95 protein-coding genes and 4 pseudogenes (1 of these 99 only partly in view) are annotated in these 115,343 nt (G+C 60.5%); 39 read left to right on the top strand and 60 right to left on the bottom strand.

Annotated elements, in window-relative coordinates; all coding sequences use genetic code 11:
* The 5 genes from groL to FXN65_RS14020 all read left to right on the top strand — a co-directional run.
* Window positions 1–261, top strand: partial view of a chaperonin GroEL gene (gene groL, locus FXN65_RS14040; protein ID WP_151133777.1) — the 3' end only. It extends 1,359 nt beyond the left edge of the window; 261 of the gene's 1,620 nt are visible here — the last part of the coding sequence; its start codon lies off the left edge, out of view; the stop codon is at window positions 259–261.
* Between the two features lie 93 nt (window positions 262–354).
* The gene (locus FXN65_RS14035) at window positions 355–2,655 is read left to right on the top strand and encodes a heavy metal translocating P-type ATPase (RefSeq protein WP_151133776.1); all 2,301 of its coding nucleotides are present in this window, start codon (window positions 355–357) and stop codon (window positions 2,653–2,655) included.
* 302 nt (window positions 2,656–2,957) lie between these two features.
* The gene (locus FXN65_RS14030; protein ID WP_244620670.1) at window positions 2,958–3,677 is read left to right on the top strand and encodes a formate/nitrite transporter family protein; all 720 of its coding nucleotides are present in this window, start codon (window positions 2,958–2,960) and stop codon (window positions 3,675–3,677) included.
* A 549-nt stretch (window positions 3,678–4,226) separates the two neighbouring features.
* A complete protein-coding gene (locus FXN65_RS28480) occupies window positions 4,227–4,445 on the top strand; it encodes a hypothetical protein (RefSeq protein ID WP_151133775.1) in 219 nt (72 codons plus the stop codon).
* Between the two features lie 884 nt (window positions 4,446–5,329).
* Window positions 5,330–5,536 carry a hypothetical protein gene (locus tag FXN65_RS14020; protein ID WP_151133774.1) on the top strand — a complete coding sequence of 69 codons (207 nt, stop codon included), beginning with the start codon at window positions 5,330–5,332 and terminating at the stop codon, window positions 5,534–5,536.
* Between the two features lie 172 nt (window positions 5,537–5,708).
* Here FXN65_RS14020 and fnr read toward each other — a convergent pair whose 3' ends face one another.
* Window positions 5,709–6,461, bottom strand: a complete 753-nt coding sequence (gene fnr / locus FXN65_RS14015; protein ID WP_226284303.1) for a fumarate/nitrate reduction transcriptional regulator Fnr — start codon at window positions 6,459–6,461, stop codon at window positions 5,709–5,711.
* A gap of 592 nt (window positions 6,462–7,053) precedes the next feature.
* Here fnr and FXN65_RS14010 point away from each other — a divergent pair.
* From FXN65_RS14010 to FXN65_RS14000, 3 genes are read left to right on the top strand one after another with little or no spacing between them, the layout of a single operon-like run.
* Entirely contained in the window at window positions 7,054–7,779 is a 726-nt protein-coding gene (locus FXN65_RS14010) for a phosphoribosyltransferase (RefSeq protein WP_151138806.1), read from the top strand.
* Window positions 7,754–8,428 carry a dienelactone hydrolase family protein gene (locus FXN65_RS14005; protein WP_151133773.1) on the top strand — a complete coding sequence of 225 codons (675 nt, stop codon included), beginning with the start codon at window positions 7,754–7,756 and terminating at the stop codon, window positions 8,426–8,428. The genes FXN65_RS14010 and FXN65_RS14005 overlap by 26 nt, the downstream gene beginning before the upstream one ends.
* Window positions 8,429–8,473: 45 nt before the next feature.
* Window positions 8,474–11,125: a cation-translocating P-type ATPase gene (locus FXN65_RS14000; RefSeq protein ID WP_151133772.1), complete on the top strand. Its 2,652-nt coding sequence runs from the start codon at window positions 8,474–8,476 to the stop codon at window positions 11,123–11,125.
* Window positions 11,126–11,170: 45 nt separating this feature from the next.
* Here the strand turns inward: FXN65_RS14000 and polX are convergent, their stop codons facing one another.
* Together polX and FXN65_RS13990 are read right to left on the bottom strand one after the other, a co-directional pair.
* Window positions 11,171–12,940: a DNA polymerase/3'-5' exonuclease PolX gene (gene polX / locus FXN65_RS13995; protein WP_151133771.1), complete on the bottom strand. Its 1,770-nt coding sequence runs from the start codon at window positions 12,938–12,940 to the stop codon at window positions 11,171–11,173.
* A 10-nt stretch (window positions 12,941–12,950) separates the two neighbouring features.
* On the bottom strand, window positions 12,951–13,400 hold the full coding sequence (locus FXN65_RS13990) for a CBS domain-containing protein (RefSeq protein WP_151133770.1): 450 nt from the start codon (window positions 13,398–13,400) through the stop codon (window positions 12,951–12,953).
* 284 nt (window positions 13,401–13,684) lie between these two features.
* Between FXN65_RS13990 and acsA the strand changes: the two genes are divergently transcribed.
* The 6 genes from acsA (at window position 13,685) to FXN65_RS13960 (ending at window position 19,814) form a co-directional block, all read left to right on the top strand.
* Window positions 13,685–15,445, top strand: coding sequence for an acetate--CoA ligase (acsA, locus tag FXN65_RS13985; protein ID WP_151133769.1), 1,761 nt, complete (start codon window positions 13,685–13,687; stop codon window positions 15,443–15,445).
* A complete protein-coding gene (pdhA, locus tag FXN65_RS13980) occupies window positions 15,442–16,431 on the top strand; it encodes a pyruvate dehydrogenase (acetyl-transferring) E1 component subunit alpha (RefSeq protein ID WP_151133768.1) in 990 nt (329 codons plus the stop codon). Before acsA ends, pdhA begins: the two co-directional genes overlap by 4 nt.
* Complete coding sequence (locus FXN65_RS13975; protein ID WP_151133767.1) at window positions 16,428–17,405, top strand: alpha-ketoacid dehydrogenase subunit beta; 978 nt, start codon at window positions 16,428–16,430, stop codon at window positions 17,403–17,405. The genes pdhA and FXN65_RS13975 overlap by 4 nt, the downstream gene beginning before the upstream one ends.
* Window positions 17,406–17,437: 32 nt before the next feature.
* Complete coding sequence (locus FXN65_RS13970) at window positions 17,438–18,547, top strand: dihydrolipoamide acetyltransferase family protein (RefSeq protein ID WP_151133766.1); 1,110 nt, start codon at window positions 17,438–17,440, stop codon at window positions 18,545–18,547.
* A gap of 10 nt (window positions 18,548–18,557) precedes the next feature.
* Window positions 18,558–18,827: an acyl carrier protein gene (locus tag FXN65_RS13965; RefSeq protein WP_151133765.1), complete on the top strand. Its 270-nt coding sequence runs from the start codon at window positions 18,558–18,560 to the stop codon at window positions 18,825–18,827.
* 90 nt (window positions 18,828–18,917) lie between these two features.
* A complete protein-coding gene (locus FXN65_RS13960; protein WP_178119332.1) occupies window positions 18,918–19,814 on the top strand; it encodes a universal stress protein in 897 nt (298 codons plus the stop codon).
* A gap of 43 nt (window positions 19,815–19,857) precedes the next feature.
* Here FXN65_RS13960 and ftsH read toward each other — a convergent pair whose 3' ends face one another.
* Entirely contained in the window at window positions 19,858–21,711 is a 1,854-nt protein-coding gene (gene ftsH, locus FXN65_RS13955; protein ID WP_151133763.1) for an ATP-dependent zinc metalloprotease FtsH, read from the bottom strand.
* Between the two features lie 162 nt (window positions 21,712–21,873).
* On the opposite strand from ftsH, the gene FXN65_RS13950 reads away from it, so the two are divergent.
* Complete coding sequence (locus FXN65_RS13950) at window positions 21,874–22,776, top strand: universal stress protein (RefSeq protein WP_151133762.1); 903 nt, start codon at window positions 21,874–21,876, stop codon at window positions 22,774–22,776.
* A 58-nt stretch (window positions 22,777–22,834) separates the two neighbouring features.
* Here FXN65_RS13950 and FXN65_RS27900 read toward each other — a convergent pair whose 3' ends face one another.
* A complete protein-coding gene (locus FXN65_RS27900) occupies window positions 22,835–23,002 on the bottom strand; it encodes a hypothetical protein (protein WP_178119331.1) in 168 nt (55 codons plus the stop codon).
* 119 nt (window positions 23,003–23,121) lie between these two features.
* Here FXN65_RS27900 and FXN65_RS13945 point away from each other — a divergent pair, with 119 nt between their 5' ends.
* Complete coding sequence (locus tag FXN65_RS13945; protein WP_151133761.1) at window positions 23,122–24,480, top strand: MBL fold metallo-hydrolase RNA specificity domain-containing protein; 1,359 nt, start codon at window positions 23,122–23,124, stop codon at window positions 24,478–24,480.
* A 90-nt stretch (window positions 24,481–24,570) separates the two neighbouring features.
* Here FXN65_RS13945 and FXN65_RS13940 read toward each other — a convergent pair whose 3' ends face one another.
* Together FXN65_RS13940 and FXN65_RS27895 are read right to left on the bottom strand one after the other, a co-directional pair.
* The gene (locus tag FXN65_RS13940) at window positions 24,571–25,530 is read right to left on the bottom strand and encodes a 1-phosphofructokinase family hexose kinase (protein ID WP_151133760.1); all 960 of its coding nucleotides are present in this window, start codon (window positions 25,528–25,530) and stop codon (window positions 24,571–24,573) included.
* A gap of 269 nt (window positions 25,531–25,799) precedes the next feature.
* Complete coding sequence (locus FXN65_RS27895) at window positions 25,800–25,946, bottom strand: hypothetical protein (protein ID WP_178119330.1); 147 nt, start codon at window positions 25,944–25,946, stop codon at window positions 25,800–25,802.
* A gap of 1,177 nt (window positions 25,947–27,123) precedes the next feature.
* On the opposite strand from FXN65_RS27895, the pseudogene FXN65_RS13930 reads away from it, so the two are divergent.
* Together FXN65_RS13930 and FXN65_RS13925 are read left to right on the top strand one after the other, a co-directional pair.
* Window positions 27,124–27,771: pseudogene (locus FXN65_RS13930) on the top strand (malate dehydrogenase); the annotation flags it as partial.
* A gap of 130 nt (window positions 27,772–27,901) precedes the next feature.
* Window positions 27,902–28,090: a ribbon-helix-helix protein, CopG family gene (locus tag FXN65_RS13925; protein ID WP_044872443.1), complete on the top strand. Its 189-nt coding sequence runs from the start codon at window positions 27,902–27,904 to the stop codon at window positions 28,088–28,090.
* Window positions 28,091–28,131: 41 nt separating this feature from the next.
* On the opposite strand, the gene FXN65_RS13920 is transcribed toward FXN65_RS13925, so the two are convergent.
* Window positions 28,132–29,790, bottom strand: a complete 1,659-nt coding sequence (locus FXN65_RS13920; protein WP_151133758.1) for a SulP family inorganic anion transporter — start codon at window positions 29,788–29,790, stop codon at window positions 28,132–28,134.
* A 166-nt stretch (window positions 29,791–29,956) separates the two neighbouring features.
* Between FXN65_RS13920 and FXN65_RS13915 the strand changes: the two genes are divergently transcribed.
* Together FXN65_RS13915 and FXN65_RS13910 are read left to right on the top strand one after the other, a co-directional pair.
* Entirely contained in the window at window positions 29,957–30,187 is a 231-nt protein-coding gene (locus tag FXN65_RS13915; RefSeq protein WP_069084309.1) for a hypothetical protein, read from the top strand.
* Window positions 30,188–30,402: 215 nt separating this feature from the next.
* Complete coding sequence (locus FXN65_RS13910; protein ID WP_151133757.1) at window positions 30,403–30,759, top strand: YkgJ family cysteine cluster protein; 357 nt, start codon at window positions 30,403–30,405, stop codon at window positions 30,757–30,759.
* A gap of 510 nt (window positions 30,760–31,269) precedes the next feature.
* On the opposite strand, the gene FXN65_RS13905 is transcribed toward FXN65_RS13910, so the two are convergent.
* Window positions 31,270–32,025, bottom strand: coding sequence for an SDR family NAD(P)-dependent oxidoreductase (locus FXN65_RS13905; RefSeq protein WP_151133756.1), 756 nt, complete (start codon window positions 32,023–32,025; stop codon window positions 31,270–31,272).
* A gap of 139 nt (window positions 32,026–32,164) precedes the next feature.
* Between FXN65_RS13905 and FXN65_RS13900 the strand changes: the two genes are divergently transcribed.
* The 7 genes and pseudogenes from FXN65_RS13900 to FXN65_RS13875 all read left to right on the top strand — a co-directional run bounded on the left by FXN65_RS13900 (window position 32,165) and on the right by FXN65_RS13875 (window position 42,730).
* Window positions 32,165–33,037, top strand: coding sequence for an AraC family transcriptional regulator (locus FXN65_RS13900; RefSeq protein WP_151138804.1), 873 nt, complete (start codon window positions 32,165–32,167; stop codon window positions 33,035–33,037).
* 523 nt (window positions 33,038–33,560) lie between these two features.
* The gene (locus FXN65_RS13895) at window positions 33,561–35,354 is read left to right on the top strand and encodes a response regulator (protein ID WP_151133755.1); all 1,794 of its coding nucleotides are present in this window, start codon (window positions 33,561–33,563) and stop codon (window positions 35,352–35,354) included.
* 588 nt (window positions 35,355–35,942) lie between these two features.
* Window positions 35,943–36,755: a hypothetical protein gene (locus tag FXN65_RS13890; protein WP_151133754.1), complete on the top strand. Its 813-nt coding sequence runs from the start codon at window positions 35,943–35,945 to the stop codon at window positions 36,753–36,755.
* A gap of 64 nt (window positions 36,756–36,819) precedes the next feature.
* Window positions 36,820–37,158 (top strand): annotated as a pseudogene (locus FXN65_RS28550) (ESPR domain-containing protein); the annotation flags it as partial.
* A gap of 18 nt (window positions 37,159–37,176) precedes the next feature.
* Window positions 37,177–41,298: a YadA-like family protein gene (locus FXN65_RS13885; protein ID WP_244620738.1), complete on the top strand. Its 4,122-nt coding sequence runs from the start codon at window positions 37,177–37,179 to the stop codon at window positions 41,296–41,298.
* A gap of 62 nt (window positions 41,299–41,360) precedes the next feature.
* The gene (locus FXN65_RS13880; RefSeq protein ID WP_178119329.1) at window positions 41,361–41,813 is read left to right on the top strand and encodes an outer membrane protein assembly factor BamE; all 453 of its coding nucleotides are present in this window, start codon (window positions 41,361–41,363) and stop codon (window positions 41,811–41,813) included.
* 41 nt (window positions 41,814–41,854) lie between these two features.
* Window positions 41,855–42,730, top strand: a complete 876-nt coding sequence (locus tag FXN65_RS13875; protein WP_151133751.1) for a hypothetical protein — start codon at window positions 41,855–41,857, stop codon at window positions 42,728–42,730.
* A 434-nt stretch (window positions 42,731–43,164) separates the two neighbouring features.
* On the opposite strand, the gene FXN65_RS13870 is transcribed toward FXN65_RS13875, so the two are convergent.
* The gene (locus FXN65_RS13870; RefSeq protein WP_151133750.1) at window positions 43,165–43,395 is read right to left on the bottom strand and encodes a hypothetical protein; all 231 of its coding nucleotides are present in this window, start codon (window positions 43,393–43,395) and stop codon (window positions 43,165–43,167) included.
* Window positions 43,396–43,860: 465 nt separating this feature from the next.
* Here FXN65_RS13870 and FXN65_RS13865 point away from each other — a divergent pair, with 465 nt between their 5' ends.
* Window positions 43,861–44,205, top strand: a complete 345-nt coding sequence (locus tag FXN65_RS13865) for a tyrosine-type recombinase/integrase (RefSeq protein WP_151133749.1) — start codon at window positions 43,861–43,863, stop codon at window positions 44,203–44,205.
* Here FXN65_RS13865 and FXN65_RS28610 read toward each other — a convergent pair.
* Both FXN65_RS28610 and fusA read right to left on the bottom strand, forming a co-directional pair.
* Entirely contained in the window at window positions 44,177–44,272 is a 96-nt protein-coding gene (locus FXN65_RS28610) for a hypothetical protein (protein WP_449288520.1), read from the bottom strand. The two genes, FXN65_RS13865 and FXN65_RS28610, sit on opposite strands and share 29 nt — an antisense overlap.
* A 193-nt stretch (window positions 44,273–44,465) precedes the next feature.
* Complete coding sequence (gene fusA, locus FXN65_RS13860) at window positions 44,466–46,601, bottom strand: elongation factor G (protein WP_151133748.1); 2,136 nt, start codon at window positions 46,599–46,601, stop codon at window positions 44,466–44,468.
* Between the two features lie 213 nt (window positions 46,602–46,814).
* Between fusA and FXN65_RS13855 the strand changes: the two genes are divergently transcribed.
* On the top strand, window positions 46,815–47,195 hold the full coding sequence (locus FXN65_RS13855) for a winged helix-turn-helix transcriptional regulator (RefSeq protein WP_151133747.1): 381 nt from the start codon (window positions 46,815–46,817) through the stop codon (window positions 47,193–47,195).
* Between the two features lie 106 nt (window positions 47,196–47,301).
* Entirely contained in the window at window positions 47,302–48,264 is a 963-nt protein-coding gene (locus FXN65_RS13850; RefSeq protein WP_151133746.1) for a TIGR03571 family LLM class oxidoreductase, read from the top strand.
* Window positions 48,265–48,370: 106 nt separating this feature from the next.
* On the opposite strand, the gene FXN65_RS13845 is transcribed toward FXN65_RS13850, so the two are convergent.
* The 8 genes from FXN65_RS13845 to FXN65_RS13810 all read right to left on the bottom strand — a co-directional run bounded on the left by FXN65_RS13845 (window position 48,371) and on the right by FXN65_RS13810 (window position 58,068).
* On the bottom strand, window positions 48,371–49,861 hold the full coding sequence (locus FXN65_RS13845; protein ID WP_151133745.1) for an aldehyde dehydrogenase family protein: 1,491 nt from the start codon (window positions 49,859–49,861) through the stop codon (window positions 48,371–48,373).
* A gap of 93 nt (window positions 49,862–49,954) precedes the next feature.
* Entirely contained in the window at window positions 49,955–50,881 is a 927-nt protein-coding gene (locus FXN65_RS13840) for a transporter (protein ID WP_151133744.1), read from the bottom strand.
* 60 nt (window positions 50,882–50,941) lie between these two features.
* Complete coding sequence (locus tag FXN65_RS13835; RefSeq protein WP_151133743.1) at window positions 50,942–52,192, bottom strand: acyl-CoA dehydrogenase family protein; 1,251 nt, start codon at window positions 52,190–52,192, stop codon at window positions 50,942–50,944.
* 333 nt (window positions 52,193–52,525) lie between these two features.
* Window positions 52,526–54,001, bottom strand: coding sequence for an aldehyde dehydrogenase family protein (locus FXN65_RS13830; protein ID WP_151133742.1), 1,476 nt, complete (start codon window positions 53,999–54,001; stop codon window positions 52,526–52,528).
* Window positions 54,002–54,127: 126 nt separating this feature from the next.
* On the bottom strand, window positions 54,128–54,892 hold the full coding sequence (locus FXN65_RS13825) for a hypothetical protein (protein ID WP_151133741.1): 765 nt from the start codon (window positions 54,890–54,892) through the stop codon (window positions 54,128–54,130).
* Window positions 54,893–55,282: 390 nt separating this feature from the next.
* A complete protein-coding gene (locus FXN65_RS13820) occupies window positions 55,283–56,281 on the bottom strand; it encodes an AraC-like ligand-binding domain-containing protein (protein ID WP_151133740.1) in 999 nt (332 codons plus the stop codon).
* A 255-nt stretch (window positions 56,282–56,536) separates the two neighbouring features.
* On the bottom strand, window positions 56,537–57,007 hold the full coding sequence (locus tag FXN65_RS13815) for a RidA family protein (RefSeq protein WP_178119328.1): 471 nt from the start codon (window positions 57,005–57,007) through the stop codon (window positions 56,537–56,539).
* Window positions 57,008–57,033: 26 nt separating this feature from the next.
* Window positions 57,034–58,068 carry a quinone oxidoreductase family protein gene (locus FXN65_RS13810; protein ID WP_151133738.1) on the bottom strand — a complete coding sequence of 345 codons (1,035 nt, stop codon included), beginning with the start codon at window positions 58,066–58,068 and terminating at the stop codon, window positions 57,034–57,036.
* A 186-nt stretch (window positions 58,069–58,254) separates the two neighbouring features.
* Here FXN65_RS13810 and FXN65_RS13805 point away from each other — a divergent pair, with 186 nt between their 5' ends.
* Window positions 58,255–58,602 carry a winged helix-turn-helix transcriptional regulator gene (locus FXN65_RS13805; RefSeq protein WP_244620737.1) on the top strand — a complete coding sequence of 116 codons (348 nt, stop codon included), beginning with the start codon at window positions 58,255–58,257 and terminating at the stop codon, window positions 58,600–58,602.
* 82 nt (window positions 58,603–58,684) lie between these two features.
* Here the strand turns inward: FXN65_RS13805 and FXN65_RS28440 are convergent, their stop codons facing one another.
* Together FXN65_RS28440 and paaK are read right to left on the bottom strand one after the other, a co-directional pair.
* A complete protein-coding gene (locus FXN65_RS28440; protein WP_151133736.1) occupies window positions 58,685–60,001 on the bottom strand; it encodes a methyl-accepting chemotaxis protein in 1,317 nt (438 codons plus the stop codon).
* A gap of 106 nt (window positions 60,002–60,107) precedes the next feature.
* A complete protein-coding gene (gene paaK / locus FXN65_RS13795) occupies window positions 60,108–61,418 on the bottom strand; it encodes a phenylacetate--CoA ligase PaaK (protein WP_151133735.1) in 1,311 nt (436 codons plus the stop codon).
* 449 nt (window positions 61,419–61,867) lie between these two features.
* On the opposite strand from paaK, the pseudogene FXN65_RS28235 reads away from it, so the two are divergent.
* A pseudogene (locus FXN65_RS28235) lies at window positions 61,868–62,185 on the top strand (site-specific integrase); the annotation flags it as partial.
* 164 nt (window positions 62,186–62,349) lie between these two features.
* On the opposite strand, the pseudogene FXN65_RS28230 reads toward FXN65_RS28235, so the two are convergent.
* The 3 genes and pseudogenes from FXN65_RS28230 to FXN65_RS13775 all read right to left on the bottom strand — a co-directional run.
* Window positions 62,350–62,562 (bottom strand): annotated as a pseudogene (locus FXN65_RS28230) (site-specific integrase); the annotation flags it as partial.
* Window positions 62,563–63,694: 1,132 nt separating this feature from the next.
* On the bottom strand, window positions 63,695–63,928 hold the full coding sequence (locus FXN65_RS28545; protein WP_151133734.1) for a hypothetical protein: 234 nt from the start codon (window positions 63,926–63,928) through the stop codon (window positions 63,695–63,697).
* A 582-nt stretch (window positions 63,929–64,510) separates the two neighbouring features.
* Window positions 64,511–64,885, bottom strand: a complete 375-nt coding sequence (locus FXN65_RS13775; protein ID WP_151133733.1) for a hypothetical protein — start codon at window positions 64,883–64,885, stop codon at window positions 64,511–64,513.
* Between the two features lie 313 nt (window positions 64,886–65,198).
* On the opposite strand from FXN65_RS13775, the gene FXN65_RS13770 reads away from it, so the two are divergent.
* Entirely contained in the window at window positions 65,199–66,071 is an 873-nt protein-coding gene (locus FXN65_RS13770) for a DMT family transporter (RefSeq protein WP_178119327.1), read from the top strand.
* A gap of 82 nt (window positions 66,072–66,153) precedes the next feature.
* On the opposite strand, the gene FXN65_RS13765 is transcribed toward FXN65_RS13770, so the two are convergent.
* From FXN65_RS13765 to FXN65_RS13710, 12 genes are all read right to left on the bottom strand, one after another.
* Complete coding sequence (locus FXN65_RS13765) at window positions 66,154–68,160, bottom strand: oxidoreductase (RefSeq protein WP_151133731.1); 2,007 nt, start codon at window positions 68,158–68,160, stop codon at window positions 66,154–66,156.
* Between the two features lie 209 nt (window positions 68,161–68,369).
* Entirely contained in the window at window positions 68,370–69,605 is a 1,236-nt protein-coding gene (locus FXN65_RS13760) for an acetyl-CoA hydrolase/transferase family protein (RefSeq protein ID WP_151133730.1), read from the bottom strand.
* A gap of 19 nt (window positions 69,606–69,624) precedes the next feature.
* Window positions 69,625–70,827, bottom strand: coding sequence for an acetyl-CoA C-acetyltransferase (locus tag FXN65_RS13755; protein WP_151133729.1), 1,203 nt, complete (start codon window positions 70,825–70,827; stop codon window positions 69,625–69,627).
* A gap of 20 nt (window positions 70,828–70,847) precedes the next feature.
* The gene (locus FXN65_RS13750) at window positions 70,848–71,777 is read right to left on the bottom strand and encodes an electron transfer flavoprotein subunit alpha/FixB family protein (RefSeq protein ID WP_151133728.1); all 930 of its coding nucleotides are present in this window, start codon (window positions 71,775–71,777) and stop codon (window positions 70,848–70,850) included.
* Between the two features lies 1 nt (window position 71,778).
* Window positions 71,779–72,528, bottom strand: coding sequence for an electron transfer flavoprotein subunit beta/FixA family protein (locus FXN65_RS13745; RefSeq protein ID WP_151133727.1), 750 nt, complete (start codon window positions 72,526–72,528; stop codon window positions 71,779–71,781).
* Entirely contained in the window at window positions 72,525–73,355 is an 831-nt protein-coding gene (locus tag FXN65_RS13740) for an HpcH/HpaI aldolase/citrate lyase family protein (protein WP_151133726.1), read from the bottom strand. The genes FXN65_RS13745 and FXN65_RS13740 overlap by 4 nt, the downstream gene beginning before the upstream one ends.
* A complete protein-coding gene (locus FXN65_RS13735) occupies window positions 73,349–74,200 on the bottom strand; it encodes an FAS1-like dehydratase domain-containing protein (protein ID WP_151133725.1) in 852 nt (283 codons plus the stop codon). Before FXN65_RS13735 ends, FXN65_RS13740 begins: the two co-directional genes overlap by 7 nt.
* Before the next feature lie 10 nt (window positions 74,201–74,210).
* Window positions 74,211–75,377: an acyl-CoA dehydrogenase family protein gene (locus tag FXN65_RS13730; protein WP_151133724.1), complete on the bottom strand. Its 1,167-nt coding sequence runs from the start codon at window positions 75,375–75,377 to the stop codon at window positions 74,211–74,213.
* Between the two features lie 40 nt (window positions 75,378–75,417).
* A complete protein-coding gene (locus FXN65_RS13725) occupies window positions 75,418–76,323 on the bottom strand; it encodes an SDR family NAD(P)-dependent oxidoreductase (protein ID WP_151133723.1) in 906 nt (301 codons plus the stop codon).
* Window positions 76,324–76,355: 32 nt separating this feature from the next.
* A complete protein-coding gene (locus tag FXN65_RS13720; protein WP_151133722.1) occupies window positions 76,356–77,519 on the bottom strand; it encodes an acyl-CoA dehydrogenase family protein in 1,164 nt (387 codons plus the stop codon).
* Between the two features lie 32 nt (window positions 77,520–77,551).
* Window positions 77,552–78,622, bottom strand: coding sequence for an acyl-CoA dehydrogenase family protein (locus tag FXN65_RS13715; protein ID WP_151133721.1), 1,071 nt, complete (start codon window positions 78,620–78,622; stop codon window positions 77,552–77,554).
* Between the two features lie 29 nt (window positions 78,623–78,651).
* Window positions 78,652–79,050 (bottom strand): hypothetical protein, encoded by a 399-nt coding sequence (locus tag FXN65_RS13710; RefSeq protein ID WP_151133720.1) that lies wholly within the window; start codon window positions 79,048–79,050, stop codon window positions 78,652–78,654.
* 396 nt (window positions 79,051–79,446) lie between these two features.
* Here FXN65_RS13710 and FXN65_RS13705 point away from each other — a divergent pair, with 396 nt between their 5' ends.
* Entirely contained in the window at window positions 79,447–80,250 is an 804-nt protein-coding gene (locus tag FXN65_RS13705) for a helix-turn-helix domain-containing protein (RefSeq protein WP_151133719.1), read from the top strand.
* A gap of 341 nt (window positions 80,251–80,591) precedes the next feature.
* Here the strand turns inward: FXN65_RS13705 and FXN65_RS13700 are convergent, their stop codons facing one another.
* The 15 genes from FXN65_RS13700 to FXN65_RS13630 all read right to left on the bottom strand — a co-directional run bounded on the left by FXN65_RS13700 (window position 80,592) and on the right by FXN65_RS13630 (window position 96,322).
* Window positions 80,592–81,494 (bottom strand): NAD(P)-dependent oxidoreductase, encoded by a 903-nt coding sequence (locus FXN65_RS13700; RefSeq protein ID WP_151133718.1) that lies wholly within the window; start codon window positions 81,492–81,494, stop codon window positions 80,592–80,594.
* Window positions 81,495–81,568: 74 nt separating this feature from the next.
* On the bottom strand, window positions 81,569–82,354 hold the full coding sequence (locus tag FXN65_RS13695; RefSeq protein WP_212632340.1) for an SDR family NAD(P)-dependent oxidoreductase: 786 nt from the start codon (window positions 82,352–82,354) through the stop codon (window positions 81,569–81,571).
* A gap of 442 nt (window positions 82,355–82,796) precedes the next feature.
* Window positions 82,797–84,110 (bottom strand): OprD family porin, encoded by a 1,314-nt coding sequence (locus FXN65_RS13690; protein ID WP_151133717.1) that lies wholly within the window; start codon window positions 84,108–84,110, stop codon window positions 82,797–82,799.
* A 112-nt stretch (window positions 84,111–84,222) separates the two neighbouring features.
* Window positions 84,223–85,404 (bottom strand): CaiB/BaiF CoA transferase family protein, encoded by a 1,182-nt coding sequence (locus tag FXN65_RS13685; RefSeq protein WP_151133716.1) that lies wholly within the window; start codon window positions 85,402–85,404, stop codon window positions 84,223–84,225.
* 35 nt (window positions 85,405–85,439) lie between these two features.
* The gene (locus FXN65_RS13680) at window positions 85,440–86,228 is read right to left on the bottom strand and encodes an IclR family transcriptional regulator (protein ID WP_151133715.1); all 789 of its coding nucleotides are present in this window, start codon (window positions 86,226–86,228) and stop codon (window positions 85,440–85,442) included.
* 16 nt (window positions 86,229–86,244) lie between these two features.
* Entirely contained in the window at window positions 86,245–87,090 is an 846-nt protein-coding gene (locus FXN65_RS13675; RefSeq protein WP_151133714.1) for an IclR family transcriptional regulator, read from the bottom strand.
* A gap of 11 nt (window positions 87,091–87,101) precedes the next feature.
* Window positions 87,102–87,917 (bottom strand): enoyl-CoA hydratase/isomerase family protein, encoded by an 816-nt coding sequence (locus FXN65_RS13670; RefSeq protein ID WP_151133713.1) that lies wholly within the window; start codon window positions 87,915–87,917, stop codon window positions 87,102–87,104.
* 23 nt (window positions 87,918–87,940) lie between these two features.
* Complete coding sequence (locus tag FXN65_RS13665; RefSeq protein ID WP_151133712.1) at window positions 87,941–88,732, bottom strand: SDR family oxidoreductase; 792 nt, start codon at window positions 88,730–88,732, stop codon at window positions 87,941–87,943.
* 26 nt (window positions 88,733–88,758) lie between these two features.
* Window positions 88,759–90,699, bottom strand: coding sequence for an AMP-binding protein (locus FXN65_RS13660; RefSeq protein WP_151133711.1), 1,941 nt, complete (start codon window positions 90,697–90,699; stop codon window positions 88,759–88,761).
* Window positions 90,700–90,751: 52 nt separating this feature from the next.
* Window positions 90,752–91,474 (bottom strand): ABC transporter ATP-binding protein, encoded by a 723-nt coding sequence (locus FXN65_RS13655; protein WP_151133710.1) that lies wholly within the window; start codon window positions 91,472–91,474, stop codon window positions 90,752–90,754.
* Window positions 91,471–92,208: an ABC transporter ATP-binding protein gene (locus FXN65_RS13650; protein WP_151138800.1), complete on the bottom strand. Its 738-nt coding sequence runs from the start codon at window positions 92,206–92,208 to the stop codon at window positions 91,471–91,473. Before FXN65_RS13650 ends, FXN65_RS13655 begins: the two co-directional genes overlap by 4 nt.
* Entirely contained in the window at window positions 92,208–93,158 is a 951-nt protein-coding gene (locus FXN65_RS13645; RefSeq protein WP_212632339.1) for a branched-chain amino acid ABC transporter permease, read from the bottom strand. The genes FXN65_RS13650 and FXN65_RS13645 overlap by 1 nt, the downstream gene beginning before the upstream one ends.
* On the bottom strand, window positions 93,151–94,026 hold the full coding sequence (locus FXN65_RS13640) for a branched-chain amino acid ABC transporter permease (protein ID WP_151133709.1): 876 nt from the start codon (window positions 94,024–94,026) through the stop codon (window positions 93,151–93,153). Before FXN65_RS13640 ends, FXN65_RS13645 begins: the two co-directional genes overlap by 8 nt.
* A 30-nt stretch (window positions 94,027–94,056) precedes the next feature.
* Window positions 94,057–95,415, bottom strand: a complete 1,359-nt coding sequence (locus FXN65_RS13635; protein ID WP_212632338.1) for an ABC transporter substrate-binding protein — start codon at window positions 95,413–95,415, stop codon at window positions 94,057–94,059.
* 46 nt (window positions 95,416–95,461) lie between these two features.
* Complete coding sequence (locus tag FXN65_RS13630) at window positions 95,462–96,322, bottom strand: MaoC/PaaZ C-terminal domain-containing protein (protein WP_151133708.1); 861 nt, start codon at window positions 96,320–96,322, stop codon at window positions 95,462–95,464.
* Between the two features lie 376 nt (window positions 96,323–96,698).
* Here FXN65_RS13630 and FXN65_RS13625 point away from each other — a divergent pair, with 376 nt between their 5' ends.
* Together FXN65_RS13625 and FXN65_RS13620 are read left to right on the top strand one after the other, a co-directional pair.
* Entirely contained in the window at window positions 96,699–97,952 is a 1,254-nt protein-coding gene (locus tag FXN65_RS13625; protein WP_151133707.1) for a CaiB/BaiF CoA transferase family protein, read from the top strand.
* A gap of 64 nt (window positions 97,953–98,016) precedes the next feature.
* Complete coding sequence (locus tag FXN65_RS13620; RefSeq protein ID WP_151133706.1) at window positions 98,017–99,681, top strand: electron transfer flavoprotein-ubiquinone oxidoreductase; 1,665 nt, start codon at window positions 98,017–98,019, stop codon at window positions 99,679–99,681.
* Between the two features lie 475 nt (window positions 99,682–100,156).
* On the opposite strand, the gene FXN65_RS13615 is transcribed toward FXN65_RS13620, so the two are convergent.
* Window positions 100,157–101,128, bottom strand: a complete 972-nt coding sequence (locus tag FXN65_RS13615; protein WP_151133705.1) for a GlxA family transcriptional regulator — start codon at window positions 101,126–101,128, stop codon at window positions 100,157–100,159.
* A 139-nt stretch (window positions 101,129–101,267) separates the two neighbouring features.
* Here FXN65_RS13615 and FXN65_RS13610 point away from each other — a divergent pair, with 139 nt between their 5' ends.
* A complete protein-coding gene (locus FXN65_RS13610) occupies window positions 101,268–101,909 on the top strand; it encodes an HD domain-containing protein (RefSeq protein WP_151133704.1) in 642 nt (213 codons plus the stop codon).
* Window positions 101,910–102,247: 338 nt separating this feature from the next.
* On the opposite strand, the gene FXN65_RS13605 is transcribed toward FXN65_RS13610, so the two are convergent.
* Both FXN65_RS13605 and FXN65_RS13600 read right to left on the bottom strand, forming a co-directional pair.
* The gene (locus tag FXN65_RS13605; protein WP_151133703.1) at window positions 102,248–102,754 is read right to left on the bottom strand and encodes an SCO family protein; all 507 of its coding nucleotides are present in this window, start codon (window positions 102,752–102,754) and stop codon (window positions 102,248–102,250) included.
* Complete coding sequence (locus FXN65_RS13600; protein WP_151133702.1) at window positions 102,745–104,259, bottom strand: linalool dehydratase/isomerase domain-containing protein; 1,515 nt, start codon at window positions 104,257–104,259, stop codon at window positions 102,745–102,747. Before FXN65_RS13600 ends, FXN65_RS13605 begins: the two co-directional genes overlap by 10 nt.
* A gap of 163 nt (window positions 104,260–104,422) precedes the next feature.
* Here FXN65_RS13600 and FXN65_RS13595 point away from each other — a divergent pair, with 163 nt between their 5' ends.
* Window positions 104,423–105,076, top strand: a complete 654-nt coding sequence (locus FXN65_RS13595) for a TetR/AcrR family transcriptional regulator (protein ID WP_151133701.1) — start codon at window positions 104,423–104,425, stop codon at window positions 105,074–105,076.
* Window positions 105,077–105,493: 417 nt separating this feature from the next.
* On the opposite strand, the gene FXN65_RS13590 is transcribed toward FXN65_RS13595, so the two are convergent.
* From FXN65_RS13590 to FXN65_RS13570, 5 genes are all read right to left on the bottom strand, one after another.
* Window positions 105,494–106,867, bottom strand: coding sequence for a DUF1329 domain-containing protein (locus tag FXN65_RS13590; RefSeq protein WP_151133700.1), 1,374 nt, complete (start codon window positions 106,865–106,867; stop codon window positions 105,494–105,496).
* Between the two features lie 26 nt (window positions 106,868–106,893).
* Window positions 106,894–108,612, bottom strand: coding sequence for a DUF1302 domain-containing protein (locus FXN65_RS13585; protein WP_244620760.1), 1,719 nt, complete (start codon window positions 108,610–108,612; stop codon window positions 106,894–106,896).
* 255 nt (window positions 108,613–108,867) lie between these two features.
* On the bottom strand, window positions 108,868–110,397 hold the full coding sequence (locus FXN65_RS13580; RefSeq protein WP_151133698.1) for an AMP-binding protein: 1,530 nt from the start codon (window positions 110,395–110,397) through the stop codon (window positions 108,868–108,870).
* Window positions 110,394–111,521 (bottom strand): NAD(P)-dependent alcohol dehydrogenase, encoded by a 1,128-nt coding sequence (locus FXN65_RS13575; RefSeq protein ID WP_151133697.1) that lies wholly within the window; start codon window positions 111,519–111,521, stop codon window positions 110,394–110,396. The genes FXN65_RS13580 and FXN65_RS13575 overlap by 4 nt, the downstream gene beginning before the upstream one ends.
* Before the next feature lie 51 nt (window positions 111,522–111,572).
* Window positions 111,573–113,030 carry an aldehyde dehydrogenase family protein gene (locus tag FXN65_RS13570; protein WP_244620736.1) on the bottom strand — a complete coding sequence of 486 codons (1,458 nt, stop codon included), beginning with the start codon at window positions 113,028–113,030 and terminating at the stop codon, window positions 111,573–111,575.
* A gap of 392 nt (window positions 113,031–113,422) precedes the next feature.
* On the opposite strand from FXN65_RS13570, the gene FXN65_RS13565 reads away from it, so the two are divergent.
* Window positions 113,423–115,312 carry a sigma-54-dependent Fis family transcriptional regulator gene (locus FXN65_RS13565; protein ID WP_151133696.1) on the top strand — a complete coding sequence of 630 codons (1,890 nt, stop codon included), beginning with the start codon at window positions 113,423–113,425 and terminating at the stop codon, window positions 115,310–115,312.
* The last annotated feature ends 31 nt before the right edge of the window (window positions 115,313–115,343 follow it).

Below are 115,343 nucleotides of genomic sequence, written 5' to 3'. Positions count from 1 at the left end.
GCCATCGCTGAAAACTCCGCCGTCGACGCGGGCGTTGTGGTCGCTCGGTTGCTGGCCGAGGAGGGAGATCGGGGATTCGATGCATCCAATAGCCAGTACCTGGATATGTTCGAGGCCGGCATCATCGATCCCACCAAGGTAGTGCGCATTGCGCTGGAAAATGCCGTCTCCGTGGCCAGTGTGCTGCTGTTGACCGAGGCTACGCTGACGGAAATACCGGAAAGGGAAACCCACGAAACGACACCGCCCCTGCCGGTCTGAGCGGCCATAAGAGTCTCGTGCGGGCCTCCGCCGACGAACGGTGGGTCGGACGAGCCTTTCCTGGCCTCGATCATGTCGAGTGGGGTGGATGCGATGAATCAGGAAACGCCAGTCCCCTGGACGCGCTGGTCAGATCCGGCACTGCTCTTGCTGACTGCCCTGGGGCTGCTGCTTGGCGGCGTAAGTCTCGGGTTGGGCTGGGAGCGATTGGCGGCAGCCGGCTGGGTGGCGGGCAGTCTGGTAATGGCGTTGGTTCTGTGCGTCGAGATCGCGCGACGCCTGTTGCGTGGCGAGACGGGCGTAGATCTTGTTGCTCTGCTCGCCATAGTCGCCGCGCTGAGCTTGGGGGAGTGGCTGGTCGCCGCAGTGGTAGCACTGATGCTGGCGAGTGGGCGCACCCTGGAGTTCTACACTTCGCGGCGCGCCGAGCGGGAACTGCGCGCTCTGGTAGACCGCGCGCCGCGCACCGCCTGGCTGGAGGACGGCGAGGATTTGCACCAGGTACCTGTCGATCAGGTGCGCATCGGGCAGGTAATACTGGTGCGCCTGGGGGAGGTGGTTCCGGTTGACGGTCGACTCCTGAGCCACAGCGCGAGTCTCGACGAGTCGGCGCTGAGCGGTGAACCTCTGCCAGTCACGCATACACAGGGCAATACCCTGCGGAGCGGGGTGGTCAATCTTGGTGAGCCCATACGGATTGAGGCCAGCCAGACCGCCGCGCAAAGCACCTATGCCGGCGTCGTGCGGCTGGCCGAGGCGGCGCGCCGCTCGCGGGCGCCTTTCATGCGGCTGGCCGATCGTTACGCGCTGCTGTTCGTACCAGCGACCCTGCTGGTGGCCGGTTTGGCCTGGCAACTGAGCGGCGATTCGATGCGGGCCCTGGCGGTACTGGTGGTAGCCACTCCTTGTCCGCTGATCCTCGCCGTACCAATCGCCATTGTCAGTGGAATTTCGCGGGCGGCCCGGCGAGGCATCCTGATCAAGGACGGTGCGACTCTGGAGGCGCTGGCCGATGTTCGTCAGCTGTTTCTCGATAAAACCGGCACACTCACCAGTGGGCAGGTGCGCCTGCAATCGGTGGAAGTCACCGGCGGCCACGAGACCGGCCAGTTGCTGGCGTGGGCTGCTTCGTTGGCTCAGGCCTCAGTGCACCCGATTTCGCAGGCCATCGTGCGGGCGGCGCGGCAGCAGCGACTTGCACTGCAGGCTCCACAGGCGGTGGAAGAAGATCCGGGTGCCGGCCTCGCGGGACGGGTGGGTGCCCACTTCGTGCGCCTGGGCACGCTTTCCTTTGCCCTGGCGGGAGAGGGTGTTGGACGCTGGGCGGCGAGCGTTCTGCGCAAGATGGACTACGCGGCTTGTGGTGGCAGCTTCGTGGAGGTGGACGGCGCACCGGCCGGGGCGCTGCTGTTCACTGACCAGGTGCGCCGTGAAACGCCCCGCGTGGTTCGCCGCCTGCGGGCCCTGGGAATTGAGCGAGTCGTGATGTTGACCGGCGATCGTCTGGAAACCGCCGAGATGATCGCACTGGCAGCCGGTATCGATGAGCTGCGTGCCGGGTTGTCTCCCTCCGACAAGGTGTACGCGGTACAGGAAGGAAGAGGCAGCGGCCCCACGCTGATGGTTGGCGACGGCATCAATGATGCCCCGGCCCTGGCAGCAGCCGACGTTGGTGTCGCCATGGGAGCGGCGGGTGCGAGTGCCTCATCCGAAGCGGCCGGGGTAGTGCTGTTGATCGACCGGCTGGACCGCCTCGTAGAGGCCCTGGAAATCGCTCGACACACTCGTACCATTGCCCGCCAGGGTGTCATGGCGGGTATGGGCCTCTCTCTGCTGGCCATGCTCGTGGCGGCATTCGGCTTTCTTCCGGCACTGGCCGGGGCCGTGTTGCAGGAGCTGATCGATGTCGTGGTGATTCTGTACGCCTTGCGAGCCTTGGGTCCCATGCACGGCCCCACAGGGCCGCTTAGCGGTGATGATCTGGATCGATTGCAGGATGAACACGAGCAACTGGGGCAGCTGCTGGGGCGCTTGCAGCACTGGGCAGGGACTTTCGCACGGCTCCCGCCGCAGGAGGCGAGCGAGACCTTGAGCGAGTTGGTGGATGACCTGCAGCGGCTGCTGGCCGAACACGAACGTGACGATGAGCACAAGCTGTATCCGATGTTGGCTTCCCGACTGCAGGGCGAAGAGCCGCTATTGCCCCTCAGCTACGGCCATCGCGAGATATTCCGGCTGCTGCTGCTGTTGGCGCGCATGCGTGACGATCTCCACCGCGATTCGTCCGCCATTCCGCTGGAAGAGGTGCAGAGCCTGTTGATTCGTCTGGATACCTTGGTGAGGTTGCATTTCGACCAGGAAGAGGAACTTTACCGATGCCTGGATCGGCGCTGAGGCAGCTTCAATGGCATGGGCCCAACCTGGCCATCGCCTGGTGCGGATGCCGGGGAGCGGCGTGCCGCGCCGCAACCGCAAATACCCGGAACCAACTGCCAGCGCCCAGCCCAGTGGCTATTCTCGAAGATGGACTCTCGTGGAGCACACTCACGAGAGCCGATACCCGCTAAACCGGAGCGTTACGGAGCTCAGGTTCCATGGACAAAGAACCCTATTGAGGCGATGCGTATCCGCCGCAGGAGATTGCACGGAGGGTTGAGCGGCTCGGCGTTGCGAAGGCGCATGCCGACACTCTCACTTTGTTCGTCCTGGCAGTCCTCGCCGGGGCTTTCATTTCGCTTGGCGCACTGTCCTTCACCGTGGTGATTACCGAATCCAGCCTCGGATTCGGACCCACACGCTTACTGGGCGGCTTGAGTTTCTGTCTAGGGCTGATTCTTGTGGTGGTGGCCGGTGCCGAGTTGTTCACCGGGAACAATCTCATCGCGATGGCCTGGGCCAGCCGCCTGATCGGTCTGCGCGAAGTCGCTCGGAGCTGGCTTCTCACCTACGTCGGGAATGTAGTCGGCTGCCTCGGAACCGTGTTGCTCGTCGTGTGGGCCGATATTGCCAGCCTGGGCAATGGTGCGGTGGGTGAGACGGTGGTGAGCATTGCGCGTGGGAAAGCGGATCTTCTCTGGGGGGAGGCCTTCATGCGCGGCATTCTGTGTAACGCACTCGTTTGCCTGGCAGTGTGGCTGGCCACCGGCGCTCGTAGTGTGACTGACAAGATCCTGGCAATCCTTTTCCCCATTACAGCCTTCGTGGTCCTCGGCTTCGAACACTCGATCGCTAACTGGTTCCTCCTGCCGCTGGGGCTCGCCGTCGATACGCATGGCGTGATATCGCTCAGCGGGGCTGCCAAGAACATTCTGGTGGTGACCGCAGGCAATTTGCTTGGTGGCACCCTGTTAGTGGCCGGTGTCTACTGGATCGCCTATTTGCGAGGTGAGCGCATGCACAAGGACCGTTCGTCATAAGTCAGACTATGATCTCGCGATGTGTTTTCCGACTGTGCCTGGGGCTCTTATGGCTTTCCTGCGCCACCGGCCAATTCATTTATTGCAATAAAGTTTTATATTGCTCGGAGCATGTTTTGTGATTCTTGCCCTCCGTTTAATTTCACCATGGTGAGGGGCGATATTGCTCGGCAGGAATATGGAAGAATAAAAGATCACCAAGCCAGTGAGGGGGTTAGAGAAAACGGAGTGCTTCATCGAGCGCAGGCTTTATATCCCTCTGATGAGGTTCCTGTGTTTACGTTTTAGCGCGTGCCTCAATGTTTTTATCGGTTATCGGAAGGGATTTTATAGTTGGTTCATAGCGGGACTTCCCTGTTGAAGCGTATTTTCGCCACTCATTTCAGTAGAGGGCTATCGATCAGCTCAGAAACCCGGCCATAGACCGGGTTTCTGGATGAAGTGATTAGTCCTGATCAAACTTAATCACGTTGAAGGTATCTCGAATCCGGCGTCCCACATGTCGTGGGTATACGCGGCGAGATATTAACCGCGACCGCCGTAGCCGCCATGACCACCGCCATGTCCGCCATGACCGCCGCCATGGCCGCCATGGCCACCGTGACCACCGTGACCGCCATGCCCGCCGTGACCGCCGTGGTCACCCCGGCCTCCGTGATCACCCTTGCCTCCGTGATCACCCTTGCCTCCGTGATCACCCTTGCCTCCGTGGTCACCCCGGCCACCGTGATCGCCTTTTCCGCCTTGCTCGCCCGCAACCGCACTTGAGGAGCTGGAAATGTAGTCAGGGATCAGGACAGTGGATGCGGAAAGAATTCCACCAATAGCCACGGCCAACAGGTATTTATTAATGGACATGATAACCTCCGACTTGCATTTGGTTGGTTGTCTCTCCCCATACGTGCCGCAAGTTGAAGCGCGGTGCAGCTTCGGATTGCTGCACCTGTTTGCAAGTCCAGGCAAGGCGACATCAGAAACAAAAGCCGTATTAGGCTATCTCGACCATGCATCTCGCTTGCTCGCATACATGCCTCTGATCAGGATTCTTTGTCCTGAGAGATTCCATGGGAACGATCGGGTTGGGATTCGTAAAACCCAATCACGCCATATAAATGCGCAAAAGTAGATACCTAAAACCCACGAACGGGTCGACGATTGATGCAGATGCCTTAAAGCAGTGAATTGAATTTCCGAGGCACGTAAAGATGGAACCACAAGCATGAGAGGGAGGTTTGATGCAGATCAAATTTCTTCCAAGCCTTTGCCCAAGGAAAATCTTATGGTGATCTGGCCGGCCTGGCAGGTGCTAACAATAATTAACTCATCAGGTAAACCCAAGCGCTTGCTTCATCAAAGAAGATCGCGCTTGAACACGCTCAAGTGAACCACCATGGAAGCATCGTGCCTTGGCGCACCTTTGCCTGACATGTGCATCTGGAGACTGAAACGCGTGGTTCTTCGCGCTGATTGACCGCGGTCAATTCCCCCTCTGCACCGCGGCGTAGGAATAAAGCGACGACTAACCATTTAGCGCCTTCACACACACATGGGATTAGAACGAGGGCGTCAATTTGAACAGACGCCGAGGATCCACGATGGTGGATGGCCTTCAACCCTGCCGAAGCTAGAGCCTAGAGGGGAGGACGATTGCCATGAACATTCAATTGCTTCGATATGCCGATGGCCGCAGCTACGTTCAGCTGGACGATATTCAGGTGCCTTTCCGTAGCGAACGTCAGGCCCTCGACTATCTGGAGCGATTGCGGCTGCGCCTGGCCGCGCCTCATGCACTGGCCGAAGCACAAAGCCGAGATACCGAGACACACCAGGATATCGGAAATCGGCGCGAGGCCGGCTGAGTGCCTGGCTGGGCTGATTCATGGCCAGTGGAACAGGGGGAATAGCCCAGGAGCGGTCACACGTGCGCTGCTCGCTCCATCTCTTTCAGCCCCAACACGAGGCGCTGAACAAGCGCTGCGGCAAGGCATCGCGCAAGCGGCGCCGTCGGCACGATGACAGAGGTGCGGGGCGTCAGAGCGGACCTTCTTCGCAGGGATGGCATTGCCGGTGCAACGCCTTCAGATCCGGAATGTGCAATTCGCGGCCAGAGCTGTCTACAAGATGAGTGTCGCGAAAGTGGGTGAACAGCCGGCTTACCGTTTCCATTGACAGGCCCAGGTAGTTGCCAATGTCCCTGCGATTCATCGGCAGGATGAAGTTGGAGGCCGAGAGCCCACGCTTGCTATAGCGCGCCGAGAGGTTGAGCAGGAAGGCCGCCAGCCGCTGCTCCGCGCTATCCCGCACGTGGCTGAGGCGTTCATGATCGGCCTGGATTTCCTTGCTCAAAGTGTGGAGAAGTTGCTTGCGCAGCCCTGCAATAAGGCCGGCCAGCTCTTCGAGCCGGTTCAAGGGGATGGCGCAGACCTGGGAGGTTTCCAGGGCGACGGTATAGGTCGGATAAAGGGATTCGCCGATGGCGTCCAGCCCAATCAGCTCGCCGGGGAGGTGGAAGCTGGTGATCTGTTCCACGCCTTCCTGGGCGAGCATGTAGGTCTTCATCGCGCCGGAACGCAGGGCGTAAATGTTCTCCACCACCGTGCCCGCACGAATCAGGTAATCCTGTCGGTGCAATGGGCGATTGCGCTTGATGATCCCCTCGAGACGCCGAATTTCTTCTTCGTCGAGAGTGAGGGGCAGACACAGCCGACTGAGAGAACAGTCATGGCAGGTGACGTGTGTTGGGCGAGAGGACATCAATGGCTCGCAGGAGAGGTCGTGTGCCATTGGAGATTTCTTTTCGGAACATTCTTAAAAATTCTAATCCTGTCCACCCAGGTTGCGCTGCATTTCGTCGGGTAACTGACGGTAGATCATGGTCGAGTTTTTGTTTTTATAAGGTGTTGTTATTTTTAAGTTTATTTATTTTCCCTCTTGTTGGACGCCCTCAGGCTCCATTGCCAATCAGTTTTCCACCGCAAAAGCCACGTTTTCCAGGTGTTTCCAGTCGCTCGCTGCGCGCTCCGGGCACGTTTCTTTCCGGACCGCGGGAACACGTTCGCGACCGACCAGCAAACTTCGAGCAATCTTGATCGGCATCAATAAGGCCGCCCAGCGCCGACTGATGATTCAAAAGAGGTCGGTGCGAATTCAAAAGGAAGGATGATTCAGAAAATGGACCTGGTTCAGGGAATTGGGCAACTGCTCACGAACCATCGGCCGATGTTGCAGGCTACCGACCGCGAACCTGGGATCCGAGCCGTTCCAGAGGGTTGGTACACCCGTTTGCAAGAAGCAGGAAAACATCGCAGCAATGGAGCGCTCCATGCGGGGAATTGGCCAGGATTCCGTTATCCATTGTGAATTGCGAGGTAACGGGATGCAGCAGCACGATACGATCCAGATTCCCATTCCCGACCGCCAGGCAGCGGGCCGGGCGCTGGTGCCTTTGCTGGCGGCCTACCGTGGACGCCCGGATGCCATCGTGCTCGCATTGCCCAGGGGCGGCGTCCCGGTCGCCTATGAAATAGCCACCGCCCTGGATTTGCGCCTGGACCTTATGCCGGTGCGCAAGCTGGGTGTGCCTTTCCACGAAGAACTGGCCATGGGGGCGATTGCCAGTGGCGGTGTCTGGTACCTCAACACCGACGTGGTGAATCTCCATGGCATAGATGGACCTACCCTGGACGCCGCCGCAGAGCGGGAGCTGAAAGAGTTGCGTCGACGGGAACAGGTTTACCGCGGTGATCGTCCGTTGCCCGACCTGCATGGCCAGCAAGTGATCTTGGTGGACGACGGCCTGGCGACCGGGGCCAGCATGCAGGCCGCCGTGAAAGCGGTACGCGACCGAGGGGCGACGCGGGTGATAGTCGCAGTACCAGTGGCACCGGACGACACCTTGGCCGAATTGCGTGAGCAGGTGGACGAAGTCGTTTGCCCATTCGTCCCCCAATGGTTCACGGCGATCGGCTGCTGGTACGTGGACTTTTTCCAAGTCACAGATCAGGCAGTGATCGAACTGTTGCAGCGGGCCTGGCAGCGCGAACAGGGGAGGCGGGTCGAGGCCGGGGAGATGATCGATGCGTCAACGTCGACAAAACATTGATCTGGCGGATGCGCACCTGATTGGCGACCTGCTGGTCCCGGAGGGAGCCAGGGGGCTGGTGGTGTTCGTCCATGGTAGTGGTAGCAGCCGTTGGAGTCCCCGCAACCAGCATGTAGCAGGCTATCTGGGGGAGCTGGGTCTGGCGACGCTGCTTTTCGATCTGTTGACCGAATCCGAGGAGCGCATCGATCGGATCACCTGTGAAATTCGATTCGACATACCGCGGTTGACCCATCGCCTCGTCGGGGTGCTCGACTGGTTGGCCGCCAGCCCGGACCTCGATCGTTTTCCACTGGGATTGTTCGGTGCCAGCACGGGCGCAGCCGCGGCCATACTGGCCGCCATCCAACGACCGGAGCAGGTGAAGGCGATCGTCAGTCGCGGCGGACGAACCGATTTGGCCGGCAACGAACTGTCCCGGTTGCGCATTCCGATTCTGCAGATAGTCGGTGGCCGTGACCTGGTGACGCTGGGCCTCAACCGCAAGGTCAGTCAGGCGCTGACGTGCCGGCAGGGGCTTGAGGTCATTCCTCGTGCGACCCACCTGTTCGAGGAACCGGGCACTCTGGATGAAGTCGCGCTGTTGGCCGGTGCGTGGTTCCTGGAACACCTGGGCGAACCGGTCCGGCAGCAGGGCGCCGGACTTTGAACGAGTACGCCGCTCGAGCTTGTGCCGCGTGGCGAGGCGCTGCGAATGAAAATTCAAACCCTGAGGCCGGAGGACGCGCTGACCAGCCTGCAGAGCGGCCCGGATGGTCTGACGGCGACGGAAGCTGCACGACGGCTCGAGGCGTTCCAGGCCAATAGCATTCTGCATATGCGGACTGTGCCCTGGTGGCGTCGCCTGGCCGCCGGTTTGACCCATTTCCTGGCAATTGTCCTATGGCTGGCAGCACTCCTGGCCTTCATTGCCGAATGGAGCGATCCGGGTAAAGGCATGGCGACCCTGGGCGTGGCCATTCTCTGTGTCATCTTGGTCAATGCGCTGTTTTCCTACTGGCAGGAGTACCGGGCGGAACGTTCGATTCTCGCTCTAGAAGGGCTCATGCCAGATAGCGTGAGGGTGATGCGCGAGGCGCGCCTGCGTAAGCTCAATCGCTCGCTGCTGGTGCCCGGCGACGTATTGCTTCTGTCAGCTGGCGACAATGTGCCGGCCGATTGCCGGATCCTGGAAGCTTTCGATGTGCGCATCAATGCGGCCACGCTGACAGGCGAATCCTATCCAGTGGCGCGGGATGCCCAGCCAACCGATGCGCCTGACCTGCTGCACTGCCGCAATATCCTGCTGGCCGGCACTGTCCTGGTCAGTGGAGAGGCCCGAGCGCTGGTCTACGCGACAGGGATGCGCACCGAGTTCGGCCGTATTGCCCAACTGGTGCAGACGGGTGGCGATATAGAGAGTCCGCTGCAACGCCAGATCAACCGCCTGAGCCGACTTATCGCCCTGTTGGCAATGTTGCTTGGCGGGGTGTTCTTCGTGCTAGGACAATGGATCGGGCTGGGTTTCTGGAACAGCTTACTGTTTGGAATCGGGATCATTGTGGCGAACGTGCCTGAGGGCCTTTTGCCGACCGTGACGTTGTCCCTGGCCATGGGCGCTCAGCGCATGGCCGCCAGGCAGGCATTGATCCGCAACCTCCCAAGTGTGGAAACGCTGGGTTCGGCCACCGTCATCTGCACGGACAAGACCGGCACGCTGACACTTAACCGGATGCAAGCACGGGTGGTCGTCTGGGCGGGCCGGGAAACCGCGTTGGACTCGGCGCCGGTGATCTTGCCCCAGGCGCTGCGAGCTGTTGCCTCGCTGTGCCAGACACTGCAACTGGGGGAGGTCGATGGCCGGCAGGCCCTGGTGGGTGATCCCTTGGAAGAGGCGTTGTTGCGAATGGCCCAGCACTCGGGTGGCGCGGTGGACTTTCCGCTCGTCGATGAGTTGCCGTTCAGTGCCGAGCGCCGCATGTTGTCGACCCTGCATCGGTCCACCGAGGGATTGGTCCTCTACAGCAAGGGCGCGCTGGAGGCGTTGCTGCCCATCGCATCTCGTTTCCTGCAAGAGGATGGTGAGCAGCCTCTGGACGAGCACGAGCAGGAGCATTGGCGCGAGGCCGAGCACCGCCTGGCCGATCGGGGCTTGCGAGTGCTGGCTTTTGCCTACCGGGCGGTGGAGGAGGGCTACAAGCGCGAAGATCTGGAACAGGATCTGGTACTGATTGGCCTGGTCGGACTCGAGGATCCGCCCAGGCCCGAGGTTCCGGCTGCCGTCAGACGCTGCCAGCAAGCGGGTATCCGCGTCCTGATGGTGACGGGGGACCATCCTCGGACGGCGGAAGCCGTGGCGCGGGAAATTGGCCTGGCAACGGGGCGGCCCACGGTGATCACCGGAACAACCCTGGCGAGTCTGTCCCACAGCCAGCTCAGCCTGGCACTGGAAGCCCGGGAACTGATCTTCGCTCGTGTCAATCCCGAGCAGAAGCTGCAAATTGTCAAGGAGCTCCAGGCCAAGGGGGAGACAGTCGCGGTCACGGGTGACGGCGTAAACGACGCACCGGCCTTGCGCCAGGGAGACATCGGCATCGCGATGGGTCTTTCCGGCAGCGATGCGGCGCGAGAGGCCGCCGACATGGTACTGCTCGATGACAACTTCGCCAGCATCGTTGCGGCGGTCGAGGAAGGGCGGGCGGTTTTCCAAAATATCCGTCGGTTCATGAGCTACATCCTCACGTCGAATATCCCGGAGGTCGTGCCCTATCTGGCGTTTGTACTGTTCCGCATCCCGCTGCCGCTAACGGTGGTACAGATACTGGCCGTTGACCTGGGTACCGATATGCTGCCGGCGCTGGGGCTGGGTGCCGAGCGCCCGGATCGGGAGGTCATGCAACGTCCACCTCCATCGCGCAACGATCGCCTGCTTGACCGCCGACTGCTGGCTCGTGCCTACCTTTTCCTCGGTCCGATGGAGGCCGCAGCTGCGCTCGCTGCCTTCTTCTTCGTGCTCCGGAACGGCGGTTGGCAGTACGGTGAGACCTTGGCGCCTGACGAGCCGCTATACCAGGTCGCTACCACGGCCTGCCTGGCCGCCATCGTGGTGATGCAGATGATGAATGTCTTCCTTTGCCGAAGCGAGCGCGGACGGCCGTTCGGATTCGGCAGCCCCAACCCGTTGATCTGGGCGGGCCTGGTATGCGAAGTCGCACTGATCCTGTTCATCGTCTACGCCCCCTTGGGCAATTGGCTATTCGGTACCGCGCCGTTGCCGGTCTCCGCATGGCTGTTCATGATCCCTTTCGTCTTGGCAATGGCGCTGCTGGAGGGAATCCGCAAGGCACGTGCGACTCTGGACAGATAACGCCGCCCGTTCCGGGTGGATTCGTACTCTGTCCTCCCTTTGCCGTCAGCGGGTGCTACGGAGCAGCGCTCGCAGCTGCACCAGATTGCGGGTGTTGAGCACATCCCCCCGTTCGAGCCAGCCACGCCGAGCCTGCCCGATGCCATAGTCAAGCAGGGCGAAATCCATTGCCCGATGCGCATCCGAGGCGATGCTGACAAGCACCCCCTCGTCCTTGGCCAGCCGGCAATGCTCCTCATCCAGGTCCAGGCGCTGGGGTTGTGCGTTGAGTTCCAGAAAACAGCCGCGCTGGCGTGCCTGGCGGATCACTGCGCGCATGTCCAGGGCGCAGGCTTCTCGCTCCAGCAGCAGGCGGCCGCTAGGGTGCGCGAGGATCGTAAAGTAAGGCGAGTCCATGGCCCGGAGAATACGCCGGGTCTGCTGCGCGGAGGACAGACGGAAGTGGCTATGCACCGCTCCCACTACCAGGTCCAGTCGCGCCAGCAGGGAGTCGGGAAGGTCGAGCCTGCCGTCGGCGAGTATGTCCACTTCGCAGCCCTTGAGCAGTGTCAGCGAATCCAGTTCTTCGTTCACTCGGTCGATGTCGTCGAGCTGTCGAGCCAACCGCCCGGGGTCCAGTCCGTGGGCAATACCCAGATGTTGCGAATGGTCGGTGATTGCCAGGTATTCCCAACCCAGGTGCTGTGCTGCCAGAGCCATTGCCCACAGGCTATCGTTGCCGTCGCTGGCGCGGGTATGGCAATGCAGGTCGCCACGCAGGTCGCCTGGCTCGACCAGGACCGGCAACCCCTGACGTTCCGCTGCGACGATCTCACCGCGGTCTTCACGCAGTTCGGGGGCAATCCAAGGCAGTCCCAGTGCGTTGTAGAGACCTTGCTCGGTGTCCCCGGCGAGCCGCTCCGTGCCGCGGAACAGGCCGTACTCATTGAGTTTGCAGCCAAGCCTGCGCGCGCGGCGGCGTAGCGCTATGCCATGGGCTTTGCTGCCCGTGAAGTACTGCAGGGTCGAGCCAAAACTCATCCTGCCAACGATTCGCACATCAACCTGCATGCCGCTTTTGAGTCGCAGGGTGCTGCGGGTAGGGCCGGATGCAATCACCTCGGCCACCTGCGGGTAGGCCAGCAATGCGGCGATGATCGGCATGGCATCGCCGGCGGCGCAGACCACGATATCCAGGTCGCCGACGGTCTCCCGCCGGCGCCGCAGGCTGCCCGCGACCTCGGCTGCCACCACACCCTCCAGGCCGAGAAGGAAATCCAACAGTGGGGTTGCCTGCGCCCGGGCCTCCGTTTGCAAGTAGCGACGTTCACCTGGGGTTCGGGCCTGCAATGCCGCCTTCAATTGTGCGAGCAGGCGTGGTCCGAAGCCGTGAATCTGTGCCAGGCGACCAGCAGCGAGGGCATCGCGCAACGTCTCCATGGAGTCGATGCCCAGTTCCTGTTGCAGCAGTCGAAGTCGCTTCGGTCCGATAAAGGGCAATTGCAGCAACTCGACCTGGCGCGCGGGCACCTCGCCGTGCAGTCGCTCGAGTAACGGGCAACTGCCGGTATGGCTGATGGTTCGGATCTTTTCTGCCAGGTCTTCGCCGACGCCCTGTAGCTTTGGTATCGGCTTGCCGGCCAGTACCAGGGCGGAGAGCTGGGATTCCGTTGCGCGCACACTGCGTGCAGCTTTGCGATAGGCGCGAATGCGGAACGGATTTGCGGCTTCTACTTCAAGCAGATCGGCAATCTCCTCGAAAATGCGCGCGATACGATCATTGCCGGGCAGCCCGTCGGCAAGAGGAGCGAAATTGGCGCAGTGGTTGTCGGGCATGTCAGCCAGCCTAGATCTCGTTCTCGCGCAGGCTCTGGAAGCCCACCAACTGCGATAGATCACGCAGATTTTCAGCGAGTACGCGGAGCAAGTCGTCAACGGAGATGATGCCCACCAACAGCCCCTGGTCATCGACAATCGGCATGCGCCGTATGCTGAAGTGGCGCATTCTGCCAATCACGTCGAACACGTCTTCTTTCTCGCCCGCGGTGACGAGATCCTGCACCTTCATGGCCCCCACAGAAGTACGCTCAAGTGCAGTTTCATTGTTGGTCACAATTTCCAGAACGATGTCTCGGTCTGTCACGATGCCGAGCGGCCGATACCGGTTTTCGCCGACCTGTTCGGCGAGCACCAGGTCGCCAACGTGGTGCTGACTCATCAGTCGAGCGGCGGCCAGGATGGATTCGGTGGGCGCCACTACGACGACGTTGCGCTTGCAGTATTTGCCGATGCTCATGATTCGTCTCCTCCAGGGGAAAACAAAGCTCGCATGTCTCCCACGATGTGAGCGAAAACAGGAGCTGGATTTGATCTTCATCAGCCCCGACCGATATTCGCAGGCCACGGCCGGGAAAAGTGGACAAGCGGGTGGAATCGTCCACGGCGCCATGCCGTCACCTCGGGCCTCGCTGCTGCAGGCTTCTTCGAAATTTCTTGATGAAGATCAAACCGGGAGTGTTTGTGGCTACCTAGCCTGAAACCACCGGCCAGCCGAAAGAGATGCAAGGGGAGAACAGGTCCATGCGCCCCGTCATCATCGAGAAAACAGCCAGTGACCTGCCCGTTAGTCCCAACTGGACGGACACTCCTGATGCGCGGGCCGCGTTTTCTTGGGGGGCGGAGGCCCGGGCGTTGGCCGGGCTGCCGGGCGACGGCTTGAACCTGGCCTTCGAAGCGGTCGATAGGCATGCCCAGGGGCCGGCCCGACAACGAGCGGCGCTGCGGCTGCTGGACCGTGATGGCAGCAGCCACGACATCAGCTTCCATGAACTGAGCAACCGGACAAATCGATTCGCCCATGTGTTGCAACGTCTCGGCGTGGCTCCGGGGGCGCGCCTGTTCGTCCTATGCGAGCGAGGCCTGGAGCTTTACCTGGGCCTGCTGGGTGGCTTGAAGCATGGCTGCGTGGTCTGCCCGCTGTTCTCAGCTTTCGGGCCCGAACCGATCGCGACGCGCATGGCTCTGGGGGAGGGGAGCGTTCTCGTCACCAGTGCGGCGCTGTATCAGCGCAAGGTGGAGAGTATTCGTGCCAGGTTGCCGCTGCTCCAGCATGTGTTACTCCATGGACTCCGGCAGGGAGAGACGCTTCCGCCCGATACGCTCGACCTGCATGCGCTACTGGCGGAGGCGGAGGACAGTTTCACCATCGCCCCGACCACGGCCGATACCCCTTCATTACTGCATTTCACCAGTGGTACCACCGGAACCCCAAAAGGTGCGCTACATGTCCATGGCGCCGCCGTGACGCACTACGTTACCGGCAAGTACGCCCTCGACTTGCACCCGGACGATATCTATTGGTGCACCGCCGACCCGGGCTGGGTTACCGGCACGTCCTACGGCATCCTCGCTCCGCTGATGCTGGGTGTGACCAGCGTCGTCGATAGCGCAGAGTTCGATGCCGAGCGCTGGTACGGCATCCTCGAGCACCAGCATGTCAGCGTCTGGTACACCGCGCCCACTGCCATCCGCCTGTTGATGAAGGCCGGCGCAGCGCTGGCTGCGGCGCATTCCTTTCCGGCCCTGCGTTTTGTCGCCAGCGTCGGAGAACCGTTGAATGCCGAGGCCGTATGGTGGGGCAAGGAAGTGCTCGGCCACCCCATCCATGACAACTGGTGGCAGACAGAGACTGGCGGAATCATGATCGCCAACACCGCAGTGATGACCATCAAACCTGGATCCATGGGTAAACCGTTGCCGGGCGTTGATGCAGCGATTGTCGGTCGCAACGCCACAGGCCAGCTGGTGCCCCTTGGCAATGAGCAGGTGGGCGAACTGGCACTGAAAAAACCGTGGCCCGCGTTGTTCAGGGCCTACCTCGGGCAGGAGGAGCGCTATCGTCGCTGCTTCTCCGGCGATTGGTACCTCAGCGGCGACCTGGCCCGTCGCGATGCCGATGGTTACTACTGGTTCGTCGGGCGCAGCGATGACGTAATCAAGTCTGCGGGCCACTTGATCGGTCCCTTCGAAGTGGAAAGCGTGTTGATGGAGTTGCCGGAGGTTGCGGAAGCCGCGGTGATCGGCATGCCGGATCCGCTTCTGGGGGAGACGGTGAAGGCCTTCGTGACCCTCAAGGCCGGCCAGGTCGCTACGACAGCCCTGCACGACGAGTTGCTTGGCCATGCGCGAAAGCGTCTGGGTGCGGCGGTGGCGCCCAAGGAACTGGCGTTCGTCACCGACCTGCCGCATACCCGGAGCGGCAAGCTCATGCGGCGTCTGCTCAAGGCCCGGGAACTGGGGCTGCCGGAAGGCGATCTGTCGACCCTGGAGAATCCCGTATGAACTCATCCGATGTGCCGTACACGGCCGGATATGCCCTGGAGCTGCTTCGCGACATGCTGCGCATCCGGCGACTGGAAGAGCGCGCCGCCGAACTGTACGGCGAGGGCAGGATCCGGGGGTTCCTGCACCTCTACATCGGCGAAGAGGCGGTAGCGGTTGGTGCGCTGCATGCGCTGGCCCCCGGAGACAGTGTCGTGGCGACGTACCGCGAACACGGCCATGCGTTGCTTAAAGGCGTGCCGATGACGGCGATAATGGCCGAGATGTACGGCAAGCAGGAGGGTTGTTCACGAGGTCGCGGGGGGTCAATGCACCTGTTCGATTCCCACAGGCGCTTCTACGGAGGCAACGCGATCGTTGCCGGCGGTCTGCCTCTGGCTGCCGGCCTGGCGTTGGCGGAAAAGCTGCGGGGCGGCGATAGCCTCTGCGCATGCTTTTTCGGTGAAGGCGCGATGGCGGAGGGGGCCTTCGCCGAGACGCTGAATCTGGCTTCGTTGTGGGAACTACCGGTACTTTTCTGCTGTGAGAACAACCTCTATGCCATGGGCACTGCGCTGGCCCGTTCGCAGTCCCAGCAGGACCTTTGCGCGAAGGCATCGGCCTTCAACGTGCGCGCCCGAGGCGTCGACGGCATGGATGTGGTCGCTGTGCTCGACGCGACGCAAGAAGCGGTCGCGGCGATAAGGAGCCGGTCCGGACCTTATTTCCTGGAGTTCCAGACCTATCGGTTCCGTGCCCATTCGATGTTCGACCCGGAGCTGTATCGCGACAAGGCCGAGGTGGAAAAGTGGAAGGAGCGGGGGCCCATCCATACCTTCAGTGCACGGCTGAAAGCCCAGGGCCTGCTCGATGAGAACGGCTTCCTGGAGATCGCCGAGCAGGTCAACCAGGAAGTGCAGGCTGCCGTGGCTTTCGCAGAAGCCGGTAGCCTGGAGCCCGTGCCGGAGCTCGAACGCGATGTCTATAGTCCGGAGCCTGCATCATGAGCCAGGTAACGACCTATCGGGCGGCGATACGCGAGTCACTGCGTGAAGCTCTACAGCGTGATTCCCGCGTTTTCCTGATGGGTGAAGATGTGGGGCGCTATGGCGGTACTTATGCGGTATCCCGCGGATTGCTGGATGAGTTCGGTCCGGAGCGCGTTCGTGATACACCGCTGTCGGAACTGACATTCGTTGGCGCAGGCATTGGCGCCGCACTGGGCGGCATGCGCCCGATCGTTGAAGTGATGACCGTTAACTTCAGCCTGCTGGCCCTGGATCCTCTGATGAACACGGCCGCGACCTTGCGGCATATGTCCGGTGGGCAGTTCTCGGTGCCATTAGTGGTACGGATGGCCACCGGCGCCGGTCGCCAGCTGGCGGCCCAGCATTCCCACAGCCTGGAAGGCTGGTACGCGCATATTCCGGGGTTGAAGATCCTCGCGCCTGCGACCCTCGAGGACGCTCGCGGCATGCTCTGGCCGGCACTGCAGGACCCGGACCCGGTCCTTATCTTCGAGCATGCCCAGCTCTATAACCTGGAAGGCGAACTGACTCCCGATGAGCCAGTGGACATCCGAACGGCGCGGGTGCGCCGGGTCGGCCGCGACCTGACGCTGATCGCATACGGCGGCACCCTGGGCAAGACACTGACCGCCGCCGCACAGCTCGCGGAGGAGGGCATCGACGCCGAGGTTATCGACCTGCGTGTCCTGCGTCCGCTGGACGACGCAACTCTGCTCGCCTCGGTGCGCAAAACCCGACGTGCGCTGGTCGTCGATGAAGGCTGGCGTAGCGGAAGCCTGTCGGCGGAAATCATCACCCGGATTATCGAGCAGGGATTCTTCGAACTGGATGCTCCGCCAGTCCGGGTCTGCAGTGCGGAAGTGCCTATTCCTTACGCCCGGCATCTGGAAGATGCCGCTTTACCACAAGTGGGGGACATAGTCGCGGCCGCTCGCGGCCTCTGTGGTCACTGACGAGCGGGTCCATACGGGCCGATGAGGTAGTCATGATCGAGTTCAAGTTGCCGTCCCTGGGGGCGGATATGGACTATGGAACGCTTCTGGAATGGCGGATCAAACCGGGCGACCGGGTTCGGCGAGGCCAGGTAGTCGCTGTAGTTGATACCGCCAAGGCCGCGGTCGATGTGGAGGCCTGGCAGGATGGTGAGGTGTTTCAGCTGCTCCTGGAGCCGGGCGGCAAGGTGCCGGTTGGCACAGTGATCGCGCTCCTGCTCGAGGAGGGCGAGTCCGCGCAGAACGCCATCCGCAGACCCATGGCTACTGCCACGGCGACCAGCGATGTCGAAGAGCGGCCAAAGGTTTCCCCTGCAGCCAGACGGCGAGCGATGGAGCTGGGAATAGACCCGGAGGCCGTTCGGGGCAGCGGGCCCCATGGCGTGGTGACTCTGGAGGATGTGGAACGCGCATCGGTATCCGGGGCGACGACGGACAGGGCTGACGCGATGCGCCAGGCCATCGCCCTGTCGATGACCCGCTCCAAGCGGGAGATTCCCCATTACTACCTCTCAGAGACCATCCCGCTGGCCGGCGCCTTGAGCTGGTTGCAGGCGCTCAACGCCGGGCTGCCACCGGAGCAACGCCTGTTGCCGGCGGCGTTGTTGCTCAAGGCGGTCGCCCTGGCACTGCGCGAGTATCCGGAGTTCAATGGTTGCTGGAAGAATGGGCGGTTCGAACCCGTGTCTGGCATTCACTTGGGCGTAGCCATCTCCCTGCGACAGGGTGGCCTTGTCGCCCCCATTCTGCGGGATGTTGCGGACAAACCCCTCGCGGGGGTGATGGCTGATCTCACAGATCTAGTGATGCGTGCGCGCAGTGGCTCGCTGCGCAGCTCCGAGCTGGGGGAGGCGGGACTTACCGTAACCTCGCTGGGAGACCAGAGTGCCGATGCCGTGTTCGGCGTGATCTACCCGCCACAGGTGGCACTGGTCGGCTTCGGTCGAATCGCCGAACGCCCCTGGGTTGAGAATGGCAATCTCTGTGTCAGGCCCACCGTCACTGCCTGCCTAGCCGCCGACCATCGGGCGAATGATGGCCACAGTGGCGCGCGCTTGCTGGGGGAAGTCGACAGGCTGTTACAGGATCCCGAACGTCTATGAGGTAACTGCCGTGGACGAAGAAAGTATCCGCCGACAGGTGCTGGCTGCCTTGGCAAGTGTCGCGCCCGAGATCGAGCCTCAACGTTTGCGGAGCGATCGGCCCTTGCGCGAGGAGGTGGACCTGGATTCCATGGACTGGCTGCGATTTCTCGGCAACCTCCACCAGGCCACAGGCGTCAGCATTCCGGAAGCGGACTACCGGCACCTGGATAGTGTGGATGCCGTGGTGGCCTATCTGCGCCAACGGATGCAATCCACCAGCCCGGGCTCCGTCTCCTGAGGTCTTCGGGCGGAGGGGCAGGGGAGCGAAAGCGGGCAATCTGGACGCATGGGCAAGGAGTTCGCAGTCAAGTCTGAACAGAGGTGGGTCATGAGCCAATATTCTCGTCTGTACCTGATCGCCGATCCGTCGCTGCAGAGCGCCGCCGCGCTACAACGCGCCAGTGCCCTGGCCCAAGCCAGCGGCGCCTCGCTGCATATCGTGACGATTTTCGAACTGACCACATCCATGCGCCGCCTGGACCCGACGGACCAGGTGCAACTGCGTGAGCACGCATTGACGCAGTATCGCAACTGGCTGGAGGAACAAGCCGGAGTCCTTCGCACCAAGGGCATCCAGGTATCCACTGACCTGATCTGCTCGAATGATCCACTGGAAGAAATCCTGACCCAGGTAGCGGAGCTGCAAGCGGACATGGTGATCAAGGGGGCGCAGCTGGATTCGGAGCTTCTGCGTACCTTCGTCACGCCATTGGATTGGTACCTGCTCAAGGAGTGCCCTGTGCCTGTGCACCTGGTTGGCGCGATCATCCATCCTCTGCCGCGCACGGTCGTCGCTGCCGTTGACATGGCGGCCACCGAGGAGCGAGCACCTGGTCTCAACGAGCGAATCATCCACACGGCCCAAGGGCTTGCGTTGCAATGCAACGCTGAACTCCACCTGCTTCATGTCTGTGATCTCGGCCTGGCTCATTTTGCGGATGTGCTGTCCCTGGCCTGGGCAACGGATTACGCAGAGGATCTGCGTGCGGCCATGTGGAGTGCCTTTTCTGCCATGGCTGATCGATTCAGCGTTCCGCCGGAACACCGACACTTTCTGGTGGGGCGCCGAGTTCACATGGTCGCTGAATTCATCGAGCTCAAACGCGCCGATGTGCTAGTCATGGGGCGTGCGCAAAGGCATGGTCTGGACAAAGTCATCGGCAGTACTGCGGAGCATGTGCTCCACCAGATTCCCACCAGCGTTCTGGTGGTGGGGACGGCTTGACTGGCTGCGTGCGGGTCAGAGTTGCGCTATCACGAGGTCGGGATCAATGTTGGCCACGCGGCACGATTCCCAGCACCGGTGGCGAAAGCAGCGGGGCATCCGGACCGCGCGCCAGGGGCGGGAAGTCCGCGGGGGTCAGGGTTTCCCTTTCCTGTAGCAGGCGCGCGCCTTGTTCCAGCACGTCACGGTGCTCAGTCAGCAGCACAGTGGCGCGAGCGTAGGCTTCCTCGATGATATTGCGTACACATAAGTCCACTTCGCGGGCGGTCTCTTCCGAGTAGTCCTTGTCGCGTGCTGTTGGCAGGTGCTCAGAGAGATAGGCGGAAGTCGGCTTCTCCAGCACAACCTGGCCAAGTTCCTTACTCATTCCGAAGCGCGTGACCAGTTGGCGAGCAATATCGGTTGCCTTGGCCAGGTCGTCGGCAGCGCCCGTGGACATCTGTCCGAACACCAGCGATTCGGCAGCGCGACCGGCAAGGAGGACCACAAGCCGGTCCTTCAACTCTTGCTGACTGACCAGGAAGCGGTCCTCGGCAGGCCGTTGCAGGGTATAACCCAGCGAGCCGAAGGCTCGGGGGATGATGGACACCTTGTGCACCGGATCCATCCTCGGCAGGCAGACGGCGGCCAGTGCATGACCCATCTCATGGTAGGCCACTACCCGGCGCTCCTCGGGTAGCAGCAAACGGCTCTTGCGCTCAATGCCGGCAATGATGCGTTCGACAGCGGCGGTGAAGTCTTCCATTCGTACTGCGTCGTCGCCGCGACGGGTAGCGAATAATGCCGCTTCATTGACGAGGTTGGCCAGATCCGCGCCGGTGAAACCGGTCGTGATAGCTGCGACCTGATCGCAGTCGACCTCACTGCCGACTCGAATATGCTTGAGATGTACCTGAAGGATCGCGGCGCGCCCACAGCGGTCGGGGCGGTCGATCAGGATCTGCCGATCAAAGCGGCCTGCGCGCAGCAACGCTGGGTCGAGAACTTCGGGGCGATTGGTCGCTGCCAGCAGCACTACGCCTTCACGAGGGTCGAAGCCGTCCAGTTCCGCGAGCAGTTGGTTGAGGGTCTGTTCCTTTTCGTCGTTGCCACCGAGCGACCCCAGGCCACGCATCTTGCCCAGGGCATCCAGTTCGTCGATGAAGATGATGCAGGGCGCGGCCTTGCGCGCCTGTTCGAACAAGTCGCGGACACGCGCAGCGCCTACGCCCACGAAGAGCTCGACGAACTCCGAACCCGAAATCGAGAAGAAGGGGACCCCGGCTTCGCCCGCCACGGCCTTGGCGATCAGAGTCTTTCCAGTACCGGGTGGGCCGACCAGCAGTATGCCCTTGGGGATGCGCGCCCCGAGCCGGCTGTAGCGTGGCTGGTCTTTGAGAAAGGACACGACTTCCTCCAGCTCCGCCCGGGCTTCGTCAATGCCGGCCACGTCCTTGAACGTGACGCCCGTGTCTCGCTGCACCAGGGCCTTGGCGCGGGATCGGCCGATGGCGGCCAGTCCGCCTAGACCCTGCTTTTCGGCCAGGCCACGAAAGAAGAAGCTCCAGAGGGCAAAGATCATGACGAGGGGTAGTATCCACCCGAGCGCACTGGCCAGTGGACTCCGTGCGACCCCGGTGAAATTGACCCCGGCGCCGCCGAGCTCCTGGGCCAGCGCCGGTTCAACCCGGTTGGTGGTGAAGTGGGTGCGACCATGGATCGGCTCCTTCAAGGTGCCGCTGATGCGTTGATCGTCGATCCTCAGATCAGTGAGTTTGTCTTGTTGCAGCAGGTTCAGGAACTCACTGTAGGAAATGGACTCGACTTCGCGTTGTTCCGCCCACCAGCTCTGCAGCAGCATCAAGGTGCTGAAAGTGATGATGAAGTACCAGATGTTCCACTGATGCTGCTTTTCCATGACGCCCGCCCCTGAAGTCGAGAACGCACATGGCCCAAGTCTGGGCCCGCTTTCGACATCAAGTTTGATTCACATCAAACCGTCGGGATTCGCCGGGAGCAATGTAAAAAAAAGTGAAGTACCCGCAGTAGCCTGTGTTGCCACAACATGTGGAGGTGCTTTATGAGCCCGATGCAAAGACTGTTGCTGATTGCCCATCCCGACCAGTGCCATTCCCCGGCCCTACAGCGTGCGGCCGCGCTGGCCCTTGCTGGCGACTCGGCACTCCATGTCGCGGCATTCATGGAGCCCTTCTCGAACTTCGACTTGCTGGACCACAAGACCCAGGAGCTCACCCGCGAAGGCCTGCTGCTCGAGCAGCGCCGCCGCTGGGAGGACGAAGCCAATGCGCTTCGCGCGCGGGGCGTGAAAATTACCACCTCGGTCGAATGGACGACTGATCGCCAGGGAGAAATGATTCGGTACATTCTTGAGATGCAACCTGACTTGGTCGTCAAGGACATCCAGCGCGAGCCGGCGCTCAAGCGTGCCTTTGTGACGCCGTTTGATTGGTACCTGCTGCGAGAGTGTCCGGCGCCATTGCATCTGGTGGGGGAAGCGCGGCATCCGTTGCCACACAAGATCGTTGCGGCAGTCGATCCAATGGATGTGGATGCCCAAAACAGTGGCGTGAACGAGAAGCTGATCTCGACAGCCACCGGCCTGGCGCTGCAGTGCAATGCGGAGCTGCATTTGTTGTACATCTATGACTGCCTGCCCGCGTACCAGAGCTACAAATGCGAGGTCAATAAGTCTTGGCCGGATCTGGTTGAAGAATTGCGCAATGCCCTGCACCAGTCATTTGTGAGCCTGGCCGACCGCTTTGGTGTACCCGAGGAACGTCGTCACTTCCTGATGGGGTCACCACTTCGTGGTATTGCTGACTTTGCGCGCGACGAGGTGATCGATGTCGTCGTGATGGGGCGAGTGCACCGCAGGGTTGTAGACAGGCTGATCGGCAGCACGACCGAACACACGCTATATCAGGTTCCCAGCAGTATCCTGGCGGTTCGAGCTGACGAATGACTTCGGCATGTGCCTTCAGGGGAAAAGGCCCTCACCACGCTACCGCTGCCTTCGCTCTCTACATGGTGGCGTCCGCTCTGTCGACAAGTGCTTCCACAGTCAGCCCATTGCGGGGAAAGAGGCTGATACCGGTGCTGATGATATTTGCGCTTCGGCCGGTGATCACTATGGCTTTCGCTGCTGCTTCCAATGCACTCACCAACAGTTGTTGGTCCAGCTCATTCATTGGAGCCTCCGCCTTCGATCGGGAATTCTCATTCGTGTGGACGCAGTAATCCGGTGTTCAGCTATACCACCTGATCAGGACCAGTCCGCTTCTGCGTCCGGGATCGACAGGAGAACACAATGCGACTGACTTTCCTTGGTGCAGCCGGCACAGTCACTGGCAGCAAGTATTTGGTCGAACACGGGGACAGACGCGTACTGATCGACTGCGGACTATTCCAGGGCTACAAGCAATTGCGATTGCGCAATTGGGAGCACTTTCCGCTACCGGTCGAAAACCTGGATGCCATCGTCTTGACCCATGCCCACCTCGACCACAGTGGATACCTGCCGGTACTGGTGCGGGATGGTTATCGGGGGCCGGTCTATGCAACGCCGGCGACCTGCGAGCTGGCACGGATTCTCTTGCTGGACAGTGGTCGGCTCCAGGAGGAAGAGGCCGAGTATGCCAACCGGCATGCCTATTCCAAGCACCATCCGGCCAAACCGCTATACACCGAAGCGGACGCGGAGCGTGCCCTGAAACTGTTCCATCCGATCGACTTGCACAATCCGCAAGATATCCTGCCCGGGATCCGTCTTAACCTGCGCACGGCCGGACACATCCTTGGTGCGGCGACGGTGGAGCTGGACGTGGCGGGAGTCAAATTGGTTTGTTCCGGGGATTTGGGACGGATGCACGACCCGGTGATGCAGGCGCCTGAAACCATTGAGAGGGCTGACTACCTACTGGTGGAGTCAACCTATGGAGATCGCCGGCATGCCCCTGAGTCAGTGGAAACGCAGTTGGCAGAAGTGATCAACCGGACGGCGATGCGTCAGGGCATCACGCTGGTACCGTCCTTTGCCGTGGGGCGTGCACAGTTATTGATGTACCACCTCTATCGCCTCAAAGAGCAGAAGCTCATTCCCGACTTGCCAATCTTCCTCAACAGTCCCATGGCAACCGATGCCACAGTCCTGTACCACCGGTTTCGCCAGGAGCACCGGTTGACGGAAGCCGAGTGCGAGGGGACCTGCAAGGTGGCCCACATTGTCCGATCGGTCGAGGAATCGAAGCAGTTGGATGAGTTCCGCAAGCCCGCGGTCATCATTGCTGCAAGCGGGATGGCGACAGGTGGGCGCGTGCTGTACCACCTCAAGTCCCTGGCGCCGAATCCGCGCAATACCCTGTTGTTCTCGGGCTTCCAGGCTGGTGGCACGCGCGGGTCGTTGATAGTCAATGGCGCCGAAACCGTGCGTATGCATGGCCAGGAAGTGCCGATCCGGGCCGAAGTCGTGCAAGTCGAAAATCTTTCCGCTCACGCTGATGCGGACGAGATCCTGCAATGGCTACGAGGTTTCAAGGTTCCCCCCAAACACACCTATGTGGTGCACGGCGAACCTATGGCGGCGGATGTGCTGCGCAGGCGAATCAGCGTGGAGCTGGGATGGTCGGTTTCGGTGCCAGAGCACCGCGACCGAGTAGAGTTGAACTAGCGCAGAAGCGGCGAAAGACATAATGACGACTTTCAAGGCAGCATCTGTTGCTGCGCAATAGGAGAAGCTACCGGCAAGTCCTGCATACGACTAGGTCGGTTCCGTGGGGGAGGGATTGCCGGTCAGCCAGCTGTAAAGTCGCTCCGTATCCTCACGCCGGGACAGCCTGCTGCCTTCTGCCATGATTGCTGCGGTGCCAGCCGCCACGCCGTAGCGCGCCGCCTCCTGCCAGCATGCTCCTGACGCACGTTTGAGTACCATCCCCGCGAGCAGGCTATCCCCGGCGCCGACCGTGCTGCGACGTGGTACGGTCGGCGCCGGAATGCGTTCGCAGACTTCGGCGGTCACCAGCAACGCACCCTGCGCGCCAAGCGATACCAGCACCGCTTCCGTGCGTTTCGCTGCCACCAGGTCCCAGGCTACCTGGGTCAGATGTTCAGGTCCTGCGATGGGCTCCCCTGCCATGGCAGCGAGTTCATCCAGGTTGGGCTTGATCAGCAGCAGGCCGCCGCAATCCAGCATCTGGCGTAGCGCATTGCCCGTGCTGTCCACCACACAGCGGCTACCGCGCTGCTGTGCACTTTTCAGCAGGCGCGGCAGGAAATCCGTCGCCAATTCCTCGGGCAGGCTGCCGCTAATGACCAGGAATTCCGCTGGGGGCAGCGTTTCCAGGGTCGACAGTAGTGCTGCCTGCTCTTGGGAAGAGAGCGGGTTGCCGGGAAGGACGAATCGGTATTGCTGGTCGTCGGCCTGGTTGGTGAGGTTGATGCATTCACGGGTCCAGCCAGCCACCGGCACCGCCTGGCAAGGAATACCCTCGGCTTCCAGTAGTTCGAGAAGGTGTGCGCCAGTGGTACCCCCGACCGGAAACAGCGCTAGCGCCTCACCGCCGAGCCGCCGAATCGTCCGCGCCACATTGATCCCGCCACCCCCTGGCGTGTAAACCGGTGGAGCGCACCGTAGCTTTTCATGGGGGTACAGGTGCGGTACAGAGGTGCTCACGTCCAGCGCGGGATTCAGAGTGAGGGTGAGGATGCGGTGGGCGGCCACAGTGGAAACCTCGTGCTGCGAGACTCGATCGCCTGATTTGAGCGTAGGTGATTCCCGGACACCGAAAATCGAACAATGCCGGCCCATACTTGAACAAAGAAAACGGGTACCGGTGTTGGAACTTGCGACCGCTGCTATTGACCGAAAGGTTCAAACAGAAGGGGAAAGATTCACCCGAGCGCAGCAACTTGATATTCAGGCGGCAGGTATCAAGCTGCAATAAGCACGACACTCTCCTTTGGCACGGAGGCGCATTCAAACTCCTGCAACTACCCCCGGTATTTCCGGGCACAGGCCAGATAGAAGCCCACTCGCTTCCTGGCATCAGTATCGTTCAATCCCAAGCGATGGTAGATGATCGCTTCATGTCCGGAAATCCGGGCGAGCTGAATGTAGACTGCCACCAGGCTTTTCATGATCTCGGTCCCTCCAGTGTTTGCTGGAAACCCGGCATCAGGTTCCGTACAAAAATACTTGCATCGTCGATGCTGTTTCAGTGGCGCTCGACTTTTGGTTCGCCGGCTTTTCGTACAACCCTTAGCGACTAAGTTATCTTCTCGCCTCCCAAGATTTTTGCGCTTGATCAAGTTTTGCCCGAGTCGTGCACGGAGCCCTGGATGGTGTTAGCGCGCAAGTGTGGTATTCGCATCTTGGCCGACGTCTGTCCGAGTAATAGGGTCGGTAGTGAAGGGTGGATCTTGTTGCAACGGCTGCCGGCAAACGTGTCGAAGCAGCGAGTGGTACGACCAAACTCCTTCACCGCGTCAGAACGCGTCAATGCCGCCGCACTGGCGGAGCAGTTGGCCAAACTCGTAAGCCCCAAACGCCGCGGCACTTCCGACCGTGAAATGGGTGCGCGCTTTTTTGGCCTCAGGCTGATCATCTGGGCGAGGAGGGCGTCTATCGCACCCAACGTGAAGCGAGCCAGCAAACAGCCACTTTGCTGCGCAGTGCTTCAAGCGTCAGGGGCGGGTTAAGGGCCACATTCGCCTGGCACGTTGGCTGCCTCAATGCGCAGTAACCCACAACAGTGGTAATTGAATCTCCGGCTTGGGACCGGGAACTCAGCCACAGTGAAGGCAAAGCAAGGGGAGGGGGGCAACCTTAGTAGGCGGCACGTCTGGAAGATGCTGCATCCTGCACAAGCAGTGGCATTCGATTGCCTGCAGACAGGCGGCACTGAATCAGCTTCATCGCCAAGGGCCTCCATGAACAAATGAGCATAGCCCGTTTGCAAACGTGGAAGCCGGATAGGGGGTTGGCGAATCAGGGGCTCAGGATACTCATGAGCATCGATGGCATAACATCTGGTTCAACAGTGCGGGTCGTTTCGCTAAGTGTTGCGCCCTTTGGACGCCTTCGCGCAGCGTCGCTACAGCACCTCCCGCTGTTTCTCGATTGACGAGGCCGTTGCACCCCAAATGGCCTGCGCTGTTGCAGATGTTTTGTAACAGATTCAGGGCGCCGTTACCCTCTGTCTCCAGGGGGGGTAGGGCGCTCGTCTCCCAAATAGGCTCCTTGTCATTCGCGCTGCGCCAGCTGTGGCTTTCTTGCCCATGCTTTGGCGGGACATGGGCTGCTAACTTCAGCTGTATCGATACCGTGGAGCGGATCGCCGGCACCTTCGGCGGGATCAACCTGGAAGACATCAAGGCACCCGAATGCTTCGAGATCGAGCAGGTGCTGATCGAGCAATACGACATCCCGGTGTTCCATGACGACAGCATGGCACTGCAATCGTGACCGCCGCGGGAATGCTGAATGCCTTGGAGATCCAGGGCAAATGGACGCCATGCAGGACGCCGATGTGTTCGTCGGGCTGTCCGGGGCCAACCTACTGACGTCGGAGGCGCTGCAGGCCATGGCACCCAAGCCGATCGTGTTCGTCTGCTCGAACCCCGATCCGGAGATCAAGCCTGAACTGGAAAAGGCGACTCGCGACGATCTGATCCTGGCGACCGGCCGTTCATCTTCCGCGGCGCCTTGGATATTCGCGCTTCGCAGTTCAACGAGGCGGTGAAAGTCGCCGCCGTGGAAGCTCTGCGTCAGTTGGCCAAGGAACCGATGTCGGGGGACGTGTTGCGCGCGTTCAACATCGATCGCTTGGCGTTCGGGTCGGACTACATCCTGCCGAAGCCGCTGGACGCTCGACTGCTTGGCGCGGTGGCTGGGGTGGTTGCCCAGGCGGCAGTGGCCTCCGGAGTCGCGCGGCGGCCTTACCCTGCCCATTACCCACTGTGACCGACCAGGGATCGGGTTCCAGGACAGGGCCCGATCCGCCTTGCCCCCCCAATGGCGCCTGCGGTGACAGTCCCGGACCCGTTAATTATAATTTGATTAACATCTGACGCCTGGAATGAGCCGATACTCTATGGAAAGCAAGACCGCCCGCCTCACTGTTCTCATCGATCCGCACAAGAAGAAAGCGTTCGAAGAACTGTGCGCCGCGCAAGACCTGACGCCGTCGCAGGTGGTGCGACAACTGATCCGGGATTACCTGGACCAGCATGGCGTCACCTATGCGACCAAGAGCACGTTGGCGGCCAACGCCAAATCTTGACGCCCGGTGAGCCTTGACCGTCAGCGGGCCACGGGCCCGCTCTAGGGCGGGGGAGGTGCTTCTGGCACCTCATCCGTCGCCAGCGCGGCGGCGAATTCGGCGTGGTAATGCGCCGGTCCCAGGGTCTGCAGGATCCCCGCTTTGTCGAGCTTGCTGAGCACCTTGCGGTTCGCTTCGCAGAGCTTCACTACGATCTGCCGCTTGTGCAGCTGCTGAATGACTTCCTCCAGCGTCTGCAGGCCGGTGATGTCCATGAACGGCACCCGCTTCAGGCGAATCACCAATAGGCTCGGATCGGTGTGAGTCTGCGCCAGGACCTGTTCGAAGGTTTCCGCCGCACCAAAGAACAGCGGCCCTTCGATCGTATACACCAGCACCCCCGGTGGTAGCCGGAGCTGGCCATTGGCGCGCAGTTCACTGGCCAACTCCTCCTCGACGACCTGTTGCACTTCGACCGACGAGGCCATGCGGCGCATGAACTGCAGCATGGCCAGAATGACGCCGATGTTCACCGCGATCACCAGATCGCTGAACACGGTCAGGCCGAAGGTAATCAGCAGGATGGCCACGTCGGCCCGCGGCGCGCGCTGCACCATGCGCTGGAAGTGTTTCAGCTCACTCATGTTGTAGGCGACGACGAACAGGATCGCGGCCAGGGCGCAGAGCGGAATGTTCGAGGCCAGCGGCGCCAGGAACAGAAGGATCAGCACCAGGGTCAGGGCATGGGTCACGCCGGCCAGCGGCCCGGTGGCGCCGTTGCGGATATTGGTGGCAGTACGGGCGATGGCGCCGGTGGCGGCGAACCCACCGAACAGTGGGACGGCCAGATTGGCGATGCCCTGGCCGATCAGTTCCTGATTGGAGTCGTGCTTGGTGCCGGCCATGCCATCGGCGACTACGGCGGACAGCAACGACTCGATGGCGCCTAGCATGGCGATGGCGAAAGCCGGACCGATCAGCTCGATCATCCGCGACAGGGTGATCTCCGGCCAATCCAGGTCGGGCAGCCCCTGGGGAATGCCGCCGAAGGCACTGCCGATGGTGGCGACCCCCTCGAAGTGGAACAGCGACTGGACTGCCGTGGCGAACACCATCGCCGCCAGCGGCCCGGGTACGCGCGTCAGACCGGGAAGCCTGGGTGCCGCGATGACCAGGGCGAGACTGGCCGCCGCGAGCAGGGTGGTGGCGACATGCAGGCCCGGCAGCGCCTGCAGCAGGTGCCAGAGCTTCTCGTGGAAGTGTCCACCACCGACCTTGGGCAGGCCGAAAAAGTCCTGCCACTGCCCGACCCAGATGATTACCCCGATCCCGGCGGTGAAGCCGACGATCACCGGATCGGGGATGAATTTGATGATTGCGCCGAGACGGGTGACGCCGAGGAGCAGCAGGATGGCGCCAGCCATCAAGGTGGCGAGCTGCAGGCCATCCACGCCGTATTGGGCGGTGACACCCGCGAGTATCACGATGAAGGCACCGGTCGGTCCGGCAATCTGCAGACGGCTGCCGCCCAGCAGGGAAACCAGCAATCCGCCAATGATCGCGGTGTAAATGCCCTGCTCGGGCTTGACTCCGGAGGCGATGGCGAACGCCATGGCCAGGGGTAGCGCCACGACGCCGACGACCACGCCGGACACCAAGTTGCGCACCCAGTGTTCCCGCCCGAACAACCCGGCCTTCCACGCTTCGCGTAAGGCAATCATGACTGGACCCTTAATCGGACTATGTGCATAGCATTATCATGCAGTGATAATATTAAATGCCCAGACGCCGTGGAACCAGCGGGAAGACCAGCCTAGGGCGATTCAGTGCAGCCAGCCGGGTCGTTGAGTAGAAATGTGCGAGCGCGAACGTAGCGTGGTGACTTGAATGAAGCGAACTGATGTGAAGGCCCGGCACGCCGAAGGCGTATTCTTTGACACCCATGTGATCGTGAACCCGACCAACACCAAAGAGTGGATCGTGTTCTTCAAGAAGAACGCCGGTCGAAGTTTTTTTCTGGTCGATGACAACGAGGAGGTCGAGTCGTTTGCACATCTGGACGACTTGATTCACGAACTTCGCGACCTAGGGATCAAGAGCGCAGAGATCCATTTTTAAACCGCAGGCAGATACAGAGGCACCGTCATGTCAGTGAAAGTCGAGCATCTGACCAGTCAGAGTGAAGAGTTATGGACGGTCCGCTTTGGTGTCCGCCGGGTGCAGTTTCGCAATGAGCGTTGCGCCAAGGATTTTGCAACCAAGCTCAAGGAGCGGATCGAGGCGCCTCATAGCTATCCGCGGAGGGCGAGCACTGGCACAGGTTGGCCAATCACGTGAGCTGTACGACCAGTCGAAAGATCGACCAGTTGCGTCGGCAGATTCCGGCGTTCTCCTGCGTGCCCGGGTGCCACGATTGCTGCGGGCCGGTGACCGCGTCGTCCGAGGAAATGTCACGACTCCCCGTAAAAAGCAACGCCGAGCATGACGCAGCTCTGGCGCAATGGAACTGCGTGCATCTCGGTACGCAAGGCTGCGAAGCCTATGAGCAGCGCCCATTAATCTGCCGCCTATTCGGGACCACCCCGAGCTTGCCATGCCCGCGCGGTCGTGGACCGGAAACGCCGACGGAGGCGCATGTTGAACGCCAGGTGCATGAGCTGATTGCGAGCACCCGCCAAGTGTTGGTTTAGTCGGCCTGCGCGAGGAGCATTGTGCGGTAGTAGCCACGGCACGATGCCCGCAGCGGGCGACATCGCGGTGCCATGGGATAGTGCCCGGCTATGTCTCTTGACGAGAAAGCCTATATCGCTAGATATGAAAAGATAGCGAGCGCCCTCCGAAGAGAAGCCCAATCCTGAGTCGAAGTGGGGTTTTCTGCCCGACCAGCTTCCCTTGCTCCAAGGTTGATGGCTGTACGTGGCATTGGTGTTCATGGCTGGTCCTTCGCGTTTAGGGGAGGACAAGGGTGGATCAGCCAAAGTCCACGACCAGTAACCGACCCGAAGCTGCCGGTGGGAACCGGCAGAAATCGGCCAAAAGCAGCCTAAATGAGGCTGTCCCCTTATCTCTCTGGCAGTAGGCGATGGTTCAACCGCAGTGCCGAGCGGCTCCATGCTCTGCTCGCGTCTTGCGCTCAGCAGCAGGGTGCCACTCGGGCACCCTGCCAAGGGCTTCGCGCTAGTATGTGCGCGCCTGGCAGCTCAGATCGCCTGGCCGCCGGAGACCTCGATACGCTGGGCATTAATCCAACGATTCTGCTCGCCGAGCAGGCTGGCGATCATCGGGCCGATATCGTCTGGCACGCCAACGCGGCCGAGCGCCGTCATGTCCGCGAACACCTTGTTCAGATCCGGCATATCGCGCACTGCACCGCCCAGAAAATCAGTCTCGATTGCTCCCGGTGCCACAGTGTTGACCGCAATACCCCGGCTGCCCAGTTCCTTGGCCATGTACAGGCTTAGTACCTCCACCGCGCCCTTGACCGCCGAGTAGGCGGAGAAGCCGGGATAGGAGACGCGCGTCAGCCCCGAAGAGATGTTGACGATACGACCTCCATCGGCCAACAACGGCAGCAATGCCTGGGTGAGGAAGAACACCCCTTTGAAATGCACGTTCACCAAAGCATCGAATTGCGCTTCGGAGGTTTCGGCAATCGAGGCCATGTCCCCGTGGCCGGCGTTGTTGACCAGATGATCGAAGTTTTCACGCTGCCAGGTCTCGCGCAACGCCTGGTGCAGGCGCTGCATGAAGGCAGGGAAGGTGGTGACGTTGCCGGCGTCCAATTGCAGCGCGACAGCCTTACGCCCCAGCGCTTCGACTTCGGCTACCACGGCCAGTGCGGCGTCGGCCTGACGGTGATAGGTGACAACCACATCGCTACCCTGACGCGCGATACTCAGGGCGGTGTTACGGCCGAGGCCACGGCTGGAACCGGTTACGATAGCGATCTTGGTCATGGTAAAAATCCTCTGCTTCGTGAAGGGGATTTCATTCTGTGATCTACGCGGTAATCCCGTCCTTACCGGAACCTCGAAGCTTTTTGCCTATTTCTCCAATGGTGAGCTACGTGCCCAAGTTCAGCCTGAGGAAGCACCGATGAGCGCAGCCCTGCTGAAGGTCGTTCGCGAGTATCTGGATAGACATGTCGGCCCCAATGGCCTTGCCCAAACCCCAATTTCCGGCTTGACCATCATCCGTACGCATGAACCCAGTGGGCTGGATTACGCCATTACCCGGCCTCTCGCCTGTCTCGTCCTGCAAGGCCGCAAGCAGGTGATGATGGGAACTCAGACCTTTACCTTCAGCGCGGGCGATTCCCTGCTGATCACCGCCGATGTACCGACGGTCAGTCAGATTGTTCAGGCGAGTCCCGAGGTTCCGTACATCTCGCTGGTGATCGATCTGAATCCCGCCTTGCTCACCGAGTTAATGGAGGAAATGAAGTCCGCTCCGAGCCCTGAGGCGGCACCGATAAAGATCGAACCGACGGACACTGAGGTCGTTGAAGCGGCGCTGCGGCTGATGCGCTTGCTGGATCGCCCGGCTTCAGCGACGGTGCTGCATGCCTCGTTGATGCGCGAGCTGCACTACTGGTTGCTTGCTGGGCGGCATGGTTCGGCAATCAGTCGTCTGGGCTGGCCGGACGGCCATGCGCAGCGTATCGCGCGGGCAGTGACGGTGCTGCGTAGCGAGTTCAATCGCCCCTTGCCGGTGGAACATCTGGCCTCCGTAGCCGGCATGAGCACATCCTCATTCCATCATCATTTCCGCAAGCACACGTCGCTTACGCCGCTGCAGTTTCAGAAGCAGCTACGGTTGATCGAGGCGCGTCGCCTGATGATCGGGGAGGGGGCCTCGTCCAGTACCGCGGCATTCACCGTAGGCTATGAAAGCGTGTCGCAGTTCAATCGCGAATACCGCCGCCTATTCGGCATGCCACCGGGCCGGCATACGGCTGGCGCTTGCTGACCACGGCAGCCCCCGCTCCCTTTGCTGCCTCTTTTCGCGATGGAGCCAGAGGCGCCGAAATTCGACCATCTGCGGCCATCGCTATTGAGTGGTTGTCCAACGGCCGCAGGATGCTGTTCTGCATCTTCAGCCCAGTAGTGCACTCAGCGCCGCTTTTCCGGCATCTGGTATCAAGTGCCACATTCCGGAGGCCAATATCGGTTGCCGAGCTAATCGCCTCGGGGGAAAAGAGGATAGGATTATTTAGAGGTCAGACTGACCGCTCCTGGCCGTTAGTGGACTTCGCTCAATGTCTGTTACCGCCACCATGTTGGGGTGTTGATTACTTGTTTCCTTCCACAGCGGACGCCTGCTCAGGCTGGCCCAATTGCAGATAGTCGATGTGCGGCGCTTGGCAGCACCGCGGTGCTTAAAACAAAAGCGGCAATTTGCATCAAGGTAGCTAGCGATGCGAGAGCAGACACGCGAGGATCCCAGGCAAATATTCTAGTCTTACGGCCAGGGATATGTCGGAGGGAAGCCGATGAGCACGGTCATGATCGTAGACGAGCATCCGATTGCCAGGCATGCATTACGGCTGCTACTCGAATCGGAAGGACACATTATCGTCGCTGAAGCGAGCAACGGTACTGAGACATTGGAAATCGCACGACGGCTTCGGCCGAATCTGCTCCTGCTAGAGCTCTCGATTCCCGGACTGGGAGGTCTAGAAGTCATTCAGCGTTTGACAAGGCAAGCCCCTGAAGTGCGAGTCTTGGTAGTTACCGAGCAAAGTACCGAGTATTTTGCCGCCCGCAGTCACGAAGCCGGAGCTTTCGGCTTTATCAGCAAGCAGACTGACTTGCAACAGGTTGGCATGGCGGTAAAGGCTCTGCTGAACGGGCACACCTATTTTCCGCGCGATACCGTCCTCGCGGTGTCTCATGTACAGGCCACTAAAATTGAGGACAACCCGTTGAAGGCGTTGTCGGCACGCGAGTTGACGGTATTGCAGATGCTCGCCAAGGGGATGACTAACAACGTCATCGGGGAGCGCCTGCTGCTGAGTGAGAAGACCATCAGCACCTACAAGACACGGGTCATGCACAAGCTGCGGGCGGGTTCGATGCTGGAGCTGTTCGATATCGCGAGGCGCTATGGGTTGGTGGAAACAACCGCATTCAGCGACGAAGCCCCGAGGTCGCCATTGCTGGACGAAGCGCGCCAGCGGGAGCTTGATCTGATGCATGAAATGATCGATGCGCTTCCGCACGCACTGTGCGTGCGTGATGTCGAGGGGCGCCTGATCACCTGCAACAACCGCTATCTGGAGCAGCATGGGCTCAAGCTCGAAGATGTCGTCGGCCGGCGGATGTATGAAACTCAGGAGTGGCCGGAGGAGCATGCCCGTTTTATCCATGAACGACTGGTGGCCGAGACGCTAAAGGGGCAGCCTTACTCCGCGGACGTCGTGCTGAAAATCCAGGGTAAAAATCGGGTGCTTCGGCACTGGGGTAAGCCATACAGGGATAGTGCAGGCAATCTGCTTGGTCTGATTTGCGGCAACGTGGACATTACTGACCGGGACGATGTGCTGCTCGACCTGAGGGATAGCAGCGCAAGACTAGAGGCGATAATGCAAGCCAAGGAGCGTTTCATGGAATGGGTGACCGATGAAATGGCTGCTCCGCTCAACAATATTGCCGCCATGCTCGATCTTGCCAGCGGGGCGTTGGAGCCGGCGAAGCAAGCCGAGGCAATTGCCATCGCGCATTCCGCGACGCAGGTAATGCAGGAGCTGCTCGGAGACTTCCGGAGTTATCTGCGCCTGGAGGCGGGCAAGCACGTCCTGAGGCCAGAGCCACTGGACATCACGGAGTTAACCCGAAAGATCGTTGATGAATTCCAGGCATCTGCTCAGGCGCGAGGGCTCAGTCTGCAGCTCGACATGGCCGGCAGCCTGCAGACAAGTGTCTGGCTTGACCCCCATGCGTTTACCCGTATAACCCAGGCTCTGCTCAGCAATGCATTGAGGTTCACGGACCGGGGTGGAGTTTCGGTGGAGCTCCGCTGTATCGGACTTGGCCAGGGCCTTATCAAGGTTGCGCTGATGGTGCGTGATACCGGGATTGGCGTTCCGGAAGAGGACCAGGGGCGCATGTTCGAAGCATTCAGTCAGCGGCTGGACGACCTGGGTATTCGTCGTGGTGGCAGTGGCATTGGTTTGGCCATCTGCAAGCGTCTGGTGGAACGAATGAACGGCAATATTGAGTTGATCAGTAGTCCCGGGGAAGGAACGTGTGTCTCTACGAACCTGATGTTGCCGGCAGTGAAGTAGCCTGGAACCTGCGCGCATTGGATTGGTTGAAGCCGTCAGCAGTTTCCAATTATTGAATAAGACCATTCCGCTACGGCTTGAGCGATAATTTTCTTATATTGAGAAGCCTATTTCGCTCTCATGTGACAGTAGTATTCGGTGTTTCTTTCAAGGATCTGGTGCTGTGCGCATATCTAGGTCCTTTAGTCTCGCACGTCCAAACAGATACGCCTCGCTTCCAGGCTTCCTACTCTCCAGTGACCGCCATGCTCGGTGTTTCAACCAGGGTTCTGGTGTTGTGTTCCTATCCAGGCCGTTTGCTCATCCATGGTGGATACCCAGTGGATTTCTCTGCCTGGGCTCATTTGTGCCTGCTCAATGGATCACTCGCTGCCTAGTTCGAGAAGGGGCGTGCGCGCCGTGAAACCGAGCAGGTAATGGGGCGGATTCACCCGGTACGAGGAATAAATCGAAATAAGAATTCGCCAGGCACGTTCATAGCGAATAAGCGCAAGACAATTCCTACATCTCGCGACTCTGATTCCGATACAGACTAGGACGGCTCGTACATACGCTACACACATGTTCAACACATTGGTGTTTGCGGTCATGAAAGTCGTCCAGTCTACTGAGTCTCTGTCTGTTGTCCCTCAGCTGCGCAAGGCCACTTTTGTGTTGCTGATGGCTTGCCTGCCGGTGTGTGGCGTTGCTTACGCAGCAACGTCCGCTGCCAGTCTGTCGCAACAGGCTCACCAACTGCTCATCGAGAACAAGGGTAACGAGGCACGGGCGATGCTGCGGCAGGCGGCCGATGTCAATCCCGAGGACCCCTCGGTCGTCTTCGAGCGGGCGATGCTGGACGATGCGTTCGGCGAGCATGGCAAGGCTCGCGCTGGCTATGACCAGGTGCAAATGGGGCCTCTGGCCACGGCGGCTGCAGTGCCCTCGGCAGTGAATCTCGTCTCCCTTGGCCGATTCACGCAGGCCCGAAAGGCCTTCGCGCAACTTGCTACCAGCCAGGACGCATACACCGCCGGTTATTCCCAGCTCTGGCAACTGTGGCTGACTGCGCGGACCCAAAAGGGTCAGGCCGCGGCACTGGGCGCGAAGCTCGCCAAGGCCGCAGTCCAGGTCAAAGCTGCCACCCCCCAACAGCGTGCCCTCGCAGAACTCTATGCCGGCAAGGGCAGTGTGGAGGCGGTGTTCTCCGCCATCGACAGCATGGGCCTTGTCGACCCTCTTCAACGGCGTGATGCGTATGCCGAGGCTGCGTTCTTCGCGGGCGGTTATCAGCAATACGTTCGCCGGGACTATCCCGCCGCGATACGCCTCTACCAGCAGGAACTGTCGCATCCGGGCGCTTCGATCGAGAGGCCGCTCCTGAAGCAGGCACTCGCCAGGCTGCCCGCCGCATCTCGCTGAATTTCTTCATCCCTTTTCCCTACTGAAATCCGACTCTCTCGGGTCGGGAAGGAGTTATATCGCCATGAATAAGGTATATCGACTGGTCTGGAACACCACTCTCAATGCCTGGGTGGTAGCAAGCGAAATTGCCAAGTCCTTCCGCAAGGGTGCCAGCCGTGCAGCCCGTGTGGCAGGTGTCGCCACGGCTGTACTGCTGGCGGTGATAGGCGGGGAGGCGGAAGCCTATATGGTTGATCCTGATTCCTTGCAAAATGGCGGTACTGCCGCGAGTGATGGTGCGAGCGCTTCAAACACTGCAATTGGATCGGGTGCGGCGGCCACAGGCACGAGGAGTGTGGCGGTCGGTGAGAATGCGATAGCAAGCGCATACGGCGCGACGGCGGTTGGGGCCGATGCCTCTGCTACCGGACAGAACGCCGTGGCTGTGGGAGTGGATGCCCGCGCAACCTGGATGGACGCCACCGCCGTCGGCACCCGTTCGGAGGCCTCTGCAGAAAAAAGCACGGCAATAGGGGTTGATGCCAAGGCCAGCGGACAGTTCTCCGTGGCCATCGGCAGTAATGCCCAGGCGAGCGCAATTCATTCCTTGGCCCTGGGCAGCGACAGTCTTGCTGCAGGAACGTCGAGTAGCGCCTTCGGCCAGAACGCACAAGCCTTCGCTGACTTCTCCGCCGCTTTCGGCTCGGGCAGCCGCGCCGCCGGCTCCTCCACCGCTACTGGTCAGGACGCCCAGGCCCTCGGTGGCTTCTCCGCCGCTTTCGGCTCGGGCAGCCGTGCTGATGGTTTCTCCACCGCTGCTGGCCAGGACGCCCAAGCCCTCGGTGGCTTCTCCGCCGCTTTCGGCTCGGGTAGCCGCGCCGACGGTTACTCCACCGCTACTGGCCAGAATGCCGTGGCCTTGACGGTGGATGGCCAGGGCTGGGCCACTGCCGTGGGCAACAGCTCCCTGGCCAACAAGGTGGGAGCGACGGCAGTAGGTGCTGGAGCGCAGGCTACTGGTGACAGGTCGCTGGCGCTGGGCGCCGATACCTTGGCCAGAAACGACAATAGCGTTGCTCTCGGCGCCGGCTCAGTGACCGATGCTGCCGTGGGCACCAGCGGTGCGGTGATCGGCGGTGTGGGCTACTACACCTTCGCCGGCGCCAACCCGACCGGCACCGTCAGCGTGGGTAGCGTGGGTAACGAGCGGACCATTACCAACGTGGCGGCCGGCCGCATCGACCCTGATAGCACCGACGCCATCAACGGCTCGCAGCTGTTCGGCACGAATGTGGCGATCGAAAACCTGAGCAACCAGGTCTGGAAAATCGATCAGTTCGGCACCAGGTACTTCCACGCCAACTCCTGGGGCCAAGATTCCATGGCCTTGGGCTGGGACTCGGTGGCAATCGGCATGGGCGCGATGGCCTACCACGATCGCAGCGTCGCCCTGGGCTCCGAGTCCATCGCGGACGGCAGCACCCTGGGCAACCAGGCTTATCTGGTGGGCGGTACCGCTACAGCCGAAGTGAACATCGGCGACCGCCGCATCACAGGCCTGTCGGCCGGCGCGGAGGATTCCGATGCGGTCAACGTCGCACAACTCAAGGCTGCGGCTTCCGCTTCGGTCGCCGATGCGGTGATGTACGACAACAGCACCCATAACAGCATCACCCTGGGTGGCGCCACCTACGACAACAGCACCCACACTGGCGGCACTACCATCACCAACGTGGCCAATGGCGTGGCTGACAGCGACGCAGTGAACATGTCTCAGCTCAACGAGACCAACACCAGCGTCACCAACCTCACCACCAACATCAATAACCTCACTACCAATATCGACAATGGCACCATCGGTCCGGTACAGCGCACGGGTACGGATCAGCTGTCGCTGATCGCTTCCGGCGGCGATGCCAGCAACCCGGGCAGCGCGCAGGTGCTGACCAACGTGGCAGCCGGTGCGGTCAACGCGACCTCCGTCGATGCGGTCAACGGCTCGCAGCTGTATGCGACCAACCAGCAAGTGGACGCCAATACCACCAACATCACCAACCTCGATGGCCGTGTGACCAACGTCGAAGGCGACGTCACCACCCTGCAGGGTGATGTGACCAATCTCGACGGCCGCGTGACCAACGTCTACGAGACCGGTACCAAATACTTCCACGCCAACTCCACCGGCACTGACTCGGTCGCTTTGGGCGTGGACTCGGTGGCCATCGGCATGGGCGCGGTATCCAGCCATGACGGCAGCGTCGCCCTGGGCGCTGGTTCCGTCGCGGATGGCAGCACCCTGGGCAACCAGGCCTACCTGGTGGGCGGCACCGCCACTGGCGAGGTAAACATTGGCGACCGCCGTATCACCGGCCTGTCGGCCGGTGCGGACGATACCGATGCGGTCAACGTCGCACAGCTCAAGGCTGTTACTTCTGCCTCGGTGGCTGACGCGGTGATGTACGACAACAGCACCCACAACAGCATCACCCTGGGTGGCGCCACCTACGACAACAGCACCCACACTGGCGGCACTACCATCACCAACGTGGCCAATGGCGTGGCTGACAGCGACGCAGTGAACATGTCTCAGCTCAACGAGACCAACACCAGCGTCACCAACCTCACCACCAACATCAATAACCTCACTACCAATATCGACAATGGCACCATCGGTCCGGTACAGCGCACGGGTACGGATCAGCTGTCGCTGATCGCTTCCGGCGGCGATGCCAGCAACCCGGGCAGCGCGCAGGTGCTGACCAACGTGGCAGCCGGTGCGGTCAACGCGACCTCCGTCGATGCGGTCAACGGCTCGCAGCTGTATGCGACCAACCAGCAAGTGGACGCCAATACCACCAACATCACCAACCTCGATGGCCGTGTGACCAACGTCGAAGGCGACGTCACCACCCTGCAGGGTGATGTGACCAATCTCGACGGCCGCGTGACCAACGTCTACGAGACCGGTACCAAATACTTCCACGCCAACTCCACCGGCACTGACTCGGTCGCTTTGGGCGTGGACTCGGTGGCCATCGGCATGGGCGCGGTATCCAGCCATGACGGCAGCGTCGCCCTGGGCGCTGGTTCCGTCGCGGATGGCAGCACCCTGGGCAACCAGGCCTACCTGGTGGGCGGCACCGCCACCGGCGAGGTGAACATTGGCAATCGCCGCATCACCGGCCTGTCGGCGGGAGCGGACGATACCGATGCGGTCAACGTCGCACAGCTGAAAGCCATTACCAGTGGCTCCGTCGCAGACGCAGTGATGTATGACAACAGCACCCACAACCGCATCACCCTGGGAGGTCCTACCTATAACAGCGTGACCACGACGGGCGGCACCAAGATCACCAACGTCGCTCGCGGCGAGGCCGACAGCGACGCGGTGAACATGTCGCAGCTCAACGAGACCAACGAGCGTGTCACCAACATCGACGGTCGCGTGACCAACATCGAAGGCAGCATCACCAACATCAATAATGGCGGCGGCATCAAGTACTTCCACGCCAACTCCACCAAGGCCGACTCGGTAGCCAGCGGTCTGGACTCGGTGGCGATTGGCCCGAACGCTCAGGCCAGCGGTAAAGGCTCCATGGCCATGGGGGACGGTGCCAAAGCTTTGGCCGATGGCAGCATGGCCCTGGGGCAGGGTGCCAGCGACAACGGGCGTGGTGCCGAGACCTACACCGGCAAGTACTCCAACGCGGCAAATGCCAGCGTCGGCACTGTGTCGGTAGGCAACGCGGCAACTGGCGAGACCCGCACCATCAGTAATGTGGCTGACGGCAAGGAAGCCACCGACGCCGTGAACCTGCGTCAGCTCGACGGCGCCGTCGCGGAGTCGAAGGCCTACACCGACAACTCGGTGAAGGCCATCAACAACACCGTGGTCAACGTCGATAACCGCGTGAGCAAGGTCGAGGGCGATGTCACCAACATCCAGAACGGCACGGATGGCATGTTCCAGGTGAACAACACCAGCCGTCTGCCTAAGCCCAAGGTCACCGGCGCACACTCCACCGCTGGCGGCGCCGGTGCCGAAGCGGTCGCTGACAACAGCACCGCCATTGGCTCCAATGCCAAGGCCAGAAGCCGCAACTCGGTGGCCATTGGCGCCAACTCGGTGGCTGATCGTGAAAACAGCGTCTCGGTGGGCAGTGCAGGTGCTGAGCGGCAGATCACCAACGTCGCGGCCGGTACTGTCGAAACCGATGCGGTGAACCTCGGCCAACTGAACAAGAGCGTGGCGGACATCACCAACAGTGCCAACGCCTACACCGATGCCCAGGTCAATGGCCTGCGCCATGACCTCAACGAGTTGGATGATCAGCTCAGTGCGGGCATCGCCGGCGCCATGGCCATGGCCAGCCTGCCGCAACCCTACAGTCCTGGTGCCAGCATGGCAGCGGTGGGGTTCGGCAATTACCGCGGTCAATCGTCGCTGGCGGTGGGCGTATCGCGGATCTCCGACAACGGCAAGTGGGTAACCAAGCTGCAGGGCAGCGCGGATTCCCAGGGCGAGGTCGGTGTCTCCGTCGGCGTCGGTTATCAATGGTAATCCCATTCGGGCCCGGTGCGAGCCGGGCCCCTTCCGAGCGATTCGAATTCGAGGTAAGCATCATGTCCACTTCCTTCCACCGCGTCGTCGCCAGCCTTGTCATGCTGATGGCTGCCGGCCTCAGCGCCTGCGGCACCCGCATGCTCAGCGATGTCGATGCCCAAGGCTCCACCGACAAGCCGGTTTTCCCGGCCGTCCAAGACGCCAACCGCCCCGAAGGCACCTACGTCAACCTGGAAAACCTGTCGAAGGTGGTGCCGGGCATGACCAAGGCCCAGGTACTAGAGCTCATCGGCCCTCCCCATTTTGCCGAGGGCATGTTCGATGTCCGTGAATGGGACTACGTGCTCCGGCTCCGTCCCACCGCCAACGCGGCGCAACGTACCTGCCAGTACAAGGTGCTGTTCGATGACCACCTGGTGGCGCGTTCCTTCTTTGCTCTCCCGCAGGGTTGCCTGGATGGCCTGACGCACATCACGCCAGCCGCCGAACGGCACCAGGCAATCGCTCACTGAATCTTCAAACCTATCTGTTTCGTTTATCGAGGTCTCTCTCCATGAACATCAAACTTCTCCTTGGTGCTTTACTTCTGGGCCCCCTTGTCATTTCCGCCGGCTGCAAGCCGGGCTCTGACGAGCAGGTCGTGCAGCGTAACTGGGTCAGCGTACCGGCGCTTCCGATCATCCAGGACGCGGTCAGCTCCCTGGAACCGACCTTCAGTGGCAAGCGCGATGCCAGCCTGATGTCTCAGGTCTGCGGTCTGGCCCGCGGCGAGCTGACCCAGAAGCAGGTCGATGACAACCTGAGGAAGGCTGGAATCAAGCTCGACGAAAAGGCTAAGGATGCTACCGTTCTCTTGTACAACGGCGACAAGGCGGGCCAGGCGACGGCTTGTGCCGCCTACCTGGCGACGAATGTGCTGCAGCCAGTGGACGCCAGAGAGTTCATGAGGAGCGTGGCGAAGCCGAAAGAGGAGGGCAAGCCGGCCCAGCCGACACTGCAATTGGATCGTGCCCGCCTGCGCCAAATGCTGCCCATTAAGGTGGCCGAAGCTAAGGCCAATGGGGACGTATTCGCGCTGATAGCTACGGAGTTGCAACGGCGGCCGGGTCTGACAGTAGCTGAGTATCGCAAGCAAGCTGTTGAACTCTTCGCTCGCCTGGCCCCGCAGTATCTGCAGCGGATCAAGGATCAGTTGCCGCCGCATGGAGCGATTTACCGGCTGAAACGCCTGGATGCGGAGCGCTTCGCCTTCGGCAGTTCGCTGGGCGCATACTTCGAGTACGGCATCGACAGCGGCCTGGTATTCAAGCAGAACGGCCTGACTTGGTATGGCGACGGTAAGCTGCTGGGGCAGGAGTATCCGTTGCAGGTGGATTACTTCCCCGAGGCGGTGATCCCAGGCAACCAGAGAGGGAATGGCGTGCTTTAGCTCAAGCGTTGAAGTGGCTATGCTCCTGCCCGAGTCATTGCCGCGCAACTTCACAACCTCGCCGTAGCCGCAGAAGCGCTGTACTTGACACTTCGTGTTGACTGATGAACTGGAATGGCAAGTCTACTTCGCGTGGTCTATTTCGGATCTAGGATTCATGCTAGCCAAGGCCGCGTAGAAGCATCTAATAACCGACAGACCGGGACCGATCAACTATATCCACCCGGATGGTGCAAAAAAGCTCATCGAATTTGAGGGGGTTTGCTTGGCGATCGAGTGCCATGCGAAGTACTGGTGAATGTCTCGTTCCAGATTGTTTCCTGACGACAGGTGGGCTTGTTAGCTGAAGAACGGCGCCGAGCCATTGAATGGCTATTCATACCCACAGGTGTCATCGCACAATGGGGTCATGCCGAGATAAGGGGAAAATTCATTCATTTGGTTTGTAAGTAGTTGTTATTTATGAGTTTATTTTTATGATCAGCTCTTGATCTAAAATCATCCGCCGCCGAAATTTTTCGCCGCTCAACCTGGCTTTCAATACGTTGAGCAAGCCCAAGCACCTCATCAGCGACAACGGCAAAACCTCGGCCGCTTTCACCTGCTGGTTGCACTCCCTGTTTGGTACTGCGCATCGGCAGACTGAGCATCCCTAGTTTGATCAAGATGACTTTCAGGCTTCCACGGTTCTTGCCTGGTGCTTCGTTAACAGCAGGTTCCGGTGACGATGGCGGTGTAGGGAGCGGAGGAGGCGATAGCGGCCTAGAAGAGCACGTCGACCAAATAGTCAAAAAAAACTAGGGGATTCCCAGGTGCTACGCCTCGATGCTTTTTCTCGTAAACCCCAGACACCATGGTCCCCACGGGGAGGTCGGCCGCGCGCGGCGATCGGCCAATAGTGATCTGAGGGGAGTGATTACTGAACTGAGGCTAATCCAAGACCCTCAGCTGCGAGCTTGTGGCCATGGCCAGCTATCTGGTCAAATTCTTCCAGGGTTAACCGTCGGAGGGTTGTCGGAAAGTTAGCCGCATAGTCCGCCGCAGCCGAGGCTGGACCGCGGACGACCGGCGCATTGATGCCCCGAGCGCAGGTGCGCGCTGGACATAGTTCATGAACGACCGCACCCTCAATGATCTGGACTGCTCTGACATTATGTCGGCGACACCTGAGCGAGCAGGGGCTGCATCCACACAGCGTGATTCCGCTGCTGCGGACAGTGTTGCAAGGCGCCGGGTTGGCGGCCGAGCTGTACAGCAGCCACTCCCTACGTCGCGGCTTCGCCACCTGGGCGACGCGCAGTGGCTGGGACCAGAAGGCGCTGATGGGCTATGTGGGGTGGCGTGATGCGAAATCGGCGCTGCGCTACGTGGACAGCACCGGGGTCTTTCCCGGACAGCTGCGGTCGCTCTCGCCGAGTCTGGCGGCTGAAGCGCCGCCGGGCCTGACTAGTCCAGGTGCTCTACCAGGTAGTTGACCAGTCGGAGCGGCTCGCTGCTGTCGACAATGGCAAACATCAGGTCGCGCTTGCTGCGCGGCAGCAGTTTGGCGCAGCGCTTGGTCGTGGCCTTTATGGCTGAGTCGCGGCCGTGGAGGCGGGCGGCGAAGGTGGCGTCCTGAATGTCCCAACTGTTGCGCCTTGTGGTCGACTGTCGACGCGACTCCTTGCGGGTTGCAGTTACTCGGTTGGGATAGTTCGGCCGGGGCCTCTCCGTGAGAGGCCCCGGCGTGGGGGAGTCAGGTCTTACCCTGATGCTTTGTAAGTGCCTCGACGATGTTCGACGGAGCTTCGGCGTATTTGGAGAACTCCATGGAGTAGCTCGCGCGACCCTGGGACATGGAACGCACGTCGGTCGCGTAACCGAACATCTCGCCCAGCGGAACCTCGGCACGGATAACCTTACCGGAAACCGAGTCCTCCATCCCCTGAATCAAACCACGACGACGGTTCAGGTCACCCATCACGTCACCCATGTAGTCCTCGGGGGTCACCACCTCTACCTTCATGATCGGCTCAAGCACTTTACCGCCGCCCTTCTGGGCCAGCTGCTTGGTCGCCATGGAGGCAGCGATCTTGAACGCCATCTCGTTGGAGTCGACGTCGTGGTAGGAACCATCGAACACGGTAGCCTTCAGGCCGATGAGCGGATAACCGGCAACAACGCCGTTCTTCATCTGCTCTTCGATGCCCTTCTGGATTGCAGGGATGTATTCCTTCGGAACCACACCACCCACGACTTCGTTGGTGAATACCAGGCCTTCGGCGATGTTGCCCTTTTCGTCCACGTCAGCAGACGAGAAGCGGATCCAGCAATGACCGAACTGACCACGACCACCGGACTGGCGAACGAACTTGCCTTCGATCTCGACATTGTCCTTGGAGATGGTTTCGCGATAGGAAACCTGCGGCTTGCCGATGTTGGCCTCAACGCCGAACTCGCGCTTCATGCGGTCGACAATGATGTCCAGGTGCAACTCACCCATGCCGGAGATGATGGTCTGACCGGTTTCTTCGTCGGTCTTGACGCGGAACGACGGGTCTTCCTGGGCCAGCTTGCCGAGGGCGATACCCATCTTTTCCTGGTCGGCCTTGGTCTTCGGCTCGACAGCAACCGAGATCACCGGCTCCGGGAAGTCCATACGCTCAAGGACGATCGGCTTCTCGATGTCGCACAGGGTGTCACCGGTGGTGACGTCCTTCATGCCGATCAAGGCTGCGATGTCGCCAGCGCGGCATTCCTTGATCTCTTCACGCTGGTTGGCGTGCATCTGCACCATCCGACCTACGCGCTCCTTCTTGCTCTTTACTGAGTTCAGCACGGAGTCGCCGGAAGCCAGGACACCGGAGTAAACACGAGCAAAGGTCAGGGTGCCGACGAAGGGGTCGGTCGCAATCTTGAACGCCAGAGCCGAGAAGGGCTCAGCATCATCAGCACGACGCTCATCGTGGATCTCGTTGTCGTCAGTGCTATCCGGATGGACGCCCTGAATCGGCGGGATCTCGGTGGGAGCCGGCAGGAAGTCGATCACGGCGTCCAGAACCAGAGGCACACCCTTGTTCTTGAAGGAGGAACCGCAGACGGCCGGAACGATTTCGCTGGCCAGGGTACGCGCACGCAGACCAGCCTTGATTTCCTCGGCGGTCAGCTCACCCTCTTCCAGGTACTTGTTCATCAGCTCTTCGCTGGCTTCGGCGGCAGCTTCAACCATGTTGTTGCGCCACTCTTCGGCCAGAGCCTGGAGCTCAGCAGGGATTTCCTCCTCGCGGTAGGTAGTGCCCTTGTCGTCTTCGTTCCAGTAGATCGCCTTCATCTTGATCAGATCGATCTGACCTTCGAAGTCGTCCTCAGCGCCGATTGGCAGCTGAACCGGAACCGGAGTGTGACCCAGACGCTGCTTGATCTGACCGATCACGCGCAGGAAGTTGGCACCGGCACGGTCCATCTTGTTCACGTAAACGACGCGCGGAACACCGTACTTGTTGGCCTGACGCCATACGGTCTCGGACTGAGGCTCAACGCCGGAAGTACCGCAGAACACCACGACAGCGCCGTCGAGCACGCGCAGCGAGCGCTCCACTTCGATGGTGAAGTCCACGTGGCCGGGGGTGTCGATCACGTTGACGCGGTAGTTGTCGTACTGGCCACGGGAACCTTTCCAGAAAGTGGTCACGGCAGCGGAGGTAATGGTGATACCACGCTCCTGCTCCTGCACCATCCAGTCGGTAGTGGCGGCGCCGTCGTGCACCTCACCCATCTTGTGGCTGAGACCTGTGTAGAACAGGATCCGCTCCGTAGTAGTGGTCTTACCGGCGTCTACGTGGGCGACGATACCGAGGTTGCGATAACGGTTGATGGGGGTTGAACGAGCCATGATGCTCTCCTTGAAACAGGATAAAACAATTATTCACGAGTACAGCCCAACGTGAGTCGGTTTCCAGGCTTTGCTGAAGCCGTTTGGCAACTTCGAAAGACAGCTACCAATTGGGTGATATAAGCTTAATGGGTGTATGGGTAATTAGATAAGTAGGCACTAATTGGTTATCTAGATACCACTTAGTTACATAGAAACTATTTGGTAACCAATATGAGAAACGCAGGAGAACTCGACGGTTCGAGTTTTGTACTTCGGGAAGACTGTCCGCAGCGGCGCATCCACTACATCCTGAACGGAAAATGGACGTCGATGGTGCTCTTCGCGCTCAGCCTCGGCTCAATGCGCACGGGCCAGATTGAACGCGCGCTTCCTAGCATTTCCAAGAAGATGCTCACCCAGACTATCAGGGATGTGGAAAACAGTGGCCTCGTCGAACGCCAGGTCTTCAATGTGGTACCTCCTAGAGTGGAGTACTCGCTGACTAGGCTGGGATCAACCTTTGTTGAACCCCTTCGAGGCCTCTATGACTGGGCGGCCAGAACCCCCGCAGCGATGGATGAACTTGATCGCAACCTCAGGGCGGCCGGTTAGCGGTCATTGCGGGGGAGATGTATGCCCCTGCCGATGCTACGCACTATGCTGACGGGAGCGTTCGGACCGCCCGAAATCGACGCCTGGTGAATACCAGAGGCAGACCATGAAGAATGAGTTGGCAGAACAGGACACCCATTTCCAGCACGTATTTCGCGATGGGCAATTGACGATCGGCCTTGCGCTGCCGATGCTCGAGCCAGGGCAAACCGTGCCTGACCTCGACGTCCAGCTTGAGCTGGCGAGAGCTGCGGACGAATTGGGCTTTCGCGCGCTGTGGATTCGTGACGTCCCGCTCAACAGCGCCGACTACCCCGACCCGGTCGGGCACCTGGACCCCTGGGTCCTGCTGGGAGCGCTGGCAGCGCAGACCCGGCGCATCGCGCTCGTCAGCGGAGCTATTGTGCTGACCTTGCGGCATCCGCTGCACATTGCGAAAGCGGCCATTTCCACCAGCGCCTTGTCCCATGACCGTTTCATCCTCGGCCTGGGGTCCGGCGACCGCCCGCCGGAATATGCAGCGTTGGGCAAGAACACGGACGACCGGCGCACGCTGTTCCGGCATAACTGGGAAGTCGTTGCCGCAGCCATTCGTGCGCCATCCCGTGTCATACCGGACCTAGCGACGCCGGATGCGCCTGAGTTCTGCCTACTTCCAGCGTTGTCCGATGCGGTGCCCATGCTGGCAGTAGGCTCAGGCGGTCAAAGCCTCGACTGGATCGCCCGTAACGCGTGCGGCTGGATCACTTACCACCGGGAGCCGGAGCAGCAGCGAGATCGCTACCAACTATGGCGTGATGCTGTAGGGCGATCAGCTCCAAGCGCGTTCCGTGCTTTCGGAGTCGCCTTGAAAGTGGACCTCAGCGCCGACTCGGATGAGCCTGCAGCAGCCATTCCGCTTGGATATCGTACGGGCCGCAAGGCCCTGGTGGCCTTGCTTGAAGACATGCGGGCCAGTGGCACACACCATGTCTCACTCAACCTGTCGGCCACCGGGCGCGAGCTTCGAGATGTGCTGGAGGAATTGGCTGCTGAGGTGCTTCCGGCTTTCCATGGTGGTGAGAGCTAGCAGGTCGCTAGCCGTAGCTTTGTCCGTTCCAGAAACTGAGCCAGTGCATTCTTGCCGGGTAGAAAAAAGGCAGGCCTAGGCCTGCCAAAAACCAAAGGTCAATCGGTCAGTGGGCGATGCACACCGATTTCAGCTCGGTGTAGCTCTCGATTACTGCCCGACCGAATTCACGGCCCATGCCGGACTGCTTGACGCCGCCGAAGGGCATGCTCGGATCCAACAGCACGTGGGCGTTGACCCAGACGGTGCCCGCCTCGATGCGTGGCACCAGGTTCATCGCCTTGGACAGGTCGTTGGTCCACAGGCTCGCCGCCAGGCCGTAGGGGCTGTCGTTGACCAGTTCGATCATGGCGTCCTCGTCGGTGAAGGGGATCACCGACAGCACCGGGCCGAACACCTCCTCGCGGGCCACGGTCATGTCGTGGTTCACGTCAGCCAGCACGGTGGGCTGGACGTAGAAGCCTTCTACATCCAGCTCCTCTCCGCCCGTTACCACGCGGGCGCCTTCCCGGCGAGCCAACTCGATGTGCCTCTGCACGCTTTGCTGCTGCTTGCGCGATACCAGCGGGTTGATCGCCGCGGTCTGGTCGATGCCTGGCCCAATGGACAGGCCCTTCACGGCGGCGGCCAGGCCCTGGACGAACTCTTCGTAGCGCGACTGGTGCACGTAGAAGCGCGAGGCCGCGGCGCACACCTGGCCGCTGTTCAGCAAGCCGCCCAGCAGCGCGCCCTGGATGGCCTTCTCCACGTTGGCATCGTCCAGCAGGATCATCGGGTTCTTGCCGCCCAGCTCCAGGGCGAAGCGGGTCATGTTCGCCATGCAGGCCACGCCGACGCTCTTGCCCACGGCGGTGGAACCGGTGAAGGACACCTTGCTGATCAGCGGGTGTGAAGCCAGCGTATTGCCCACGGTGCTGCCGCCACCGGTGATGACGTTGAACACGCCGGCCGGGATGCCCGCCTCGATGGCCAACTCGGCCAGGCGCAGGGCGGTCAGCGGGGTTTCGCTGGCCGGCTTGATGACCACGGTACAACCGCAGGCCAGGGCCGGCATCAGCTTCCAGGCGGTAATCATCAACGGAAAGTTCCACGGCACGATGCCGGCCACCACGCCCACCGGCTCACGGCGGGTGAAGGCGGTGAAGCGCGAGCCCGGCGGAATCGGGATCGACACGTCCAAGGTCTGGCCTTCGATCTTGGTCGCCCAGCCGGCCATGTAGCGCATGAACTCGACGGTGGCGCCCACATCCAGCATGCGCGAGATGTTGATCGACTTGCCCTGGTTCAGGGTTTCCAACTGAGCCAACTCTTCGGCGTGCTCCTCCACCAGGGCGGTGAAGCGCAACAGGATGCGCTCGCGGTCGGCCGGACGCAGGCCGGACCACACGCGGGACTCGAATGCCTGGAACGCCGACTGCACCGCTTGTTCCAGATAGTCCAGCGGCACGTCCGGCACGCAAGCGATGGTTTCGCCGGTGGCGGGGTTCAACACCGGCGTGGTCGGACCTTCCGGCAGTACCCAGCGGCCGTCGATGAAGCAGCCGTGGCGGCGCCCCAGGAATGCCGCAACCTGCGGCAGGATTTCAATCTTGCTCATATCGGACCTCATGTTGATTAAGCCGGAGCCGCCTCGTTTCGCAGCGAAACAGCGCCAGCGGCAGTAATGGCGGGTGATCTGGAAAGCGGGGAGTCAGAAAATCTTGACCAGGCGCAAGCTGACGCGGAAGTCTTCCTTCGGGCCGTTGCGCACCTCCAGGTCCTGGCCCACTTGGCCCATCAGCTGCACGGTCGGGGCGACCATGCGGGCAACCGACAGCAGGTAGCGCTTCGTATTGAGCGAATCATCAAGGTCGACTCCATTCAGGCGATTCTCGCCGCCTGTCGTGTGGTAGTAGCTCGCACCGACGAAGTTGCCTGGCGAGAAGTCGTAGCGAAGGTGGGTTTGCAGCTCGAAGATGTGGGACTGCTTGCGGGTCATCCCGGCGAAGTCGTCGTTCTCGCCGAAGAAATCCCACTCTGCGGTGACTTCGCCCGAGAGGTTCCCGAACAGCGACTGCGTGTAAGACGTGTGGAGAACACCTTTCCATCGGTTCTCACCGATGTTGACTGGACCATCGTCAGCGTCGTAGTTGCCGAGGGGAGGGGCGACCCAGGTGCCGAACGACAGGTAGCGATTGTGTGTAGGATCGTTGATGAGCCAGAACGCGCTGCCGATGAGGGGATCGCCCACACCGCTGGCGCTTGTGTCGGAAGCTCCTTTCATTCTCAGGCTGCCGAACGGGACTATGACCTGAGGAGCAGCCAACAACGGTCCGAGCTGCATGTAATGCACGGCACGATATGCCGCTATGTCGTTGTCCAGCCCAAAGCCAGGCACGTCTTGCTTGTGGCCGTTCAAGTAAACGTCATTACGCTCGGCGTGGTTGTAGTACAGCACGGCCAGGTTAGTGCCGGCGGGAAAGGCGACGTAATCGCCGGGATCGGTGGCGATGACACCTGCATTGGCAGCCGTGCCTCGCAAGACGCAGAGTAGCAGGAGCATGCGTATCAGGAGTTTCACCTGGTTTGAAGTCTGGAACGACGGTGGAGCTTGAACGGGGGCGTTCTTGTCTTTCATTGTTGCGACTCACTTTCTTGGATTTATTTGTGTGGCAACGTCAGTGGCTTCAGGTGGGGGTTACGGATGGAAGATCGTGGCCGTCGAATCGTAGCCGTCCTGCCGCATGAGCTCGTGGAGCTGGCGGCGCCGCACACCCATGTTTCCGCCATCGAACAGGGGAAAGGCGAGGGCGTCCTGCAGCAGGCCGGCAAGCGGGGAACTCAGGTGGTCATAACTTTCGATGCCGACCACGCGCATCAGCTCGGTAATGACCCGTACGGCGGTTTCTGAGCCGAATACTTTCGCGTGGAGGGCCAGTTCGAAGGCTTCGGGATCCTGCTGGTCCAGCGCGAAACAGGCCCGGTAGCTGAGGCTCCTGACAGCTTCGATGGCGGCCTTGGCATCGACCAGGGCATAACCCACAGCCTGGTGATTGATGATCGTGGCCTCGCCACCGCGTCGTTCGGTCTTCGCGAAGTCCAGGGCGAAGTCGAACGCGGCGCGCATGACCCCCAGGGACATGACACCCACCAGTGCAGCAGTGGGTGAAAAGCTGGCGTCAACCAGATCCAGTCCCCGTCCGACTTCGCCGATGACGTTTTCTTGCGGGACTCGCGTTTCGAGGAGGCTGAAGTTGCAGGTCATATGGCCGCGATGCCCGGCAGATTCATGGGCGCGGTTTGCCGTAAAACCTTGCGCCGGTCCGGGAACCAGGATTACGGAAACGCCATGCTCCGGTGCGGCAAGCGGATCGGTCCGGCACACGACACTAAGTAGGTCGGCGCCTTTCCCATCCCAGCCCGAAGCGCTGGACACCCATTGCTTGGTGCCGTTTATCACCCACTCCTGGCCCTCCAGCACGGCTTGCGTCCGGACTCCACCACCCGTGGCGGCAGAGCGGTAATTGGCGCTGCCGCCGGGTTCGGTCGATGCGAGCGCGGCGAGGGGGGCGCCGGAGCGTTCGAGGAATGGACCAATGAAGTGTCGCTGCTGCTCAGGTGTGCCAGCCAGGAACAAGGGCATCAGGCCAAGCAGGTTGGCGAACATGGTCAGGGGAACACTGACGTCTTGCGTGTAGAACTCTTCGGCGACTATGGCCATGTCGACCATGCCGGTGCCGCCGCCACCAAATGGCTGGGGGATCAACCGTTGCATGAAGCCTTCGCGAACCAGTTCCTCGTAGAAGGGGCGGGTCGCCCGAAAGCGATCCTCCGGAGTTGGCAGGTGGCGGATGACTTCGGTGACCTGGCTGAGGGTGCGCTTGGCGAACTGGCGGGCGCGTTGCTGAAGCTCGACCTGAGACGACGTCAGGGTGAAATCGATGGGCATTGTGGTAGCTCTCCAATAGATGCTGGATGACAGCTGCCCCGCGACAGGCAATCACGGTGCTGCTGTCGACCCTGATGCTACGGAAGGCTGAAAGAACCCTCTTTGCTGTAGATGCAGTGCTTTATTGACCCGCAGTGCGCTCACCGCATGCAACGTTCTGTGGTGTGCCGGGCGCCACTGAGAACCTCCGTGACGTTCGTGTTGAAAGCGCTTGCAACCATTGACTGGTGACAACTCGCCTTCGCTCGTGCTGCTAATGGCTTTGCGAACAAGAAAGCCCGGCAATGCGCCGGGCTCAATCTTGAGTGTTTAGCGGGAGATGCGCGTTCTGATTCAGAACGGATAGTGTCGAGGTGTGCGCTGTACGGTGATCCAGTGAACCGTCGTGAATTCGTCGATGGCCCAATCGCCATTGAAACGACCGATGCCGGAGTTCTTCTCACCACCGAAGGGTGCGTTCGGCGCATCGCTGACCGGAATATCGTTGATATGGGTCATGCCGGCGCGGATGCGGCGAGCGAACTGCACGCCGCGCTCCAGGCTCGCCGTGAAAACGGCACTGGAGAGGCCGTATTCGGTGTCGTTGGCGAGTTCCAGGGCGTGTTCAGCGTCCCTGGCACGAAGTATCCCGACCAGGGGGCCAAAGATCTCTTCGCGCACGATGTCCATTTCGGGGGTTACCTCCCCGAACACATGGGGGGGAAGAACGTTGCCCTCGGCCAGTCCTTCTACCAATGTGACAGCGCCTTCGGCCTTGGCTTTGCTGACCTTGGCTTGCAACGTCTCCAGTTGCCGGGAGTTGATGACGGGGCCGACAACCGTGTCGGGTCTGCTCGGATCACCATATGGCAGCGACTTCACGCGCTCGACGAAACGCCTAGTGAACGCCTCGTAAAGCGGCTCTTCAACGATGATCCGGTTGATGGCCATGCAGATTTGCCCCTGGTGAAGGAACTTGCCAACCACCGCGGCGCGCACGGCTTGTTCAAGATCCGCATCGGCCAGTACCACGAACGGCGCGTTGCCCCCGAGTTCCAGTGCAACCTGCTTCAGGTGCTGGCCTCCGCTGGCGATCCGTCCGATATTCCGACCCACCTCGGTGGAACCCGTGAAGGAAATGAGAGCCGGAACCGGATGCGCGACGAAGGCGTCACCAATTTCAGCGCCGGAACCTACCACGATACTCAGCACGCCAGCCGGAAGCCCCGCTTCTTCGAAGATCCTCGCCAGCAGCAGGCCGCCCGTCACAGGTGTATCGCTTGCCGGTTTGACTACCACTGCATTGCCAAGGGCGAGGGCGGGTGCAATGGATCGCTGGGTCAGATGGAGGGGAAAGTTCCAGGGGCTGATCACACCAACTACACCCAGAGGCGCGCGATAGACGCGGCTCTCTTTGCCTGGGACATCGGACTCGACGATACGCCCATGGACGCGATTCGGCAGGCTGGCTGACTCCAGGGTAATCGCCCGAGCCGCGCCCCATTCGAATTCGGCCTTGATCCGCGTGCTGCCTGACTCCCGGATGATCCAGTCGATGATTTCGTCGCGGCGCTCATCGAAGATCCTGACGACGTTGAGCAATACTTCGGCCCGCTCTGCGGGGCCCTTTGCCGACCAGGAAGCCTGGGCTTCACGAGCCTTCAGAAACGCATGCTCCAGGTCGTCCTTGTTTGCCAAGGTCAGCCTGGCCAGCAGTTCTTGGTCGAAGGGGTTGATGACGTCCAACTGGCGGCTACTACTGCCGGCACGCCATTGGCCGGCGATCATCTGGAGTTCGAGGTTCTGATAGGTGGGACGAGAAGTGCTCATGGAGTTCCTCCCTCAGTGGTCGGATGAGTGAATACCAAGAGGTTCAAGGTGGTGGTGGCCGGGGGCTGAAAAATGACGCCCGGCCGGAACACCGTCCGGCCGGGCGCCTGTCGTTCCCACTGACGGTTACAGCTTCGGTTGTGGGTGCGGCGGGGACATGTCAAAGGAGGAGTGCGCACCGCCAAGCGCGCGGGACTCCGGCAGCCACGAGGAGATGATTAGGCTGGTGCGGTCCAGGAGCTTGGCCAGTCCGAGCTCCGCCGGCAAGTGACGACCGAATGGCTGGGCATTCTCCAGCCGTGCGAGTCCGCGGGAGGCCGCCACGGCCGGGTCGGCATCGCTGGTCTTCTCACCTACGGTGATGATGCCGATTTCCTTCTCTTCCGGCTGGAACATCAGCCAGACGCTGGAGAGGCCCTGCTTTTCAGCGTCGTCACGGATTGTTGGCCACACCTGCTTGAGCAGTTCCTCGACCTTGCTGCTGGTGAAGGAGTAGCGCTCGAAGCGGTTGATGTGGTGCGAGGTGGCCATGGGCTTGAAGTCATGCGCCCCGGTCACCTTCCAGTAGTGCTTGTTGACGTCGATGAAGCGTTCCCAGAACTTCACGCCAGGCGCCGGGAACAGCTCCTCGTTGGTGAAGTGGTTGTAGTCGAGCACGTTCTCCCAGGTGTCGAACAGGTAACGCCCGCCGATGTACTTGGTCCCCGTGGCGGAATCGAAGCGCAGCGGCGTGTATTTGTGCCGCATGCCGGGGCGGATGTCCATGTTGGGGCGTTCACGCTCCAGCATGTTGACGATGTCCTGCGTGGAAATGCTGTCGTCCAGGGCAAAGTCGGAGGTGAAGGCTGCCTCTGCCTGGATAGGACCGGTCTTGTAGCCAAGAACTTTCATGACGTATTCCCTCTTGCTTGCACTAGGTAGAAACCCTCCCCGGATCGGAAGCTTTCGATGCGGACCAGGCCGGAGGCCAGGCTTGGCGAGGAGGTCTGGCTGAGCGCGCCCCGATTTCTTTGGGGCGGCGCCATGTCCGGCGGTACTCGTCCGCGCGGGATTTAATGACTCACCGAATGCCTTGAGGCTGCGACCCGGGGCGACGTGCGTAGATACCGACGCAGAATCGACGACCATGAGGCAGCATTCTGGCGAGACTTGACACAGGGTTGCGCTCTTGATGGCCAGTGACGCCGCAGCTCTTGACTCAGATGCTAACGAAGGCCGTACGCGTCTTCTTCGCTGGGAGTGCAGTGCTTTCTTGACCGTCAGCGCACTCCGAGCACGACTTCAACGGAGCAACGAATGCTGTGCTCGGTACTCGCGTGCGCTGAGCTGGAAGCGGTTGCGAAACACGCGGCTGAAATGGGCGGAATTCTCGAACCCCCAGGAATAGGCCAGGTCGCTGATGGAGTGGGCGCGGGCGGGCAGGGTGATCAGCTCGCGGGCGCAGCCATCCAGGCGCATATCCTGGATATACCGGCCCACCGTCGTGCCCGTGCCATGGAACAACTGGTGCAGATAGCGCAGCGAAATGCCCAGGCTTTTGGCGATGGCTTCGGGAGCCAGGCCGGGCTGGCGGATGCGTTCGGCGATGCAGGCATAGGCTCGATTGAGGTGGTAGGTCTGGAGATTGCTGGCAGGGCCAGGCACCTGGAGGCTCAGCTCGCTGAGCACTCCCGCCAGCAGGTCCACTGTGCTTCCGGCCGCGTAGCGTCGGGTTCCAGGCTGGATGGCGTTGCGCTCATCCAACAGGGATTGCAGCTGTGCCGCCAGCAGACGGCCAATGCCTTGGCCACCGGCGATTCGCAGAGCCGTGCATTTGTCCGGGTCGTTTATCCGACCGCGAAACAGGTCGCGCGGCAAGCGGACAACCAGTTGCTGCAAATCGCCGGCGAATGTCCACTGGAAGGGCCGACTGCAGTCATAGAGCACGCCATCGCCGGGCCGAATCGCCACGCTGCGCTCGCCCTGTACCAGTTGGCCTTCGCCCTGCAATTGCAGGCTGTAGAGGAAGGCATCGTCGGGACTTTGTGAAATGTGCTGGCGGTCATGCTCGCAGCGGCACTCGACCGAAGTCACCCGGCTGAGTTGCAATGCCTCGAAGCGTTGCTCAATCAGCCTTGCCCTGAGCGGACAACTGGCGTCCAGGCTGATCCGCAGCGGGGCGCAGCTGTGTTCGACAGCGGCTTCCCATGCCTCAATCTCATCAAAAAAGGCCTCCGTCGAAGCGCCAATGGATTCGCCGGTGATGCTGGTATCGGTCTTAGACAACTGAGTCGAGTTCATTTGCACGCCTCTCACCAAATGCAGTGAACACCTTCTCCGCCGGAGAGCCTGTGCACGGATTCTGCCGGTGGAGGGCGGACGCCATCCCAGACTTCTATTCTTTCCTTAAGTGCTCAAGGTTCCGCTTTACTCTGCGTGCCTCAAGCTTTTGCCTCTCTGCCAAACTTTCTTTCGCCGATATTCTCCCGTCTCACCTCTCGGCAAGCGACCACCCCCTGTTGCAGGGGGCAGCCTTGAAACGCTTCCCTCTAGAACTCAGGCGGGCTGCAGCTCCAGAACCAGGGCCAGGGCGACTGGGAGGTTGCCCGGTAGGTTGCGAACTCCACAGACCGTGCGCACGTGACCTGCGCGTTCTTCGAAGACCTGAGCCAGAAGCTCCGAGGCGCTGTCGATTACCTGCGGGTGGCTGATGAACGACTCTTCGCACGCCACATAGGCATCCAGACGCACCACCTGCCCGATGCGGTCGAGGTTGCCCAGGTGGCCGAGGGCCTGTGCCAGCGAGTTGAGCACGCTGAGGCTCGCGGCCTGGCGGCCTTCCTCAATGGAAACCTCCCTACCGAGCAACCCGGTCACGGTGGGTTTACCGCCGACAACCGGACCTTGCATGGAGATATGCAGCATGGACCCAGACTCCACCACCGCCCGGTAAGCCCCGAGGGGCTTGGGCGGTGCAGGGAGCTGCCAGCCGAGGTGGTGCAGGCGTTCCAGCGTTAGATCGCGCATGACTGCCTCCTTAATATCGGCCGTTCTCACTCCGCCCATGGCAGCAGGACGATGCTCCCGCGAGCTTGGTTGCCGGCAATCCTTTCGTGTGCCTGGGCCGCGTCGGAAAGCGGCAGCACGCTGTCGATGACCGGCTTGATCTTGCCCGCCCGGATGGGTTCCAGCCAGGCGGCGAAGTCCTCGATATCACCGACCAGGGTCCCACGCAGCTGCTTCTGAGTGAAGAAGAAGTTGCGGATATCGAAGGTCACTTCGGGGCCAGCCATGAAACCCATGGTGACAATGATGCCTTGCGGCTTAACGGCCTCTATGGTGCGCGCCAGGACGTCGCCGCCCAGGTTGTCGATCGCCACATCCACGCCACGGCCATCCGTCCATGCGGCCAGTGCCTGGACGAAATCCTCCTTGCCCGAATCGATCACCAGTTCGGCGCCCAGCATTCTGGCCAGCTTGGCAGAGGCCTCGTTCTGTACCGTCACTGCAACGCGAGCGCCTAGCGCACGGGCCACCTGGATACTCATGATGCCAGTGCTCGACGCTCCGGCATGGATCAGCACCCGGTCGCCCGCCTTGACCTCGCCAACGATCTGCACCGAGCGGATCGCGATGAGCAGGGCCACCGGCATGGCGGCGATCTGCTCCACCGGCAGGCCAGTCGTGTCGCGCAGCAGCCAAACCTCGGGGACGACCGCGTACTGGGCATAGGTGCCCTGGATATGGGTGCCGGGAATCGCGTAGCTCGCTGCCGCCGTGACCGGGCGGATATGCGCCTCGGCGGGGTTGGTCGGGTAGCCCGGCATGGCGATCACTCGGTCGCCAATCGCGAAGCGGCTGACGCCGGCGCCCAGCTCGGCAACTTCACCCACTGCGTCCGAACCCAGGATATGGGGGAAGGGCAGGTGGGGGTTGATCTGTCCCAGGCGGACATAGTGGTCGAGGCGGTTGATGCCGGCGGCGAGTACCTTGACCAGCACCTGTCCGGGGCCGGGAGTCGGAGTGGGGATGTCTTCGATGCGGATTTGCTCGGGTCCGCCAAAGGCACGAATGACAGCTGCTTTCATGTTGAACTCTCCAATCGATGCATGCGTGGCAGAAATGCTCTGCACTCCACGGACCCCTGAAATTGTGGCGATCCGAATGGTGTTATCATCGTATTGGCTGTAGATACTTTTTGGAAAGTAGGCACTTTTTTGTTCCGTAGGAACCTTTTGGTTACCAATATGACGAATTCATCTTCGGAAAACTTCGTGCTGCGAGAAAACTGCCCGCAGCGACGTATTCATTACGTGTTAAATGGCAAATGGACATCGATGGTGCTCTATGCCCTGAGCCATAGCGCCATGCGCACAGGCCAACTGGAGCGGACACTACCGGGCATCTCCAAGAAAATGCTGACCCAGACCCTAAGGGAGGTGGAAAGCGCCGGCCTGGTTAAGCGTGAGGTGTTTAATGTGGTGCCACCGAAGGTGGAGTATTCGCTAACGCCGCTGGGTGAGACCTTTGTTGAACCACTTCAGGCCCTGTATGACTGGGCGGCGAGGAACTCAGAAGCCTTGGATCAACTGGAGCGGAACATCCAAGCCGGCGAAGTCTGATCGCGGGGCCGAACAGTTGAGTGTCGCCACGCAGATTTGGATGAGCAACCTGTTGGAAATCGCAGGGATAGCCACGTCGTTTCTACGGGGGAGCATTACTAAGCATGTCAGCTGCTTTCCGTGTGGCTTCGGAGGTGCGACTCGCCAGTTTTCGCACCTCATCGGCGACTACCGCAAATCCCCGTCCAGCATCCCCCGCTCTAGCCGCCTCAATCGCTGCGTTAAGTGCAAGCAAATTGGTTTGGGAGGCGATGCCCTGGATGGAGTCCACAATGTTGGTGAGTTTGCTTAAGTTATCTTTCACTTGCTCATGATGAACCTCCTGAGCCTTCAGCAACTCGGCCTGCTCGCGGCTAGCCTGGATGTCGGTCAACGCGCCCACCACACGCAAAGCCTTGCCTTCTGGATCTCGACGCGTTTGGCCACGTGCCCGGAACCATTTGTATTCGCCGCTTTTGCACTTAATTCTGAACGTTTCGTCGAAGGGCGTTCTACCGGTGGAGTCCTTGAGGTGGGACTCGAAAGCGCCCATGCAGGCGAGGTCGTCAGGGTGAATGCGTGAGCTCACGCTTTCGAAGACATCGGGAAACTCGTCGACTGTTTCGAACCCAAGGAGCCGCCGATACTGAGGTGACCACCAGAAAGGATTCTGGGGATTGAGCGGGTCGCCAGCAATCACCTCCATGTCCCACAGGCCGTCATTGAGCATTTCGCGAGCGAGCTCAAATCGTGTCAGCATCTTGTCCATCTCGCGATCCTTAAGAACTTGATCGTGGATGTCACGCAATGATCCAGCCATCCGTAAAGGAGTACCGCGCTCATCGCGGAGCACGGCCCCTCTGGTTCGATACCAGCGATATTCCCCACTTTTGGTCGCTAGGCGGTATTCGAGGTCGAAGGGGCGCCGTGCGGTGTGATCATTCAGATGGCGGCTCAGAACGTTAAGTACCCTCTGGCTGTCTTCCAGGTGTAACCGATTGGTCCAACTGCCGAGCTGATTGGGAAACTCTTGCTCGTCACGATACCCGAGCAGTTTGCGGAATTGGTTTGAAAACCAACCCGTATTGCTGGAATTGAACGGACCGCTACCGGCCACCTCCATGTCCCATAGGCCTTCGCTGATTGCCTGTTCAATCAGGACAAAGCGCGAATCACCTTGGATGATCTCCGCATGCTCTCGCAGCGAATCCGTCAATCTCTCGACCTTCTGTTGAAGCTGAGCGATCTCTATCTGCTGCTCCCGTCGCTGCGCCTGGCTCGATTGCACCTTGTCATAAAATTTCTTCAATGGCTTGGGCACGGCTTGATTCAAATCACCCAGATCGCAAGTCGGTCGATCCAGGGCATCGGTCAAGAAAGTTAGAAACTTCATTATCGAAAAGTGCTGGAAGATGGACATGGCTTCGCTTGAATGCAGGTAAACGAAACATCGGGACGTGCCGACGAACCTCAAGTACACAGGGAATGGCACTTCAGCATGAGCGGGCCTAAGCGAGGCATTGACCTCATCTATTGCGGTTGTCGTAGACGTGGCAGGCCTTGCCCTCGGAGCGCTTTAGCGAGTAGCTGGGGCGCAGGACGATGCGCGAGCTGATGCCGATGTAGGTCTTGATGTACTTGCCCAGCTCGTTGCACAGGGCCTGCTGCTGGCTTTCACCCAGGTTGTCGTGCTCGTGCTTGAGTTCGACATGGACTTCGATGCTGTCCAGGTTGCCATTGCGGAACAGGTGGATCTCGTAGTTCTCGGAGAGCTGCTTGACCTTCAGCACCTGCTCCTCGATCTGGGTCGGGAACACGTTGACGCCACGGATGATCAGCATGTCGTCGCTGCGGCCGGTGATCTTGTCCATGCGTCGCATGGGGCGGGCGGTGCCCGGCAGCAGGCGGGTCAGGTCGCGGGTGCGATAGCGGATCATCGGCAGCGCTTCCTTGGACAGCGAGGTGAATACCAGCTCGCCCATCTGACCATCCGGCAGCACTTCGCCGGTCACCGGGTCGATGATCTCGGGGTAGAAGTGGTCTTCCCAGATGGTCGGGCCATCCTTGGTCTCGGCGCATTCCATGGCGACGCCCGGCCCCATGATTTCCGACAGGCCATAAATATCCAGGGCGGTGATGCCCATGCGCTCCTCGATGGCGCGGCGCAGTTCGGCGGTCCAGGGCTCGGCGCCGAAGATGCCGAGGCGCAGGGCCAGCTTGTGCGGGTCGATGCCCTGGCGCTCGATCTCGTCCGCCAGGTTCAGCATGTAGGACGGTGTGACCATGATGATGTCCGGCTGGAAGTCGCGGATCAGCTGGACCTGCTTCTCGGTCTGGCCGCCGGACATCGGGATCACGGTGCAGCCCAGGCGCTCGGCGCCGTAGTGGGCGCCCAGGCCGCCGGTGAACAGGCCGTAGCCGTAGGAGATGTGCACCTTGTCACCCTTGCGGCCGCCAGCGGCGCGGATCGAGCGTGCGACCACGTTGGCCCAGGTGTCGATGTCGTTCTGGGTGTAGCCGACCACGGTGGGCTTGCCGGTGGTGCCGCTGGAGGCGTGGATGCGCACGATCTCGCTCTGCGGCACGGCGAACATGCCGTAGGGGTAGTTGTCGCGCAGGTCCGACTTGCCGGTGAAGGGGAATTTCGCCAGGTCTTCCAGGGATTTCAGATCATCCGGGTGCACGCCTTTTTCATCAAAGCGCTGGCGGTACAGCGGGACGTTCTCGTAGGCGTGCCTGAGGCTCCAGCGCAGGCGCTCCAGTTGGTGCTGGCGCAGCTCGTCGACGCTGGCAGTCTCCATCGGGTCAAGCAAGGCGGTATTGGCAATCATATTCATGGTTTCACTCAAATTGTTTTTGTCATCAACAGCCAGCGTCAGAGGCTGTAAGCACTGAGGAAAAGAATGCCCTTCCCGACTTATGGCCATATCGACCACGTTGCTTCCATCTCCACCAATAGGTTGCGATTCAGCCGGTGCTGGATGCCCTTTCTCGCCAATTCCTACGACAGATCATGCATGGCTTCCTTGATCTGCTTCAGGCGCTCTGGACGAACTGGCGAAGTGAAATCAACGGGCATGAGTCAGCTATTTGAACGCTTTCTTTGTTCCGCTTTGCGAGCCACCCCAAGACCCTCACCCCGGATTCTACGAAGGGTCGGAAAGGGGTTCTTTGCTGTGGAGGAACCGATTTATTGCCTTTCAGCGCAGTACCAGCTGGCCTGGAATGCAGCGTTCGGTAGTCGCGGCTGCAGGTGGAGCACATCCAGGTGCGGCCGGGGGAGGGCATGCAGTTGTTCCTGCCCTGGAGCAAGGGCGACCGCGACAGCCAGGGGCAGACCTACCAGGCGCCGGCGTTGGCCCGGCTTTGTCCAATGCAGGCCTACAGCGACTGGATCAGTGTCGCCGGCATCGCCCGCAGGCCGGTATTTCGCGGCATTGATCGCTGGGGCCATCTGAGCGAACAAGGTCTGCACCCGCACAGCGTGATCCCGTTGCTGCGGACAGTGTTGCAAGGGGCCGGGTTACCGGCCGAGTTGTACAGCAGCCATTCCTTGCGCCGCGGCTTCGCCACCTGGGCGACTCGCAGTGGCTGGGACCAAAAGGCCCTGATGGGCTATGTCGGCTGGCGCGATGCCAAATCGGCACTGCGCTACGTGGACAGCATCGGCGCTTTCCCCGGGCAAGGTGTATGTCGAGATTATGGGGCCGGACTTCAAGCGTCCGAGCCCCCTAGGCAACGTGACCATTACCTCATCCTCTGGGTCTCTGACCCGTGCCGGGGATCCGCCTGCAAATCCTTCATGTCTCGATGGGGCGCATCGAAGGTGGCCGATGTGTGTCGTAACCAGTGCAGCGAGGCTGAACGCAACTGGTCGATCTCATCGCCGCTCCAACCTTCCTGAGCCATGCGTGCCAGGGTGCTGTCGAAAACCTCCTGTAGCAGCAGGCGGATATGACGGTCGGAGAGGCCGCCGCGCGCCTTGGACGCCAACAGTTCCAAGAGACAGTCTTTTGACTGCATCGAACGGGCGGTGGAAACGCTGGCATACGACGCACGTGCCCACGGAATAGGGGAGAAGGGGAAGCAATCACGGTACGCTTGCGATCCCCTCGAGTCCGTGGGACGCTCCATTCCATCTGTCTATTGGTTCGTTCACATGACGCACAAAGCCGCGGGCCCCGAACCCACTGTTGTCGCCCAGTTTGAAGCGGAGGCACGTCGTTTGGCCGGGCAAGTATCTGAGAATCAACGTCGCTTCTTAACGGTCGGTTTGAGCAAAGGCAAAACGCTTGAGCCGTTGGGGCGGCTCGCCGGGCCGAATAACCCCTGACGATTGGGGCTAGACGCTGCCGCAGCGGATCGTGCCACAGCATGGGAATTTCACTCCAACCACCCTCGAACCCGCAGCCCGCAGGTACCATCCTGGCAAGGCAAGAATTGATTACTTATCCGAGCTACTGCTTCTGGCCCTCAACCAGCCAATGGCTGCTGATCAGGGGCTTTGGGGAGCGTAAACGGAAGGGATTAAAGCTGAGGCAGATCAATTGCTCAGCCCTGAACTACTTTGTTGCGGCCGGTACTTTTAGCTTGGTAGAGCGCTGTGTCTGCAGTACGCAGAAATTTGGGTATTCACTTCCGGGTACTGGGATTACGTTGCTCATGAACATCTATGACATAGCACTTGGTTTAACATAATATAGATTATGCGTATTTATGGGTTCGCACGTGGGAATGCTGGTGCTGCGGATTCGACCTGTCGAAATGTCACTGTTTCTAAAAAACTGGACTTTTGTTTTTTAAAAATCGGACCCTCAATTTTCAAGCACTTAGTGACGCCCAGATCCATGTGTACTGCCTCGGGCTGCGTCTGTGTTTTTTAAAAACTGGACCATCCCCACAGTCGGAATCCACCAAGTTGCCTGGATAGTGTGAAGCAAGTTTAGTCCATCCTCCTTCAGCACCGCGCTGACGTGATCAACGGATGGCGTTCGCGGCCTGGGCCTGAGTCCTCGGAAGGAATTCTTCATCTAAATTCGGAAGTAAAGAGACGACAAGCCGACAAAGCTCTTGGTCGTAACCGGCGAGAAATGACCTGCCCAGGGCTGTGTATTCAGATCCTGAACGCTTCCTGGTCGACAAAGGCATTCAGGGTCCGCAGCGCAGGGATCAAGCTGTTGTCTGTGTACTCGCACCCAGTGCTACTGACCGGCGTCTGACCCCGCTTGTCAGCCTCCTCCGGACGATGGCCATTGCCACCTCGCAGACTGGCCAACATCGGTTGGTAGCCCAGCTGCCAGGCCACGGTCCCGGGAAAGCTTGATCGGAGCGCCACCAGGATCGCCATGCCGGCCCAGTCAAGGTCTCCCCAGAATTGAGATTCCTGTGGGCATCACGTAAAAAGTGGAAAACCGCCCTTTAAAAAGTGAAACCCTTACAGAACAAACACTTACCGTATGCAGTATCGAATTCGAACGCTGCTTCAGCGGAGCTGGTCAATTAAATTGTGAAACCCAACGCTGGGCGTGCTAAATCCGCAGAGGCCCTCCTCAGCGCCGAGTTACGGCCAGCCAGGTCGCTACCGGCTGTACAGAGCTGCGCTTGTCAATATCACGCTCCTGCATTGCTCACGCGGTCGAATGAAAAGTGACCTCTGCGCTGCCAATTCAACTTCTTAACCCTTCATCATTGCCGGGATGCGGGTGAAATGTGTTCCTGTATCAGCAGGCCTGGGCCGTTTCTACGAATTAAAGATTTCATAATTCTGTAAGCCCTTGTCATAAAAGGATTATTCTCGCCAGCCCTTGTTTTTTACACCTTTTAAAAGCGTGCACGCTACGCCTGAGATTAGGAGCGGTAACCACTGCGCCGGCCGATAGGGTAACCGCGCGTACCAATTGTCCACTGCATTAGTACTCCGCACAGAACGCTACTGCGGATCATTCCAAACATCAGGCTTATTGCATAGCTCGCTCAGGACCTTATGTGCGTAATTATCGCCAGCTACGGCTGGGTATACAGCCGCAAAAAGGTGCTGCCTTTCTTGATCGCCGAGTTGGGTCAGTGCCGCTCGGCCAAGCTCAGCGTGCAAGCGTTCCTTTACCTCACGACTGCTCGACAGTGCTCCCTTGCTTCCCCTCAAGGCCTGCTCGACCATAGAGGTGATTAGCGCTTCGGCGCGCTCCGAACCCAGGCGGTCGTTCGGATAAAGCACCCGGGCGACCCTACCCGCGACAAGAGACAGGAGCTCTAGGGTTAGCTTGTCGCCCTCAGTAAGCTGAAGTTCAATCGTCGCGTTCTTCATGCTGCCTTAATCTCCGTCCGAACAAGCTCGCATTTCATCAAGCAGACGGCGTGACCTTTTAGTCTTCGCTTCTTGACCTGTAAACCACGCGCCGACACTGCGACGGTTGAGTCCCCGCCTCCTCATGCTCGAAGTATTTTGCGCCGGAGGTAAGGAGATATGCGTAGCTAGTACCACGAGGCAGTTCAATGGCCTCAATTTCAAGCAAGTCCTCCATCTTCCACTTCCCCATTCCGTTTCTACTGCATACTATAAATTCCGAGACATAAAGAATCCATTCGTTTTTAGAGAGTGCACTCCTGTGCTAAGGCTTATGCTTTTCCCATTTGCAGTTGTGGCAATATGGACGGCAAATAATCTTGTAATAAAAGCCTCCAGTGGTGCCGTTCAGCCGGGCACTATGGCTTTTGGGCGTTGGTTTATTGCTTGGCTTGTTTTAGCTCCTTTTACGGTTATTCCAATATGGAAAAACCGCAGGCAGATTCTTCCCCTGCTTCCCAAGTTGATGATCCTTGGCGGATTGGGAATGGCCGCATTTCAGGGGGCAGCATATTTCTCGGCTCAGTATCTTTCGGCCACAACCATCGGTTTATTCGTTGCCCTGGTTCCGCTTATGACAGTAATTCTTGCTTGGCTGGTCCTTCGCGAGTCGCCCGATCCACATGCAATTGTCGGCGTGGTGGTGTCGCTGCTGGGTGTAATTTTGGTCGTAAGTAGGGGCCAGCCGGAGATGCTCTTGCAGCAAGGAATCGGCATGGGTGAATTGTTGATGCTTGCTGGCAGCGCAGCTTATGCACTCTACAACATCCTGCTGAGGCGGTGGAGTATACCGATACCGCGCTGGTCGTCTGTGTTTCTTCAAGTGGGGTTCGCTGCACTGTTTCTCCTGCCGACACATCTTCTCGCAATGCCAGCCCCGCTGAGCCAATCAGGGATTCTGATGCTGATCTTCGCGGGCTTTTTTGCCTCCTTGGCTGCTCCTTGTCTGTGGATTGTTGGTATCGATGTAATAGGCCCCCAGCGAATGACCAGCTTCACCAACCTTGTGCCTATCACCACCGCAGTTTCCGCTGCACTATTCCTTAACGAGGAACTGCACTCCTATCATCTATGGGGCGGGGCATTCATCGTCATTGGTATTTTACTAGTGCAGTGGTCCCAGCGACAGGAAAGTCTTGCCCGATGATTATTTCGACGGCGACCTCGGTACGGAATGAAAAGACTCCCGCCCCTGGGACTTATAGAACCATCGCAATCACAGTTTTAAATTACATATTGATCCACATGGCCTCGATGGACCTATCATCTATGGACCGGGCAGAGAGGTGCCCCTCGCGCATCGCCCAAACCAGGTCCCGCGGCGACAGGGCGTCCCCCACCACGTAGACCTGCGGCCCCGCCTCTGCCAAGTCTCCCCACAGCTCCCGTAGCGGCTCGCGGTAGCTCACCAACACTGTGGTATCAGCCGGCACGCTCTTGGGGTGGAACCCATCAATGGGCCGGACATCCACAACCCCCTTTTTGATTTCCAGTAGCAGGGAACTGGTCAGGATGCGGAAATTTCCCAACGCATAGAATCGACGCAGCGCCGACTGGGTCCTGCCAGTCTTGTCAATCTCCGGGGCGAACGACGTATGGCGCGTGACGTAGGTAACGTCCAGTCCCTGCTCAAGCAACATCTCGCAGCAACCGATAGCCTCGTAGTGGCCGATATCATCGAAAACCACCGTGCTCTTGCCCAAAACGCCGTGAGCGGCGGTCACAAGGTCTTCCGAGGTGATGACGTGGGCACCATGCTCGATTTTCACTTTCAACTGGGGCGCGGCGGTCTGCACGAACGCCTCAATGCCGGGAGACATCGAGCCCGTTGCTACTATCACCACGTCGGGTTGCATGGCGAGGACTTCGCTGGCATCAACGTAAGTGGACAGTCTGACCTTCACGCCAAGGCGAAACACCTCGCGCTCCAGCCAGTTGGTGAGGTCTCCGATGCCATGGTTCTTCGGCAGATGCTTGGCAAGGTTGATCTGCCCTCCCAGGTCGGCGGAAGCTTCCAGCAAGGTGACGTCGTGCCCCGATAGGGCCGCGACGCGCGCTGCCTCCATACCCGCCGGACCGCCTCCCACCACCACAACCGATTTGGGCGTGCCAGCCCTGGTAATCAGTCGCTCGGCCAGCGTCGACTCATAGCCTACAGTCGGATTCGCCGTACAACTCATGCGTCCGGAGAACAGCCCGCCGATGCATCCCTGGTTACAAGCGATGCACGGGCGCACCTCAAGCGAACGACCTTCAACTTCCTTCTGGACCAGGTAGGGATCGGCGATGGTGGCGCGAACCAGATTGACCATCTCAGCATCGCCGGCACGTAACGTTTGCTCCACATCATCCAGAGTGCCGAAACGCCCCACGACGATACGTGGCACGGTGACATCCCGGCCCACCTCCCGGAATGCCTCGAGCTGATAGCCCACTGGCCGATCCATTGCCGCATAGCGCTCGACATGGAGGTAATAGTCGCCTTGGGAAATATTAACGAAATCGATCAGTCGCTTGGCCTGCAGTTGCAGGATCGCGGCATTGACCTCCTCCGTAGCGAGGATGGCCGGATCGGAACTGGCCCCCATTCGTACCCCGAGGGCGAAACTGCTTGGCACGCTAGCGCGAATGTCTGACAGGAGTTCTTCTAGGAAGCGCAGCCTATTCTCGAAGCTACCACCGTACGCATCCCCACGCGTGTTCAGCGACGGAGAAAGGAACTGCGAGATCAAATAGCCATTACCAGCCAGCACCTCGGCACCGTCGATGCCCGCCTTTGCCAGCCGGGCAGCCGCCGAACCATAGGCATGAATCAATTCAGCGATCTGCTTCGTGCTCATGGCAATGGGCGGCATCCTGGAATAGCGGCCGGGTAATGAGGTGACCGACCAGGGCGGCCCACCGTTAGGTGCCGGCTCCACGGCGCCGCCATGCCAGAGCTGTTGGAACAGTTTCATACCCGTAGGCTGGATCGCTTCTACCAGACGTCTCAAGGGTTCGATCCCCGTGTCATCGGTAAGCGAAAGGGAGAACGTGGAAGAGCGGTGTACCGAGGCGCCCTCAAGGATGGTCAGGCCGATGCCTCCCCGCGCACGCTCCAGGTGATAGTCGATGTGGGTATCGTTTACCTGCCCCCGTGAAAACAATGTTGCATGGGCCGTCCGCACCAGGCGGTTAGGGATAGTGACAGGGCCGATCTGAAGGGGGGACAGGGTAAGGCGGTACTTCGTTGTCATAAGGCACTCCGCGATTTCTGAGATCGCCTTTGTTGTTCTGTTATATGCCGCCCGCCTGATGGTTGAAATGTCCGTGCGCCAGCTGTTCCGTCATACGGAATCCGGTGCGGCACCAATCTCACGGAAGATGAGCGACCAGGCAGTGTTCAGGCGATAGCAACAGGCCGGGCACTGTTCCACTGCGCGCAACAGCAGTTTCCAGTGGAGATTCAAAGCCTGGCTTCCAACGCCAATGCCTCTTTGAAGTCCGGATGGGCGATGTCGATCATGCGCCGCGCGCGCTCGCGCAAGTCGCAGCCGCGCAGGTCGGCCACGCCGTACTCGGTGACGATAAGGCCGGCATCCGCTCGTGGGGTGCTCACCGGCCCATTGAGCTGCCCCACCACCCGGCTCTGGGTGCCCTTCAACGCCGTGGCCTGCAGCGCGATGATCGGCAAGCCGCCTCGGGAAGCATGCGCACCCCGTATGAAGTCCATCGCGCCCCCCACCGCACCGACATAGGCGGCGCCGGCCACCTCCGCATTGATCTGCCCGGTGAGATCAACCTCGATGGCCGAGTTGATCGAGACGAAGCGGTCAATGCTGGCGAGAACGTCCGGTGCATGAGTGTAGGTGGTGGAACGGATCTGGATCAGTGGATTGCAATGGGCGTAGCGGTAGATCCGCTCGCCGCCGAACATGACGCCGGCCACGGTGACGCCGGAATCGATCGACTTGCGACGGTTGGTGATTACGCCGCACTCCATGAGCTCCGCCACCTTGTCGCCGATGGCACCGGAATGGATGCCCAGATCGCGGTGCCATCGCAGCCCGTCGAGTATCGCTTCCGGCAAGCTGCCCAAGCCGAGTTGCAGGGTGGATCCGTCCTCGACCAGGCCGCCGATATGCCCCGCAATCGCACGTTCCACGTCACCGATGGCACCACTGGGCACTTCCAGGGGGGACAGGGAGCTACGCACTAGCAGGTCGATATCGCTGGGGTCGATTCCTTCGCCGTAGGTCCAGGGCGCCTGGTCGTTGACTTCGGCGATCACCAGGCGCGCCGACTTCACCAGCGGCACCAGGTACTCGGCGGCAATGCTGAAGCTGAAGCCCTCCGGCCCTTCGGCCACTTGCAGCAACAGCACGTCCACCGGTGCCAGCGCCTGCGCCAGCTGGGTGTAGTGGCACGGCAGGATGCCCAGCCGCTGCTCCCGCGCCAGGGCACGGTTGCGGCCGGCGCCGGTGTAGGACTGGAACTGCACCTGCGCCCCATGGGCGGGGCTGGCCGCCTCGGACAGGCTCATGCCGACGAAGGCGCGAAACGTGCCTATCGCTTCTCGCTGCGCCATCAGGCGCGCCGTGAGCGCTTGTGGTTCGGCACCGCCCTGCCCCCACACCACCCGGTCGCCCGGGAGGATCAGGGCGGAGAAGTCCAGCGCCTCCAGGCTGATTTCATCCGTCATGCTGTTTCGCTCCCGTACTTCAGGCGCCTGCGCGTTCGAAGATGGCAGCCAGCCCCTGGCCACCGCCGATGCACATGGTCTCCAGGGCGTAGCGGCCCTGGCGGCGCTGCAGTTCATGCAGCATCGACGTGAGGATGCGCATGCCGGTGGCCCCCACGGGGTGGCCCAGGGAAATGCCGGAACCGTTGACGTTGATCCGCTCCGGATCGTTCCAGCCCCAGCCCTTGAGTACCGCCAGCGCCTGGCAGGCGAACGCCTCGTTGAGCTCCACCAGGTCCATCTGGTCGAAGCCGAGGCCGGTGCGGGCGAACAGCTTCTGCACCGCCGGAACCGGGCCGATGCCCATGGTTGCCGGTTCGCAGCCGGCGGCGGCCCAGCCCACCAGGAAGCCGATCGGTTCCAGGCCGAGTTCTTCCAGCTTGTCCTCGGCCACCACCAGGCAGCCAGCGGCGGCGTCGTTTTGCTGGGAAGCGTTACCGGCGGTGACGGTGCCACCCGGCGTCAGTGCGCGCAGGGCAGCAAGCTTCTCCACTGTGGTGTCGCCGCGCACACCTTCGTCACGGGTCACCAGCAGCGGCTCGCCACGGCGTTGCGGCACGCTGATGGGGACGATCTCCGCATCGAAGCGGCCGGCCTCCCAGGCTGCGGCAGCACGCTGCTGGCTGCGGGCGGCAAAGGCGTCGGACTCCTCGCGGCTGATGCCGTAGTCGCGGGCGAGGTTCTCGGCGGTCTCGATCATGCCGGAGATGCGGCCAAAACGATGCTCCGGTTGCGAGCGCTCGCGGCCACGGTCGAGGCGGTCATGCAAGGTGACGGAACCGGCGCGGGCACCCCAGCGCATGTCGGTGCTGTAGTACTCGATGTTGCTCATGCTCTCGACGCCGCCCGCCAGGACCACGTCAGCGGCACCGGTCTGCACCATCATCGCGGCATTGACCAGTGCCTGCAGGCCACCGCCACAGCGTCGGTCCAGCTGCATGCCGGGCACGCTCACCGGCAGGCCCGCCTCCAGGGCGATCCAGCGCCCCACGCAGGGGGTCTCGGAGTTGGCGTAGGACTGGGCGAACACCACATCGTCGATGCGCGCGGGGTCCAGCCTGGTCTGGGCGAGGATGGCCTTGACCACCTCCGCGCCCAGGCACTCCACCGGCACACCGCGCAGGCTGCCACCGAAGGCGCCCACCGGTGTACGGCGCGGTGCGACTATCGCTGCTCTTCTCATGCTCATCGTCTCCCGCGCGCTCAGAGAGCGGCCTGCAGTTGCGGAACCAGCTCGAACAGATCACCCACCAGGCCGTAATCGGCCACCTGGAAGATCGGCGCTTCTTCGTCCTTGTTGATCGCGACGATGACCTTGGAGTCTTTCATACCGGCCAGGTGCTGGATGGCACCGGAGATGCCCACGGCGATGTACAGCTGCGGCGCGACGATCTTGCCGGTCTGGCCGACCTGCATGTCGTTCGGCACGAAACCGGCGTCGACCGCGGCACGGGACGCACCCACGGCAGCGCCCAGCTTGTCGGCCAGGGCGTAGAGGTGCTTGAAGTTGTCGCCGTTCTGCATTCCACGGCCGCCGGAGACGACGATCTTGGCAGCGGTCAGTTCCGGACGGTCGGACTTGGCCAGTTCTTCACCGACGAAGGCGGACGTGCCGGCATCGGATACGCTACCCACGGCCTCGACGGCAGCGGAACCACCTTCGGCAGCGGCGGCATCGAAACCGGTGGTGCGCACGGTGATCACCTTCACGGCCGCGGAAGACTGCACGGTGGCGATGGCGTTGCCGGCGTAGATCGGACGCTTGAAGGTGTCGGCGCTCTCGACGGCGATGATCTCGGAGATCTGGTCGACGTCCAGCAGCGCCGCGACGCGCGGCAGGTAGTTCTTGCCGTTGGTGGTGGCCGGCGCCAGCACGTGGCTGAAGTCGCTGGCGATGGAGGTCACCAGCGGCGCGACGTTCTCCGGCAGTTGGTGGGCGTAGGCCGCGTGGTCGGCGACCAGCACCTTGGACACGCCCGCAACCCTGGCAACGGCTTCGGCCACGGCACTGACGCCCTGCCCCGCTACCAGGACGACAACCTCGCCATCGATCTGTTGTGCGGCGGTCACGGTATTCAGGGTGGCGGCAGCCAGAGTGCCGCCTTGATGTTCAGCGATTACAAGAACAGCCATCTCAGATCACCTTCGCTTCGTTCTTCAGTTTCTCGACCAGCTCGGCCACGGACTTGACCTTGATACCGGCCTGACGAGCAGCCGGCGCTTCGACTTTCAGGGTCTTGACGGTGGAAGCGGTGGAAACACCCAGGGCGTCCGGGGTCACCACGTCCAACGGCTTCTTCTTGGCCTTCATGATGTTCGGCAGCGACGCGTAGCGCGGCTCGTTCAGGCGCAGGTCGGTGGTGACGATCGCCGGCAGGTTCAGTGCAACGGTCTGCAGACCGCCGTCGATTTCGCGGGTGACCTTGACCTTGTCGCCCGCCAGTTCGACCTTGGAGGCGAAGGTGCCCTGGGCGAAGCCCGTGAGGGCGCCCAGCATTTGGCCGGTCTGGTTGTTGTCGCTGTCGATGGCCTGCTTGCCGAGGAGCACCAACTGCGGTTGCTCCTGCTCGATCAGGGCCTTCAGCAGCTTGGCCACGGTCAACGGGCTGAACTCTTCAGTCGACTCCACCAGGGTCGCACGATCAGCCCCCAGGGCCAGCGCGGTCCGCAGCTGCTCCTGGGCGGTAGCCGGGCCCGCCGAGACCACCACGACCTCGGTCGCGATGCCTTGCTCTTTCAGGCGCACGGCCTCTTCCACGGCAATTTCGCAGAAGGGATTCAGGGCCATTTTCACGTTGGCGAGGTCGACGCCGGAGTTGTCCCCCTTGACGCGGACCTTGACGTTGAAGTCGACCACGCGCTTCACGGCAACGAGGATTTTCATGCTTTGGATACTCCAGTAACGCTGGAACGGGAAAGGATGCGACGGGCACGCTCGATCAGCGGTCGATCGACCATGGCCCCATCAACTTGAACCGCGGCGCCGCTGCTGGCGGCCTCCAGGACGGTGCGTGCCCAGGACACGGCCTTCGCGTCGGGCAGAAAGGCTTCGCGAATCGCGGCGACCTGCTTGGGGTGAATCGCCAGCTTTCCGGCGAAACCCAGGCCACAAGCGGCTTCGGCATCGGCCCTCACCAATGCGGGGTCATCGAGACTGGTGGTCACGCCATCCAGCGGCGCCGGCAGCCCGGCGAGACGCGACTGCAACACCAGCGCGCCTCGGCAGTAGGCCAACGCGTCCCAACTCGGCTCGCAGCCCAGGTCCAAGGCCAGGTCCAGCGAGCCGAAGGCCGCCTGTACCACGCCGGGTTCCTGCAGCAGGCCGGCCAAGTCGCTGAACGCCCGGGCGGTTTCCACCAGAGCGATGATCGGTACCTGCCGCCCCAGCAGGTAATGCACGAGGCGGATGTCGGCGGCGGTCTCAGCCTTGGCCAGCATCAGCGCGTCGAAACGGGCGTCACGCAGTGCGGCAAGGTCGGCCTGGAACTCTTCTCTGCTCGCCGCGTTGATGCGCACGATGACGGTCACCGAGTCGACGCCGTGGTTGGCAACCGCCTCACGGGCCATCTCCCGTGCAGCGGGCGCCACGGCATCCTCGAGATCGAGGATGACCGCGTCGGCGCCACTGGCGGCGGCCTTGGCGAAACGCTCGGGACGGTCGCCCGGAACGAACAACGGTGACACCGGAGGACGAAAGCGCGGGCTCAGCATGTTGCGCTCGCCTCCATGTTGATCCGGCCATCGCCGTCCTGGGTCCAGGCCTGCAGGCTGTCGCCCTTCTGATGCCAGGAAACCGCCGCGCGGAACGGACGCCCGGCGATCAGCGGCGCCTGGCCTCGATAGGCGAAACGCAGGGGCACCCGGCCGGCATGGCTGGCCGCCAGGTTGAACAACAGGCTGGCCTGCAGCGGGCCCTGCACCACCAATCCCTCATAGCCTTCTTCGCAGGTGGCGTACGGCAAGTCGTAGTGGATGCGATGGGCGTTGAAGGTCAGCGCCGAGTAACGGAACAACAAGGTCGGCGGGGTTTCCACCCAGCTTTGCCGCTCGCCCTCACGCGGTTCGCCGCCGCCCGCTGGTTCCGACGCGCCTCCGGTGGCAGCGCCTCGGTAGACGATGTCCTGGCGCTCGCGAATCGCCAGGGTGCCACGTGCGAACAGCTCATGCTGAACCGCAACGAAGCACAGGTTGCCGGTACGGCCTTCCTTGAAGCGGATGTCGGTGATGGTCGACACACGCCTGATGGGTTCGCCGATCGGCAGTGGCGCCAGGGTCTCCACTTCACCGCCCGCCCACATGCGCCGCGGCAGCAGCACCGGGGGCAGGAAACCGCCCCGGCGCGGGTGGCCGTCCTCGCCCAGCTCGGCCATGGTGGCCAGCGCCGGTGTCGGTGCAAGACACCAATGCAGCCCGGGCGGCGCGAAACCGTCGTTGTCCCAGAGATGGGGCCCGAGGGTGGCGCGGTACGCTTGGAGCATCTCGGCGGTGATAACCGCCTCGCATTCCTCGCGACACCCCAGCCAGGCCTGCTGCGGCCCCAGATCGGATTCGGTCATGGCGATGTCCTCAGTAGGAGCGCGGCATGCCCAGTACGTGCTCGGCAACGTAGCTGAGGATCAGGTTGGTGGAGATGGGCGCCACCTGATACAGGCGGGTCTCGCGGAACTTACGCTCGACGTCGTACTCCTCGGCGAAGCCGAAGCCACCGTGGGTCTGCAGGCAGGCGTTCGCGGCTTCCCAGGACGCATCGGCGGCGAGCATCTTGGCCATGTTCGCTTCAGCGCCGCAGTCTTCGCCCGCCTCGTACTTGGCCAGGCCTTCGCGCACCATCAGTTCGGCGGCACGCAGCTGCGTGTAGGCCTTGGCGATGGGGAACTGGACACCCTGGTTCTGGCCGATGGGGCGGCCGAACACCTGGCGATCGTTGGCGTATTCCACGGCCTTGCGGATGAACCACTTGGCGTCGCCGATGCACTCGGAAGCGATCAGCAGGCGTTCGGCATTCATCCCCGAAAGGATGTAGCGGAAACCCTTGCCCTCCTCGCCCACCATGTTGGCGGCGGGAACCTCCATGTTGTCGAAGAATACCTCGCAGCTGTTGTGGTTCATCATCGTCCGGATCGGGCGGATGGTCAGGCCTTTGCCCAGGACTTCGCGCATATCGACGATAAAGGTCGACAGGCCGTCGGTCTTCTTCGCCACCTGGTCGCGCGGTGTGGTCCGCGCCAGCAGCAGCATCAGGTCGGAGTGCTCGGCACGGCTGGTCCAGACTTTCTGCCCGTTGACCACGAATTTGTCGCCTTCACGACGAGCGAAGGTGCGCAGCGAGGTGGTGTCGGTGCCGCTGGTGGGTTCGGTGACGCCGAAGGCCTGCAGGCGCAGTTCGCCGCTGGCCACGCCGGTCAGGTACTGGGCTTTCTGCTCCTCGGACCCGTGCCGCAGGATGGTGCCCATGGTGTAGAGCTGGGCGTGGCAAGCGGCGCCGTTGCAGCCGGTTTCCTGGATGGTCTCCAGGATCGCCGCGGCGGCGGAAAGGCCGAGTCCGGAGCCGCCGAACTCCTCGGGGATCAACACGGAGAGGAAGCCCGACTCCGTCAGGGCTTGGACGAACTCGGTGGGATAGCCCCGCACCTCGTCCAGCTTGCGCCAGTACTCGCCGGGGAAGCGCGCGCACAGCTTGCGGACTTCTTCGCGGATCTCGGGGTAGCTTTCTTTCGGGCTTTGAACTTTCATCGACTCAACCTCGTTTTCACTAGGGTCGCTGGTTGGCCAGTCAGACCGGATCCCAACAGAACACGTCGGCGCTGACCTGCAGCCCCTGGAACGAACCGGACAACGCCGGCATGCCGTGCTCCGCAATACTCTGCGCGGTCCAGCCTTCGCCCTGCTGCACGGAACGCAGCGGACGGCTCTGGCTCATCAGGAAGATTTCGTTGCGGCGCACGGTGAAGACCTGGCCGTTGACCTCCTTGGCCTGGTCGGAGAGCAGGTACACCGCCAGCGGTGCATTCTTCTCCGGGGTCATCTGCTTCAGGCGCTCGACACGGGCCTTCTCTTCCGGCGTGCTGTCCGGGATGGCGCTGGTCATGCGGCTCCAGGCGAAGGGGGCGATGCAGTTGGAGCGCACGTTGAAGCGCTGCATGTCCAGGGCGATGGACTTGGACAGGGCGACGATGCCCAGCTTGGCCGCCGAATAGTTGGCTTGGCCGACATTGCCGATCAGCGCCGAGGTGCTGACCATGTGCACGAAGGCACCGCTCTGCTGCTTGCGGAAGTGCTCGGCCGCCGCGCGGCTGACGAAGAAGCTGCCGTTGAGATGGACCTGGATGACCGACTGCCAGTCCTCCGGGCTCATCTTGTGGAAGATCACATCGCGGATGATCCCGGCGTTGTTCACCACGCCATCGATGTGGCCGAAGTTGTCCAGGGCGCAGGCGATGATGTTCTGCGCACCGTTCCAGTCGGCGACGCTGTCTGTGTTGATCACCGCGCGACCGCCCGCCTCTTCGATCAGCCGACGGGTCTCCTCGGCCGGCGTGGCCGAACCGCCCTCCCCGCCCAGGGAGACGCCGACGTCGTTGATGACCACCGCCGCACCGGCACGCGCCAGTTCCAGGGCCATGGCGCGGCCGATGCCGCCGCCGGCTCCGGTGACTACCACTACTTTGTTATCGAGCATGTCGTTTCCCTCTTGGAATGGATGCGCAGGGCTCAACCGGGCAGGCCGAGCACCATCTTGGCGAGGATGTTGCGTTGGATTTCCGAGCTGCCGCCGTAGATGGTCGCGGGGCGCGCCTGCAGGAACAGGCCGGTCGGATTCAGGTTGCCGTTGCCCTCGATGGGATCGAGCAGCGCGGCGTACTCACCGGAGATTTCCAGCATGTAGTCGGTGATGCGCTGGAACAGTTCGGTCTGGTGCACCTTCAGCAGCGAGACATCGGCCCCCAGGCTCTCACCACGGCGCAGGCGCTCGGCGAAGGTCTCGAACAGCAGCTTGTGGTCGTCCAGGTCGAGGCGCAGGCGGGTCAGGCGATCGCGGAAGCCCGGGTCCTGGCTCAGCCCCAGGTGTTCGCCGAGCACTTCCAGGCGCGTCAGGGCATTGGCCGACTGCTTCGGCGAGCCGAGGAAGATGCGCTCGAAACCGAGCAGCGCCTTGGCCATGGTCCAGCCCGCGTTCATCTCGCCCACCAGGTTGGCTTTGGGCACCCGCACGTCGTCGAAGAACACCTCGCACAGCTCATCGTGCAGGTCGAGGTTGAGGATCGGGCGCACGGTCACGCCGGGGCTGTTCGTCGGCACCAGCAGGAAGCTGATGCCCTCCTGCTTCTTCGCCGACTTGTCGGTGCGCACCAGCAGGAAGATCCAGTCGGCGTCGGTGGCCAGGGTGGTCCAGATCTTCTGGCCATTGACCACCCACTCCTCACCGTCCAGAACGGCCTCGGTGCGCAGGCTGGCCAGGTCGGAACCGGCATTCGGCTCGCTGTAGCCCTGGCACCAGATGTGCTCGCCGGACAGGATGCGCGGCAGGAAGTGCTGTTGCTGTTCGGGAGAGCCGTAGCGGATCAGCAGCGGCCCCAGCAGCATGATGCCGTGGTCCGGCGTGCGTGCTACGCCGTAGTTCTCGAACTCCTCGGTGTAGATCAGCTGCTTGGCCGCCGACAGCCCCATGCCGCCGAACTCGCGCGGCCAACCGGGTGCCAGCCAACCATGGGCGGACAGGGTCATGTACCAACCCTTCACCTCGTTCCAGTGCAGGCGCTTGGGCAGGTCACGGAGCTCGTCGGGGAAGTTCGCCTGCAGGAAGTCACGTACCAGGTGACGGAACTCGTCGTCAGCCAGTGCGTTGAAATCGGGTAGTTGGAAAGTCTGGGTCATTCTCGAATTCCTCTATCGGATGGGCCGTGGCGTCAGGCGTCGGCGAGGCTGGGCATGTGCGCGTCATAGCGGCGCCGATGCAGGGCGGACGAGCCGTAGAGGTTGGCCAGGGTCATGGCCTTGCGCAGGAACAGACCGACATCGCACTCGTCGGTGTAGCCGATGGCGCCGTGCAGCTGGACCGCCTGACGGGTCACCAACAGCGCCGCATCGGCGGACCGGGCCTTGGCGCGGGATACGGCGGCGCGGCGCTGGGCTACGGGGGCGCCGGAGTCGCAGGCGATGGCAGCGGCGTCCAGGCTGGCGCGCCACAGGGCCAGTTGCAGCTTCAGGTCCACCGCGCGGTGCTGCAGCGCCTGGAAGGTGCCGATCACCTGGCCAAACTGTTTGCGCGTACGCAGGTAGTCGACGGTCATGGCGAAGGCCTGTTCGGCGCCACCCAGCAGGTAGGCGGCGGTGCCCAGGGCCGCCTCATCCAGCGCGTCGGCCAGGGCCTCGGCGTCTAGCGGCAGCAGGCGGGCCGGGGCGTCAGTCAGGGTCAGGGTGCCGAAGTGACCGCCGTCCTGGGTCTGTTGCAGCGCCAGTTCCACGCCGGCAGCGTCGGCCTCCACCAGGGCCAGCCCTTCCGGTGTGCTAACGAGGAATCCGTCTGCACCCGCAGCCATGGGAATGTTGATCTTGGGGCCGCTTACTCGCCCGCCGCTGAAACGGGTATTGCCCGCCGCGGCATCCAGGCTGTCGATGCCTTCCTGCAAGGCCGGCAGCAGCAAACGCTCGCCAGTCAGTTGAGCGGCCAGTTCATCGCCACCCAGCAGGCGCGCGGCCAGGACGGCAGGAACGAACGGCTCCGGCACCAGTGCAGCGCCGAGCGCCTCCAGCAGTGCGCAGTACTCGCCCATGCCCAGCCCCGCTCCGCCCTGCTCTTCCGGCAGCGACAGGCCGATCCAGCCGTTCTCGGCGATTTCGCGCCAGACATCGGCGTCAAAGCCGGGGGTCTGGTAGCGCAGTTCGCGAACCCGCCCCAGTTCAGCAGCGGGAGCGAAGGCCACCGCGCTGTCGCGGATCATGCGGATGTTTTCCAAGCGTTCTTCAGACGGATGCATCTCGGTCTCCTGATTGCCCAGCGACGTCTTCAAAGCCGCGTCAAACTAGCGATGAAGGCCATCAGGCGGTTGTGGGGCACCGGAAGACTCCTTCCGGGTTCGGGCGCATGGGGCAAGTCGCCACGCCAGATTTCATTGCGGTCCTCCCGGCGCTCGCTCGGGCGCCGGACCAGGTTTCGAACTTCGCGAGAGCCGCCTGACCAGATGTCGCCTTCAACGTAGTTGCGCGAGATATCTCGAACACCCGGAGACGACTGCGCTCTGTCGGCCTGTCCGCAGCAAGTGCCAGTCAAACTGCCCTGCCACAGGCCTGGTTGACCCAGCACCGCGGCCAGCAGGACGGTCTGACATGCCATGCGCAGCCGCGGGGCGCCTCGGCCTTCAGCCAATACCGGGTTGCCAGAAATGCAGTCAGCCTCCAGATGCATGTCTCTGCTCCTCGATCAGGGCTTCTAGATTGACGATCTATGGGTCAGGATATTTCAATATATGAAATTGCATTTCAATATATGAATCGTGTAAACAGGTGACATTGCCCAATGAATTGGCATCTGTTCCGTAGTTCGGAATGAGCAACCCCAGGAATATTTTCCGGCTCTAACTGTTGGAAGTTCCGGACGGCGTAGCCTCACCGTCCCTAGACCGCTCTGGCGGGACGCGGGACATTCAGTGCTAAGATTGCCGCGCCCAGAGCTTTCGAGCGTCGGGTGGCGACGAGATAAGTAGTGCCGGCGTCCGGCATGGGATTTCAGCCCATCCGCCTCTCGAGAACGTGACGGCGAACACCAGACGCGCCCGCCCCCGCCCCCGATCCAGGACCTAATGTGAACAACACTTCCAAGCCATCATTCAAGCCCGTCGAAGCGGTCGCCCGTGCCCTGAAAGTGCTGCGCGTGGTGAACGAGGAGAAACAGGCCTCCGTAGCCGCCATTCACAAGCAGACCGGCCTGGACAAGGCGACCATCGTGCGCATGCTGGAAACGCTCAACCACGAAGGTTACGTAACCAAGGATCCTGAGCGAGCCGTTTACTCGGTCACGGCGCGAACCCTGCTGCTGAGCCAGGGCTACGACAAATCGCGTTGGATTGCCGGAATCGCAGAGCCCACGCTCGCGCGCTTCAGGAACACTATCGGCTGGCCTTCGGACATCGCCCTTTTCGACTTCGATGCCATGGTTGTAGTGCAGACCTCACGTGGTAGTGGCCCCCTTTCCTTCAATCGCCAGCCGGGCTTCCGCTCGCCGATGCTGGTCACCTCCATCGGTCTCGCCTACCTCGCCTTCTGTCCGGATGAAGAACGCGAACAGATCATCGAACGACTGGCCGCCACGCCAGGAGACTGGAACCGACTCGCCCATGAGCCGGCGCGGCTGGCCAAGCTACTGGACCAGGTCCGCAAGGACGGTTTTGCGATGATGAGCGACGAATACAGCAGCAGTGTGTTCGCCAGCAACGTCTGGGCCATCGGCGTTTCGGTCATGCACGAGGGCAAACTGTTCGGGACCATGAACGTCATGCTTTTGAAGAGTGCCGTCAGTCTTGCCTACGCGCGCAAGAACCTGCTCATCCCCCTGCAGGAAGCCGCTGCAGAGATAGCCCGGAACCTGGCCGAATCCCAGCGCCACTGATGCCGAGCGGCAGCCAGCACCACCCCATATAGAGCGAAGCTGAACTTTCGACTTGTCGTTGTCTCGCTGACTGCCCTCGGTTCCGATGCTGTTCGACGTGTCACGGAAACAAGGTTCCGGATCAGGGTGCGAACATCCTTGGAAGCCCGGCGCGCCACGGACAGTGTGCCCTTGACGGAAAAAAGCAGGGCGCCCGTTACTCCGCAACAATCACGTCTGTCTCGCGGAGACAACGAACGCCCCGAAAAAACCGGGCCCCGACAACACCATCCATGCCCGGTCCAACCACCGTCACCAGGAAGTCGAGTCACGGTGATCATCTCCAGCAACAGGCTCGGGGCCTACCCCGCACGCACTTCCGTACCGGCCTGTTGCTCGATATAGCGGAGGATGCAGGTTAAGTCCTGTCTGGCGAGGTCGCCGGCAGCTGCCGCCGTCCAGACTCCGCGGACGGCATCCAACGCGGGAAGACTGATACCCAGTGCCGTCGCCTCGGAAATCCCCAGGGAAACATCCTTCTGCACAATGGACAGATGCGCGCCAAAATCATCGGTGCCCGGGTGCAGTGCGCGGACCAGAATCTCGGTCAAGGCGCGACTGCTGCCGGTACTGGTCATAAGCACCTCCATCATCGCCACAACGTCGAGCCCCGCCTTGCTGCCCAGGGAAAGTCCCTCGGAAGCGACCACCATGTTGGCGGCCATGACCATGTTGTTCACCAGCTTCATGATCTGCGCCTGCCCGAGCCGGGGGCCGAGGCAGGTCACCTGCCGACCGATGCGCGACAGCCAGGGCGTCACCTCCGCCACGGCGTCGGGATCGCCCGAGACCATCATCGTCAGCCGTCCTTCGCGGGCCGCGGGAGCACCGCCGCTGATGGGGCCATCGATGGTGACGATGCCGCTCTTTGCCAGCTCGATTCCAATCGCCTGGATGCAGCCATTGCCGATGGTGGAGGTTTCGACATAGAGCCGAATCTTCCGCCCCGTGGCGACCCCATCCGGGCCAAACGCCACGCGCTCGCTTACGGAGGGATCTGGCAGACAGGCAAAGACGATCTCCGCCGCGTCGGCCACTGCCTGAGGTGATGCGTGTGCCACGGCGCCCTTATCGACGAAGGCCCCCATCACTTCCGGGTCAAGATCGAACACATGCAGGTTCACCTCTTCGCCGAGCAGGCGCTCTGCCATCGGTGCCCCCATCTGCCCCAGGCCGATCCAGCCCAGATTGAAACGATGCGACATTGATCCTGCCTCTCCCAACTCAACCCGGACTCTTGCAAAGGGCGCCGCTTGAACGGCACCCTCCGATATGAACATCAATAAATCGTCACACCGCTGTCGACGGGGATGACCTGACCAGTGACGCGCTTCGACTCGTCGGCCGCAAGGTATACCGCCAGCTCGGCCATGTCGTTCGGCTCGCAGACACTCAGGAGGCACTGGTCGGCCAGCTTCTTAAGCTCCGGACGCTGATCCACTAGACCCTGCACGCGCTCCGAAAGCGTGAGCCCCGGCGCGATTGCATTCACCCGGATCTTGTTCTCGGCGTACTCGTGGGCCATCGACCGCGTGATAGCCGAAACCCCACCTTTAGCAGCGGTGTAACAGTCCCGATCAGGGAGCGCCATCAACGCAACCATCGAGGAAAAGTTGATTACCGAGCCGCCACCCACTCTGATCAGCTCGGGGATACCGTGCTTGCAGCAGAGGAAGGTACCGAACAGATCGAGGCTGATGGCGCGCCAGAACTCTTCCTCCGGGGCCTCCGTCACGCGGCTATCGAGAGGCGTCGAGCCACCTGCCGCGTTGCACAGGATGTCGACCTTGCCGAAGGCTCGCACGGCGACCTGCAGCCCCTCGGTGATGCTTTCGGACTTCGTAACATCGAGCAGGAGCGGGACAATCCTGTCGCTCCCACCACAAAGGATCTTCACTTTCTCCAGCGCGGCCGAGGAGATGTCGCCTGCAAGCACGCTGGCGCCCTCCTCCACGAAACGCCGGCAGATTTCCGAGCCGATACCACCGGCGGCGCCAGTCACGAATGCCACTTTTCCAGCCAACCTAGCCATCTCTTGTACTCCAACTGTCGTCATGATGGTCATGCCGAGACCTCAGCGACACCATCGATATGGGTTTGCCGTCAGCCTTCCTCCTCACTTGCCTGAACGGAGATACCTGCGGTAGAAGTGTTAAAAAGCACAGGTCAGCGATGCAGCTTCCTTATTGGCATTCATGGTCGTTACCGCAATGTATTGTTGTTATGTGGCTCGATTAAATGAGCCACCAGGAACAGCGTCAACGTTTGCCAGATACTTGTTGCGCGCAGTGAAACAAATACGAAGCATAACTATTTGAAACCCCCCCCACATAACTAGCCGGAAGAAATTGGCCTGGCGATCGAATGGCCGCCCCTGACGGAGCGGCTATTCACATTTCATAAAGTGGAACAACGAGCAATTGAACCGTAGGCAAAACTTTGTCTGGAGCAAACGCAATGTTCGCCCTATAAGTTTCCAGTCAGCTTGTATTGCGTTCAGAAAATTTTCAGAAGATCGGCAAGGTGTAATTGAAGATAAGCCGGTTCTGATCCTCGGGCCTCACTACATCACCTCGAGCCGAGGCATTCCACCAAGTCGCGCTCAAGCCTTTGAGCGGACCACTCTGGAACACGTAGCTGAGGTTGAAGTCTCGCTCCCATTCACGTTGCTCTTCTCCACTGAAGGTCTTGATGTCCTTGCCGTGGAGGTACATGAGAGAAGCAGTCAGGCCAGGAACCCCCATGGCGGCGAAGTCATAGGAGTACTGTGCGTATCGAGTCGTCTCGCCAGCATTGGTGAAGTTCGAGATCAGACGGTTGGTGTAGAGATAGACGTTCACGCCGCCACCCCCTACTCCGCCATTCAGGCTGCCTTGGTTAGGTTGAACGAACGCGCTGCCGTCGGAAACCTTCTGGTATCCCAGCAGAAAACTATGGCCTTGCACCGAGTAGGTGAAAGTCGCGCTCCAGGTATTGTTATCGATCTCACCGTCACCATCACTGGTGAAACCACTCACCTGAAAACCCGGTTCTCCTGAAGCATTGGCGCCCTGGGAGTCGGTCCTGAAATACCGCAGGTCGGTCTTCAGAGATTGCTGATCACCCAGATCGAGTGTGTGGACCGCTCCGACGAAATGCTGACGGTAGTAGTCCTCCATGGAGGCTTGGTAGTACTGGACCAGCAGGTTGCTGCCAATCTTGTAGTCCGCGCCGGCAAAGTAGAACTTGTTGCTCTCTTCGCGGCCACCACGAACCGCAAAGCCAGTACGGTCCGTCGAGCCGCGCCCGGTGACCTGTTCGAGTTGGCCGGCGGTCAGGGTCAGATTGTCGATTTCCTTCGAGGTGATCATCCCCCCCTGGAAAGTCTGTGGCAGCAGTCGGGCATCGTTGTAGAAGAGCACCGGTGTGTTCGGGAGCAACGTGCCTATACGTGCCTCGGTCTTGGACAGCCTCAACTTCGCGGTAAGGCCGAATCGGCTCCACTCATCCGCAGCGGAATCGCCATCGTCAGGAATCATCGTGCTGCCGGGATGCCGCCCCTTGCCGGTGTCGAGCTTGACACCCAGCATCCCTAACGCATCGACGCCAAAGCCCAGGGTTCCCTCTGTGAAGCCGGACTGATAGTCCAGCTTGAACCCCTGGGCCCATTCTTCCGTTTTCGACGGTGCATTGGCACCTTCACGGTAATCTCCATTGAAATAGAAGTTCCTGAGTCCGAGGTTCAACTTGCTGTCACCGACGAAATCGGCCTTTGCATTGACAACGACCACAGAGCCCAAGGCGGGGACCAGAACATGTAAAGCAAACTTCAACTTACTCATACCACCAACCTCATTTTATTGTTTTTGGGTCGAGAAAGCCCGCGCTGAGGATTAATCTCCAGCAAGGGCAATATCGGTGATTAAGCTTTAAATCTGATTGATAGTTACTGCATTAGACGACGTTATTGTGCCGCAGGTCCTTTATTTCTTCAGCATCGAAGCCAAACTCGCTCAGTATTTCTTCGGTATGTTCACCGACCAAAGGCGCATGTCGCGTTATTTCCAGTGGCGTTCGCGAAAGATTGAGCGGCGCCGCCACGTAAGGTGCCTCGACGTGCTGAGGATGCTGCAACCAGACGAATGCACCGCTGTTGGCGATCGCTTGGTCGGCGTGAACTTCGGCAGGTGAGTACACCGGTCCTGCGGGAATCTTGGCCGTGGCGAGCTCTTGCAGTGCCTGGTTGCGAGAACGCTTGTTGCACCACTCGGCCATCAGTTCTGACAGCAGTGAGCCATTCTGCCCACGCAGTTCGTCATCGGCGAAACGCGGATCGTCCAGCAATTCGGGGCGTCCCATGATCTTCGCCCAGCGTTTGAACATCGAGGGGCCGATGACCTGCACGATGATCCAACCATCCGAAGCCTTGAAGATGTCGGAGGGGCCATAGCTCTGGCTGCGGTTGCCACTGGCTTGCCGGTCGAGCTTTAGGAGCTGCTCCTCGATCAGGTAACCGCTGGAAAAGTTCAGCGCTGTTTGCAGCAGAGACGATTCCACTTTCTGCCCCTCGCCACTCCTGTTCCGTTCATATAGCGCGGCGACCGCACCCAGGGCGCAGGCGATAGCGGTGGCGAAATCCACTACCGGCACCATCGACTTCATAGGTTGGTCAGGGTATCCGGACAGGTAGACCCCACCACTCATAGCCTGCCCCACCCCGTCGAATCCAATCTTATCGCGCAGCAACGCGCTGTCGCCGAAAGCGGAGGGCGCGACCAGGATGATGTCGGACTTGATCGCCTTCAACGATTCGTAATCCAGACCCAGGTTGGTCAGGGTCGGCGCTGGCATGTTGGCGATCACGATATCCGCCGATTCCACCAGTCGCCGGACGACTCGGCGTCCCTCGTCACTGCCCAACTCCAACGTGATTGAGCGCTTGTTGCGGTTGGCCTGGAGGAAAACCGCACCATCGCCGTGTTCGGTTACCGGCATCACGAAACGGTCCTCACTACCACCGACACGGTCAACCCGAATCACATCGGCCCCCATGTCGGCGAGGAGCGCACCACAGAATGGCCCCGCAATGTAGCGCCCGAAATCAAGTACCCGTATCCCTTCAAGAACCTTCGACATGACTCATTCACCCACTTTTTTCCAATGCTCGTTATCTAGATCGGGCAGTCCAGGTCCCGAAGAATTCGCTCCAGCTCTGGCGCCGCCCGCTTGAGCCTGTCCCCGATGACCGCCCGGACCTTCGTGAAATCGGCATCCACGACCGCAGCCCCGCCGTTAAGACCCATCACGGTTTTCCTCACACCGGCGCGTATCGGCACACCGATCCCATAGGTGTCGCGCTGATACCCACCTTTCACCAGGCAGGTTCCCGAGGCTTCCAGTTCCGCAAAGCTCGAAAGGATGCCCTGATGAATTGCCTGGAAACCTTCTCCAAAGTGCTCGTGCATCTGCCCGAACAGGACCTCTCGCTCTTCCTTCGGAAGGCCCCACATGTAGGCCCTCCCGATGGCGGTGGACTCCATCGGGAGCATTGAGCCCACCCCGAGGCGTAATGTGGCGATGTTCTTCCCTGAGCAATACGCAACATAAAGCATCTCGAAACGGTCCCGGATCGCCAGGGCCACTGACACATTCAGCTCGTCCGCCAAGACCTGCATGAACGGCAGTGCCAGCCGAACCAGCGGGCTGGACTCGAGGAAGGCATGACCGATACCGAGAGACCCCGAACCCAGTTCGAAATGCCGCCCGCCAGCGGCGTGGCGCAGGTAACCGGCGACCATCAGGGTTGTCGTCAATCGGGAAACCGTCGACTTCGGCAAGCCTGTGCGCGCTACAATCTCCGCGTTTGACAGCGGGTTCCGGTGCCCCCGAAAGGCCCGCAGCACTTGCAGGCCACGACTGACAGTCAGCAGGGCGTCGCCCGAGTCAATATCTGTTGCCATGGTTCGTGTACCCTCTTCAGTCGTCCGCGCTGGAATCTTCCAGCGTCTGCTTGAACTGGTTCGCCAATGCAGCGAGCTGGGGCCCCAGCTCCCGCGAAACCCTGGCCTTATTCATGTTTACCAGCGAACCGATGCAGGCCAGCACGAATAAACCACGCCCCGCCAGGCACAGAGGGACAGAAACGACGCCCAGGTCCCGCTCCAGCTTGCTGAGGGAGTAACAGAAGCCCATCGTCCGCAGTTGGCGCGTGGCTTCCGAGAGGTGCGGCTCAGGCCCGGCCCAGTCCTCAGGCATGCGACGTGCGATGTTCTCCAGCAGGTAGGACCGCTCAAGCACCGGAAGCGAGGCCAATAGCGTGTAGCCCATCTGTGAAGAGGCAATGCCGATTCGAGTGCCGACGTTCAGGCCGCTGCGGCGAAAGCTGCCGGTACCGGTGCAGCTTTCCAGAGCCACGAGGTCCAGGCGGTCCCGCATGGCGAGTAGTACGGTGACGTTGTTGGCGCAGGCGAACTTCACCAGTTCAGCGCGTACCAATCGCTGCACATCGGAGTGAGCGGTTGCCGCGTAGCCCAGCGAAAGCACCGAGGCTGTCAGGCAGTACAGATGCCGCTCACTCCAATAGCCCACGTATCCGAGAGTCACCAGCGTCCGCAGGAATCGGCTGACGGTGGATGGCGGCAGTCCAGTACGGTCGGCGATTTCCTTGTTGCCCAGCCAGGAGTCATGGGCGGTGAAGGCAGACAACACCTCCAGCGCGCGTACCACCGGCATTACCATTCCGGTTCGCGCAGCCGGCACTCGCTCGAGTCCGATATTCTCGTTCCGGTGCAGTGTCGGAGGCACACCTTCAGCCTTGGTCATGAACGGACCCTCTATACCTCGGAGTTATCCGGAAACTTGGGCGAACGCTTCTCCCGGTGCGCGCTCAAGCCTTCCTTCACCTCGTCTCCGCCGAAGCCCAGCATTTCTAGGGCAAGGGAAGCGTCGAAAATGGGGCCAGCCTGGCGTAGCCAGTTGTTCAGCGAGTACTTCGTCCAGCGAATCGCGGATTGCGCGCCGCTCGCCAGGCGGGCTGCCACCTCGACGGCCTTCGCCTGTAGCTCGTCGTCTTCCACGCACAGCGAAACCAGGCCGAGCCGCTCGGCCTGCTCGCCATTCAGCGGTTCGCAGAGCATCAGGTGGTATTTGGCCTTGGCCATGCCGCACAGCAGCGGCCAGATGATCGCCGCGTGGTCGCCCGCAGCCACGCCCAGACGGGTATGACCATCCACCAGCTTCGCGCTTTTCGCCGCTATCGAAATGTCCGCCAGCAAGGCTGCCACAAGGCCCGCCCCTACAGCCGCGCCCTGAATAGCAGACACGATGGGCTTGTTGCAGTTGACGATGTTGTAGACGAGGTCCTTTGACTCCTTCCAGATACGGCAACGGTATTCGAAGGAGTCGATCATCCCCTCGACGACCTCGAAATCTCCGCCAGCGGAGAAGGACTTTCCAGCCCCGCAAATGATCACGGCGTTGACGGAAACGTCCGCCTCCACATCGCGCCAGACCCGGGTGATTTCGGCATGACCAATGGCATCCAGAGCATTGAGCCGTTCCGGACGGTTGATGGTGATGCGCAGGACGTGTGGTGCCGGCCGGTCGAATGCCAGCCGCTGGTAACCTGCGTATGTGACTGAGTCCCGCATCGCTCTACTCCTCGTGAAATGGTTCAGCGGCCGCTGCTGATGGAGCGGTTGGATGCGAGTCCGCCATCCAGGGTAATGACCGCCCCACTGGTGTAGGAGGACTTGGCGGAGGCGAGGAAAACGAACAGATCGGCCACCTCCTCTACCGTCGCGGCGCGCCCCAGGGGGTACCGCTTGAGCTTTTCTGCGTAATCCCGCGCCGGATCGCCAGCGCTTTCGGAACCGGACTTGAGCACCTTGCGAATACGATCGGTATCCACAGGACCAGGATTCACGCCCAGGACTCGAATTCCCTCGTTCAGGCTGCGGCCTCCAAGTGCGCGGGTAAAGGCCATCAGGGCCGCGTTGCCGGTGGTGCCGGCGATGTAGTCGTAATCGAACATCTCGCCACCGCTGCCGATGTTATTGAGGACCACGCCACCGCCTCGCTTGCGCATGGCGTCATAGACCAGACGAGTGAGGTTGATGTAGCCAAACACCTTCAGCTCCCAGCCCTGCCGCCAGCGTTCTTCGTCTACGTCCCAGAGCGTGCCTGCCGGAATGCTGCCGGCGTTGTTCACCAGAACGTCGACGTCATGGCCGAACTGGGCGACCTCTGCGATCGCGCCGGCGCGTGCCATGTCGATCGACAGAATGTCGACCGACACCTTGAAACGCTCATGGATGGAATTGGCCAGCGCAACCAGGCGGCTTTCGTCACGCGCAACCAGTTTCAGGTCGCAGCCCTCGCGGGCAAACGCTACCGCCAGCCCTTCACCGATGCCTTGGGATGCGCCCGTGATCAACACTTTCTTGCTATTCAGACCGAGGTCCATGTGTGCCTTCCTGTTCGAAATGAGGCCTAGCCGTTTACGGCATGCTTGATACCTTCGAGGGCGGCCGGATTGTCCAGCGACGACGTATCGCCAAGGGGCATGTCATTACAGATATTGCGAATGACGCGCCGCATGACCTTGGAGCTGCGGGTCTTCGGCAACTGATCCACGAAGTAGGCTTGCGCCGGGACAAAGGGCTTGCCCATCCGCGCTTCGACATGGGCGGCAATGCGTTTCAGCAGCGATGTGCGCTCATCCGCTAGCTCGGGGGTCACGAGGAACACCACCAGTTTCTGCCCCTTGGTGTCGTCCTTCACACCCACTGCCGCCGCTTCGCTGATTTCCGGAAGCTCGAGCAACACCTCTTCGATTTCCGCCGGACCTACACGTTTTCCTGCCAACTTGATGGTGTCATCCGAGCGGCCCAGCATGTAGAAGCTGCCATCCTGGCGCACGGCCAGGTCTCCGTGGACCCACAAACCGGGGATGGTGCGCCAGTAGGACTCCAGGTAACGCTCGTCGTCCTGCCAGAAGGACTGGGTCATGCCCACGAACGGCCGGCGGATGGCTAGCTCACCAGGGCCTTCCTTCACCGTGCAACCATCGTTGTCGACCACATTCACATCGACGCCCGGCGAGGCCGTGTTGAAGCCGGAAGGACTGATGGGACGGATCACCACGCTGGACAGCAGAGCGCCAGATACCTCGGTTCCGCCGGTGTAATTGATGACCGGGCATCGACCTCCGCCAAAGCGGGTCTGGAACCAGCCGAAATGCTCAGGATCAATCCCCTCCCCTGCAGTGATCAGAAGCTTGAGCGACGAGAAGTCCGCATTGCAGGACACCTTCTCGTGGGCAGCCAGGCCTCGGATCAGGGTGGGTGCGGAGCCGAAGTGGGTTACGCGATGACGCTCCACCAGCGTGGCCATTCGCGACCAGTCAGGAAAGTCGGGAGCACCGTCATAGCAGACCAGCGTCGCCCCGCGCATCAGCGCGCTGCACAGCACCAGCGAACCCGCGATCCAGCCCATGTCCGCCGGCCAGCAGAACACATCGCCCTGCTTGACGTTGAAGTGCACCGCCGAGTCATGAGCGATCTTCAGCGCGAAACCGCCATGGACGTGGACGGTTCCCTTCGGCTTGCCGGTGGTGCCGGAGGTGTAGACGATCATGAAAGGCTCATTGGCGGCCATGCTCGCAGCGGTCTTCTCGTGCCCCTTGCCCGCCTCCAGCACCGAGGCCCAGCCGATGTAATCGGTGCCACTGGCGCCCACCTCGTCCGAGTAATGGACGATCACGGTTTCCAGGGAAGTCAGCTCCTCGCGGGTGGCGCTGATCAGGCCCAGGATGTCGACCCACTTGCCACGCCGATGGAAGCCAGCACTGGCGATCATCGCCTTGGCGGAGCAGGCGCTGAGCCGGGACTTGATCGCGTCCATGCCGAAGCCGCTGAACAGTGGCACGGCGATGGCCCCCAGGTAGGCGATGGCGAGCATCGAAACGGTAGCTTCCAGCCCGTTGGACATGAGCAGGCCGATGCGGTCGCCACGCTTGATGCCCTGGGCTTCCAGGCCGGCGGAGAACGCCATGACCTGCTTCGCCAGTTCGGCGAAGGTGGTGCGACTGACCTGCCCCGGTTCACGCTCGGCGATGACCGCGTCCATGTCCTGGAGCACGGGGTCCTTGGCCTTGGCCAGAATCGAGTCCACCCAGTTGATGCGTCCGCCGGGGAACCAGCGCGGGAACTCAGGCCCCTTCGATTCGTCGAGATACGTCTCGAAAGGTTTCTCCCAGACGATATCGCAGTACTGCATCACCATTCGCCAGTAGCGATCGGGCTCGTAGATGGAACGAGCGTAGAACTCGTCATAGTCGTCGGTGCCCATCCGGCGCATCAACTCGGTTACATTGGCCGAGGCAATGTCTTCAGCGGTGGGCTGCCATACAGAGAGAGAGCTGTTCTTCATCTTACTTCCCGTATCCAAACGATTTCAGGAGCCTAGGAACCGCAAAGGTTCGTCACATTCCCATGTATGCCCGTTGCACGTCTTCGTTCTGCGCCAGTTCGGCAGCGATACCCTCCGAGACGATTTCCCCGCCCTCCATCACGTACGCGTAGTCCGCGATACGAAGGGCGGTTTCTGCGTTCTGCTCGACCAGCAGCACATCTACACCGGTGTTGCGAATCTTGCCGATGACTTGGGCTATCTGCTCCACCACGGCCGGCGCGAGGCCAATGGTAGGCTCGTCCAGCAGCAGCAGCTTTGGCTTACTCATCAATGCCCTGCCCACCGCCACCATCTGCTGCTGGCCGCCACTCAGGGAGCCGGCCTGGGCCGCGAGGCGCGTGCGCAGGTCCGGAATGAAGGTCAGGCACTGTTGAAGGTCAGCCTCGACCTGTTGCCGATCCTTGCGGCAGTAGGCGCCGATCATCAGGTTCTCCAGCACCGTCATCGCCCCGAACAGGCGACGGCCTTCGGGCACCAGGCTCAGGCCACGCCTCAGCAGGGCGTCAGGTTGCTGATTGGCGACCTGCTCACCGTTCAGGCGAATCGCTCCGCCATCGCTCTTCAACAAACCGCTGACGCATTTCATCAGGGTGGACTTGCCGGCGCCGTTTGCGCCGATCAAGGTCACCACCTGCCCCCGCGCCACGCCCATGGTCACGCCACGCAGTGCGGGCACCTTGCCGTAACTGGCCGTCAGGTTGTCGACCTTCAGCGAGTAATCGACCGAACTCATTGCACACCTCCCAGATAAGCGGCGATGACGCGCGGATCCTGGCGAATACCGGTTGGCGTACCCGTTGCGAGCATCTGTCCATGGTGCAGCACCACGAGCCGATCGCAGATCTGCATCACGGCCTTCATGTTGTGCTCCACCAGCAAGATGGAACTGCCGAATTCCTTGCGGATGCGACGGAACACGTTCAGCGTCGACTCCACTTCAGTTTGGTTCAAACCAGTCAGGGGTTCGTCCAGGCACAGCAGGCGGGGACGAGTGGCAAAGGCAATGGCGATGCTCACCAGGCGCTGGATGCCGTGGGGCAGTGTCCCGGCGATATCCTCCAGTCGCCCACTGAGGCCCAGCAGCTCGGCGGTTTCCAGTGCTCGCTGCCGTTGCGCCTTCTTTGAGAACAACGGCAGTGCACCGATGGTTCCCACCAGGATGTTGTCCAGCACGCTCATGCTCGGCAGGATGCTGCCGTGCTGGAAGGTACGGGCGATCCCCATGCGGCTGATCTTCTCCGGCGACGTGCCGGTGACGTCGGCACCATCGACCTGCAGGAGTCCGGCGGAAGGTTTGTAGAAGCCGCTGATCAGGTTGAAGGTAGTGCTCTTGCCTGCGCCATTGGGACCGATCAGGCCCAGGACCTCGTCGGTACGGATGTCGAAACTGAGGTTCGACACTGCCAGCACGCCACCAAAGGAGCGACTGATCTCATGGGTGGAGATGATTGAGTTCGTCGCAGTCATCATTGAGCCCTCCGCGCTACGACCTTGACGCCCGGCTCGCAGCGGTCTGCCGTGAACCAGCGGCCGACCAGGCCTGCGACGCCCTTGGGCAGCAGGAGCATGGCGGCGACGATGGCGGCGCCGTAGAAAATGTGTTCGTTGAGTCCGGAATCCAGTGCCAGTGCATTGAGCAGGATGAGCAGTGCGGCGCCCAGGATCGGGCCGAGCGGATGCTCCTCACCGCCCACTTTCAGATAGGCCAGCGCAAAGGTGGATAGCAGGAATCCGAAGTCACCGGGACTGATGACGTTGTTGGTATATGCGTGCAGCGATCCGGCGATGCCCACCGCGAAAGACGCGATGACGAAGCAGGCCACCTTGCTCAGGTGCACACGGATGCCCACCGAGCGGGCGACCCCTTCGTTGTCCTTGATGGCGGTGAAGATCTTGCCGACGTTGGACACTTCGATCAGGTAGAGGATGCCGATGAGGCTGCCGCTGACCAGGATCACGAAGGGTGTCAGGTAAACATCCAGCGCCTCCGGAACGAAGATGCCGATGAGGCCCGAGTTGCCGCCCAGCCAGTCCATCTTGGTGTAGATGATGCGCATCACCTCGGCGAAGGCGAAGCCGATGAGCAGGAAGTACGGCCCTTTGGTGCGCAGGGTGATGAAACCGAACACCGTGCTGATCAGGGCCGCCACCACACCGCCGGCAAGGAAGGAGACGATGAACGGCCACTCCAGCATGGTAGTGGCCACACCCGCGGTGTAGGCACCTATCCCGTAGAAGGCAGCGGTGGCGAAGTTCAACTCGCCGATCAACATGACGAAGCGCAGCGTCGAGGCGACCAGGGCCGCCAGGGCGATCCAGATCATCAGTTTGGCGCCGTAGCCGGCACCGAAGAAGTGGCTTGCTACCGCAATGGCGAGTACGGCTACACAGCAGACGAAGAATTTTTGATTAGCCACGACCCAGTACCCCGTTCGGACGAACAAGCAGCATCAGCATTACCAGTACGAAGATGGCGAGGCTGGCGCTTGAGGGGTCAAAGTAGAACCCGCCAAAAGCCTCGATGGCGGCGATCAGCAGGCTGCCGATGATCGCGCCCGGCACGCTGCCCAGCCCCCCAATCACCACCGCGATGAAACCCTTGACCAAGAAGCTGTCACCGAAGGTCGGCGACACCGACGACACTGGGGCGATCAGCGCACCGGCAATGGCGCCGATCAGGGTGGCGAAGATAAAGCCATGGAAGGCGATGGACTTATACGGAATCCCCTGCAGCATGGCCGCCTCGTGGTCGATGGAGACCGCGCGCAGCGCGTTGCCGAATCGAGTTTTTGCCAGCACCCACGCCAGGCCGCCGGTGAGCATGACCGCAATGATGCAGATCAGTAGGCGTTGCGCACTGAGGCCTGCGCCCAAGACGCTGATGGTGCCCTCCACCAGCGGCGGCACCGAACGCACGGCACCACCAAAGACTTCCAAATAGATGCCCTCGAACAACAGCACAAGACCGGCCGAGAGAATGAAGGAGCCCACCATGTCGCGTTGAAACCAGCGGAACCCCACCTGATAGGTGAGAACGCCCAGCATCGCGGCACCCGCAATTCCGATCACCAGACCGAACAGGTAAGCGTTGAACAGCGAATACCCCTCTTCCATCAACCAGGGGATCACCACTGCGACCAACAGTGCCGACAGTGTGAAGAACTGGCTGTGGGCAAAGTTCACGATCTTCAAGACGCCGAAGATGATGGTCAGCCCCAGCGCGAAGAGAACATATACAGAACCGATCTGTACCGTCGTCAATAATAATTGCAATAAATTTTCCATGACTCGCCTCCAGCATTAAATCGGCGCTGCTTATTGGACGCGCTTTATCAATTCTTCTGGTTGGATTCGACTTACCTCAATCAGCTTTCCTTGTTGAAGTTGCGTCACCACCACAGGCACCAGAACTTGCTGAGGAGAGCCATAAGTGCTCTTCCCGCCGAAGGCGGAGGTTCCGTAGAAAGATTCGAATGTTACTTCAGGAAGGGTTTTGGCAATATCGCCAGGCTCGACACTCTGGGCTCGCTCCATAGCTGCGGCCAGCGCCATCACCGAATCGTAGAAGCCTATTTGAACCGCATTGATGGACTCACCCGTTAGGGATTTCACTCCCTCCTCCAGACGGTGCTGCAGGGGCGTAGAATTGACGGACTCGAGGGTAACGGCCGCGCCCATGTAGGTATTTTCGGCAGCCTCGCCACCGGTGGCGAGCAAGCCACCCGCACCAGTACCCACTTCGATGACTTTCACACCATCCCAGCCAAGAGACTTCAGCTCCTTGAATACCTGACCGCTATCGGCAGGTGTGCTGGAGCACAGGTCGACGGCATCTGGCTTAAGAGCTGCCATCTTGGCGGCCACCGGCTGGAATTCCGATGTGCCGCGCTCGTACCAGTCACTGGCGACAACCTTGACGCCGGCCGCCTCCCAAGCCTTGCGGGCGATGGCCTCGGTTTCCTGGCCGGTGGCGTCATTAGGATTGAGCAACGCGACGGTCTTGATAGCCGGATGACGCTCCTTAACGAACCCCACCAGTGGGTAGACGATTTCGTTGGGCGTGTTCATCTGGGTGAACGTCATTGGGAACTTCGGCCCCTTGATACTGGCACCCCACGCAGTGGTGAACATCAGGACGCCGCGGCGTTCAGACAGCGACTGCAGAGCGCGAACTGGAGCGGTTCCAAGGCTTCCAGAGATAAACTTAACCTTGTCCTTAGTCAGAAGAGTTTGGGCAACTTTGGCACCATCAGCAGCATTGTACTTATTGTCGTACGCCACACACTCAAAGTTGTAGTTCCGCCCAGCCACATTGACGCCACCTTTTGCGGCAATATCACTTGCAGCTTGCTGGCACAACCAATTCGCACCAATGCCCCAGTTTGCACCAGCACCGGACAAAGGCACTGAAAGCCCCAGCTTTATGACATCCGCAGCATGGCCATACATCGACGCGGAAGAACATACTGAAAGAGCAACGGCAAAATAAATCTTATTTATCGCGGACATAATTAATCCTCTTGTTTTTGTAATTTCATTTAATCCGCGACCCGGAAGATCGTCAACGAGACTGAAACCAATGTTCCATGGTGTGGAATCCTCGCCATCGACAGGCGGGAAGGGCTCGGCGGGCGAACAAATGAATTTGCCAGAGGCTGTACGGAGATAGTCCAACGCGAAACATTTCACTACGCGGAACAAACTCCGAAAACCCGCGTCCTTAGGCCCTCCCGCCCAAGTAAGCAAGGCCATTGCTGACCACCAAAGCATCCCGCTCGAGGACCCGAGCCTGGAACGAACCGTCACGCCAGATTTCACTGCGGATGGTTTCTCCCGGGTAGACCGGCGAGGAAAAGCGCAGGGACATTCCTCGCAGCAGAGATGCATCGTAATCGGCCAAAACCTTGACCACGGCGTGACAAACCACCCCGAAGGTGCATAAGCCGTGGAGGATGGGGCGTGTGAATCCGGCTTGGGCAGCAACCGCAGGATTGGCATGCAGGGGATTGTCGTCGCCATTCATGCGGTAGTAGAGCGCCTGCTCGGCGCGAGTCGGCAGGTCCACCACGAAGTCTGGTTCGCCGACCGATTGTGTCGGACTCGGCTTGAAAGGCGTCGCAGACCCTCCGAAACCACCGCCACCACGAATGAACGTCGTATTGAGCGTCGAGGCGATCAGCTTGCCACTGGCCGCATCAGTCACTGCCTTTCGCGTGTAGAGCAACGCACCCTGCCCTGGGCCCTTATCCACCAGGCCGACGATTGAGGTTTCCCCAACCAATTCGCCCTCCACAGGGAGTGGCGCGTGCAGGTTCAGTTCTTGCTCACCGTGAACCACCTGGGTCGCATCGACGCCCGAACGTGGATCGGCCAGCCAGAATCCCGGGTGCGCCAGGACGACAGCCATGGAAGGCAACGCACGCAGGTCCCGAGAGTAATCGACATAGCTTAACTGACGCTCGTCTTCTGGATCCTGCCCCATCCCTACCGACAGCGCGTAGAAGGCAGTCTCGCGGCGGGTCAGCGTCTGTCTGACGGTGGGAATGGAATAGCCGAGCAGCTTTTCGACATCGATGGGCATGCCCATGTCCTCTCTGGTTGGATTGTGGGTCGGCGTTTCAATTAATTTCACTGTATGAAATATTATTTCAATATGAAAACTATCTTCTGCCGATTTCGCACACGGCGCAACACTTCGAGAAGACCGTTGTGGTGATGCGCCCAAAAACCAGGGAGACCAAGTGGGTCAGTTGTTCCCAACAGTTGCATACATCTCAACGCAAAGACGCCCCCTGGCACGCCCCAGTCCCGTGGGGACTGGGGTGTACTGCATCAACACCTGTCCGGGTGGATATGAGTTCATTTCTCGCGACGGGATAAAATGATTTCATTTATTGAAAGACGGTTTCATCTAGTGAATCATTGGCATTAACGCTTCCCTACTAACGAGGTCCTCCATGAAACCAGGCACGTCACCATGCCAACCTCTACAGGGAGTGCGGGTCCTGGATCTTTCGCGCGTGCTGGCAGGCCCCTGGTGTACTCAGATCCTGGGCGACTTCGGGGCTGACGTGATCAAGGTCGAAGCGCCTGAAGTTGGCGACGACACGCGCGCCTGGGGTCCGCCATTCCTGCCTGAGACCGACGGCCTCGGTGGCGCTCGGGAAAGTGCCTATTACCTGGGCTGCAATCGCAACAAGCGATCGATCGCTATTGATATCGCGACTTCGGCAGGCTCGGAGCTGATACGGCAACTCGCCGTGAAAGCAGATGTTTTGGTGGAGAATTTCTGCGTCGGGGCATTGCAGAAGCTCGGGCTGGATTACCAAGCCCTACACCAGTTGAACCCACGCCTGGTGTATTGCTCAATTACCGGCTTCGGCCAAGAAGGTCCTTACGCGGAGCGTGGGGGATATGACTTCGTTGCCCAGGCTATGGGCGGACTGATGAGTATCACCGGAGAGCCCGACGGGCAGCCGACCAAGGTAGGCGTTGCGATCACCGATCTCTCCACCGGCGTCTACGCCAGCCTTTCCGTACTTCTGGCGCTCCGTCATGCGGAGCGCACCGGGCTCGGCCAGCACATCGACTGTGCGCTCCTGGATACCCAGATGACGATGCTTGCAAACCAGGCCATGAGCTGGCAGGTCGGTGGTGTAGTCCCGCAGCGCTTGGGCAATTCGCACCCCACCGTGGTTCCTTATCGCACCTTTGATGCCGTTGGGGGTGCGTTGGTCGTGGCCGCAGGCAACGACACCCAGTTCTCCGCCCTCTGCCATGCAATCGGCCGGCCCGATCTGGCGAGCGATCCATGCTATCGACGCAACGCTGACCGCGTTCGCCATCGTGACAGCCTCGAACAGCATCTGCAGGAAACGATCAGCACCTGGAGGCAGGACGCGCTCCTCGAGGTATTGGTGCAGGCCAAAGTACCGGCCGGCCCGCTGAACACTGTCGCTCAGGCCTTCGCAGATCCTAATACAGCAGCACGCGGCTTGGTGCATACCTTCGCTCGCGAGGACGGCCAGACCATTCCCACGCTGGTCTTCCCGGCCAAGCTTTCGGAAACGCCAGCGGACTACCAACTGCCGCCCCCCTGTCTCGGGCAACACACAACCGAGGTGCTGGTCGACTGGCTGGATCTGCCGCCGGAAAAGATGACTGAACTGCTCCGCGATCAGGTCATTGCCGACCGCTCCACACCCGACTGAAAACCGGAACGCCAGGGCACCCTTCAATGTCCAGCGTCCCCTAGCGATGATTCGAGGAAATCAGATGCAACGCGAATACATGGAATTCGATGTCGTCATCGTCGGCGCTGGCCCTGCTGGCCTGTCCGCCGCGTGCCGACTGAAGCAGCAGGCTGCGCAAGCGGGTCAGGAGATCAGCGTATGCGTGGTCGAGAAGGGTTCCGAAGTGGGCGCCCACATTCTCTCTGGCGCCGTATTCGAACCGCGAGCCCTTAACGAACTCTTCCCTGACTGGAAAGATCTCGGCGCCCCGCTGAACACTCCGGTGACCCGCGACGACATCTATATGCTCAAGGATGCCGATTCCGCCATCAGGGTTCCCGACCTGCTCGTGCCCAAGACCATGCACAACGAGGGCAACTATATCATCTCCCTGGGCAATCTCTGCCGCTGGCTGGCCCAGCAAGCCGAAGGCCTGGGCGTGGAAATCTACCCGGGCTTCGCCGCCCAGGAAGCGCTGATCGACGAGAACGGCGTGGTGCGCGGCATCATCACCGGCGATCTGGGCGTGGATCGCGAAGGTAACCCGAAAGAGGGTTACTACACCCCCGGCATGGAACTGCGCGCCAAGTACACCCTGTTCGCCGAAGGCTGCCGTGGCCATATCGGTAAGCAACTGATCAAGAAGTACAACCTCGACTCCGAAGCCGACGCCCAGCACTACGGCATCGGCATCAAGGAAATCTGGGACATCGACCCGGCCAAGCACCAGCCCGGCCTGGTGGTCCACACCGCCGGTTGGCCGATGGACATCATGGGCACTGAGAACACCGGTGGCTCCTTCCTTTACCACCTGGAAAACAACCAGGTGGTGGTCGGCCTGATCATCGACCTGTCCTATGCCAACACCTACCTGTCGCCCTTCGACGAATTCCAGCGCTACAAGCACCACCCGGTGATCAAACAGTACCTGGAAGGCGGCAAGCGCGTGGCCTACGGCGCCCGCGCCATCTGCAAGGGCGGCCTGAATTCGCTGCCGAAGATGGTCTTCCCGGGCGGCGCCCTGATCGGTTGCGACCTGGGCACCCTGAACTTCGCCAAAATCAAGGGCAGCCACACCGCCATGAAATCCGGCATGCTGGCTGCCGAAGCCGTTGCCGCTGCCCTGGTCGCCGGCAAGGAAGGCGGTGACGAGCTGACCGGCTACGTCGATGCCTTCAAGTCCAGCTGGCTGTACGACGAATTGTTCCGCAGCCGCAACTTCGGCGCCGCCATTCACAAGTACGGCGCCCTGGTGGGTGGTGCCTTCAACTACATCGACCAGAACTGGTTCGGCGGCAAGATCCCCTTCACCCTGCACGACAACAAGCCGGACTACGCCTGCCTGAAGCCCGCTGCCCAGTCCCAGCGCATCGAATATCCGAAGCCGGACGGCAAGATCAGCTTCGACAAGCTCAGCTCGGTGTTCCTCTCCAATACCAACCATGAAGAGGAACAACCCTGTCACCTGAAGCTGGCCGACGCGAGCATCCCGATCGCCAAGAACCTGCCCCTGTATGACGAGCCGGCGCAGCGCTACTGCCCGGCTGGCGTGTATGAAGTGGTGGCGAACGAAGACGGCAGCAAGCGCTTCCAGATCAACGCCCAGAACTGTGTGCACTGCAAGACCTGCGACATCAAGGACCCCGCCCAGAACATTACCTGGGTGGCACCGGAAGGCACCGGAGGCCCGAACTACCCCAACATGTGATGTTGGATTCGAAACGCACCGAGTTCCGCACACCGGGAACAACTCGCGCTGATAACTGAGAGTAGAACCATGAAACAAGCAGGACAGGTTGCATTCAGTGGAATGAAGGAAGTGGTTTTCGGTATTACGGCAGGGCGGGTTGGCACCGAGAGAGCCACCTGAAAGGCCAGACTTGTCAGATCGCCGTGCCAACGACACTATCGGAGGGAGAGCTCTCGAATCTGGCGGGCGTTACCGACGAACGCAGCCAGTTCAAAGATGTGCCTCGGCATCCCGGCATGATTCCGTAAGTGGTGATATTGGACACGGCGCGCACCTTACATACGCCCGAATCGCTTTGCGTCGATAGCTTCACCTACTGGCGACTTTTGAAGATCCCGAGAATTTCAATCGCAGAGTCGGCACAGAAGACCGAGTCTTCTTCACCGTCTTGCCAAAGTGGTCTATCGGGAAAAAGCCTGGATGGATACATCGCTTAATGCAGTTGCGCATAGCGCTTACGATATTCCGCAGGGGTCACACCGACATGTCGAAGAAAAGCCCTACGCAATGTGTCTGCGTTGGCGAACCCACACAACGCCGCCACCTGCTTAGGTGCTCCATTTCCAGTTTCTAGCAGCTCCCTAGCAGTATTGACCCGCGTCTGCTCCACCCAAGCGGCAGGCGTCATTCCGACATCACTTTGAAAAATACGGGCGAAATGCCTTGGGCTTACACCCATTCGTTCGGCCAGATTCGCTATTCCATGGTCCAAAGCAGGGTTTGCCGCTACGTAGCGCTGCAGTGCCTGAAGCGCGGAACGCCCTGTCGGCGATGTAGATCCTTGGCGACTGAATTGCATTTGTCCACCGGTTCGTTTGAAGTACATGACCAAATGACCTGCAACATCTTTGGCAATTTCATCGCCCAAATCTTCTTGGACCAACGCCAGAGCAAGGTCTAAACCAGCAGTAACACCTGCTGCAGTTCGGAGATTACCGTCATGCACCTGAATTGCATCCGGCTCTACCGTGACTTGCGGGTACCGTTCAGACAAAGGCTCCGCCACCGCCCAGTGGGTCGTGACGCGGCGACCATCAAGCAAGCCCGCAGCTGCAAGGGCAAATGCTCCCGTGCACACGGAGCCGAAACGTCGGCTCCGTGAAGCACGCTGACGAAGCCAATCAAGAACCCCTGTACGCAGATACTGGTTTGCTGCTTGAGGGGTGCCAGCTACAAGTAAAGTATCGATAGGTGCAATTTCGTCCCCAATCCAAGCGTCTGGAATTAGCCTTGTTCCTGAAGAGCTCACTAGCGGGCCAGGCTCACAGGCGACCAGAAGCAGACGATAGGCTTCGTATCCAGCTTGGCGGTTAGCCTCTGCGAAAACGTCCAGAGGACCACAAGCATCGAGAAGCTGAACTCCTGGCATGCCTAGGATTGCAAGAGTTATTTGAGGGCGAGACATTTCTGCTCCTAAGAAGAGACGGAGGCCGCTCACGTCCGATACTGGCTGACAATGGCAGGAAATGACGTAACAAGTCAATTGATGCCATTCAGGTCGGCGGTCAGAGTGGTGTCGTCACTCACCCACCCAGGATCTCAATATGTCTAATGCTATTGCTGGCATCCATGTGCCCGACAGCGCGATGGCTCGGGAAATCACCGAGCTGGTACGTGATACTGCTTCGCCATTACTCTTCCATCATTCGAGTCGCGTTTTCTATTTTGCGTCGCTTGCCGGCAAGAGGCTCGGGCTGAAATACGACAACGAGCTTCTTTACGCGGGTTGCATGTTTCATGACATGGGCCTGACTCACCAGCACAGCAGTGATTGCTGCCGTTTCGAGGTCGACGGAGCGAATGCTGCGCGTGATTTTCTGGAAGGTCACAGCATCAATGAACGGGATATCGAGCGCGTGTGGACCGCAATCGCGCTACACACCACTCCAGGGATTCCGGAGCACATGCACCCGCTAATTGCTTTGGTCACCGCTGGTGTAGAAACCGATGTTCTCGGGCTACACCATGAGGAGCTCAGTGATGCTGACCGCGATGCCGTTGTTCAGGCACATCCACGTGGCGATCATTTCAAAGAAGCGATCATCCAGACGTTTTACAATGGTATCCGCCACAAGCCACAAACGACCTTTGGCAACGTTAAGGCGGATGTAATTGCCGACAAAGAGCCTGGCTTCTTGGCTGGAAACTTCTGCAGCATCATTCGCCAGTCCTGCTGGCCAAGCTAGGTTTAAGGGGCCGCATTGCGGCCCCTTCGTTTTGGGGGTGGCCTTTAAACGGGAATCCCCTTGGAAAATCGAACTATGGTCAGTCGGGGTGATCAGGTTGTTCGCAGTAGTAGTTGGCGGATTCTGCTTGCGTCTTCCGCGGCAGTTCAGGTTGCCCCCCCACGAAAGCCACTATTTCTGATCAGACCGAGTCACTCATTTCCCGCGATAAAGCTCCTAAACGTGCCTGCGTGGTTAGAGCCGCTCTTGCCTTAATGCAGTACCATCCCTCCGAAACGCTTCCCGCATAGGGATCGCCTCTACATCCAGTTTTCGGCAAGGCCCACAAATACTCGCAGTCAAAACCAATCAGGCAGGCTTGCCTTCAGGCGAGCCACGATTGCTTCTGCTTCCAGGTTGTCTGCAAAGTGCGTGCAGTACTTACCGTCAGGACCAAATAGGTAGGCAATTGCAGTGTGTGGCATGGCGTACCCGTCCGGCTCGTCCGGGTCGACTCTACGAGCGGCGAAAACGCGGAAGGACTGCTTCACCGCTTCGACTTGCGACGACGTTCCAGTCAATCCTGTGAAACGGGGATAGTTGGCTTCCAGATACGTCCGCATAACATCGGGCGTATCCCGCTGAGGATCCACAGTAATATACAAAGGCGTCAGTAGGCTGGACTGCTCACCAAGTAGGTCGAGCACAGAGGAAAGTTTTGACAGAGCGCGCGGACAGACAACCCGGCAATGGGTGAAACCGAAGTAGACCAGCATGAACGAGCCGCGGTAATCCGTATCCGCAACCTTCTGCCCATGGTGGTCGATTAGAGAGAAATGGCTCGAGACCCCGACATTCATACCCATGACAGCACCAGTGTAGTTTCGCTATGCAACTCGAATTCGATGATGATGCGCTCGCCCCGCAAGTGAACATGGCCGTCGAAGGGCCTTCCATCTTGCAGCAGTCGCCAGTTGCCCCGCCCTACCCCATTCCCGACCTCGAGTCGCACCGGACCAGCCTCCGTAGCCTGGGACACGGTCAGCACCAACGCGCTTCTGTTGCTGGCATACCAGGCTCGGCGAATGTCCAGCCCGGGGGTGCAATCCACTAGCGTCGGCTGCGCGAAATGGGCGTCTTCCAAGGGGCCTGCAAAGAGCTTCTGTAATCCACCGGGCACATTTAGGCGTGCATAGGCGAGCAGCGCATTGCCCGTGTGCGGATCCATGGCGGCGAAGTTTCCATCCGCATCCAGCAACTGGTCATGGCGCCGATAGAAGTAAGCCCCATCGGACCAGGCCGGATGCAAGAAGCGATCGGCATAGGCGAGCAGGCGTGACAAGGTTTCAGCGTCACCAACTTCGGAGGCGCACACAGCGGCCCAGCCAAAGTCCCGCGCCGAGTAGCGGTCGGAGCCATTGGGCGGAATCGTAGGTTTGATCGAAAGGGTGCCATCTGGCCCATCCACCGCCCAGTGCGCCAACTGGTCGGGATAGTGGCGCTCGACCATGTCGGGATTCCACGCGTGCATCAGCGAAGCCATCCAGAAGTCCACCCACGGTTGGTCGGGAAAGCTGATCGCTGCACGCTCGTGCTCCTGGACCATCATCCGGTAGTGGCCGGCATCATCCAGCACTCCGAACTCCTCCCACGCCTTCAGGTACCCATCGGTTACCTCTTCGGCGAGCGAGCCGCCGTAAACCAGGTCGTGAAACCGGAAACCCAGGATCGGGATCTGGTTGCACACCTGGAAGACGCAGTTGGGTTCACAGGCAATGCCTAGATAACCTCGCTGTACCATGTTCCAGTAGATGTGCTCATTCAGGGAACGCTCGTCGTACGGGAAGTGCTGTCCACCCATTCCCCAGAACAGCGGTTTGACGGAGAAGGTCAGTGCCCCTTCCTTTGCGTACTTGTCGTCGCGGAAAAGGTAGTGATAGAGCAGCGCCATGGATTGGACGTAGGCGCTGTACATGATGTTGTCGCGCTCAACTGGATTCCAGGTCGCAGGCAGCTCTCCCAGGGCCCTATTGAACGGGCCATTTCCGGTCCCGACGTAATGCCAGTAGGTCCATACATCAGGCGAAAGAATCTTCTGGATCAGCTGGTCGAAGGGCTTGCGGAACAGCTCGGGAGCGGCGGGCAGGCGGTGCACATAGGTAAGCGCCAGGGCATACGACATGTACGCCAACTGGAAGCGCAGGGAGCCGAAATCTTCCTGCAGGGTCGAGCGCCCCATCATGCCTGACCAGTCATCAGGAAGCTGGGCCGCCAGATCGAAGATACGCTTCAGACTACCGGCTTGAAGATCATCAAGCCTCGGAACCTGATCGACCCATGCCAGATCATTTGAATCATTTTTTCCAACCATGTTGTGGATTCCTGTGCCTTCTGCGCTGCGTATAGGAAACCTGGCTCTTATTCAGGCCGGGCACATCACGTAGTCGATGCTACCAATTGAACTAAAAATGTCAATTTGGACATTGTTTGTGTATTTTTAGCCTTGCAGGGAATGACAGGAGCTGTGCTGATTCATGACTGAGGACAATGCAAGACGTCGCGAGATTGGCCTGAAACGCCGTGAGCGCACGCGCCAGAAATTGCTCGAAGCTGCCGCCCGTGTCGTCGCCGAATTTGGTGAGCGCAACGCGACCATTGACGACTTTATCCAGGCGGCCGGTGTTGCCCGAGGCACCTTCTATAACTACTACGCCACTCGCCAGGACCTGCTGGACGACCTTTGGGGATCGTTCGGGCGCAATCCGTTTCTCGAAATCCACTTGGCGTGCCAGAAGCTGGAGGATCCAGCAGAACGCATCACGGCCGAAGCGCGTTTGGTATTTCAAAGCGCCACGCGGAATCCCGCCTGGGGGTGGCTCGTCTATGCAATGTCCGCCAGCGGGCAGACAGTCAACGATGACTTGCTCGTTTATCCCAGACCCGACTTGGTACTCGGTCTTCGCCAAGGTCGATTCACCTTCGATGAGTTGAGTTGCGCGAGCGACCTGGTCGTGGGAACTGTCCGGACCGCACTCAAGGCGATATTGAGCGAGGCTCGTCCCAAGGATTACGCACACGGCATCTGTGTCCTGCTGCTGAGAGCCTTGGGAATCCCGAACGCAGAGGCCCTCGAAATTTCGGGCCGGCCACTTCCGACCGGGCTCCAAATGGTTCGCGACACGGGGTAAGCAGGCATGTTCTGTTGTGCATTCACGGCCTATCTTTTCGGTCTGGGCTGCCTGGCCACCCGGAAGGGATGGCAACGCTTGCGCAGTCATGTCTGGCGCCCGGCACAGACTTCCAGGGGAAAGTGCTGCGAGCTGCGTGACAGTCGAAGCGCCGGGTGTTCCCAAACCTCGCTGTGGCTCATCTCACTGGCGGCGCTGCTTCTCCTTGGAATTGGCGCAGTCCATGAAATGTCGATTGTCGATTCTGGTTTTGGCCCAGCGCCACTCGATCCTGCCTGGTGTCGTGGCGGGGTCCTCCCCTTGCAGCCAATCGCTCCTTGACCGACTGTAGGCTTGCCGGCAGCAGACAGAAGCCGGAAGCCGGAAAAGCCACGCCGCCTTGCGAACGAGGCGACGTGGCAGAGGCGTTATCGACGCTCAGCGAACGCCGGCATTGCGCAGGGCGGCAGGCGTGTAGTCGGCCATCGTCGCCTTGAATCCAAACTCAAGACCACGCTTCTCCTCGTTCTTCATGCCCAAGGCGATGTAGCGTCCGGCAATGATGTCGTACAGGGCTTCCACGCTGTAGGTCGCCACTTGTTGCTTGTAGTGGACAGTGGGATGCCCTTCGCCAACTCGCCAGAGTTGGCCTCGACCGTCGTAGTGATCAGCGTAGGCGATCTGCCAGCTGTCCTCATCGATGAAGAAGTGGCGTTTGGCATAGATGTGTCGCTCGCCCGGTTTAAGCGTCGCTATCACTTCCCAGACACGATGCAACTCGTAGCGGGTCAGATCCTGGTTGATGTGCCCTGCCTTGATGATGTCCGCGTACTTCAGCTCAGGGGAGTCCAATTTGTAGCTGTTGTAGGGGATGTACATTTCCTTTTTGCCGACCAGTTTCCACTCATAGCGGTCCAGCGCGCCGTTGAACATTTCAAAGTTGTCCGAAGTGCGCATGCCGTCAGCCGCTGTACCGGGACCGTCGTATGCAACCTGGGGCGCACGTCGCACGCGGCGCTGGCCGGCGTTGTAGACCCAAGCCAGGCGTGGTTCCTTGTACTGGTCGATGGTTTCATGGACCAACAGCACGTTACCGGCAAGACGCGAAGGCTCGGTCACCCGCTGTTTGAAGTAGAACAGCACATTGCTGGCCTTCTCCTTTTCCAGATCTGCCACGTCGGTGGGAGAAGCCAGGTCGTCCTGGAAATGCACCATGCTGAACGACCCATTGGTCTGTGGGGTCGCCTGGGTGATGAAGCGCCGGACGTTTCCGCCGCGATAGCGGGTAAGGTGGTTCCAGATCACCTCAACCCCGCTCTTGGGGATCGGAAAAGCGTAGTAGCGGCTGTCAGAGAAGTTGGACAAGCCGTTTCCGCTGTCCACCGCCTGGGTGTTGAGCGCGCTCTTCTTCGCAGCGTCGTAGATCGCCTGCGGAGCAGCCATGGTGCGATGACTTGGGTAAACCGGAATCCTGTAGCTTTCCGGGTAGCGCTTGAACATCGCCAATTGCCCTGGCGAGAGCTTGTCCTTGTACTGCTCCGCGTTGGCGCCAGTAATCACGAACTGTGGCTTCTCGTTGACGAAGGGATCGGCCAGGAAGCCATTGGCATCGACCAAGGCAACGTCAGGCTGCAATCCCCCTGTCCAGGCCGGTATGCTGCCGTCCGCATTGGCGCCCTTCTCAGCACCGAGTGGAGTAAGGGTGGTACCCAGTTGTGCGGCTTCCGTTGCGGGCACTGCAGCCATGGCATTCCCCATCAGAACGGAGAAGGCCATGAAACCACCAAGTTGAATGAACAGCTGTTTTCTCATTGCTTGAGTCCTCTTGCGGGCAGTGCTTAAAAGTTGACGCCGAAACTCAGCGCAACGAAGTCCCGATCAGTAATGGTGCTGTAGTCCCCACCGAAGAAATCGGTGTAACTCAGGCTTGCGGTGTAGAAGTTCTGGTATTCGGCGTTCAGACCGACACTTATGGCCTTAGAGCCTTCGTTGAAGTTGGGGCCGTAGCCGTCGACGTCGTGGGACCAGGCGATGCTCGGCGTCAGGTTGATGCCGGCGAAGACGTTGCTGTATTCCAGGCTGGCGCGAGCGCGATAGCCCCAGGAGTTGCTGGTAAAGAAGCCTTTGTCGTTACATTCCTGCGGGTTGGCGGCGTTGAGTGCACGGCAAGTCGACTGGGAGGACAACTGCCCCGAACCGAAGATCGGATCACGGCCGAAACGCAACTCGCCAACATCGTCGCTAATGCCATTGATGTGGTTGTAACCCACCTCACCAACCAGGGTCAGACGACTTGCCCCCATGACTTGATCGATGAACCGGGTGGCGGTGAACTGGGCCTGGGTGAATCCCCGGCGGTCGTGCCCATGCAGGTCGTTTCCAGCGATGTTCCGTGCCTGACCGGACTGGAACACTGGTGACAGAGGCAGACCAAGGGACGCGAAGACCAGGTCGGTAGAATTGATCTGCAGCGGCATGTTCGGGCGGTAGCTGACCTCGCCGGACAATGCCGTCCCTTCGACGTTGGTCTGGAAGCTGACTCCATACAGGCGTATGTCTTCCGGGTACTCGACAAAGTAACGCGCATTGGACGCCCCGGGGATCAGCGCCGCGGACGGGGTGGTGGTGCGTATGGTGCTGAACACCGGGCCGCGACTGTGGTAGTTCAGCCCGTAAACGCCAAACTCGGTGTCGTTCAGTTCCGGCACGAACCAGCGCATGGCCACGCCGAACTGACCGCCATCGCGGGCGTCGCGGTCGCCGGCACGAGGAATGTAAAGCGTTCCGCCAGTGTTGGTGGATACCCCGGGCGGCAGGTCCGGGCCGGCGACCACCAGACGGTCGACGCAGCCGTCGGCGATCAGGTCCGAGGTGGAAAAGAAGGTCCCGCAGTTGTCCACTACTGTCTGGTCCCACTCCAACTGATAGAAGGCCTCGGCTGTGAGGTTGTCGGTGAGGCTCTGGGACAGGTAGATCAAGTTGACCGGGATCAGGCCTTCCTTGATCTCCGCGCCGGGGCGGCGAAAAGCCGCCACGTCGATGGGGTTGATGCTGTTGATGCTGTTGCCGATGAAGGTGCTCTCGCCCCAGCTCACCACCTGCTTGCCGATACGGAAGCTGCCGGGCAGGTCACCCAGGTTGTAGTTGTGGTAGAGGAACGCATCGAGCAACTGGGCGCCGGATGCCTTGGCACCCTCCTTGCGGTCATGGTCGTCGATGTCATAGAAGAGCCGATGCTCGTCCTTCAGCTCGAAGTCATACCAGTACTTGCCGCGCAGGAGGACACCGGTGTCGCCGTACTTCAGCTCCAGGTCGTGAATACCTTTGAAAATCTTCGAGAAGGTCTCACCCTTCTTGAAGTTCAGTCGACCATCATCCTGGCCACGCGTGGAGGCTTTGCCACCGCTGGCAGTTGAAATGAAATCCGGATCGGCTGAACGGACAGCCCAACTCGCACCGACGGACAACTGTGAATCGAATTGCCCTTCAACTTCTCCAATATTGAAGGTAACGGCGTTTACCAGACCTGCGCTGGCGGCCAGATACCCGCTGCCCATTGCAACCAACACGCGGTTCGCTATTAGTTTTTTATTCTTCATCGTGGTCTCATTTTGATTTTTGTTTTTACAAAAACAGCCACATAACGCTGAACTCAAGTAACTCCCAACACACTGAGAGAACCTGAAACATCAAACTTTCAAAGCATCTTCAAACTCATCTGCAAGCAGCTACAGCATGATTTTCGACAAACACCCAGCGCGAGCATTACTTGTCAGTAATGCTCGAACTCGGGAGGTAGTTATTTCAGTTGTTCAACTGCGCAATTCGCGTCTCAGGATTTTCCCGGTACTCGTTCTCGGCAGGGAATCGACAAAGGCGACGCTGCGGGGAACCTTGTAGCTGGCCAGGTGCTTGCGGCAGTACTCGAGGATTTCTCCCTCGGTGGCCCGTAAGCCCGGATCTAGGACGATAAACGCCTTGGCCAGCTCCCCCTTGAGGTCATCCTTGACCGGGGCCACGGCCACCATCGCCACAGCAGGATGGCTTGCCAGTACCTGCTCCAGCTCGGCGGGAAAGATCTTGTAGCCTGCGGTGATGATCATGTCCTTCAGTCGATCAAGGATATGCACGTAACCTTCGGCATCGATCTGCGCGACATCACCGGTGCGCAACCAGCCTCCCTCAAGCAAGCTGGACGACGTAGCCTCCGCGTTGCCGAGGTACCCACGCATGACGGTCGGTCCCCGAACCACCAACTCGCCCGACTCGCCTATGCCCAAAGTGCGCGAGGAGTCGTCAGTCGTGACGATCTTCATTTCAACGCCCGGGAACGGCAGGCCAATCGCGCCATGCCTGGCCGGGAGATAGGGTGAATGAGAAATCACAGGGCCGGCGACTTCGGTCATGCCCCAGAGCTCGAGCAGAGGACAGCCCAGAACCTTGGTAATCGCCTCGATCTTCGCCACTGGCATGGTCTGGCCGCCGACCGTACACCGGGTCAGCGAACGCAGGTCCGTGTGTGACAGGCTGGGGTGCGTCAGCATGTAGTAGAACATCGTCGGCACCCCCTCGAAGAGGGTCGCCTTGTAGCGCTCGATGCTCTGCAGCGCCCAGTCCGCATCGAAGCGTTCGGTGGAAATAAGCGTCATCCCCACCAGGAAGCAGGCATTCATCACCACATTTCCGTAAACATGCGGGAACGGCAAGGCACTGACGACCCGCTCGCCGGGACAGCGCACGTGCACGGTGGCGGTTAGCGCCGTGCTCATGAACACATTGCGGTGAGTCAACATGGCGCCCTTGGGATTGCCTGTCGTTCCCGAGGTATAGGCAATGGTGAACAGGTCATCCGGCTCTACTTCGACCGGAGGCACTGCGACTTCGCGCAGCAAGCTGTCGAAATCCAGATAGGCGATCGTTTCCTGTGCCGCCACAGCGACAGGCGACAGAGCGATGACCAGATCAGGTTCACGGGCGCCAGCATCTGCCAACGTCTGGGTCAGCGCTTCGCAGCGGTCACGCGGAGCAATCACCGCGATGGCCCCACTGTTAGCGGTGATATAGGCGATTTCCTCGATGCTGAGGAGGAAATTGGCCGGAACGACCACGGCACCCAGGCGCGCAATGGCGTAATAGCTAACTATCCATTCCCAGCCATTGGGCAGATGCAGGATCACCACTTGCCCACGCTGCACGCCGTTTTTCCGCAACCCTCCCGCGAAGCGGGCGGCAAGGGAATCTATCTCGTTGAAACTCAGTTCCTTCTCGCCGACGATCAATGCGGTCTGATCAGCGAAACGCTTGGCTGCCTGCTCGCTGAGTGAGCTCAATACTGCTTTCATTGCATTCCCCCGCCGCAATCTTTCAACCGCACGACAGCTTTCAGGACTTTGCCCTGTTCGGAGTCCTCGACTGCCTGATTTATTGCTTCAAAGGGGTAGAACGAGATCAATCGGTCAAAGGGGAACGACCCTTGCCGCCAGAGTTCGATCAATTGGGGGATGAAGATATCGGGAACACTGTCGCCTTCGATGATGCCGCGCAACGTACGTCCGAACAGAATGCTGTTCATATCGAGCAGAACCTCGGTTCCCAGTGCGGCCGCTCCGATCAGGCCACAGACACCGGTTTGGCGCAGTGACTCGACCGCCTGCCGCAGCACCTTGGGCAGGGCTGTGCATTCAAGCGAGTACTGCACACCCTCTCCCGCCGTCAGCGCTTTGATGGCCTCGACAGGCTCCTGCTCCTTCGCGTTGATCGCGTGGGTCGCCCCCAACTCTAGGGCGAGGTCTAGGCGGACCTGGTTCATGTCCACGGCAATGATGGTCGTGCAGCCGACCAGCCTGGCCGCCATGACCGCAGCCAGGCCGACGGAACCGCTGCCGAAGACAGCGATACTGCTGCCGGCCCCCGGTTTCAGCGCATTGATGACAGCCCCGGCTCCCGTCTGAATACCGCAGCCAAGAGGGCCGAGGATTTCCAGCGGCACGTCCTGGGGAACCTTCACCAGGTTGTGCGGCGAGGCGATGGCCAACTCGCCGAAAGACGATTGGTTGAAGAAGCAGCCACTGATCGAATGACCCTGCTCGTCGCAGTAAGGTGTTGAACCGTCGTTGCGGCGGCCGCTGAAGTTGAGACCGTAGAGGTCGTTGCAATAGCCGTTGAGCCCCTTCTGACAATTGTGGCATTCGCCACAACTGGCGAAGGTCATCACTACGTGGTCGCCCGGGCTCACTTTGGTTACCCGACTACCGACCTTTCGTACGATGCCGGCACCTTCATGGCCCAATACCGCCGGTAGCGGCACTGGGTAGTATTGGTCACGCACCACCAGATCGGTATGACAGATACCGGTGGCAACCACCTCCACCAATACCTCATCGTCACGCGGGCCCTCGAGGGCCACCCGCTCTATCCTGAATGGCCCCGACTTCTCGCGGACCACGGCAGCTTTCAGCGACACCATCGCTGTACCTCCTGTTGTTCTTGTCGTGGATGGAAGATGTCAGCGGACCACCTATAGCGGGCGTCCCATGATGGTCTGCACGTTGGTGTACTCAGCCAGCCCTTCGAGCGCGTTCTCGATACCCAGCCCCGACTGTTTGTGGCCTCCGAAGGCGATGTGCGGAGAGAACTGGTGGACCTGGTTGATCCATACCGTTCCGGCTTCCAGGCGCTGGGCTATCGCCTGGGCCTGCGCCAGGTCACGTCCCCAGACAGAAGCGGCAAGGCCATATTCAGTATTGTTCGCCCGCGCGATAACCTCTTCGACATCGCGGTATTTCAGCAGCGGCAGAACTGGACCGAAGGCCTCCTCTACCACGCAACGCGCATCGTCCGGGGGGTTGTCGACCAGTGTGATAGGAATGAAATAGCCGTTGCCGTGCACGACCGTGCCGCCTGCGAGGAAGCGCAAACCAGCGCGGTGGGTGTCTTCGATCAGGTCACACACCTTGTCGTACTGCATCTGATTCTGAAGCGGCCCGAGCTGAGTGTCGGCCTCAAGACCATTGCCGATCTTCACGCCCGCCGCATACTCGCAAAGCGCCTCGGCCACTTCGTCGTAGATCGACTCGTGGATGAACAGACGCTTGGTCGCCACACAGAACTGGGCGCTGTTCTGGAAAGAGGCCCAGAACAGCTTTTCCGCGATGCTCTTCGGATCGACATCGGGAAGCACGATGGCCGGGTCGTTACCACCCAGCTCCAAGGTCACGCGCTTGAGATTGCCGGCCGCGCTCTGCATGACACGACTGCCAGTTGCCGTCGAGCCGGTGAAAGCGATCTTGCTGACGTCAGGGTGTTCGGTCAGCCACTGGCCAAGCTCATTTCCCCCGGCGACAATATTTAGCACTCCTGGCGGCAAGACGCGCTGGGCCAGCTCGCCAAACCAGAGCGTGCAAAGGGGGGTGTAAGGCGACGGTTTGACGACCACGGTATTGCCCGTGAGCAATGCCGGAGCAACTTTCCATACCGCCAGCAGTAGCGGGAAATTCCATGGAGTGATGGCGCCGACGACCCCCAACGGAACGTGCCGACACAGCACCTGACCTTGCTCCCCTTCACTTGCCACCGATTGTGGCAGCGTCTGCTGGGCGACCTCGCGTAGCCAATGGATGCAACCACCGATCTCCCATTCGGCACCAGAGCTTGCCTTTCCTTGCTCCAGGGTCAGCAGGCGAGTGAACTGCTCCTGACGCGCGGCAATCAAGTCGGCCAACTCGACCAGCTTGGCCTGACGGACCTCCCACGGCGTACCGCTCCAGGAAGCGAATGCGGCCTTGGCGCATTGCACTGCCGTTTCCAGCTCCTGGCGGCCGGCCATTGGGTAATCCACCAGAACTTCGCCGGTAGCAGGGTTGATGACTTCACCGCGTTGCGGGGTCTGCACCAAATGACCAGCGATGGATAGCGGGAAATCGGTGCTCGGCATCCCAGCCAGCAGGCTGGATATGGTCTTTTGAACCTGACTCATTGTTGTCTCTCTGTTGTCGTCAGATGCTGAATGGATGGGATTCCATTCGGGTCGACAAGAGCCGGGCAACGACCATGCCAAAACCATATCTATCTGTTTTTAAAGGGTTTTCACTTCAACCCCAATCATTCTCCTGTCAGCCTTCTGAACAGCAGGAAAACGCACTGTCCAGTCCCTGTACACGTCCTGCACACCCCTCGAGAAAATCTCGATAGGTTTCATCGGAATAGAGCTGAACCGCTCCTCCCGACCTGCTTGCAGGCAGGAAAAAAAGAGGGTACCTATCAGCCTTCAGCAAAAACTGTTTTCTCCCCGTTGAAGGCGCCAAACAGAAATGACTGGCCTTGGTGGCGAAGGACATAGAACAACAAGAGACAGGCACGAGGTGATAGATGTCGATGATATCCGCTTCCTCTCAGGCGCTGCATATGGCCCGCGAATTGTTTTCAGAAGGGGGGACGTTGCCTGCCGGGCTGATTCCAATCGAACTTGCGAACTCCTGGGAGCGCTCAAGGCAAGTAGGCCTCACGCCTCAGAGCCGCCGACTTCACGGCGGCCGACCTGCCAGACAGCAAAGATTGGATACTCTAGAGGAAAACCAGCAGCTGATCCGGCATGTAACACCTGAGATGCAGCTGCTCTGGCAATCGCTCATGGATCCTCGCTGGACCCTCCTGTGCATGAATCGATCCGGCGTGATCGTGCACGAGCGCAACGCTGAATCGGCGACCGCTGTCGAGCTGAAGACACTGGTCACCGGGCGCGGCCTCAGCGAAATGGAGTTGGGTCCAACGGCGCCGAGCTGTGTCCTAAAGGAAGCCCGCCCGTTTACCGTAAGCGGCAGCCAGCACTATCTCTGCGAACTTGATCGCTTCTTCTGCGCCGCCGCCCCCATTCGCACCCCAGATGGACAACTGGTAGCCGCATTGAATGTTTCTGGCATCGATATGCAGCCGTCGTTGTGGCTCCAGGACCGCATCAACTTTACGGCAATCAGCATTGAGAATCGCCTTTATAAGGATCTGCAGGATTGCTCGTTGCTGCACCTCCATGCGGACCCTCGCCTTATCGGCACACCACTTGAAGGCATCATCGCCATCGATCCAGATGGGTACCTCCTCCACGCCAATCGCAGCGCCAGGAGTTTGTTGGGGCTTGGCTTGGAAGAACACTCGAGGTTGGCAATTTCCCTGGAAGCGCTGCTCGGTTCGCAAGGACGGCGAGACTTCAGCAACCTGCAACGATTTCCAGGCGAGGTGAACGAAATTTCGCTCTCTTGCGGCCGCCGGATCTATGCCCGCCTACAAGACCCAGAAAACTCATTTGGAATCGTCTATCGAACGACCGAACCCCCTCATTCAACACAGGAACAGGAAGCTTCACCATTCAACGAAGCCTCCCTCGACAAGGCATTCGATGTATCCAGGCGAGCGTTTGCCGGAGAAGTTCCCATCCTCGTTCAGGGCGAGACTGGAACTGGCAAGGAAGTATTCGCAAAATCGCTTCATGTAAGCCTCGCCGCCGATCGCCCTTTCGTCGCCATCAACTGCTCGGCGATCCCCTCGAACCTGATCGAAGCGGAACTGTTCGGCTATGTCGAAGGTGCCTTCACCGGGGGACGCAAGGGCGGCGCGATGGGCAAGATCGAGGCGGCCAATGGGGGCACTCTGTTTCTGGATGAAATCGGTGATATGCCGATGGAGCTGCAAACGCGTTTGTTGAGGGTATTGCAGGAACGCAAGCTGACCCGATTGGGTGATAACCGTGATGTTCAGTTGAACATACGGCTGATAAGCGCCTCCCACCGCGACCTTGAAACCTTGGTTAGAAGCGACCAGTTCCGAGAGGACCTCTTCTACCGAATCAACGGTTTCCGGGTGGTCCTCCCCCCGGTCCGAGACAGGCTCAACATCAGAGGCCTGATAGAGAGCCTGCTTTCACAGCTCTCCCCAGATGAACCCAAGGCGTTATCCCCGGAGACCCTCGGCAAGCTGCTTGCCTATAACTGGCCTGGCAACGTTCGCGAACTGCAGCAGGCACTGAAAGTCGCCTGCATCCTGAGCGGTCCGGAGCCTGAAATATCCACGAATCATTTCTCTCCGGACATGCAGGCCAAACTGACCAAGGTTTCAGGCATTGGACCCACTTCCCAGTCCCCATTGCGCCGCCGGGAGCAAGAAACCATTCGAGAATCTCTGGCACGCAACAACGGCAATATCTCGGCAACAGCTAGCCAACTGGGTATCTCGCGAACCACCCTCTACAAGAAAATGCGCGAATGATTTCGCTGGCTGCCCGCTAGCTCGATCCTAG

The organism is Pseudomonas lalkuanensis (assembly GCF_008807375.1).
Taxonomy (GTDB): Bacteria; Pseudomonadota; Gammaproteobacteria; order Pseudomonadales; family Pseudomonadaceae; genus Metapseudomonas; species Metapseudomonas lalkuanensis.
Note: the sequence above shows the minus strand (reverse complement) of the source record. Positions and strands in the feature narration are given on the sequence as shown.

Bases quoted from the DNA above. Each gene is read 5' to 3' on its own strand.
- FXN65_RS14020 (WP_151133774.1), top strand. From the start codon at position 5,330: ATGAACATTCAATTGCTTCGATATGCCGATGGCCGCAGCTACGTTCAG.
- FXN65_RS13565 (WP_151133696.1), top strand. From the start codon at position 113,423: ATGTCGATGATATCCGCTTCCTCTCAGGCGCTGCATATGGCCCGCGAA.
- FXN65_RS13825 (WP_151133741.1), bottom strand. From the start codon at position 54,892: ATGAAAGTTCTTGGCTACAAGACCGGTCCTATCCAGGCAGAGGCAGCC.
- FXN65_RS13585 (WP_244620760.1), bottom strand. From the start codon at position 108,612: ATGGGCAGCGGGTATCTGGCCGCCAGCGCAGGTCTGGTAAACGCCGTT.
- FXN65_RS13680 (WP_151133715.1), bottom strand. From the start codon at position 86,228: ATGGCAACAGATATTGACTCGGGCGACGCCCTGCTGACTGTCAGTCGT.
- FXN65_RS13640 (WP_151133709.1), bottom strand. From the start codon at position 94,026: ATGGAAAATTTATTGCAATTATTATTGACGACGGTACAGATCGGTTCT.
- FXN65_RS13915 (WP_069084309.1), top strand. From the start codon at position 29,957: ATGAAGCGAACTGATGTGAAGGCCCGGCACGCCGAAGGCGTATTCTTT.
- FXN65_RS13820 (WP_151133740.1), bottom strand. From the start codon at position 56,281: ATGAACTCGACTCAGTTGTCTAAGACCGATACCAGCATCACCGGCGAA.
- FXN65_RS13580 (WP_151133698.1), bottom strand. From the start codon at position 110,397: ATGAAAGCAGTATTGAGCTCACTCAGCGAGCAGGCAGCCAAGCGTTTC.
- paaK (WP_151133735.1), bottom strand. From the start codon at position 61,418: ATGAATATGATTGCCAATACCGCCTTGCTTGACCCGATGGAGACTGCC.
- FXN65_RS13745 (WP_151133727.1), bottom strand. From the start codon at position 72,528: ATGAAAATCCTCGTTGCCGTGAAGCGCGTGGTCGACTTCAACGTCAAG.
- FXN65_RS13970 (WP_151133766.1), top strand. From the start codon at position 17,438: ATGATCGAGTTCAAGTTGCCGTCCCTGGGGGCGGATATGGACTATGGA.
- ftsH (WP_151133763.1), bottom strand. From the start codon at position 21,711: ATGGAAAAGCAGCATCAGTGGAACATCTGGTACTTCATCATCACTTTC.
- FXN65_RS13875 (WP_151133751.1), top strand. From the start codon at position 41,855: ATGAACATCAAACTTCTCCTTGGTGCTTTACTTCTGGGCCCCCTTGTC.
- FXN65_RS13950 (WP_151133762.1), top strand. From the start codon at position 21,874: ATGAGCCCGATGCAAAGACTGTTGCTGATTGCCCATCCCGACCAGTGC.
- FXN65_RS13775 (WP_151133733.1), bottom strand. From the start codon at position 64,885: ATGAAGAACGCGACGATTGAACTTCAGCTTACTGAGGGCGACAAGCTA.
- FXN65_RS13990 (WP_151133770.1), bottom strand. From the start codon at position 13,400: ATGAGCATCGGCAAATACTGCAAGCGCAACGTCGTCGTAGTGGCGCCC.
- FXN65_RS14010 (WP_151138806.1), top strand. From the start codon at position 7,054: ATGCAGCAGCACGATACGATCCAGATTCCCATTCCCGACCGCCAGGCA.
- FXN65_RS13850 (WP_151133746.1), top strand. From the start codon at position 47,302: ATGAAGAATGAGTTGGCAGAACAGGACACCCATTTCCAGCACGTATTT.
- FXN65_RS28440 (WP_151133736.1), bottom strand. From the start codon at position 60,001: ATGTCCATCTTCCAGCACTTTTCGATAATGAAGTTTCTAACTTTCTTG.
- FXN65_RS13730 (WP_151133724.1), bottom strand. From the start codon at position 75,377: ATGAAAGTTCAAAGCCCGAAAGAAAGCTACCCCGAGATCCGCGAAGAA.
- FXN65_RS13615 (WP_151133705.1), bottom strand. From the start codon at position 101,128: ATGTCTCGCCCTCAAATAACTCTTGCAATCCTAGGCATGCCAGGAGTT.
- FXN65_RS14005 (WP_151133773.1), top strand. From the start codon at position 7,754: ATGCGTCAACGTCGACAAAACATTGATCTGGCGGATGCGCACCTGATT.
- acsA (WP_151133769.1), top strand. From the start codon at position 13,685: ATGCGCCCCGTCATCATCGAGAAAACAGCCAGTGACCTGCCCGTTAGT.
- FXN65_RS13840 (WP_151133744.1), bottom strand. From the start codon at position 50,881: ATGAAAGACAAGAACGCCCCCGTTCAAGCTCCACCGTCGTTCCAGACT.
- FXN65_RS13905 (WP_151133756.1), bottom strand. From the start codon at position 32,025: ATGACCAAGATCGCTATCGTAACCGGTTCCAGCCGTGGCCTCGGCCGT.
- FXN65_RS13920 (WP_151133758.1), bottom strand. From the start codon at position 29,790: ATGATTGCCTTACGCGAAGCGTGGAAGGCCGGGTTGTTCGGGCGGGAA.
- FXN65_RS13575 (WP_151133697.1), bottom strand. From the start codon at position 111,521: ATGGTGTCGCTGAAAGCTGCCGTGGTCCGCGAGAAGTCGGGGCCATTC.
- FXN65_RS13690 (WP_151133717.1), bottom strand. From the start codon at position 84,110: ATGAGTAAGTTGAAGTTTGCTTTACATGTTCTGGTCCCCGCCTTGGGC.
- FXN65_RS13770 (WP_178119327.1), top strand. From the start codon at position 65,199: ATGCTTTTCCCATTTGCAGTTGTGGCAATATGGACGGCAAATAATCTT.
- FXN65_RS13925 (WP_044872443.1), top strand. From the start codon at position 27,902: ATGGAAAGCAAGACCGCCCGCCTCACTGTTCTCATCGATCCGCACAAG.
- FXN65_RS13810 (WP_151133738.1), bottom strand. From the start codon at position 58,068: ATGAAAGCAGCTGTCATTCGTGCCTTTGGCGGACCCGAGCAAATCCGC.
- FXN65_RS13945 (WP_151133761.1), top strand. From the start codon at position 23,122: ATGCGACTGACTTTCCTTGGTGCAGCCGGCACAGTCACTGGCAGCAAG.
- FXN65_RS13765 (WP_151133731.1), bottom strand. From the start codon at position 68,160: ATGACAACGAAGTACCGCCTTACCCTGTCCCCCCTTCAGATCGGCCCT.
- FXN65_RS13655 (WP_151133710.1), bottom strand. From the start codon at position 91,474: ATGAGTTCGGTCGATTACTCGCTGAAGGTCGACAACCTGACGGCCAGT.
- FXN65_RS13890 (WP_151133754.1), top strand. From the start codon at position 35,943: ATGAAAGTCGTCCAGTCTACTGAGTCTCTGTCTGTTGTCCCTCAGCTG.
- FXN65_RS13900 (WP_151138804.1), top strand. From the start codon at position 32,165: ATGAGCGCAGCCCTGCTGAAGGTCGTTCGCGAGTATCTGGATAGACAT.
- FXN65_RS13675 (WP_151133714.1), bottom strand. From the start codon at position 87,090: ATGACCAAGGCTGAAGGTGTGCCTCCGACACTGCACCGGAACGAGAAT.
- FXN65_RS13595 (WP_151133701.1), top strand. From the start codon at position 104,423: ATGACTGAGGACAATGCAAGACGTCGCGAGATTGGCCTGAAACGCCGT.
- polX (WP_151133771.1), bottom strand. From the start codon at position 12,940: ATGCCCGACAACCACTGCGCCAATTTCGCTCCTCTTGCCGACGGGCTG.
- FXN65_RS14035 (WP_151133776.1), top strand. From the start codon at position 355: ATGAATCAGGAAACGCCAGTCCCCTGGACGCGCTGGTCAGATCCGGCA.
- FXN65_RS13760 (WP_151133730.1), bottom strand. From the start codon at position 69,605: ATGACGGATGAAATCAGCCTGGAGGCGCTGGACTTCTCCGCCCTGATC.
- FXN65_RS13570 (WP_244620736.1), bottom strand. From the start codon at position 113,030: ATGAGTCAGGTTCAAAAGACCATATCCAGCCTGCTGGCTGGGATGCCG.
- FXN65_RS13660 (WP_151133711.1), bottom strand. From the start codon at position 90,699: ATGAAGAACAGCTCTCTCTCTGTATGGCAGCCCACCGCTGAAGACATT.
- FXN65_RS27895 (WP_178119330.1), bottom strand. From the start codon at position 25,946: ATGAAAAGCCTGGTGGCAGTCTACATTCAGCTCGCCCGGATTTCCGGA.
- FXN65_RS13625 (WP_151133707.1), top strand. From the start codon at position 96,699: ATGAAACCAGGCACGTCACCATGCCAACCTCTACAGGGAGTGCGGGTC.
- FXN65_RS13750 (WP_151133728.1), bottom strand. From the start codon at position 71,777: ATGGCTGTTCTTGTAATCGCTGAACATCAAGGCGGCACTCTGGCTGCC.
- FXN65_RS28545 (WP_151133734.1), bottom strand. From the start codon at position 63,928: ATGGCGATCCTGGTGGCGCTCCGATCAAGCTTTCCCGGGACCGTGGCC.
- FXN65_RS13865 (WP_151133749.1), top strand. From the start codon at position 43,861: ATGATCTGGACTGCTCTGACATTATGTCGGCGACACCTGAGCGAGCAG.
- pdhA (WP_151133768.1), top strand. From the start codon at position 15,442: ATGAACTCATCCGATGTGCCGTACACGGCCGGATATGCCCTGGAGCTG.
- FXN65_RS13605 (WP_151133703.1), bottom strand. From the start codon at position 102,754: ATGGGTATGAATGTCGGGGTCTCGAGCCATTTCTCTCTAATCGACCAC.
- FXN65_RS13815 (WP_178119328.1), bottom strand. From the start codon at position 57,007: ATGCGCGATCTAACGCTGGAACGCCTGCACCACCTCGGCTGGCAGCTC.
- FXN65_RS14000 (WP_151133772.1), top strand. From the start codon at position 8,474: ATGAAAATTCAAACCCTGAGGCCGGAGGACGCGCTGACCAGCCTGCAG.
- FXN65_RS13700 (WP_151133718.1), bottom strand. From the start codon at position 81,494: ATGTCGCATCGTTTCAATCTGGGCTGGATCGGCCTGGGGCAGATGGGG.
- FXN65_RS13715 (WP_151133721.1), bottom strand. From the start codon at position 78,622: ATGCATCCGTCTGAAGAACGCTTGGAAAACATCCGCATGATCCGCGAC.
- FXN65_RS27900 (WP_178119331.1), bottom strand. From the start codon at position 23,002: ATGAATGAGCTGGACCAACAACTGTTGGTGAGTGCATTGGAAGCAGCA.
- FXN65_RS13710 (WP_151133720.1), bottom strand. From the start codon at position 79,050: ATGCATCTGGAGGCTGACTGCATTTCTGGCAACCCGGTATTGGCTGAA.
- FXN65_RS13670 (WP_151133713.1), bottom strand. From the start codon at position 87,917: ATGCGGGACTCAGTCACATACGCAGGTTACCAGCGGCTGGCATTCGAC.
- FXN65_RS13975 (WP_151133767.1), top strand. From the start codon at position 16,428: ATGAGCCAGGTAACGACCTATCGGGCGGCGATACGCGAGTCACTGCGT.
- FXN65_RS13665 (WP_151133712.1), bottom strand. From the start codon at position 88,732: ATGGACCTCGGTCTGAATAGCAAGAAAGTGTTGATCACGGGCGCATCC.
- FXN65_RS13835 (WP_151133743.1), bottom strand. From the start codon at position 52,192: ATGCCCATCGATTTCACCCTGACGTCGTCTCAGGTCGAGCTTCAGCAA.
- FXN65_RS13600 (WP_151133702.1), bottom strand. From the start codon at position 104,259: ATGGTTGGAAAAAATGATTCAAATGATCTGGCATGGGTCGATCAGGTT.
- FXN65_RS13845 (WP_151133745.1), bottom strand. From the start codon at position 49,861: ATGAGCAAGATTGAAATCCTGCCGCAGGTTGCGGCATTCCTGGGGCGC.
- FXN65_RS13880 (WP_178119329.1), top strand. From the start codon at position 41,361: ATGTCCACTTCCTTCCACCGCGTCGTCGCCAGCCTTGTCATGCTGATG.
- FXN65_RS13855 (WP_151133747.1), top strand. From the start codon at position 46,815: ATGAGAAACGCAGGAGAACTCGACGGTTCGAGTTTTGTACTTCGGGAA.
- FXN65_RS13590 (WP_151133700.1), bottom strand. From the start codon at position 106,867: ATGAGAAAACAGCTGTTCATTCAACTTGGTGGTTTCATGGCCTTCTCC.
- fusA (WP_151133748.1), bottom strand. From the start codon at position 46,601: ATGGCTCGTTCAACCCCCATCAACCGTTATCGCAACCTCGGTATCGTC.
- FXN65_RS13725 (WP_151133723.1), bottom strand. From the start codon at position 76,323: ATGCTCGATAACAAAGTAGTGGTAGTCACCGGAGCCGGCGGCGGCATC.
- FXN65_RS13650 (WP_151138800.1), bottom strand. From the start codon at position 92,208: ATGACTGCGACGAACTCAATCATCTCCACCCATGAGATCAGTCGCTCC.
- FXN65_RS13735 (WP_151133725.1), bottom strand. From the start codon at position 74,200: ATGACCGAATCCGATCTGGGGCCGCAGCAGGCCTGGCTGGGGTGTCGC.
- FXN65_RS13755 (WP_151133729.1), bottom strand. From the start codon at position 70,827: ATGAGAAGAGCAGCGATAGTCGCACCGCGCCGTACACCGGTGGGCGCC.
- FXN65_RS13740 (WP_151133726.1), bottom strand. From the start codon at position 73,355: ATGCTGAGCCCGCGCTTTCGTCCTCCGGTGTCACCGTTGTTCGTTCCG.
- FXN65_RS13895 (WP_151133755.1), top strand. From the start codon at position 33,561: ATGAGCACGGTCATGATCGTAGACGAGCATCCGATTGCCAGGCATGCA.
- FXN65_RS13960 (WP_178119332.1), top strand. From the start codon at position 18,918: ATGAGCCAATATTCTCGTCTGTACCTGATCGCCGATCCGTCGCTGCAG.
- FXN65_RS13720 (WP_151133722.1), bottom strand. From the start codon at position 77,519: ATGACCCAGACTTTCCAACTACCCGATTTCAACGCACTGGCTGACGAC.
- FXN65_RS13695 (WP_212632340.1), bottom strand. From the start codon at position 82,354: ATGACCATCATGACGACAGTTGGAGTACAAGAGATGGCTAGGTTGGCT.
- FXN65_RS28480 (WP_151133775.1), top strand. From the start codon at position 4,227: ATGACCACCGCCATGTCCGCCATGACCGCCGCCATGGCCGCCATGGCC.
- FXN65_RS13685 (WP_151133716.1), bottom strand. From the start codon at position 85,404: ATGTCGAAGGTTCTTGAAGGGATACGGGTACTTGATTTCGGGCGCTAC.
- fnr (WP_226284303.1), bottom strand. From the start codon at position 6,461: ATGGCACACGACCTCTCCTGCGAGCCATTGATGTCCTCTCGCCCAACA.
- FXN65_RS13610 (WP_151133704.1), top strand. From the start codon at position 101,268: ATGTCTAATGCTATTGCTGGCATCCATGTGCCCGACAGCGCGATGGCT.
- FXN65_RS13630 (WP_151133708.1), bottom strand. From the start codon at position 96,322: ATGCCCATCGATGTCGAAAAGCTGCTCGGCTATTCCATTCCCACCGTC.
- FXN65_RS13620 (WP_151133706.1), top strand. From the start codon at position 98,017: ATGCAACGCGAATACATGGAATTCGATGTCGTCATCGTCGGCGCTGGC.
- FXN65_RS13830 (WP_151133742.1), bottom strand. From the start codon at position 54,001: ATGAGCACTTCTCGTCCCACCTATCAGAACCTCGAACTCCAGATGATC.